Source organism: Sporichthya brevicatena, from assembly GCF_039525035.1.
GTDB lineage: Bacteria > Actinomycetota > Actinomycetes > Sporichthyales > Sporichthyaceae > Sporichthya > Sporichthya brevicatena.
Window position 1 is genome coordinate 1 of sequence record NZ_BAAAHE010000025.1, and the last position, 100,173, is coordinate 100,173.

The following is a 100,173-nucleotide window of genomic DNA, read 5'->3' on the forward strand; positions in this document are numbered from 1 at the left end:
CTGACCATGACCCCGAGCCTGGCCGAACTTCCCCTCAGATCACTTGATCAACACGCCCTAGGGCATCACCGCCACGTCCCGTTCGCGGAGCAGCAGGGTCACGCTGACCGCGAGCGTCCACAGCAGGAAGAGCACGTGCGGGACGACGAACAGGAACGGTCCGGTCAGCGCGACGACGCCGACGACGAGGGCCGCGATCCGCAGCCACTCCGGCACCAGGTGTGCGCCGCGGAGCGCGAAGAACAGCGGGATCAGGAAGCCGGCGAGCGCGTAGGGCAGCGGGAGGAAGACCGTCCCGAAGTACAGCCCGTCGATCATCCGCAGCAGATCGGCGTCGTCGGGTATCGGAGTGTCCCCGAGCTCGTACCCGAAGGGGATCAGCCCGGCCCCGAGGCCGGCGACGAGCATCAGCCCCCCGGCCGCGACGCCCGCCGCGTAGAACGCGTCGGTGCCGACCGCGCCGGAGAGCCGGCGCCGCAACGCCGCCACCAGCCAGAGGAACGCGACCCCGGCGAGCAGCATCGCGATCGAGGCCGTCATCCCCTGGCCGCGGTTGCCGCTGTCCTCCCAGTACGAGGTCCACGTCCGGTTCGAGGCGTCCCCGTCCGGGGTGTTCATCGTCATGAAGGAGATCAGGAACAGCGCGACGAAGAAGATCCCGGACAGCGGCCCCACCGCGTGCACCGCCGGCGCGGACCGGGGTGCCACCGGGACCGGAGGTGCCGCCGGCACCGGGGCGGCGGCGACCGGGGCGTCCGACGTGTCGTCGAGCACGTCGACGACGGCGTCCACCGCCGTGCCGGGAGCCGTGACGGGAGCGGGGACGGGAGCGGGGACGGGAGCGGGGACGGGAGCGGCGACGGGGTCCTCGAACTCGACGCCCGGCGGCGGGCCGGGGTCCCCGGGTGCGGGTGGGGTGGGAGCGGTCGGAGTGGCCATCGGGGCACCTCCCTGGGGCTCGTCGTGGAGCGAATCTGGCACTGCCGGACCCGGGAGGCAAGGCCGGTCGCCCACGGGACGTGGCATGCTGAGTGGGCCCGGGCGCACTGGCGCCCCGATCGGAACTCGAGGACGTTGACCGCATCACCCCGCGCAGTCGAACTGGCGATCGCCGCGGCCGAGGCCGCCTCCGACAAGCTCGCCGACGACATCCTCGCCTTCGACGTCAGTGATCAGCTGTTCATCACGGACATCTTCGTGCTCTGTTCCGGCTCGAACGACCGGCAGGTCAAGTCGATCGTCGACGAGATCGAGCACCGGCTCCGGGGGCTCGGTGAGCGCCCCGTCCGTCGTGAGGGGGAGCGGGAGGGCCGCTGGGTCCTGCTCGACTACGCCGAGATCGTGGTGCACGTCCAGCACACCGAGGACCGCATGTACTACGCCCTCGAGCGGCTCTGGAAGGACTGCCCGAGCATCGAGCTGCCCGAGGCCGTGCGGATGAGCCGGCTGCGCGCGGCCGGCGACTGACGGGGAACCAGGACGCACGTGAACCACGACGGGAGCGCGCGCCGGCGCATCGTCGTCTGGCGGCACGGCCAGACGACCTGGAACTTCGACGGCCGCTTCCAGGGCCAGTCCGACGTCGAGCTCGACGCAACCGGCATCGAGCAGGCCGCGCGAGCGGCGCAGATCCTCGCGGCGCTGGCCCCGACCGCGATCGTGTCCTCCGACCTCAGCCGGGCGCGGGCGACCGCGGAGGCGCTGGCGAAAGTGACGGAGCTTCCGGTCGCGCTCGACGAGCGGCTGCGTGAAACCTTCCTCGGGACCTGGCAGGGCCGGACCCGCGCCGAGGTCGAGGAGCTGTTCCCGGGCGAGGCCGCGGCCTGGCTCGCGGGGGGCCTCGAGCGCCGTGGTGGCGGTGAGCACATGACGGAGGTCGCCGACCGGGCCGTCGCCGCCGTCCTCGACGCCCTCGCCCCGCTCCCGCCCCGGGCCACGCTTGTCGCGGTGACGCACGGCGGCGCCGGGCGCGTCCTGATCGCGCAGATGATCGGCCTGCCGCCCGAGCAGTGGAAGGTCCTCGGCGGGCTCGCGAACTGCTGCTGGTCCGTGCTGTCCGAGCGTCCCGGGGGCGACACCGGCCCGCGTTGGGTCCTCACCGAGCACAACGCCGGAACCCTCCCGCAGCCGGTCCTGTCCGACGACCGCTGACGACTCGTCAGCTTGAGGGGACGTCAGGCGCCGGGCGTCCGGCGGCTGGAGTCGCGGATCTCGCCCACGAGTTCTTCGAGCACGTCCTCGAGCATGAGGACGCCGATGGTGCGTCCCGTCGCGTCGGTCGCGGCGGCGAGGTGACTCCCGGCAGCCTGCAGAACTCGCAACGCCTCGGAGAGCGGGGCGTCGGCGGGCACGCGGACCAGCGGACGGATCGCGTCGGCCGGCAGCGGCTCGTCCGGCCCGGCGTCGCGGAGGACGTCCTTGACGTGGACGTAGCCGACGAGGGACTCGTCGTTCCGGACGCCGAAGCGGGAGAACCCCGTGGCGGCGCAGCGGGCCTCGACGTCGCCGCACGTGGCGAACCGCGAGACCGTGCTGAATGCGTACTCGGGGATCACCAGGCGTTCGACCGAGCGGTCCTCGAACTCGAGGGCGCCGTGGAGCAGTTCGTACTCCTCGGCGTCGAGCAGGCCCTCGCGGTGCGACTCCTCGACGAGCTCGGCGACCTCGTCCCGCGTGTAGGTGGACCGCACCTCGTCGGCGGGCGGGATCCGCAGCAGGCGCAGCACGGCGTTGGCGATCGCGTTCAGCGAGACCACGAACGGCTTGAGCACCGCGACCACGGCCACCAGCGCGGGCCCGAGCACGAGCGCGGCGCGTTCGGGGCCGGCGATCGCGATGTTCTTCGGCACCATCTCGCCGAGCACGACGTGCAGGGCGACGACAGCGGTGAGCGCGACCGCGAACGCGATCGGATGCAGGGCGTCCTCGGGCAGGCCCGCGCGCTCGACCCACGGTTCGAGCAGGTGCGCCACGGCGGGCTCGCCGATGGCGCCGAGACCGAGCGAGCAGATCGTGATGCCGAGCTGCGCGCCCGCCATCATCTGCGAGACGTTGCCCATCGCCCCGAGCGTGATCTCGGCCGCGCGGGAGCCCGCGGCTGCGCGCGGTTCGATCTGGGTCCGGCGGGCGGAGATCAGCGCGAACTCCGCGCCGACGAAGAACGCGTTGAAGGCGAGCAGCAGGACGGCGACGCCGAGCGCGGTGGAGTCGCTCACGAGGCGTCCACCGTCAGCTCGACGCGGTCGACGCGGCGCCGGTCCATCGACACCACCGCGAGCCGGGCCGGCGCGGTCGCGGCCTCCCGGGCGTCGGCGGGCGTGGCTTCGGTCCGGACCTCGACGGCGACGGTGTCGCCGACCTCCGGCAGCCGGCCGAGCTCGTGCAGCACCAGGCCGGCGACCGTCTCGTAGACGTCGGACTCCGGCAGCGCGACGCCGGTGCGGTCGCGCACCTCGTCGACCCGGAGCAGGCCCGACAGCGACCACACGCCGGCGCGCACCGGGCGGACCGGCTGCTCGCCGGGGTCGTGCTCGTCCGCGATCTCGCCCACGAGCTCCTCGACGAGGTCCTCCAACGTCACGACGCCGGAGACCCCGCCGTACTCGTCGACGACGACCGCCATCTGCAGGCCGTGGTCGCGGAGCCGGGCGCTGAGCGAGTCGAGGTCGAGCGTGTCCGGGACGAGCACCGGCGGTGAGGCGATCGCGGCGACCGTCACCTCCGCGCGGCGCTCGGCCGGGACGGCGACCGCCTGCTTGACGTGCACGAGGCCGCGGACGTCGTCGGCGCCGTCACCGAGGACGGGGAAGCGGGAGAGCCCGGTCTCGCGGGCCAGTGCGATGACGGCGGCGGCCGGGTCGTCGGCGTGCACCGACCGCACCCGGACGCGCGGCGTGCGGATGTCGCCGGCGGTGCGGTCGCCGAAGGCGAGGGACCGTTCGAGCAGCGCCGCGGTCGGGGATCCGAGCACGCCCTCCAGGGCCGAGCGGTGCACCAGCGAGGCGAGCTCCTCGGCGGAGCGGGCCGAGCGCAGTTCCTCCTGCGGTTCGATGCCGAACCGGCGCAGGATCGCGTTGGCCGCGCCGTTGAGCACGCGGATCGGCCCGCGGTTCAAGCTCGTGAACCCGCGTTGGAAACCCTGGGTCGCGCGGGCCACGGCCAGCGGCCGGGCGATCGCGAGGTTCTTCGGCACGAGCTCGCCGAAGATCATCGTGACCGCCGTCGCCAGCGTCAGGCTGATCGTCAGGGCGACGGGGTGCACCCACCCGTCGGCGACCCCGGCGTCGCGGAGCGGGCCGTCCACCAACCGGGCGATCGCGGGCTCGGCGAGGAACCCGATCGCGAGGTTGGTCACGGTGATCCCGACCTGCGCGCCGGAGAGCTGCGTCGACAGCGTCTGCAGCGCGTGCTGGGCGCCGCGGGCGGCGCGGTCCCCGTCGGCGGCCGCGCGGTCGACCGCGGCCCGGTCGACGGTCACGAAGGAGAACTCCGCCGCGACGAACAGGCCGCACGCGGCGACGAGGGCGAGGGCGAGGAGCAGAAAGGCGGCCTCGGTCACCGAGGCCGCCCCGGTCTCGGAGCTGAGTCGGACATCAGGGCGGCAACGACGGACGGGTGGGGCGGGGTTCCCGGCGGCGGTGATCGGCGGCCGCGGACGGCTGCGCTGGGCTCCCTAGAATCGGGTCGCGTCCGCCGTACCCGAGGGCGCACCCTGGTTGCGGAGAGCAACCGCGCGCACACGAGACTGAGGACATGAGCGACTCCGAGCAGGCCCCCGAGACCGGCGCCGACGCCCCGAAGTTCCGCTACACCGCGGCGCTCGCCAACGAGCTGGAACGCCGCTGGCAGGACCGGTGGGAGGCGGAGGGCACGTTCGAGGCGCCCAACCCCGCCGGGCCCATGGCCGAGCCGGAGAAGGTCGCCGGCCGGGAGAAGCTCTTCGTGATGGACATGTTCCCGTACCCCTCGGGGTCGGGACTGCACGTCGGGCACCCGCTGGGCTACATCGCGACCGACGTCTACGGCCGCTACAAGCGCATGACGGGTTACAACGTCCTGCACTGCCTCGGGTACGACGCGTTCGGTCTGCCGGCCGAGCAGTACGCGGTGCAGACCGGTCAGCACCCGCGGGTCACGACCGAGGCGAACATCGCCAACATGCGCCGTCAGCTGCGCGCGCTGGGCCTGGGGCACGACGCCCGCCGCTCGATCTCCACGACGGACACCGACTACTACCGGTGGACGCAGTGGATCTTCCTGCAGATCTTCAACTCCTGGTACGACACCGAGGCCGACAAGGCCCGGCCGATCGCCGACCTGATCGCCCAGTACGCCGACGGGTCCCGGCCGACGCCGGACGGCCGCGCGTGGGACGAGCTGGCCGAGCGCGAGCGCCGCGACATCATCGACTCGCACCGCCTCGCCTACCTCTCGCACGCGCCGGTGAACTGGTGCCCCGGCCTGGGCACGGTGCTGGCGAACGAGGAGATCACCGCCGACGGTCGCAGCGAGCGCGGCAACTTCCCGGTCTTCAAGCGCAACCTGCGCCAGTGGATGATGCGCATCACCGCCTACGCCGACCGGCTGATCGCCGACCTCGACGGGCTGGACTGGTCCGACGCCATCAAGCTGATGCAGCGCAACTGGATCGGCCGCTCGCAGGGCGCCCGCGTCGACTTCGCGGTGACCACCGCGGCCGGCGCGGCGGACAAGATCACCGTCTTCACGACGCGTCCCGACACCCTGTTCGGCGCGACGTACATGGTGCTCGCGCCCGAGCACCCGATGGTCGACGACCTGCTGCCCGCGCAGTGGCCGGGCGACCTGCCCGAGTCCTGGACCGGCGGGCACCCGACGCCCGCGGCCGCGGTGGCGGCGTACCGGACCGCGGCGATGTCGAAGTCGGACGTCGAGCGGCAGGTCGACTCGAAGGAGAAGACCGGCGTCTTCACCGGTGTCCACGCGACGAACCCGGTGAACGGTGAGCAGATCCCGGTCTTCGTCGCCGACTACGTCCTGATGGGGTACGGCACCGGCGCGATCATGGCCGTCCCGGCCGAGGACGAGCGTGACTGGGCGTTCGCCGAGGCGTTCGGGCTGCCGATCCGCCGCACCGTCCAGCCGCCGGCGGACTGGACCGACGGGCCGTGGACCGGTGAAGGCGTCTCGATCAACTCGGAGAACGACGAGATCTCGCTGAACGGCCTGACGATGGCCGCGGCGAAGGAACGCATCACCGAGTGGCTGGTCGCCAAGGGTCTGGGTGAGGCGACGGTCCAGTACAAGCTGCGCGACTGGCTGTTCAGCCGCCAGCGGTACTGGGGCGAGCCGTTCCCCGTCGTCTACGACGAGCACGGTGTCGTGGCGCTGCCGGAGGAGCTGCTGCCGGTCGAGCTGCCGGAGGTGGAGGACTACTCGCCGCGGACGTTCGACCCGAATGACGCCGACTCAGATCCGGAGTCGCCGCTCGCCCGCGCGACCGAGTGGACGACCGTCACGCTGGACCTGGGCGACGGGCCCAAGGAGTACCGGCGGGAGACCAACACGATGCCGCAGTGGGCGGGCTCGTGCTGGTACGAGCTGCGCTACCTGGACCCGACGAACTCCGAGCGTCTGGTCGACCCGGAGAACGAGCGCTACTGGATGGGCCCGCGCAGCGAGAGCGACTGCGGCGGTGTCGACCTGTACGTCGGCGGTGTCGAGCACGCCGTGCTGCACCTGCTGTACGCGCGCTTCTGGCACAAGGTGCTCTACGACCTGGGCCACGTCTCCTCGTCCGAGCCGTTCCGTCGCCTGTTCAACCAGGGCTACATCCAGGCCTACGCCTACCGCGACGCGCGGGGTGTGCTGGTGCCGGCCGACGAGGTCGTCGAGGGTGCGGACGGCGTATGGACCTACAACGGCGAAGAGGTCACCCGCGAGTACGGGAAGATGGGCAAGTCCCTGCGCAACTCCGTCACGCCGGACGACATGTTCGACGCGTACGGCGCGGACACCCTCCGGCTGTACGAGATGGCGATGGGCCCGCTGGACGTCTCCCGGCCGTGGGACACCCGTGCGGTCGTCGGCTCGTTCCGGCTGCTGCAGCGGATCTGGCGCAACGTCGTCGACGAGAACACCGGCAAGCCGACGGTGCAGGACCGTCCGGTCGACGACGAGACCGCGCGCGTGCTCGCGCGGACCATCGACGGCGTCGGCCGCGACATGGACAACCTGCGCTTCAACACCGCCATCGCGAAGCTGACCGAGTGCAACAACCACCTGACCCGCGTCGTGAGCGCGGAGGGCGGGCTGCCGCGTGAGGTCGCCGAGGCGCTGGTGCTGATGATCGCGCCGCTGACGCCGCACATCGCCGAGGAGCTGTGGGCCAAGCTCGGCCACACCGGCTCGCTCGCGTACGAGCCGTTCCCGACCGCCGACCCGGCCCTGCTGGTCGAGGACACCGTCACCTGCGTCGTCCAGGTCAAGGGCAAGGTCCGCGACCGGCTCGAGGTCCCGGCCGACATCACCGAGGAGGCGCTGGTCGAACTCGCCCTCGCCTCCGAGGCGGTCCAGCGCGCCCTCGACGGCGCCGGCGTCCGCACCGTCGTCGCCCGGCCGCCGAAGCTGGTCAACGTCGTCCCCGCCTGACCGTCCCGCCCCGCCCCGCTCACGCCGGGCCGCTGTCAAAAAAGGGTGACACCCCTTACTGCGCAGTAAGGGGTGTCACCCTTTCTTTTCCACAGGCGGCGCACGGTCGACGTTGTCCACAGACCGGCGGCCGGCGCCCCCGCGGGGGCGCGAAGCCGTCTACCGTCCGGCCGTGGGTCTGCGGACGGGGTCGGGTCGCGTCGCCGAGGCCCGGGCACGCGCGGAGCTCCGGGTGCGGGAGCTCTTCGCGGTCGGCCCGGGGCCGGTCGACGCTGTGCCGGTCGACGCTGTGCCGGTCGACGCCGAGCTGGACGCCGTCGACGATCCGGACCTCCCCGGACCCGGCCGGGTTCGCCTCGGGCTCGACCGGCGCGCGGTGGGGGCGCTGCTGGTCATCGCGCTCGGGGGAGTGGTGATCGCCGGGGCCGTCGTCCTGCGGGCGCGCCCGCACGTCGAGGACGTCGGGCCCGCCGCCGTGGTCGCCCCGGGTTCGCCGGTCCCGGGCGTCTCGGCCGCCCCCGGCCTCGCCGCGCCCGGCATCGTCGTCGACGTCCAGGGCAAGGTGCGCCGCCCCGGGGTGGTGCAGCTGCCCGCGGGGTCGCGGGTCCTCGACGCCCTCGAGGCCGCGGGCGGTCCCCGTCCCGGCGTCGCGACGACCTCGCTCAACCTCGCCCGGCTCCTCACCGACGGCGAGCAGGTCGTCCTTGAGGCCGGGGACGCGGGCGCCACCGCCGGTGGCATCGGCTCCGACGGCCTGGTGAACCTCAACACCGCGACCCTCGCCGACCTCGACAGCCTCCCCGGCGTCGGCCCCGTCCTCGCCCAGCGGATCCTCGACTGGCGCTCCGAGCACGGCCGCTTCTCCTCGATCGAGGAGCTCCAGGAGGTCCCCGGCATCGGCCCGAGCACCTTCGCCGACCTGAAGAGCCGGGTCCGGGTCTGAAGGAACCGCGGCCGCGTCCATCCCCGGCCGTCGACAGCAGAGCTGCAGTGCCCTCGGCCCGCACTTCGGTAGATCTGACGCAGCGTCACCAGATTCACCCGATTGGCGTTGGGCCGTTCGCGTGACGGGCGGGGCGCAGCGGTGTGGCGGGGAGTCATGCTCGGGGGCAGCACCGGTAGTTGGCGTGCCGGTCGGGGGCGTTCGGGGGACGTTGTGGTCGGTCCATGGGGCCGGCGGGGGCGGGGAGTCGCTCTCGTCGTCGCGCCGGTACTGGTGGCGGGGTTGTCGGTCGCGGTCGCGCTGGGGGCGCGGCAGGCCGGTACACCGGCGGAGACGATGACGCCCGTCGCCGCGGAGACCGAGCGGACCCGTCCGCTGCTGCCGCACACCCGCCCGGACTGCGCGGTGCAGAAGTGCGTCGCGCTGACCTTCGACGACGGTCCGGGGCCGCAGACCCGCGCGCTGCTGCGGATGCTGCGGCGCGCGAACGCGGTCGCGACGTGGTTCCCGGTCGGCGAGGTCGCCGCCGCACATCCCGAACGGCTGCGAGCGATCGCGCGCGCGGGTCACGAGATCGGCAACCACTCCTGGTCGCACCCGGTCCTGCCGCGACAGGGCGACCTCACGGTGGCGGGGGAGATCACCCGCACCGCCGACGTGGTCGAGCGCGCCACCGGCGTTCGGCCGCGACTGGTGCGTCCGCCCTACGGCGCGCTCTCGCCCCGGGTGCGGGTCGCCCTCAAGCAGCTCGGTGCCCCGATCGTCCTCTGGGACGTCGATCCGCTCGACTGGAAGTACCGTGACGCCGATCTCGTTCACCGCAACGTTGTCGACTTCGTGCGGCCCGGATCGATCGTGCTGCTGCACGACATCCACGCGAGCACGGTCGCGGCGGTGCCGCTGATCCTCGCCACGCTCGCCGCGCAGGGCTACACCTTCGTCAGCGTCTCCGACCTGTTCGGCACCGCGCTGCGGGCGGGCCGGGTGCACACCGATCACGCGGCCGCCTGATTGCCGTCTTGACCTGCGCTTTTCTGAACCGTCTTCAGTTTCACAGCCCTGTCCGATTTACCCGGTATGACCGGATTCCGTACGATCCTCAGGTTCGGACGGAAGAGGACAGGCATGGTCGAGGCGCAGACGGCCCGGCGGCGGATCGCCGCGGTGGCGGGCATCGTCGCGCTCGGGATCTGCCTGTCGGCGACGGTCGTGGTCGTCGCGCGTACCGCCGGCTCGGACGAGGCGGCCGCCAAACCGGTCGCGTCCGCGTCGAACCTCGCCGCCGAGGATTCCGACGTCCTCAGCGAGGAACAGGCCCGCGCCCGCGACCGCGCGAAGCTCGCCGCGGAGCGCGCGCGGATCCTCGGGCTGCAACCCCCGGCGCCGGCGGACGAGGTGGCTCCGGCGCCGGCGATCCCGGTCACGGGGGACGTGGACTGCTCCGTCCTCAAGTGCGTCGCGCTGACCTTCGACGACGGCCCCGGCGCGCAGACGAGCCAGGTGCTCGCCGCCCTCGCGGAGTACAACGCGGTGGCGACGTGGTTCCCGCTCGGCGAGATGATCGCCGACAACCCGGACGCCCTGCGCGCGATCGCGGCCGCCGGGCACGAGATCGGCAACCACTCCTGGTCGCACCCGCAGCTGACCGCGCTGCGCGAACGGGACGTCAACCGGCAGATCACCCGCACCGCCGACCTCATCGCAGAGGTCACGGGCGTTCGTCCGACGCTGGTCCGCCCGCCGTACGGCTCGGTCTCGCGCCGGGTCAACGGGGAACTCGCGCGCCTGCAGGCGCCGATCATCCTGTGGGACGTCGACCCGCTCGACTGGCGCTACCAGAACACCGACCGCGTCCACCGCAGCGTCGTGCGCCAGACCAAGCCCGGCTCGATCGTGCTGATGCACGACATCCACCGCACGACGGTCGCGGCCGTCCCGCGGATTCTGCGCTCGCTGGCCCACCGCGGCTACACGTTCGTGACGGTGTCTCAGCTGTACGGCAACAGCCTGCAGCCCGGTCGCGCCTACACCGACCGCCGCGCGGACCTCGGTCGCTGAGTTTTCCCCAGGGCGCACACGTCCGGAGTTGTCCACAGTGACGGGGCTCGAGGTCAGCCGGCCGTCGTAGCGTCCGCCGGTGGACCGGATCGATCTGCGCCTGCTCCCGGCCGCCGCCGCGGCCTGGGTCGCGGCCTGGCTCGCGCCGACGCTGCACCGCACGACGGTCGGCATCGGTGTGCTCGGTGCGGGCGTCGCGGCGCTGCTGCTCGCGCGGTCGCGGACCGCGGGCGCCACGGTGCTCGCCGCCGCCCTCGGTGTCGGTGCGGCGGCCGGACTCGGGGCCGCCGCGCGAGGAACCGCGATCGCCGCCGGGCCGGTCGACGACCTCGCGCACGAGCGGGCGACGGTCCGCGTCGACCTGCGGGTGACGGGGGACCCGGCGGTCCGGGCGACGGCGTCGCGCTTCGGTCGCAGTGAGGTGATCACGGTGCCGGCGCTGGTCGAGCGAGTCCTCGCCCGGGGGACGACGACCGACGTCCACACCCGCGTTCTCGTTCTCGCGACCGATCGCGGCTGGACGAATCTGATCCCGGGTCAGGAGATGCGCGTGGCCGGGCGTCTCTCGCCGCCGCGCTCGCACAGCCCGCTGGCCGCAATCCTGCAGGTGCGGGGGCCGCCGCCGGTCGCGAGCGCTGCGCCGTGGCGGGACCGCGCCGCCGCCGACGTCCGGGCCGGCCTGCGGTCCGCCGTCGCCGGGCTCGGGGCCGCCGAACGCGGGTTGGTGCCGGGGCTCGTGCTCGGTGACACCTCGGGCATCGACCCGGAGCTCAGCGGCGACTTCCAGGTCGCGGGGCTCTCCCACGTCCTCGCCGTGTCGGGGTCGAACCTCGCGCTGCTGCTCGGGGCCGTGCTCGGGTTGGCGCGGCTGGCGGGGGTGCGACTGCGTGCGCTCCCGGTCGTCGGGCTCGCCACCGTCGTGGTCTTCGTGTTCGTCGCACGGCCGGAGCCGAGCCTGCTGCGGGCGTCGGTGATGGGCGTCGTCGGGGTCCTCGGGCTGGCGGTGGGTCGGCGCGGCCGGGCCGCGCCCGCGCTGTGCGCGGCGGTGATCGTGCTGCTGCTCGTCGACCCGTGGCTCGCGCGCTCGTACGGGTTCGCGCTCAGTGTCTCGGCGACGGCCGGGCTGATCTTCCTCGCCCCGCGCTGGCGCGACCGCCTGGCGCGCCGGATGCCGCGCTGGCTCGCGACGGCGATCGCCGTCCCCGCCGCGGCCCAGGCGGCCTGCGGTCCGGTGCTCGTGCTGCTGACCGACGAGGTGGCTCTGGTCGCGGTCCCGGCGAACCTGCTCGCCGTCCCGGCGGTGCCGCCGGCGATGCTGCTCGGCGTCCTCGCGGCGGTGACCTGGCCCGTCTGCCCGCCGCTGGCGCGGGTGTTCGGGCAGCTCGCGGGTCTGCCGGCGTGGTGGATCGTCACCGTTGCGCGGTGCGCCGCCGACGTGCCGGGCGCGACGGTGCCGTGGCTGGCGGGTGCGCGCGGGGCGCTGGTCCTGACGCTCCTGACACTCGCGGTCGTGACGGTGCGTCAGTTGCCGCCGGTGGCGGTGGGGTTGGTCGTGCTGGCGGTGGTGCTCGCGCTCCGGCCACCCGTCCCGGTGCCGTCGGTGCTCCCGAGTTCGTGGCCGCCTCGGGACTGGGTCGTGGTGGCGTGCGACGTCGGGCAGGGGGACGCCCTCGCGATCCGCGCCGGGCCGCGGTCGGCCGTCGTCGTCGACGCGGGGCCCGACCCGGCCGCGGTCGACCGCTGCCTGCGCCGGCTCGGCGTCCGCGAGATCCCGTACCTGCTCCTGACCCACTTCCACGCCGACCACGTCGAGGGTCTGCCGGGCGTGCTGCGCGGCCGTCGCGTGGCCGAGATCGGGGTCAGCCCATTGCCGGACCCCGCGGGGGAGGTGGAGCGGGTGCAGCGCTGGGCCGGCCGCATCCCGCTCACGAGCCCCGGACCGGGGGAGCAGCGCCGCGCCGGGGACGTGGCCTGGCGGGTCCTGTGGCCGCTGCGCCTGATCGACGAGGGCGCGCCCGCCAACAACGCGTCGGTGGTGCTGCTGGCCGAGGTCCGCGGCGTCCGGATCCTGCTGACCGGGGACATCGAGCCGGCCGCCCAGGCCGCCCTGCATCGCGCCGAACCGGGACTGCGCGCGGACGTCCTCAAGGTCCCGCACCACGGCTCGGCCCATCAGCACCCGCCGTTCCTCGCCACCCTCGGGGCCCGGATCGCGCTCGCCTCCGTCGGCGCCGACAACGACTACGGCCACCCCGCCCCCGCAGTCCTGCGCCTGCTCACCGCCGCCCGGACCGCGATCGGCCGCACCGACCGTCACGGCGACGTCGCCGTCGTCCTCCGCGCCGGCCGCCTGGCCGTCGTGCGGGACCGCCCCGGCTGATCCGGCCTGTCGGGCGGCCGTGGCAAGCTCACTCCCGTGAGCGGAGATGAGTAACGCGCCCGCCCCGCTGCCGGCGCTGACGCTGGTGGTGGGGCCGGAGGAGCTGCTCGCGGAGCGGGCGGTCGCGGCGGCGCGGCGGGCGGTGCGGGCCGTCGACCCGGACGCGGACGTCCACGACCTCGCCCCCGGGACGCTGCAGTCCGGGATGCTCGACGAGCTCACCAGCCCCTCGCTGTTCGCCGAGCGGCGGCTGCTGATCCTGCGCGCGGCCCAGGACCTGTCCCAGCCCGTCCTCGGCGAGGTCGAGGCGCTGGTGAAGAACGTGCCCGAGGACGTCTGCGTCCTGCTCGTGCACGCCGGCGGGGCGAAGGGCAAGGCCCTGGCCGACACGGCGAAGAAGGCCGGCGCGGTCGTCGTGGACTGCTCCGAGGTCAAGAAGGCCGGCGACAAGCTGACGTTCATCGCGGGGGAGTTCCGCGCGGCCGGGCGCCGGGTCGGGCAGGACACCGCCCGGGCGCTGCTCGACGCCGTCGGCGGCGACCTGCGGGAGCTCGCCGCCGCCTGCAGCCAGCTCTGCGCCGACACGACCGGCGCGATCGACGCCGACGAGGTCCGCCGCTACTACGCGGGCCGGGCCGACGTCACCAGCTTCCACGTCGCCGACCTCGCCCTGGAGGGCCGGACCCCCGAGGCGCTGGAGCGCCTGCGCTGGGCCCTGGCCTGCGGCGCGGAGCCGGTCATGGTCGTCGGTGCCCTCGCCAACAGCCTCCGCGGGCTCGCCAAGCTCGGGTCGGCTCCCCGCGGGCTCTCCCAGGGCGACCTGGCCCGCCAGCTCGGCATGCCGCCCTGGAAGGTCGACAGCCTCCGCCGCCAGCTGCGCGGCTGGACCCCGGACGGCATGGCCCGGGCCCTGACCGCCGTCGCCGCCGCCGACGCCGCCGTCAAGGGCGGGGCGGTCTCCACCGCCTACGCCCTCGAGCGGGCCCTGGTCGACATCGGCGCCGCCCGCCGCGACGGCTGAAGCTCCTTAACGTCAGCGGGATCGCGCGCAATAGCGCTCGATCCCGCTGACGTTGTGGCTGGTGGCGGCTAGCTGCCGGCCTTCGTGAGGGCGTGGGCCATGGCCGACTTCTTGTTGGCGGCCGCGTTGGCGTGGATGACGCCCTTGCTGGCGGCCTTGTCGAGCTGGCGGGCGGCCTGGCGCATGAGCTGGGTCGCGCCCTCGGTGTCGCCGGCCGCGGCGGCCTCACGGAACTTGCGGATGGACGTCTTCAGCGAGGACCGCACGGCCTTGTTGCGCAGCCGGGCCTTCTCGTTGGTCTTGTTGCGCTTGATCTGCGACTTGATGTTCGCCACGGAAGAGCTCGCCTCGGTCTGTCTCGGAGTCCATCGGAACGCGGGCGTGCGCGAATGCGCACGCCGAGCGCGACCGCCGAGGTTACCAGCGCTGTCCGGAAGCCACCAAACCGGCGCCGGCGCCACCCCCGGCGGTGCGGGGTGGACACGCCGTGCAGCGTACGGGTTGCGGTGAAAACTCTTCGAAACAGCGCGGGCATACGCTGAGCCAATGGCCGACTTGTTCCAGGACTACCCGCTCGGCTCGGCCTGGGACGAGATGTTCTCGGACGGCGGGAAGCCCCGTCCGGCGTGCGAGGCGGTCTACGACACCGTCCGCTCGCTCCCCAGTGACGAGCTGCGCGCCCGCGCCGACGCCCTCGCGCTGTCCTTCCTCGACCGCGGCGTCACGTTCGCGCTGGGCGGCGAGGAGCGGCCGTTCCCGCTCGACATCGTTCCCCGGATCATCACCGCCCAGGAGTGGGAGGTCCTCTCCGAGGGCGTCGCCCAGCGCGTCCGGGCGCTCGAGGCCTTCCTGGCCGACGTCTACGACTCGGGGCAGATCTTCGCCGACGGCGTCATGCCCCGGCGGCTGATCGCGACCTCGGCACACTTCCACCGGGCCGCGGCCGACGTGGTCCCGGCGAACGGGGTCCGGGTCCTGGTCTCGGGCATCGACGTCATCCGTGACGAGTCCGGCCAGTTCCGCGTCCTGGAGGACAACATCCGGACGCCGTCCGGTGTGAGCTACGTCATCGAGAACCGGCGCGCGATGACGCACGGCCTGCCGGAGGCGTTCTCCTCGCACCGGATCATGCCGGTCTCGGACTACCCGCAGCGCCTGCTCGCGGCCGCCCGCGCCGCGGCGCCCGACGGCAACCCGGACGCCGAGGTCGTCGTCCTCACCCCGGGCATCTACAACTCCGCGTACTTCGAGCACGCGCTGCTCGCCCGTCTCATGGGCGTCGAACTCGTCGAAGGTCGCGACCTGGTCTGCCGCGGCAACCGCGTCTACATGCGGACCACGTCGGGGGAGAAGCGCGTCGACGTCATCTACCGGCGCATCGACGACGACTTCCTCGACCCGCTGCACTTCAACCCCGACTCGGTGATCGGCTGCCCGGGCCTGCTCAACGCCGCTCGGGACGGCGGGGTGACGATCTGCAACGCGGTCGGCAACGGCATCGCGGACGACAAGCTCGTCTACAGCTACGTGCCGGACATGGTCCGGTACTACCTGAACGAGGACCCGATCCTCGCCAACGTCGAGACCTACCGCCTCGACGACCCCGAGACGCTGAAGTGGGTCCTCGCGCACCTGAGCGAGCTCGTGCTCAAGCCGGTCGACGCCTCCGGCGGCAAGGGCATCGTCATCGGGCCGCGGGCCGACCAGGACGTGCTCGGCGAACTCGCGGTCCGCGTCGCGGCCGACCCGCGAGGCTGGATCGCCCAGCAGGTCGTCTCGCTCTCCACCGTGCCCACGCTGATCGAGGATCAGCTGAGGCCGCGTCACGTCGACCTCCGCCCGTTCGCGCTGAACGACGGCAAGGAGATCTACGTCCTGCCCGGCGGCCTGACCCGTGTCGCGCTCCCGGAGGGGCAGCTGGTCGTGAACTCGTCCCAGGGCGGCGGGTCGAAGGACACCTGGGTTCTCGCGGGGCCGAACGACCCGGACGTCCCGAAGGCGCCGACCGTCGCCGAGGAGCCGGTGCAGGCCAGTCAGCGTGCACCGCGCGGCACCGCGTCCGACCCCGGCCCGCGCACGCTCGGTTCCGTGCCCGCCCTGCACCGGCAGGCGGCGCAACAGCAGCAGGGGAGCTCGCGATGCTGAGCCGGATCGCGGAGTCCACGTTCTGGATCGGTCGCTACCTGGAGCGGGCCGACTCGACCGCACGCATCCTCGACGTGCACGTCCAGATGCTCGTCGAGGACCCGTGGATCGACGAGGCGCGGGTCTGCACCTCGCTGATGGAGGTCATGGGCGTCGACGGGGGAGCGGAGGCGAAGTCGGCCGCGCAGGTCCTCGCCCAGCTCGCCTACGACCAGAACAACCCGAGCTCGATCGCCGGCTCGCTGTCGGCCGCGCGCGAGAACGCCCGTGGCGCGCGCGAGACCATCTCGGCCGAGATCTTCGAGGCGCTGAACTCGACCTGGATCGACCTGCCCGAGCAGCGTCGCCGCGCCGACCGCTTCGGTCCACACGGCTTCTTCAGCTGGGTGCGGGAGTCGACGGCGATCATGTCCGGCCTCGTCGACACCACGATGAGCCGTGACGAGAGCTGGACGTTCCTGACGCTCGGTCGCTGCCTCGAACGCGCGGACATGACGGCCCGTCTGCTGATGCTCCGGACGCTCCCCGGCGGCCGCGCGCCGACGTGGGGGACGCTGCTGCGCAGTTGCGGTGCGTACGAGAGCTACCTGCGCACGTACCGCGGACCGGTGCGCGAGGACCGGGCCGCGGAGTTCCTGATGATCGATCGGCTCTCGCCGCGGTCGGTGTTCTCCGCCCTGTCCGGCGCCGAGCGCTGCCTGACGATGCTCGACCCCGACGCGGGTCGCAGCGGCGTCGCCGACGAGGCGCGCCGGCTGCTCGGCCGCGCCCGCGCCGACCTTGAGTTCCGCAGCCCCGGCGACCTGCTGGCCGACTTCTCCTCCGACCTCGAGGGGTTGCAGGCCACCTGCTCGATGGTCAACGACGCCATCGCGGCGCGGTACTTCCCGCGCATCGCGCAGATGACCTGGTCGACCGAGAGCGGCGACACCGTCACCGGCCTCGCGCCGGCGGACGACTCGTCGGTGGGAGTGGCGTCGTGACCTGGCGGTTGAAGATCGAGCACCGCACGCGGATCGACTACGAGGGCGAGGTGCTCGCCTCCTACAACGAGGTCCGCATGACTCCGCTCAACGACGCCGCGCAGTCGACGCTGGACGCGCGCATCCAGGTCAGCCCGTCCGCGACCGGCTCGCGGTACTGGGACTACTGGGGTGCCTACGTCACCGCGTTCGACGTCCACGTCCCGCACCGGACGCTGGCGCTGACGGCGACGAGTGTCGTCGAGACCGCGGACACCCCGCCCGGCGGCGGGGCTGTCGGCTGGGAGACCCTGCGCGACGACCGCGTGCGCGACACCCACGTCGAGTACCTCAGCCCGACCGCGCACACCGAGGTCGGTCCGGACCTGATCGAGCAGGTCCGCGAGATTGTCGGTGACGCCGCCCCCGCGGAGGCGGCGCGCGCCTGCGCCGAGTGGCTGCGCGGGGAGGTCCGGTACGTGCCGGGCTCGACCGGCGTCCACACCGTCGCCAAGGAGGCGTGGGACGCCCGCGCCGGGGTCTGCCAGGACCTGGCGCATCTGACGGTGGGTCTGTTGCGCGGGCTGGGTGTCCCGGCCCGCTACGTCTCCGGCTACCTGCACCCCGCTCCCGAGGCCGGCATCGGTGAGACCGTCACCGGCCAGAGCCACGCCTGGGTCGAGTGGTGGGACGGCGCGTGGACGCCCTACGACCCGACGAACGGCAAGCCCGTCGGCGTCGAGCACGTCGTCGTCGCCCGCGGCCGGGACTACTGGGACGTCCCGCCGCACAAGGGTGTCTACGCCGGGCCGGGCGGTACCTCGCTCAGCGTCGAGGTCGACGTCACGCGCGTGGCCTGACCGGTCGGCCCAGCGTCCGACGAGGACGCTCGCTCTCGGTGGCGCGGCGGGCGTCGGCGTAGCGGGCCTGGAGCGCGTCGATGTTCGCGCGGAGCTCGGCGGCCTCCTGCCGGGCGATCTCGGCCTCGGCGGCGCTGCGCTGCGCGGCGAGCTCGGCCGAGGCCTGGGCGAGCCGGGCGACCTTGGCGTCGGCCTTGGCGAAGCGACGCGCGGAGCGCTCCGCCTCCTCCTCCGGGGTCCGGAAGGCGACCTTGCCGAACGTGCTGACGGACGTGATCTTGCGGAGAACTCCCATTGCGGCGGATTCAGCCCCTCACGGGTCGGGCGGGCGGGCTTGCGGGCGTCCGTCCTCGTACCCCGTCGGGTCATCCATGAAAACAACTCATATCTGGCGCACAGGTTGGCCGGGGATCCCCCCGGAATCCCCGGCCAACCCCGGCCGACCGAGGCACGTCAGCTCGCGATCTGCTCCGCGGTGAGGCGGCGCTCCAGTGCGGCGTAGCGGACCGACAGCGCGTCGAGTTCGGCGCGGAGGCGGTGAACCTCGCTCTGGGCGAGGGCGGTCTCGGCCTGGCTGCGGCGCAGGGCGAGCGCGGTGGACTCCTCGGTCAGGGCAGCGACCCTGGCCTCGGCCTTGGCAAGCTTCCGGAGCATGCGCACGGCGGACTCAGCTCCTTCGATGAGTGGGCGGTCGTACCACTCCAGGGAACATCGCTCGCCCGCCCCGCGCCGGTCCCTCAATGCCTGTCCAGCAACCCTTCAGGCCGCTCCCAGGATCGCCGGCCCCGCCACTGCCCCGGGCAGGAACAGGGTCGAGTCGCCGAACTCGTGCCAGAGGTAGTCCCGGCCGAGGGCGGCGCGGTACGCGGTGGCGACGAGGTCCGGGCCGACGACCGCCTCCAGCAGGAGCAGGTGGCTCGCTTCCGGGGCGTGGAGGCCGGAAATCAGCCCGCCCACCACCCGCGCCGGACGGTCCGGGCCGAGGACGAGGTCGGTCCAGCCCGCGGCCGGCTCGACGAGCCCGTCGGCGTCGGACGCCGACTCGAGGGCCCGGACGACCGTCGTCCCCACCGCGACGACCCGGCGACCGGCGCAGCGCGCGCTGTTCACCAGCCGCGCGGTGTCGGGCGGGACCGCGAACCGCTCGGGCAGCGGTGGTTCGCCCGCCTCCTGGCTGGACACGCCCGCGTGGAGCACGACCGGGGCGACGGTGACGCCGCGCGCCATCAGCCGGACCAGCAGCTCCGGGGTGAAGGGCCGCCCCGCGCTCGCCATCTCGGCACTGCCGGGCCGGTCGGCGTAGACGGTCTGGTGCTCGTCGAGCCGGAACCGCGCGGAGTGGTGCGCGTACCGGATCGGCCGGCCGTGCCGGGCGAGGTGGTCGAGCAGGGCGACCGGCGTCTCCGGGACCGCCCGCCACAATCGGCTCGACGCGGCCGGTTCCGGATAGGGCGCGACCAGGCGCAGGCGCAGCCGACCCTTGACCTCGACCCGTTCCCCGGCGGCGCCGTCCCACTGCGGACCGGCGCGGTCGGGGCGGCGGAGCTCGACGACCCAGCTTCCGTCGGGCAGTTCGGCCGAGACGTGCACGACGGTCGGCCGGCGGTCTTCGCGCCGACCCTCCAGCGCGGCGGGCACCGTCGCCGAGGTGTTCACGACGAGCAGGTCGCCGGGGGAGAGGTGCGCCGGGAGGTCGGAGAACCGGCGGTGCGCGACCGTCTCCGGCGTCGCGACCAGCAGACGGACCCCGTCGCGGGTCAGGCCGCGACGCTCCGGCGGCATCGCCGCCTCCCGCTCCGGGCCGAGCTCGAATGCGATCGCGGGCGCGGGCAGCGTCCGGAATCTCATCGGGTCGCCCCGACCGGGCGCAGGGCCTCCGCGGTGTAGCGCCCGCTGGGCAGGTCGTCCTCGACGAGGCGGAGCAGCGCCGGGACGACGGACTCGGGCGCCGGCCGCCCGGCCGGGTCCTCGCCCGCGGCGGCCGCGAGCTCGGTGCCCATGTCGCCGGGGTCGAAGACGTACGTCCGCACCGCGGGGTGCTCGACGGCGAGGACGGCGCTGAGCAGGTCGAGGGCCGCCTTCGACGCCCCGTACCCGCCCCACCCGGGGTAGGCCTCGACGGCGGCGTCGGAGGAGACGTTGACAATCCGGCCGCGTCCTCGTTCGAGGGCGGGGAGCAGCAGCTGCACCAGCCGCAGTGGCGCGACGGTGTTGACCGCGAAGACCTGCTCCAGGTCCGCGAGCGGGTACGTGGCCAGCGGGGGCAGCGGCACGGCGCCGAGGACGCTCGCGTTGTTCACCAGCAGGTCGACGCGCGGCCCCGCGGCCTCGACCAGCGCGGCGCGGTGGAACGGGTCGGCCACGTCACCGGCGATCGCCGTCACCCGCGTCGGGTCGGGGAGCCCGGCGACCGCGGCGGCGAGGACGTCGGGGTCCCGGCCGTCGACGACCACGTGCCAGCCGCGGGAGACGAGCTCTCGGGTCAGGGCCAGGCCCAACCCGCGCGAGCCGCCGGTGACCACGGCCCGGGGTGTCTGCAGTGCGCTCATCGTGTGCTCCTTCTGCCTCATCGGGGTACGGTGAGCAGACTGCAAGTTGAAGTGAACTTGAAGTCAAGGAGCGCGATGAAACCCGCGGAGGAACTGCTCACGATCGGGGAGGTCGCCGAGCGTGCGGGCTTCGCGACGTCGGCGATCCGCTTCTACGACAAGGAAGGTCTCGTCGTTGCGGTGCGCACGTCGGGCAACCAGCGCCGCTACCCCCGCAGCGCGTTGCGGCGCCTGGCGTTCATCCGCGCCGCGCAGAACGTCGGCGTCCCGCTCGCGGAGATCCGCGAGGCCCTCGCCGAACTGCCGGACACCCGGACCCCGACGAAGGCCGACTGGGCCCGCCTGTCCCGGCACTGGCGCGCCCGCCTCGACGCGCAGATCGAGGGCCTGACCGCGCTGCGCGACAACCTCGACTCCTGCATCGGCTGCGGGTGCCTGTCGCTCCAGCGGTGCGCGCTTTACAACCCCGGCGACGTCGCCGGCACCCGCGGCCCCGGCGCCCAGCGGCTCCCGAAGGTGATCCGCGAGCCCCACCACTCCTGAGCTCAACACCCTGGTCACGCCCCGGCGCCCCCGCCGCCGGACCCCCGGCCTGTGGAAAAGAAAGGGTGACACCCCTTACTGCGGAGTAAGGGGTGTCACCCCTGGCCGACATCTATGTCGCCCCGCCAGAAGGGGTGTCACCCCTCGTGGGACGAGGGGGTCAGGGGAGGCGCCAGTCCACGGGTGGGGCGCCGAGGTCGGCGAGGAGGGTGTTGGCCCGGCTGAACGGGCGGGAGCCGAAGAACCCGCGGTCGGCGGACATCGGGCTCGGGTGGGCCGACGCGATCGTCGGGGTGTCGCCGAGCATCGGGCGCAGGGTCTGGGCGTCGCGGCCCCAGAGGATCGCAACCAGGGGGCGGTCCCGGGCGACGAGGGCGCGGATCGCCTGCTCGGTCACCTGCTCCCACCCCTGGCCGCGGTGGGACGCGGGGGCGCCGGGCGCGACGGTGAGGACCCGGTTCAGCAGCAGGACGCCCTGATCGCTCCAGGGGCTCAGGTCGCCGTTGCTCGGCGGCGGGAGGCCGAGGTCGGAGCAGTACTCGCGGTAGATGTTCATCAGCGAGCGGGGAAGCGGGCGCGTCTCGGGGGAGACGGAGAACGAGAGCCCGACCGCGTGGCCCGGGGTCGGATAGGGGTCCTGCCCGACGATCAGCACGCGGACCTCGTCGAACGGCCGGGTGAACGCCCGCAGCACGTTCGTCCCGGCCGGCAGGTACTGCCGCCCGGCGGCGATCTCGGCGCGGAGGAACTCGCCCATTCCGGCAATGACGTCGGTCACCGGTTCCAGGGCCCGGGCCCACCCGGGCTCGACGATCTCGCTCAGTGGGCGGCCGGTGCGTGCGGTGGGTGCCGTGGGTGCCGTCACCCGCCCGAGGTTAGTGGGATGATTGGCGGAGTCGACCGCGCGCTCGCCGACGAGTCGCGCCCGCCCCTCGCAGAACTGGAACGGACTTCAGCGTGCCCCCGACCTCCCCCCGGCCGGACCGGACCGACCCGGCGCTGATCCGCAACTTCTGCATCATCGCTCACATCGACCACGGCAAGTCGACCCTCGCGGACCGGATGCTGCAGCTCACCGGCGTCGTCGACGACCGGACCATGCGCGCCCAGTACCTCGACCGCATGGACATCGAGCGCGAGCGCGGCATCACCATCAAGAGCCAGGCGGTCCGCCTCCCCTGGACGGGGCTGGACGGCCAGGTCTACGTCCTGAACCTGATCGACACCCCGGGCCACGTCGACTTCACCTACGAGGTCTCGCGCAGCCTCGCGGCGTGCGAGGGTGCGGTGCTGCTCGTCGACGCCGCGCAGGGCATCGAGGCCCAGACGCTGGCGAACCTGTACCTGGCGCTGGAGAACGACCTTCAGATCATCCCGGTCCTGAACAAGATCGACCTGCCGGCGGCGCAGCCGGAGAAGTACGCCGCCGAGCTCGCGCACATCATCGGCTGCGAGCCCGACGACGTCCTCAAGGTCAGCGGCAAGACCGGCGAGGGCGTGACGGACCTGCTGCACGAGATCGTGGCCCAGGTCCCGCCGCCCGTCGGTGACCCGGACGCCCCGGCGCGGGCGCTGATCTTCGACTCGGTCTACGACACCTACCGCGGCGTCGTGACTTACGTCCGCGTCATCGACGGTCACCTGAGCAAGCGCGAGAAGATCCTCATGCTCTCGACGAAGGCGACCCACGAGCTGCTCGAGATCGGCGTCATCTCCCCGGAACCGATCCCGGCCGCCGGCCTCGGCGTGGGCGAGGTGGGTTACCTCATCACCGGGGTGAAGGACGTCCGGCAGTCCAAGGTCGGCGACACCGTCACCGACGCGCTCAAGCCGACGACGCAGGCCCTCGGTGGGTACCGCGACCCGAAGCCGATGGTCTTCTCCGGGCTGTACCCGATCGACGGCTCGGACTTCCCGGAGCTGCGCGAGGCGCTCGACAAGCTGCGGCTCAACGACGCCTCGCTGGTCTACGAGCCCGAGTCCTCCGCCGCGCTGGGCTTCGGCTTCCGCTGCGGCTTCCTCGGCCTGCTGCACCTCGAGATCATCCGGGAGCGCCTCGAGCGCGAGGCCGGCCTGGACCTGATCTCCACCGCCCCCAACGTCGTGTACCGGGTGGTGAAGGAGGACGGCAAGGAGTTCGTCGTCACCAACCCGAGCGAGTTCCCCGACGGCAAGATCCGGGAGATCTACGAGCCGATCGTCCGCGCGACGGTGCTCGCCCCCAGCGAGTTCGTCGGCGCGATCATGGAGCTCTGCCAGCAGCGCCGGGGGACGCTCGGCGGGATGGACTACCTCTCCGAGGACCGCGTCGAGCTGCGCTACACGCTCCCGCTCGCCGAGATCGTCTTCGACTTCTTCGACGCGCTGAAGTCCCGCACCCGCGGCTACGCGAGCCTGGACTACGAGATCAACGGCGAGCAGACGGCCGACCTGGTGAAGGTCGACATCCTGCTCCAGGGCGAGCCCGTCGACGCCTTCTCCGCGATCGTGCACCGGGACAAGGCACCGGACTACGCGACGCGGATGACCAAGAAGCTGAGGGAACTGATCCCGCGTCAGCAGTTCGAGGTCCCCATCCAGGCCTCGATCGGCTCCCGCATCATCGCGCGCGAGAACATCCGCGCGATCCGCAAGGACGTCCTCGCGAAGTGCTACGGCGGTGACATCACCCGTAAGCGCAAGCTGCTCGAGAAGCAGAAGGAGGGCAAGAAGCGGATGAAGATGGTGGGCCGGGTCGAGGTCCCCCAGGAAGCCTTCATCGCGGCGCTCTCCACCGACGAGGCCGGCGACAAGCGGGGCGAGAAGAAGTAGCCCGAAAAAACTCGGGCGACGACACGCCGCCTTCGCGGAAATAATCCCCCGCCGGGGGAGTTCCTACCGGAACTTGGGCTGCCCGAGTACGGAGCCGTACTGTTCGGCTCCTAGGGTGGCCCCCTGCCGTACGAAACATCCAGGGGAGCACGCATGGCGGTTGTCGCCTCCACGCCGGCCGACGCCGGGGCGCCACAGTCACCGGAGGCGGGGGAGTCCGCCGCCGGCGACTCGCAGCGGGCGGCCGCGGCCGCCCGTCGCCGCTGGCTCGGCCTGCTGGTCATCACCGGCTGCCAGCTGCTGATCGTCCTCGACGGCACGGTCGTCAACGTCGCGCTGCCCGCGATGAGCGACGACCTCAAGCTGTCCGAGGCCGACCGGCAGTGGATCATCACGTCCTACGCCCTGGCCTTCGGTGGCCTGCTCATGCTGGGCGGCCGGATCGCCGACTACCTCGGGCTCCGGCGGACGTTCCTGATCGGCATCATCGGCTTCGGCGTCGCCTCGGCGCTCGCCGGCTTCGCCCCCAACTTCGAGCTCATGCTCACCGCCCGCGCGCTGCAGGGTGTGTTCGGCGCGCTGATGGCCCCGGCCGGCCTCGCGCTGCTCGCGAACACCTTCACCGACCCCATGGAACGCATCAAGGCGTTCTCGCTGTTCGGCACCGTGGCCGGTGCCGGGTCGGCGGCGGGCCTGGTCGTGGGCGGTGTCCTCACCGAGGCGGTCAGCTGGCGCGCGACCATGCTGATCAACGTCCCGGTCGTGCTCATCCTGATCTGGGGCACGCTCGCGTTCCTCGACGAGTTCAAGGCCGAGTTCGCCGGTCGTCTCGACTGGATCGGCGCTGTGCTCGCCACCGCCGGTCTGGTCAGCCTCGTGTACGGCTTCTCCGAGGCCGAGCGCTCCGGCTGGACCGAGCCGTTCACCCTCTGGCTGTTCGGCATCGGCGGCTCGCTGCTGATCGTCTTCATCGTCAGTCAGCGGATGATCGCCAACCCGCTGCTGCCGCTGCGGGTGCTCGCCGACCGCAACCGGGCGGGCGCGAACCTCGCCGTGATGCTGACGGTCATCGGCCTGTTCGGCGTGTTCTTCTTCATGAGCTTCTACTTCCAGGAGGTCCTGGGGTACTCGGCCCTGAAGACCGGTCTGGCCTTCCTCCCGGTGACGCTGTGCATCGTCGCGTCCTCGGAGTTCCTGACCCGCTACTCGCACCGCTACCCGCCGCGTGCCCTGATGGCCGGCGGTCTGATCGGCACGGCGATCGCGCTGGGGCTGTTCACCCGGCTCGACGCCGAGAGCAGCTACCTGCTCGACCTGATCCCCGGCATGGTGATCATGGGTCTGTCGATCACCTGCGTGTTCGTCCCGGCCTTCAACGTCGGGACCTGGGGCGTGCAGCCGCAGGACGCGGGCGTCGCCAGCGCGCTGATCAACACCGCCCAGCAGGTCGGTGGCGCGCTCGGTCTCGCGCTGCTGTCGTCGGTCGCCGCGAGCCGCAAGGCCGACTTCCTCGCCGGCAAGGAGGAGACCGCGGCGAACCTGCTCGACGGCGACGTCGAGGGCTACGCCCGGGCGACCCTGTGGGCGATGATCATCATGCTGCTCGCCGCAGCCCTTACCGTGGTACTCGTGAACGCGAAGAAGGCAAGCCACGGACACGGCGAGCCCGCCCCCGAGGGCGAGGCCGTCAACGGTTTCGAGCCCACGCCCGAGGAGCACCCGCAGGCCGAGCTGGCGCACGTCGACGCCACCGGTCGCACCGGTGACGCCTTCGCGGTCGCCGAGGCCGAGGAGGCGATCGGGGTGCACCCGGTCAACGGCGTGCCGATGCCGGTCGCGTTGGGCACCGGCCGCATCGCGACCCGCGTCGTCGACGCGATCGGCCGTCCGCTGATGGGCGTGGCCGTCAGCCTGCTGGACGCGACGGGTCGTCAGATCGCCGTCGCCGACACCGACGTGATCGGTCGCTGCGAGCTCAACGACCTGCCCGGTGGCGAGGCGCTGCTGGTGGCGATCCACCCGTCGTACGCGCCGTTCGCGCAGCCGGTCGTCGTGCCGGCGAGCGGGACCGCGCAGGCGGACGTCCAACTCAACACCGACCCGATCCGCGCGACGCTGATCACCGGCGAGGCGCTGACCCCGCAGGGCTGGCTGATCGCCGACGCCCGGGTCAGCCTGATCGACGTCAACGGCGTCGAGTGCGCCGTCACCCGCACCGACTCGCAGGGGCGCTACGCCTTCACGGGGGTGCCGGAGGGCGACTACACCCTGCTCGCCACGGGCTACGGACCCTCGACGGCCACCGTCCGGGTGGGTGGACGGCCGGGCGGCGCCCCGGTCGAGGTCGACCCGATCACGCTCGCGCACCCCGAGGACGCCACCGTCTCGGACCCGCTCAGCACCTCCTGAGTCCCGCCGGCCCGCTGCTGAGTCGAGCTCAGCAGCGGGCCGGGCGCAGGGAAGCCTTTGCTGCCCGCTGGACTCTTCGGTACGGAGCCGTTCACCAGGGCGCTTACAGTGGTCCGGTGACCTCGACGATCGCCGCGACCACGACCCAGGTCGACGCCGAAGACGTGACCCCGCGCGAGCGGGAGATCCTCGCGGTCTGCGCGGAGCTGCTCACCGAGATCGGCTACGAACGCCTGACGATCGACGCCGTCGCCGCCCGCGCCCGCGCCAGCAAGGCGACGATCTACCGCCGCTGGCCCGGGAAGCCGGCGCTGGTGACGGCGGCCGTGCGGCACCTGAACGAGGAGCCGTTCTCGGTCACCTACACCGGCGACCTGCGCACGGACCTGCTCACCCTGCTGCACGACCTGCGGGACGGACTCACCGAGCGGGGTGCGCTCCTCGCCGGCATGGTGTCCGCGATGCAGCAGGACCCCGAACTGGCCGGGCTCATGCGCGCCGACATCAAGCAGTGCCAGTCGGTCACCGCGTCCCTGCTCAACCGGTACGCCGAGGACGGGGCGATCCGGAACCCGGACGCCGAACTGATCCGCCAGCTCGCGACCGCCACCGTGCTCACCCGTTTGCTCTTCACCGGCGAGACCGTCGACGACGACGTGCTGGCCCGGCTGGTCGACAACGTCCTCATCCCGCTGCTGACCCTCACGCTGCCTCCGGGCGCCTGACCCCCGCGCCGCGGACCACACCATGGCGTCGCGCTCGCACGAGGAGCGCCCCACGGGCGACTGGGGGCTCCCACCGGTTCCCCCGCGCCGTGTGCCGGTCGGGGTCGACGCCGAACCCGTGCCCGGCACGGTGTCGGCCACCGAGTTCTCCCCGGAGGTCGAGGCCGCCCGCCTGGAGCAGAAGGCGCACCGGCGGCGCTGGCTGGGCCTGCTCGTCCTGGCGTCCTCGCAGCTGCTGATCGTCGTCGACGGCACGATCGTCAACGTCGCGCTGCCGGCGCTCTCGACCGATCTCGAGCTCGCGTCGGCCGACCGGCAGTGGGTCATCACCGCCTACTCGCTGGCGTTCGGCGGCCTGTTGCTGCTCTGCGGCCGGATCGCCGGCTATCTCGGCCTGCGCCGGACGCTGGTGATCGGGCTGGGCGGCTTCGCGGTCGCGTCCGCCCTCGGCGGGGCCGCGCAGAACCTGGAGACGCTGCTGGTCGCACGCGCGGCGCAGGGCGTGTTCGGTGCGCTGCTCGCCCCGGCCGCCCTCGCACTGGTGTCCACCACCTTCGTCGACGTCCGGGAGCGGGCGAAGGCCTTCGCCGTGTTCGGCGTCGTCGCCGGCGGCGGGTCGGCGGTCGGCCTGATCGCGGGCGGCATCCTCACCGAGTACGCCGACTGGCGCTGGACGATGTACGTCAACGTCCCCCTGGCCGCGGTGTCGATCCTCGGCGCGTTCCTGTTCCTCGACGAGTTCAGCGGCGAGCACCCGGGCCGGCTCGATCTGATCGGCACCGTGCTCGCCACCGGCGGTCTGGTCACCGTCGTCTACAGCTTCTCCGAGGCCGAGCGGAACGGCTGGACCGAGACCCGCACGCTCTGGCTGCTGTTCATCGGCCTGAGCCTGCTGATCCTGTTCGTCCTGAGTCAGCAGCTCGTCGCGAACCCGCTGCTGCCGCTGCGGGTCCTCGGCGACCGGACGCGCGGCGGGTCGAACCTCGCGATCACCCTGGCCGCGCTGAGCATGATCGGCGCCTTCTTCTTCCTGACCTTCTACCTGCAGGGCGTGCTGGAGTTCTCCCCGGTGCGGACCGGCGTCGCGTTCCTCCCGGTCACCGGTGGTGTCATCGTCGCCTCGGCGGTGATCAGCAGCCTGATGCCGAAGGTCGCGCCTCGTCTGCTGATGGGCCTCGGTCTCGTCGGCGCGGCCGTGGCCTTGATCTGGATGTCGCGGATCAGCGCCGACTCCAGCTACTTCTCCGACCTGCTCGCGCCCCTGATGCTCATGGGCGTCGCGATGGGCGCGGTGTTCGTGCCCGCGTTCAACGCCGCGACGCACGGCGTCCCGCCGCGGGACGCCGGGGTCGCCGGCGCCGTCGTCAACGCGACCCAGCAGATCGGTGCGTCCCTCGGCGTCGCGCTGCTCTCGACGGTCGCCGCGAACCGCACCGCCGACTACCTGCAGAACCGCTCGATCGACCCGCAGACCCTGATCGACGCCCAGGTCGAGGGCTACGCCCGCGCGAGCCTGGTCGCCGGACTGATCCTCGCGGCGGCCGCGCTCGCGGTCGTGCTGCTGGTCAACGTGCACCGACTCGTCGCCCAGCCGGGCCTGGGCGAGGTTCCGATTCCGGGCCCCGTCGCCGAACCCGCGCTCGCGGTCCCGGCCCCCACGGAGTCCTCCGTTCGCCACGATTTCCCCGCTCAGCCGTCCGGCCGGGCTAGCATCCCCGCCGTGTTCCTGGAGGCCAGCGACGTGACCGACCCTTCCTACGGCGCCAACGGCAACGGCAACGGCAACGGCGCCCACGTGCCGGCACCCGCCTACGCGCCCCCGGCATCGACCCAGAGCCCCGTCCCCGCACCGCAGCCGATCCCGCAGCCGATCGCGCAGCCCGCGCCGGCACCGATCCCGCAACCCGCGCCGGCACCGGCGTACGCCGCGGCGCCGGGGCCGGCCCTGCGGGTCCGGGTCCGGCGGGCCGGCGCGAGCGGCGCGCCGGGTGACGGCGTGGCCGGTGCCGGGGTGACCCTGCTCGACCCCGGCGGCCGGCAGGTCGCCCGGGGTGAGACCGACGCGTCCGGCGTCGCGGACTTCGCGTCGCTCGCCGGCGGCGAGGCGCTGCTCGTGGTCCGCCACGAGGGTTACCTGCCGCAGGCCCGCACCGTGCTGCTGCCCGGCCCGGGTGCGCCGACCGTCGAGGTCGACATCGAGGTCGCCGGGGCGTCCCGGCTCTCCGGCGTCGTCACCAACGCGGCCGGCCGTGGGGTCGAGGGCGCGCTGGTGACGCTGACCAGCCTCGACGGCGCGGTCGCGGCCAGCACCCGCACCGACGCGACCGGTGCCTACGAACTCGTCGATCTCACGATCACCGACGGGACGCTCGCGGTGTTCGCCTCCGCCTCCCGGCCGGTGGCCGTGCCGGTGACGATCCCGCCGGGCGGTCGCGTCCAGCGGGACGTCGAGGTCCGGGGCAGCGGCGTGATCTCCGGGATCGCCCAGACCCCCGAGGGCTGGCTGATCGCGGACGCGCGGGTGAGCCTGCTCTCCCACGGCGTCGAGGTCGCGGTCACGCGCACCGACGCCGACGGGGCCTACCGGTTCACCGATCTGGAGGCCGGCGCCTACACCGTGCGCGCCGTCGGTTACCCGCCTGCGGAGGCCGAGGTCGTCGCCGGCGCCGGGGAGACGCCGGTGAGTCCGATCACACTCGCGCACGAGGACTGAGCGCGGGCGCCCGTCCGCAGCGCCGCCCCGGCACCGAATCCACCCATCGACCACAATGGCCGCATGAGCGCATCGGTGGTGTCCGTCAACGTCGGTCGTGTGGTGGACACCCCCGGGAGCCTGCTGGGCCGCACGAGCATCGACCGGCGCCCGGTGACCGGCCGGATCCGGGCGACGGAACTCGGCCTCATCGGCGACGAGGTCGCGGACACCAAGCACCACGGCGGGCGCGACCAGGCGGTCTACGCCTACGAGCGCGAGGACCTCGACCGCTGGGCCGCCGAGCTCGGGCGCGAGCTGCACGACGGCAACTTCGGCGAGAACCTGACGACGGGGGGAATCGACCTCGCGGCGGCGGTGATCGGCGAGCGCTGGCGGATCGGCGACGCGGAGTTCGAGGTCTCCTCCCCGCGGACGCCGTGCGGCACGTTCCGCAACCACCTGGGCAACCTGCGCGGCTGGGTGAAACGGTTTACCGCCGACGGTCGCCCGGGCGCCTACCTGCGCGTCCTCGTCGAGGGCGAGATCGGCGCCGGTGACGAGATCACCGTGCTGCACCGCCCGGAGCACGGCGTCACGATCGCCGAGGTGTTCCGGGCGATCACCACGGAGAAGCAGCACCTGCCGGGGCTGCTCGAGGTGCCCGAGCTGCCCGCCAAGGTGCACCGCTGGGCCCGCGAGGCGCGCGCGTCCTGAGACGCGTCGGAAAGCCGTGCAAGTGATGGTGCGTCACTGATGGCCGGCCCGCCCCCGATGGGTGAGCCGGTCCCCGCCGACGGGGCCTTGCCACCGGCGGCCCTGACCGGGGTGGGCGAGCGGCCCTTCGGGCTGTACCTGCACGTCCCGTTCTGCGCGAGCCGCTGCGGTTACTGCGACTTCAACACCTACACCGCCACCGAACTCGGCCCGGGCGCCTCGCGGGACGAGTACCCCGACCAGGCCGCGGCGGAGATCCGCCTCGCCGCCCGGCTGCTCGCCGCGTCCGGGGCCGCGCCCCCGACGGTCTCGACCGTCTTCGTCGGCGGTGGCACGCCCACGCTGCTGACGCCACGTCAGCTCGGTGGGCTGCTGCAGGTCGTGCGCGACGAGTTCGGCCTCGCCCCGGACGCTGAGGTCACCGTCGAGTCCAATCCCGACAGCGTCGACGCGAAGGCGCTGGAGGGCCTGGTCGCCGCCGGGTTCACACGGATCTCCTTCGGCATGCAGAGCTCCTCCGGTCGCGTGCTGCAGATCCTCGACCGCACGCACACGCCGGGCCGGGCGGCCGAGTGCGCCCGCTGGGCCCGCGAGGCCGGGTTCTCCGGCGTGAACCTCGACCTGATCTACGGCACGCCCGGGGAGAGCGACGCCGACTGGGAGAACTCGATCGAAGCCGCCCTCGCGGCCGCGCCCGACCACGTCAGCGCCTACGCGCTGATCGTCGAGGACGGCACCCGCCTCGCGGCGCGCGTCCGCCGCGGTGAGCTGCCCGCGCCGGACGACGACGTGCTCGCCGCGCGCTACGAGATCGCCGATGCGGCCTTCGCCGCCGCGGGCCTGTCCTGGTACGAGGTCTCGAACTGGGCCACGTCGCCGGCCGCGCGGTGCCGTCACAACGTCCTGTACTGGACCGGCGCCGACTGGTGGGGGATCGGGCCGGGCGCGCACAGCCACGTCGGTGGGGTGCGCTGGTGGAACGTCCGCCACCCGCGGGAGTACGCCGCGCGCATCGCCGCCGGGCAGAGCCCGGGGGCGGGGCGGGAGGTGCTGTCCGCGGACGAGCGCCACCTGGAGCACGTCCTGCTCGGGATCCGCCTCGTCGACGGTCTCGCGCTGACCGACCTGGACGACTCCGGTCGCCGGGCTGCCGCGCGGGCCGCCGCCGACGGGCTGCTCGAGGCGACCGCGCTCGCCGCGGGTCGCGCGGTGCTGACGTTGCGTGGCCGGCTCCTCGCCGACGCGGTGGTTCGTCAGCTGACCGCCTGACGGAACCGGCCCGCCGGGCTATGGTCCCCAGGGTGCCTGTCGCTGTTCCCGACCGCGAACCGGGCGCCGCGCTCATCGCTGCGGCGGCCCGGCGGCTGGACGCGCGCCGCGGCGAGTTCATCCGGGCGATGGTCGACCGGTTCACGGTGGACATCGCGCCGCTGCAGCACGACGATGAGATGCGCGCGATGCTCGCCGCGAGCACCGATGCGAACGTCGCCGTCGCGCTGCACCTGCTCGAACAGGGGATAGACCCGCACGTCGTCGAACCTGCGCCCGCGGCCGCGCAGTACGCCCGGCGCCTGGCGCAGCAGGGAATCCCGCTCTCGGCGTTGTTGCGCGCCTACCGGCTCGGGCACGCGGACTTCGTCGAGGCGATGCTGCACGAGATCAGCACCGACCCCGACGGCAACCCGAAGACCGTCGCCGCCGCGAGCGCGACGGTGGTGCGCGAGTCCGCGGCGTTCGTCGACTCCGTCTCCGAGTTGGTCGTGCTCGCCTACGAGACCGAGCGCGAGGCGTGGGCACGCAACGACTCGACGCTGCGCGCCTCACGGATCCGCATCCTGCTCGAGGGGGAGGACGTCGAGATCCGCGCGGCCGAGCGCGCCCTGGGCCACCCGCTCGCGCAGGTGCACGTCGCCGTCGCCCTCTGGTTCGACGAGGGCGGCCCGCTGCGCGGTGACGAACTGATCCGCCTGGAGCGCTCCTGCGCCTCGGCCGCGACGTTGGTCGGCGCGCAGTACCTGTTCAGCGCGCGCGACGAGGGCAGCGCCACCGTCTGGTTCTCGCGCCCGGGCGACGGCCCGGACGTCGAGAAGCTCGCCGACGCCCTTGCCGGCTCCGACGGACCCGTGCCGCGGATCGCGCTCGGGCGGCCCGGCGCCGACCTCGCCGGGTTCCGGGTCACGCACCGGCAGGCGGAGCAGGCCAAGCGTGTCGCCGTCGTCGCGGGTGCGACCGGGACGCCGGTCACCGACTTCGCCGACGTCGGTGCGGTCGCGCTGCTGTGCCAGGACCTCCCCGCGGCCCGCGCGTTCGTCGCCGACACCCTCGGGCCGCTGGCGGCGGACGACGACAACGCCGAACGACTGCGCGAGACCCTCCGCGTCTTTCTCGCGACCAACGGCAGTTACACCGCCGCCGCCGAACTGCTGAACCTGCACAAGAACTCGGTCCAGTACCGGATCACCAAGGCCGAGCAGCTCTGCGGCCGGCCGCTGCGGGCCGAGCGCTTCGACGTCGAGTTCGCCCTGCGGGCCTGCCACCTCCTCGGCGCGGCCGTGCTGCGATCCGACTGACGGGCCCTCACACCCGCCCTCACACCCGCCCTCACACCCGGAGGAAGGGCGCGGCGACCGGGTAGCGGTAGGCCTCGCCGTAGCGGGCCGCCATCGCGGCGCGGACCGTGAGCAGGAACCAGCCGACGGTCAGCAGCACGATCAGCACGACGGTGGCGCCGGCGGCCCAGTCCGGTCCGCCGTCGTCGCCGACCCGGGACAGTGAGGCCGTCCCGATCAGCCCGGCGAGCCCGACCAGGCCGACCGTGACGTTGAAGTTCACCGCCGCGACGGCGTGCGCGCGCACGAACGTCGACCCCCGGGTCAGCACGCGCAGCGCGATCAGCGGCCCGACGAACCCGAGGCCGATCGCCATCCCCGGGATCGAGGCCACGTGGACGATCGCCGCCCGGCGCCGCTCGGACTGCGTGGGCACGGTTCAGTCCTCGGCGGCGCCCTCGGCGGCGTCGCCCGTGGTGACGAAGTCGATGAGCTCCTCGACCCGGCCGAGCAGCGCCGGCTCCAAATCCGTCCAGGTGCGGACGGAGGCGAGGATCCGCTTCCAGGCGACGTGGGTCTCGCAGTTCCAGCCGAGGGCGTCGATCACGCCCTCCTTCCACGGGCGGCCGCGGGGGACGTCCGGCCAGGCGTCGATCCGCACCACCTGCGGGCGGACCGCCTGCCAGATGTCGATGTAGGGATGCCCGACGACCAGCACGTGCGGGTTCCGGACGGCGGCCGCGATCCGGCTCTCCTTGCTGCCCTCGACGAGGTGGTCGACGAGCACGCCGAGGCGGCGCCCGGGGGCCGGGCGGAACTCGGCGACGATCGCGGGGAGGTCGTCCACGCCCTCCAGGTACTCGACGACGACGCCCTCGTGCCGCAGGTCGTCGCCCCAGACCTTCTCGACGAGCTCGGCGTCGTGGCGGCCCTCGACGTAGATCCGGCTGGCCCGGGCCACCCGCGCGCGGGCGCGGGGGACCGCCACCGAGCCGGACGCGGTCCGGGCGGGGACCTTCGCCGCGGCGGGGGCGCTCGGGGGCGTCAGCGTCACCGGCTTGCCGTCGATCAGGAAGCCGGGCCCGAGCGGGAACGTGCGGTGCTTGTCGTGCCGGTCCGCGAGCGTGACCACCCAGCCGCCGGGCATCTTGTCGCAGCGCACCACCGCGCCGCAGAAACCGGTGTCGACCTCCTCGACGACGAGGTCCCGGTCGGCCGGAACGGCGGGGACGGCCCGGGGCCGCCGCCAGTTCCGGGCAAGGACGTCGGCGCCGTAGTGGTCGCCGGGCATGTTCGAGCGCATCCGTCAGACGTTAACGGCGATCGGCGGAGCGAGCCGGGCGGCGCGCGGCGCAGCTAAACTGTCACTCACCACGTGAGAGTGCCAATGGTCGAGCTCGATTCGGGGAGGTACGGCGTGCTGGACGAACGCAAGCTCGCCGTGCTCCGCGCGATCGTGCAGGACTACGTCTCGACCGAGGAGCCGGTGGGCTCGAAGACGCTGGTCGACCGGCACAACCTGGGCGTCTCCCCGGCCACGATCCGCAACGACATGGCGGTGCTGGAGGAGGAGGGCTACATCGCCCAGCCGCACACCAGCGCCGGGCGGGTGCCCACCGACAAGGGCTACCGCCTGTTCGTCGACCGGCTCGCCGGGGTCCGGCCCCTGACCTCGCCCGAGCGGCGGGCGATCCAGCAGTTCCTGGACTCGGCGGTCAACCTCGACGACGTCGTCGACCGCACCGTGCGGCTGCTCGCGCAGCTCACGCGGCAGGTCGCGGTCGTGCAGTACCCGTCGCTCTCGACGGCGTCGGTCCGGCACCTGGAGGTGCTCTCCACGGGCCCGGGCCGCGTGATGCTGGTGCTGATCACCGACACCGGGCGGGTCGAGCAGCGCGTCGTCGACGTCCCCGTCGTGACCAGCGAGGACCTGCTGCCGGACCTGCGGGCCCGGCTGAACGCCGTGATGGACGGCCAGCGGCTGTCCAAGGCCGCGGACGCGGTGACCCTGCTGGGGGAGAACTGGCCGGCGCCGCCGGGGAGCGTCGACGCCACCGTCGTCGCGACGGTCATCGCGGCGCTGCACGAGATGATCGACGACAGTCACGACCAGCGGGTCGTGATGGCCGGTGCGGCGAACCTCACGCGCGCCGGGCAGGACTTCACCGACTCGCTCGGCGTCGTCCTCGAGGCCCTGGAGGAACAGGTCGTGCTGATGCGCCTGCTGCACCAGGCGAACTCCCCGGACGTCAGCGTGCGGATCGGGCACGAGAACAGCATGGAGAGCCTGGCCGGTACCTCGGTCGTGGCCTCCGGGTACGGTCACCGCGAGGTCGTCGCCCGGCTGGGCGTGATCGGGCCGACCCGGATGGACTACCCGGGCACGATGGGTGCGGTGCGCGCTGTGGCGCGCTACGTCGGCCACATCCTCTCCGACGAGAAGTAGGACGGGCGGACAAACCAGGTGGCGGACTACTACGGCGTCCTCGGCGTGTCCCGGGACGCCTCGCCGGACGAGATCAAGAAGGCGTACCGGAAGCTCGCGCGCGAGCTGCACCCGGACGTCAACCCCGCGCCCGACGCCGCGGAGCGTTTCAAGGAGGTCACGGCCGCCTACGAGGTGCTCTCCGACCCGCAGAAGCGCCAGATGTTCGACCTCGGGGCGGACCCGCTGCAGCCCGGCGGGGGTGGCGGTAACCCGTTCGGGGGCGCCGGCTTCGGCTTCGGCGACATCATGGACGCCTTCTTCGGCGGCGGGCAGACCCGCGGCCCGCGCAGCCGGGTGCAGCGCGGCCAGGACGCCCTGCTGCGGCTGGAGATTCCGCTCGCCGACGCCGCCTTCGGCACCACCCGCGAGCTCACGCTCGACACTGCGGTCGTCTGCAACCGGTGCGGCGGCGACGGCTGCGCGCCCGGTTCGGAGCCGGTGACGTGCGACATCTGCCACGGCCGCGGCGAGATCTCCAGCGTCCAGCGCTCGTTCCTGGGCCAGGTCATGACCTCCCGGCCGTGCAACCAGTGCCGCGGCTACGGGACCGTGATCCCGTCGCCCTGCCCCGAGTGCGCGGGCGAGGGGCGGGTCCGCAGCCGGCGGACGCTGAAGGTGAAGATTCCCGCGGGCGTCGACACCGGGACGCGGATCCAGCTCTCCGGCGAGGGCGAGGTCGGCCCCGGCGGTGGGCCGCCCGGCGACCTGTACGTCGAGATCATCGAGGCGCCGCACCCGCACTTCACGCGGCAGGGCGACGACCTGCACGTCCAGGTCCGGCTGCCGATGACGGCGGCGGCGCTCGGGGCGTCACTCCCGATCGAGACCCTCGACGGGCCGTTCCAGCTCAACGTGAAGCCCGGCACGCAGTCCGGGCACCTCGAGCGCGTGCCGGCCCGCGGCGTCCCGCACCTGCGCGGGTCCGGGCGCGGTGACTTGATCGTGCACGTCGAGGTCGTGACGCCGACCAAGCTCGACGCCGAGCAGGAGAAGCTGCTGCGCGAACTGGCCCGGCTCCGCGGCGAGGAGCACCCGACCGGCGACCTGTCGACGGGGCAGCCCAACGTGTTCTCGAAGATCCGCGACATCTTCGGCGGTCGTTGATCCGGTGACGGCGCCGCTGTTCTTCGTCGACCCGGGGCAGCTCGGCGCCGGTGAGGTCGTGCTCGGCGGGGCCGAGGGCCGGCACGCGGCGAAGGTCCGACGGCTGCGGGTCGGCGAGGAGGTCGACCTCGCCGACGGGACCGGTGCGCTGGCGCACTGCGTCGTCGCGGCGGTGACGGGGGAGTCCCTCACCCTGCAGGTGCGCGAGCTGACCGAGGCGCCGCCCGCGGAGCCGTCGTTCACGGTCGTGCAGGCGCTGCCCAAGGGCGACCGGGGTGAGCTCGCCGTCGAGGTGCTGACCGAGGTCGGGGTCGACGAGATCGTGCCGTGGTCCGCGGCGCGGTGCGTGACGCAGTGGACCGGGGCGCGCGGCGAACGCTCCGCGCAGCGGTGGGCGGCGCACGCCCGCGAGGCGGCGAAACAGGCCCGGCGCCCGCGCATCCCCACGGTGGCTCCGCTGGCGAGCACGGCCGAGGTGACGCGCCGGCTCTCGGACGCTGCGCTCGCACTGGTGCTGCATGAGGGTGCGTCAGATCCGCTCGCGACCGTGATGCTGCCGTCGGCGGGAGAAATCGTGCTCGTCGTCGGCCCCGAGGGCGGGATCGACGACCGCGAACTCACCGCGTTCGCCGCGGCGGGGGCTCACGCCTCCCGGCTCGGACCGGAGGTCCTGCGGACCTCCACGGCCGGTGTCGCGGCCCTGTCGGCCCTGTTGGCCCGGACCACCCGCTGGGCCTGACGCACCGTCGGCTGACGACCGTCACTGTTCGTCACGAGGTTCTTGGGGACGCGCTCGGCGATCCGTCCGGATCCCGCCCGATTCGTCCCGACCGTCGGGGTGTTCGAGCGCAAAGTGGGACCCAAATCGCCTGCGCGTCAAGGGTGAGGTCGTCACGATGTGTCGTGCGGGACCGATCGGGGGGATCGGGCCCACAGCATCCGGGGGGATCGATGAGCGCTCGACGTGTGACGTCGTACCGCCTGCTCCTGGTGCGCTCCGCGCTCGGACGTCTGGCCCGCGCACTCGGCTACTACGCGGTCGCGACCCGAGCTCAGATCCGCGCGTGGCGCACCTCGTACCAGGTCCAGATGTTCGGTTACCGGATCCGTACGGCGCTCGCCGCCTCCGGCCGGTTCGTGGGCCGGATCCCGCGTCAGATCCTCGCGGGTCTCGCGCTGGTCGCCTGGTTCTTCAAGGAGCTGCCGGCGTACATCGGCCGTGTGATCGCCGACCGGCGTGAGGACCGCGCGGAGCTCCGCGCCGAGCGCCGCATCGCCGTCGCCCGCGTCCGCGCGGAGCGGGCCGAGCGTCGCGCCGCCCGGGCCGAGCGTCGCGCCCGTCGTCGGGCCGAGGCCGCCGAGATCAAGGCCGCCCGCGGCGCGCGCCCGAACGCCCTGCCGGTCCCGGCCTGGTTCTCCCGGACCGAGGGCGCCGAGGGCGCTGCCCGTCCGGCCCGCCGCATCCCCGTCCCGCGGCGCGCGATCCTCGCCGCCGCGCTGACGATGGCCGCCGCCGTTCCCGCGTACTCCGTCGTGTCCGGGTCGCTGAGCTCCGACGAGCAACCCCGTCGGCCCGAGGCCGCGGCCGCGCCCGCCGTTCCCTCGACGCCGGCGCCCGTCGCGGAGCCGGTGGTCACCGCCGCTCCGAGCGCGACCGGCGCCCCGGCGCTCCCGGGCACCGGCGTCGGTCCCGCGGCCCCCGGTGTCGGTCCCGCGGCCCCCGGTCCGGTCCCGACTGGCGACACCGGCGAGTTCGCCCGGACCCTGACGGTCCTCCCGACCCCCGCCCCGGCGATCCCGGCCCCGCGCCTGCGCGTCGCCTCGGCCCCGGACGGCTCGGTCCCGCTCGACGCCGCCGCCGTCGTCGGCTCACTCACCCGCCCGCTGACCCCGGCCCAGGCCGCCGAGGCCCAGCGGCAGGCGAAGTGGGAGCGCAAGATGACCCGCGCCCCCCACGCCGCGAAGTCCGCCGGCAAGTAGCACCCCGCAACGTCCCGAAGGCCCCGCCCGGTGGAGATGACATCTCCACCCCGCGGGGCCTTCCTCGTTGGAGATGACATCTCCACTGGGTTGGGTCGTTTGGGTTGGAGATGACATCTCCACTTTGAGGAGGGCTGCGGTCAGGCGGAGCGGAGCCCGAGCGCCATGGCCGCGCGCAGGCGCGACAGGAACCCCTCGGGGTTGTTCATCAGCTCGTGCCAGGTCGTGCGGACGACGATCCAGCCGGCGTCGCGGAGGCGCTTCTCACGTGCCTCCTGCTGCTCGATCGCCCGGTGGACGTCCCCGCACCAGGGATCGAGGTACTTCACCGCTCCGTCGACCTCGATCACGACGCGAAAGGCGCGGAGCAGCAGATCGACGCGGCCGATGTGGCCGAGCGCGTCGTAGAGATCCACCTGCGGCTCGGTCTCGATGCCGTCGTCGGAGCACACGACGCGGGCCAGGGACTCGGCCGGCGACTCGGCGCGCCCGTCGGCGAACGCGATCGCCTGGCGGGCCGTCAGGGTCTTCGGCCACTGGCGACAGGAGTCGAGCACGGCCTGCAGCTCCGCACGGGACGCGCCGAAGTGCATCGCGGCGTCCGCGACGAAGATCGCCTCGATGCGGGTGCTGTCGCGCATCAGGTCGACGGCGGTCCGCGCCAGGTTGCATACCGGGATGACTCCCTGCGCCGCCACGTGCTCCGGAGGCAGTGCGGCAGGGCGGACCTCGACCCCTGCGCGATACGTCCGTCGGTCTCGGTTCGCACTGACGAGGTGGATGTGGTGCGGGCGGCGGTCCCAGGGCCGCAGCTCTTCCGCCTCGGCGAAGACGCTGTTGTCCGTCCGCGGATTGTCGGGCAGCGGCAGTTTGTGCAGGAACCCCGCGCTCGTCCCGCCGGCGGCGAGGAGCGGCGGACCGGCCCGCCCTGGACGCCACCGCCGTGCGACGAGCGCGCCGGCGATCTCGATGCGATGGCGCTCTCGCTCGTCGCTCGCCTGCCAGTACTCGCCCGGCGTGAAGACGTCCCGGCGGAGTTCGTGGAGGACGCCGACGCGGACCGCTTCTCGACGGTCGTCGCGATTCATTCCAGCCTCGCTGCACTGTGCAGCAGTGACGACACCGCCCTGCTCGAGGGCTACGGGAGCGAGAACTTGCGGCAGCACTGGAGTCATGCCGCGCATCATGGCCCGACTTCCCTGGAGGACCCCCGAGTTATCCACAGGCCGCCTCCATCGCCGCGTGGGAGCCCGGAATGGAGATGTCATCTCCAGCGGAATCGAGCCCCGCGAGTGGAGATGTCATCTTCAACGCGATGGGCCTGCTCGAGTGGAGATGTCATCTGCAACGCGATGGGCCTGCTCGAGTGGAGATGTCATCTCCAACGAACGTGACCTGATCGAGTGGAGATGTCATCTCCAGGGAGGGGGTCAGCCGATCTTGCTGCCGGGCGGGGGAGCGGTGGGGGTGCCGGTGGGGGTGCCGGTGGGGGCCCCGGGGGTCGGGGTCGGGGTCGGGGTCGCCGGGGTGGAGGGGGTCGGCGAGGGGATCGGGGTCGGCTGGACCGCGCCGGGCGGGGTGGTGATCGTGATCCAGATCGAGTCCGAGGCGAGCTTGGTCTCGCCGTCCTCGGCGGAGAGGGTGTACGCGTCGATCCGGTAGTTGCCCGGGTCGAGAGCGAAGGTGACCTGCCAGTCGCCGAGTTCGGGCGCGCCCTGGGTGGCCTGGACGTTGGCGCGCTTGAGCACCCGCCCGTTCTGGGAGACGTCGACGGTGACCATCGCCTCGAAGACGCGCGCCAGGCCGGCGACCGTCAGCGGGCTGTTGTAGCTGCGGCCCGACAGCGGCGCGGTGATCGCGACGTAGTTGCTCTGACCGTCGTCGACGGGGATGCCGGAGTCGTCCTGGTTGCGCTCCTGCTCCTCGGTGACCGGCTTGAGCATCATCGTGTTCTCGGGCGACTCGATGACGCCCTCGGTGGGCTCGGGGTCGTCGCCGCCGGTGGCGCCGATCTCCGGGCCCGGGTCCTCGGGGACGTAGCGCTCGACGTCGGACTGCGAGTTCGAGATGACCGGCCCGTCGAAGGGCTGGACCGCGACCGGGTCCGGCGGCCGCTCGACGACGTTGACGTCGCGGCCGTTGTCGCCGGTGACCTGCAGGCCGATGGCGGTGCCGGCGACCAGAGCGAGCACGAGCGTGCCGCCGGCCAGGGCGGGACGGGAGGCGGCGGAGGTGAACCAGCCGAGGACGCCGCGGCGGGCCTCGGTGCGGGCGCGGATCTTGGCCAGGCCGTCCCCGACCGGGTGGACGCGGTCGGCCTCCGCGCGCAGGGCGCGGGCCAGGATCGCCTCGAGGTCCTCGGGCGGCTCGGGCCGGCCGAACCGGCTGCCGTAGTCGCTCATGACGTCTGCTCCGCTTCCAGCATCGCTCGCAACGCTGCCATGCCCCGGTGGGTGTGGCTCTTCACGGCTCCCTTGGACACCTTCATCGCCGCGGCGATGTCGGCCTCGGACAGATCTCCGTAGTAGCGCAGGACGAGCGCCTCGCGCTGCCGCTCGGGCAGCTTGCGCAGGGCGGCCATCACGCGGTCGCTCTCCAGCCGGGAGAGCGCGCCGTGCTCGGCGCTCGGCATGTCGGGGCCGGGCGTGGGGGCGTACTTGTCGGCGACGACCCGCCGACGCAGGACCGACCGGGACCGGTTGACCACCGTCTGACGCAGGTACGCCAGCGCCTTGTCCTGGTCCTGGATCCGACGCCACGCGCCGTGCATGGCGACGAAGGCGTCCTGGACGACCTCCTCGGCCTGCATCGAGTCGCGCAGGAGCAGGGCGGACAGCCGGACAAGGGAGCGGTAGTGCTCGGAGTACAGCGCGGTGACGGCCTCGTCGGCGTCCCACCGGGCGCCGGCGGCCCCCAGCTCCGCGACCATGACTGTCATACCCCCAAGACGCCGGACTGGCTGGATAGGTTTACCTGGTGACCAGCTCAGCGCCCGAACCGGATTGTCTGTTCTGCAAGATCGTCGCCGGAGAGATCCCGGCAACAATAGTCGCGGAGACCGCCGACACCGTCGCTTTCCGTGACATCAACCCCCAGGCGCCGACGCACGTGCTGGTGATCCCCCGGGAGCACCACCGTGACGTGGCCGTCATGGCCGAGCAGAACCCCGCCCTCGCGGGCCGGCTGCTCGCCGACGTGGCCGCCGTGGCGCAGCAGGAAGGGCTGCCCGGCTTCCGCCTGGTGTTCAACACCGGCGCCGCCGCGCAGCAGACGGTCTTCCACGTCCACGCCCACGTCATCGGCGGCCGTGAGCTGACCTGGCCGCCGGGCTGACGCCGGGTCAAGGGGTGGCAGGTGTGCCCAGAGCACACCTGGCGGCGGCAACGGCGGACGGCTGACCGTCGCTCGCCGGCGGTGACGCACGTCACGCTGCGGGCATGACTGCCCCCACCCGTTCCGCGTTCGACACCTGCGACCTCGACTCCGTCGACCTGTCGGTGCCCGAGGCCTTCGTCGACGGCCCGCCGCACGAGTTGTTCGCGCGACTGCGCGCGCAGGCCCCCGTGCACCGCAACCACAGCCGGAATCCCTACGTCGGGGACTTCTGGTCGATCACGCGGGCCGCCGACATCGAGATGGTCAGCAAGCACGCCACCTTGTTCTCCGCGCACGAGCGCGGCATCTGGATGCGGTCCGACGCCGCCGGCGGGCTGGACCTGATGCGCAACATGGTCATCTTCAAGGACCCGCCCGACCACACGCGCTACCGGAAGCTGGTCCAGGTCGCGTTCACCCCGCGGACGATCGCGCACCTGGAGGACTACGTCCGCGCGCGGGTCACCACGATCCTCGACCGGGCCGCCGAGACCGGCTCGATGGACCTGGTGAAGGACCTGTCGCTGCCGGTGCCGCTCGCCGTCATCACCGACCTGCTCGGGGCACCCGCCTCCGACGTCGGCAAACTCGCGGACTGGACCGCCCGGCTGGACACCGGCGTCGATGCGCCCGAGCTGGGCATCTGCATGGAAGCCATGATGGAGATGGCCGGCTACCTCGAAGAACTGATTCTGGGTCAGATCAAGGGGGACTCGCTCGTCGGGCTGCTCGCGCGCGCGGAGGTCGACGGCGACCGCCTCACCGAGGACGAGCTGCTGATGTTCTTCGCGATCCTCGTCTTCGCCGGCAACGACACGACGCGGAACGCCACGTCCTCCGGGGTGCTCGCCCTGACCGAGCATCCCGACCAGCTCCAGGCGCTCGCCGCGGACCCGTCGCGCATCCCGAACGCGGTGGAGGAGATCCTGCGTTGGAGCACGCCGCTGAACTACTTCGCGCGCACCGCGCTGGAGGACACCGAGATCCGCGGGGTCCCGATCGCGGCGGGCGACCTGCTCCTGCTCTGGTACGCCTCGGGCAGCCGCGACGAGGAGATCCTGCCCGGCGCGGACCGGTTCGACGTCCTGCGGCCGGTGGAGTACCACCAGGCCTTCGGCGGCGGCGGACGGCACTTCTGCCTCGGCGCCGGTCTCGCCCGCCTGGAGCTGAAGGTCATCTTCGAGGAATTCACCCGCCGCGTCCGGGACCCCCGCCTGTCGGGCCCCGTCGTGCGGCACTGCACGACCTGGGTGAACGGCTACGACTCGATCCCGCTGACCTTCACCCCGGCGTAGCCGGGTCCGGCGCCAGGACCGCCGGGCCGTAGTGCTCGGCGACGGCGAGGGCGAGGGCGAGCCCGGACCGGTCCTCGTCGAGGGGCCGGCCCCGCAGCCGGGCCGCCAGCTCGAGTCGCTGCTGGATCGTGTTGCGGTGGTAGTTCAGCTCGCGCGCGACGGCGCGGATGTTCGTCCCGCCGTCGAGGTAGTTCCGCAGCGTCGCGCGCAGCCGCTCCTCGCGCTCCCCGGGCAGCGCGAGGTCGCCGAGCTGGGCCGCGACGAACCGGCGCAGGGCCTCGACGTCGTCGGTGAGGACGGCGAGGGTGGCGACGTCCGCGAAGCGCGTGACGCCGACGGGCACCGCCGCCGCGGACGCGATCGTCTGCGCCCGCAGGGCCTCGGCGTGGCTCGCGCGGAAGCCGGCGGGCCCGGGCGCCGGGGTGCCGGTGGCGATCCGGAACCCGTCCCGGGGTGCGGGCAGCTCGCCGTCCAGCCACCCGGCCCCGGCCGGGGCGCTGATCCAGCCCCAGGTCGTCGTCGAGTCGACGGGGACGAGCAGCGGCGCGCAGCCGGCCGCGGCGTCCGCCCACTCGCGGGCGGCGGCCTCCAGCCCGCCGACGTCCCGGCCGGAGAACCGCGCCCGGGACCAGCAGACGAACGCCACGTGGGTGCGTTCCAGCGGGTGCCCCAGGCGCCGGGACAGCTCGTGCTCGGACCCGCTCGCCCGGCCCTCCAGCACCGCGAGCACGTCGTCCCGCTGGCGCCACGAGGCACCCCGCAGCCGCGCCTCGCGCTCGACGGCGTGGGTGTGGACGGTGACCTCCATCCCGGCGGTCACGTACTCCAGGAGGACCTCGGCGCACAGCGCGACGACCGCGGCCCGAGCCTCGGGATCCGCGATCTCGGTCTCGATCCGCTGCTGCCACAGCTGCCAGAGCCGCTGGTGCCCGCGCTGGTACGAGCGGAGGATCGCCCCGACGGAGACGTCCCAGTGCGCGCAGTCGCGGGCGAACGGGGCGGTGATGGCGGCGAGTTCGACCGGCTGGGGGCTCCCGGCGGCGGCCAGGGCGGCGGTGATCGCCGCGACGTGCTCGTCGACCATCTGCTGGGTCTGGCGGGCGATGACGGGCACCGCGGTCAGCTCCGGGACGCCGGGGAGGACCTCGCGGTGGAGGGTCGCGGCCGTGTCTCGGTCGCCCGGGGCGTGGCGGCGTGCCACCTCCGAGAGCAGTTGCGCGACCTTCGGACGGTCCACGGTCGCAGCCTAGGGCCGCGGCGGGCGCGTAGCATGGCGCCGATGGCCGAGAGCGCAACCGCCGAGCACACGATCGTCGTACCCCCCAGTGTTCCGATGGTGGGTCTGCTCGGGTCCGGAGACGAGTACCTGCGAGTGATCGAGCGCTCGTTCCCTGCGGTCGACTTCCTCGCCCGCGGGAACGAGATCCGCGTACAGGGTCCGCAGCCCGAGGTCGCCCTGGCCGAGCGTCTGTTCGACGAGCTCGTCGTGGTGCTGCGCACCGGCGCTCCGCTGTCCGCGGACTCGGTCCGCCGGTCGGTCGAGATGCTCCGCGCGGACACGCTCACCCGTCCGGCGGACGTGCTGACGGCCGACATCCTGTCGAACCGCGGCCGCGCGATCCGTCCCAAGACGCTCAATCAGAAGCGCTACGTCGACGCGATCGACCGGCACACGATCACGTTCGGGATCGGCCCGGCCGGTACCGGCAAGACGTACCTGGCCGTCGCCAAGGCGGTCCAGGCGCTGCAGACCAAGCAGGTCGACCGGATCATCCTGACCCGCCCGGCGGTCGAGGCGGGGGAGCGGCTCGGGTTCCTGCCCGGCACGCTCTACGAGAAGATCGACCCGTACCTGCGCCCGCTCTACGACGCGCTCCGGGACATGATGGACCCGGAGGCCGTCCCGCGCCTGCTGACCGACGGGGTCATCGAGGTCGCGCCGCTCGCCTTCATGCGCGGCCGCTCCCTGAACTCGGCCTTCATCATCCTCGACGAGGCGCAGAACACCTCGCCCGAGCAGATGAAGATGTTCCTCACCCGCCTCGGGTTCGACTCGAAGATCGTCGTCACCGGCGACATCACGCAGGTCGACCTGCCCGGGGGCACCCAGAGCGGTCTGCGCCAGGTGCAGGAGATCCTCTCCAGCGTCGACGACGTCGCGTTCTGCTTCCTGCAGAGCACCGACGTGGTGCGGCACCGACTGGTCTCCGACATCGTCGACGCCTACGGGCGCTGGGACGCGACCCAGACGTCGGGGCAGAGCGCCGGCCGTAACCGCGGACGCCGGTGACGGGCCATCAGATGAACGTCGACATCTGCAACGAGTCGGGCGTCGAGGTCGACACCGACGCCCTGCTCGACCTGGTCCGGCACGTCCTGGACGAGATGCGCATCCACCCGCAGGCCGAGCTCTCCGTGCTGCTGGTCGACACCGCGACGATGGAGAAGCTCCACGTCCAGTGGATGGACGAGCCCGGGCCCACCGACGTCCTCGCCTTCCCGATGGACGAGCTGCGCCCCGGCCGCCGCGACAACCCGGAGGCCGACCCCGGTCTGCTCGGGGACGTCGTGCTCTGTCCCGAGGTCGCGGCGAACCAGGCCCGGATCGCCGGCCACTCCACCGAGGACGAGCTCCAGCTGCTCTGCACCCACGGCATACTCCACCTCCTCGGGTACGACCACGCCGACCCGGTGGAGGAGAAGGAGATGTTCGACGAGCAGCGCCGTCTGCTCGCCGCGTGGCACTCCCGGCGCCGGCAGGGCTAGGCGGCGACCTCCCCCATGGGCTCCGACCTCACGCTGATCCTCCTCGCCGTCACCCTGGTGGCGGTGGCCGGTGCGTTCGCGGCGATGGAGGCGGCGATCTCGCGGCTGTCCCGCTCGAAGGTGGAGGAGCTCGCCCGCAGCGGTCGCCGGCTCGGCGTCAAGCTGCGGGAGATCGCCGACGACACCCCGCGCTACCTGAACATCGCCCTGCTCCTGCGCCTGATCTGCGAACTGATGGCGACCGCCATGGTCGCGGTCGTCGCGCTGGGCGAGATCGACAACAAGTGGGGCGCGGTCGGCCTGACCGGCGGCGTGATGGTCGTCGTGTCCTACGTCGTCGTCGGCGTCTCGCCGCGGACCGTGGGGCGGCAGAACGCCGGTGCGGTCGGTCTGATCGCCGCCGCGATCCTGCCGCCGCTCGCCGCGGCGCTGGGTCCGCTGCCGAAGGGCCTGATCCTGCTCGGCAACGCGGTGACGCCCGGCAAGGGATTCCGTGAGGGCCCGTTCGCCTCCGAGGCCGAGCTGCGTGACCTCGTCGACCTCGCCGCCGAGGAGTCGATGGTCATCGAGGACGACGAGCGCCGCATGGTGCACTCGGTCTTCGAACTCGGCGACACGATCGTGCGCGAGGTCATGGTGCCGCGCACCGAGATGGTCTTCATCGAGCAGACGAAGTCCCTGCGCCAGGCGCTCTCGCTCGCCCTGCGCAGCGGGTTCTCCCGCATTCCCGTCGTCGGCGAGGGCGAGGACGACATCGTGGGCGTCGTCTACCTCAAGGACGTGGTGCGCCGCGTCCACTGGGACCGCGAGGCCGAGTCGCTGCCGGTCTCCAACGTGATGCGGAAGGCGATCTTCGTGCCCGACTCGAAGGCCGTCGACGCGCTGCTCAAGGAGATGCAGCTGACGCAGTCTCACATCGCGATCCTGGTCGACGAGTACGGCGGTACCGCCGGCCTGGTGACGATGGAGGACCTGGTCGAGGAGATCGTCGGCGAGATCGCCGACGAGTACGACCGCGAGCGTCCGCCGGTCGAGCGGCTGGACGACGGCTCGGTGCGCGTGATCGCCCGGCTCCCGGTCGAGGAGCTCGGCGAGGTCTTCGAGCGGGAGATCGAGGACGACGAGGTCGAGACCGTCGGCGGCCTGCTCGCCAAGCACCTCGGGCGCGTCCCGATCCCCGGCGCCGAGGTCGTCGTCGAGGGCCTGCGCCTCCACGCGGAGAGCGTCGGCGGTCGCCGGAACCGCATCACGACGGTGCTGGTGACCGTCGAGCCCGAACCCGACCCCGAGGGGTCCGACGAGGGTGCCGACGTCGCCGAGCACGAGCACGCCTGAGCCCGGCGCAGCCGGCTGTCCTAGGGTTCTCGCGTGGCCGACGACCTGCACCCCGAAGACGCCAAGCTCGTGACGCTCGCGCGCTCCACCCGCGCCCGCAACGGTGCCGCCGAGGGCGCGGCGGTCCGCGACGACACCGGGCGGACCTACGCCGCCTCCACCGTCGACCTGCCGTCGCTGCAGCTCACCGCGCTCCAGGCCGCGGTCGTGATGGCGGTCGCCAGCGGCGCCCGGGGGCTCGAGGCCGGGGCCGTCGTCTCCGCGGCCGAGTCCGTGGCCGACGCCGACCGCGCCGCGCTCAGCGACCTCGGCGGGACCCCGCCGCTGCACCTCGCCGGGCTCGACGGAGTCGTCCGCGTCACCGGCTGAGACACCTACGGCGGGGGTTCGGTCGACCCGCAGCGGTCGCACGGGGTGACGGGCTCGCCGTCGCCGTCGACCTCGCGGAGCGCTCCGCACTCCGGGCAGACGCGGTTCAGCCAGCAGACCGGGTCGCCGCCCGTGTCACCCGTGGCTGTGTCACCCATGGCTCCATCATGCGCCCCCAGCCTGGGAGAATCGTCGGATGACCGATCACCGCTCCGGCTTCGCGTGCTTCGTGGGGCGGCCGAACACCGGCAAGTCGACCCTGACCAACGCCCTGGTCGGGGCGAAGGTGGCCATCACCTCCGACCGGCCGCAGACGACGCGGCACACGATCCGCGGCATCGTCAGCCGGCCGGACGCCCAGCTCGTCCTCGTCGACACCCCCGGTTTCCACCGGCCGCGCACGCTGTTGGGGGAGCGGCTCAACGACCTCGTCCGGGGGACGCTCGCGGAGGTCGACGTGGTCGGCCTCTGCGTCCCGGCGGACGAGAAGATCGGCCCGGGTGACCGCTACATCGCCGGCGAGCTCGCGAAGGCGAAGAAGAAGCACACGTCGGTGTTCGCGATCGTCACCAAGACCGACGCCGCCGACAAGCAGCGGGTGGCCGAGCAGCTGCTCGCGGTCTCCGCGCTCGGCGAGCAGGTCGGCATCGACTTCGCCGAGATCGTGCCCGTCTCGGCGGTGCGGGGGGAGCAGGTCGAGCTGCTCGCCGACCTGTTGATGAAGACCCTCCCGCCCGGCCCGGCGCTCTACCCGGACGGCGAGCTGACCGACTCGCCGGAGGAGCGGATGGTCGCCGAGCTCATCCGCGAGGCCGCGCTCGAAGGCGTCCGCGACGAACTGCCGCACTCGCTGGCGGTCGTCGTCGAGGAGATGGTGCCCCGCGAGGGCCGGCCCGAGGACTCGCCGCTGCTCGACGTCCGCGCCGACGTCTACGTCGAGCGCGACAGCCAGAAGGGCATCGTCATCGGCAAGGGCGGGGCCCGGCTCCGCGAGGTCGGCTCGACCGCGCGCCGGCAGATCGAGGCCCTCCTCGGGACCCCGATCTATCTGGACCTGCACGTCCGCGTCGCCAAGGACTGGCAGCGCGACCCCAAGCAGCTGCGCAAGCTGGGTTTCTGACGCCGCGTTTCTGACGCTGGGGTTCCGACCCGTCAGAGCCGGACCTGCCACTCGCCCCAGTGGTCCCAGAGGCGGAAGCCCATCGCCTCGTTGACGGCGATCATCGGGGAGTTCGAGACCGCGTTCCAGGTCAGCAGCGTCCGCACCGTCGGCCGGTGCCGCAGCAGGTGCGCGAGGTTCGCGACCTTGACCCACGTCCCGAGGCGGTGGCCCCGGTGGTCGGGGTCGACGATCGTGTTCCACTGCCAGCCGTGCTCCGACGTCTCCGGCGTCAGTGCGAGGTGCGTGAACGCCGCGACCGTCCCCTCCGCATCGACCGCGACGGTCGTGTGGACCTCCAGGCCCTGCTTCGCCGCCGCCGCCTCACGACCCCGGAGCCGCTCGACGTCGTAGACCTCCGGCTCCCACTCCAGATTCTCCAGCGGGGCGTCGGTGGACATCCGGCCGTTGAGGTAGGCGAGCCCCTCGGCGAACTGCTCCGGGACGGCGCCGACGAACGAGTGCACCGTGTAGCCGGTGCCGTGGGCGCGGGCGGTGCTCTCGAGGCCGGCGGCCCGCGCCCGGACGGTGTCGTCGACGACGAGGCGGCGCCGCGCGTCGCGCGTCCCGAGCTCGGCGTCGAGGGATCGCGCGAACTCCTCGCCGGCGGAGCCCAGACGGGCCTCGAAGATGAGCAGCTTGCGCTCGGACGCCAGTGCCCGGTCGGCCACGTGGTTCCACAGCAGGCGGCCGACGCCGCGGCGGCGGAACTCCGGATGGACCGTCAGTTCCACGAGCCCGGTGGAGGTGTTGTCCAGTTCCGGAGTAGTCAACTGGACCAGTCCCACGACGCGCCCGCCGTCGACCGCGACCCAGTGGGTCGTGGGCTCGTCCGGGGTCGGGTGCAGGATGCGCCGGCCCTCGTAGCCCGGGGCGAACGGCGGGTCGTCGGGGAGGTCGTGGGCGTGGGCAGCCGCCAGGACGGCGACGACCTCGTCGATCCGCGCCGGGTCCAGCTGCTCGATGTCCATGGCGCAAGGGGACCGCGTCGGGCGGTCCCGGCGCCAGCGATTTTCGGGCGGCGTGGGCGGGTCGCTCAGCGCAGCAGTGCGCGCATCACGCGGGTGGCACGGTCGGGGTCGGCCGGCTCGCCAGTGAGGGTGGGGGCGTGGGCGTACGCCTCCAACAGGCGGACGACGGCGAAGGCGAGCTCGCCGTCGTCCAGGTCGATGGTCAGATGACCGGCGGCGCGGTCCGCGGCGAGGATCTCCGTCACCTTGGCGATCAGGCGGGCCTGGAACGGGCTCGCGTTCGTGGTGCAGAGGCGGACGAACGTCTCGGGTTCCTCGCGCTGCAGGCGCAGGACCCCGGTGTTGGTGGCCATTGCGCGGAGGTAGCGGCCGAGCAGCTCGGGGGCCCGCGGGCTGATGCCCTCGGCGTCGATGTCGGCCAGCAGCCGGTCGATCGTGCGGTCGGTCAGGTGGCACATGACCTCGGAGAGCAGCTCGTCCCGCGTCCCCACCCAGCGATGCATGGTCACGCGGCTGACCCCGACCTCCCCGGCGAGGGCGGAGATGTCGATCCGCTTGCCGGCCATGAACCAGCGGCAGGCGAGGTCGAACGCCGTGCCGATGCTCGCGCGCGGGACGTCACCCTCGCGCGCCAGGCGCTCGCCGAGCGGGGAGGACGCGACGGAGGTCGACGAGGTGGGTGGAACCACGACTGCCCCCTTGCGGACCGGATGACGGCAATGTTACACATTGCCGTAGATGTAACACGATGAAACAGATCCCCTTGATTGTAGCGAGGTTGCCCCATGTCCCGGAGCCCCCGACCCCGCCGGATCGCCCGACTCGCCGCGGTCCTGGCCGCGGCCGCGACGCTGTCCGCCGTGCCCGGCCCGGCGGCCGCCGCGGCGGAGGGCCGGTTCGCTCCGGTGAACCGGCCGGGCCCGGCGCTCTCGGTCCCGACGGCCGAGCTCGACGCCTCGCTCGCGTGCACCGGGAACGTCGAGAAGGGCCGGCAGACGGTCCTGTTCGTCCCGGGGACCACGGTGAACCCGCGCGAGGACTACTCCTGGAACTGGTTCCGGGCCCTCGACCGGCTGAACCGCCCGTACTGCGCGGTGACGTTGCCGTTCAACACGACCGGGGACACCCAGATCGCGTCGGAGTACGTCGTCCACGCGATCCGCAAGATCTCCGCGATCACCAAGCGCAAGGTCCAGGTGATGGGCCACAGCCAGGGCGGCACCGAACCGCGCTTCGCGCTGCGGTTCTGGCCGGACCTGCGCAGCAAGGTCGACGACTACATCGCGTTCGCGGCGACGAACCACGGCAGTGCGCTGATCCGCGGGCTGTGCCTGCCGACCTGCTCGCCGTCGCTGTGGCAGCAGATCGACAACTCGAACTACATCCAGGCGATGAACTCGTACCAGGAGACCTTCGAGGGCATCTCGTACACCGCGATCTACACCTGGTTCGACCAGTTCGTGCAGCCGAACCTCGACGACACCGGCACGACCTCGCTCTCCGGCCCGGGGGACATCACCAACGTCGCGCTGCAGGACGTGTGCCCCGCGAACACCGGCGAGCACATCGCGATCGGCACCTACGACCCGGTGGCCTACGCACTGGCGATGGACGCGCTGAACCACCCCGGCCCGGCCGACCCGTCGCGCATCCCGTCCTCGGTCTGTTCCGAGGTCTTCATGCCGGGCGTCGACCCGCGCACGTTCCCGACCAACCTCGTCGACGCCTACAACCAGATCTTCGCCGGGCTGACCACCGATCCGCGGGTCGACAGAGAGCCTGAGCTGAAGCCGTACACGCTGGCCGGGAGGTCCTGATGCTGGGCTCGATCTACACCGACGACCACGAAATGTTCCGGGAGTCCGTGCGGGAGTTCGTCCGCCGGCAGATCGAGCCGCACGAGGAGAAGTTTCGCGAGAACCGGCTGATCGACCGGGACGTCTGGCTGGCGGCAGGCCGCCAGGGCCTGCTCGGGCTCGGCGTGCCGGAGAGTTACGGCGGCGCGGACGCCGGCGACTACCGCTTCAACGCGGTCCTCGGGGCGGAGCTCGCGGCGGCCGGCATGGCCGTGGCGTCCTCCTTCGGGATCCACTTCGACGTCGTTGCGCCGTATCTGGTCGAGCTGGGGACCGAGGAGCAGCGGGAGCGCTGGCTGCCGAAGTTCGCCACCGGCGAGTTCATCACCGCGATCGGGATGACCGAGCCCGGCGGCGGGTCCGACCTCGCGGCGCTGAAGACCGGCGCGGTCCGCGACGGGGACGACTGGATCGTCAACGGTTCGAAGACCTTCATCACCAACGGGATCCAGGCGGATCTGGTCGTGGTCGCCGCGCAGACCGACCCGGCCAAGAAGGCGCGGGGGATCACGCTGTTCGTTCTCGAGGAGGGCATGCCCGGGTTCACCCGGGGTCGCAAGCTCGACAAGGTCGGGCAGCCTGAGGCCGACACCGCCGAGCTGTTCTTCGACGACGTCCGCGTCCCCGACGCCAATCGACTCGGCGAGGTCGGGCATGGCTTCGTCGCGATGATGGAGCGCCTGCCGCAGGAGCGCATCGGCTCGGCCGTGTCGAACATCGCGCACGCCGCGGCGGTGCTGGCCGAGACCGTCCAGTACGCCAAGGACCGCAAGGCATTCGGGCAGCAGATCGGCGCATTCCAGTCCAACAAATTCGTGCTCGCGGAGCTCACCACGAAGGTCGAGCTGACGCAGTGTTACGTCGACCAGGGCGTGCTCGCGCACAGCAAGGGCGAACTGACCGCCGTGGACGCCGCCAAGATCAAGTGGTGGTCCGCGCAGGTGCAGAACGAGGTCCTCGACGCCTGCGTCCAACTCCACGGCGGGTACGGCTACATGCGCGAGTACCGGGTCGCCCGGGCCTGGATGGACGCCCGCGTCACGAAGATCTGGGCCGGCTCGAACGAGATCATGAAGGAGATCATCGGCCGGGACCTCGGCCTCTGAGAGCCCCGTGACGGGCCCCTCGGACGGACCAACGCAAACCGGGCAGGGTGCCGGCGATGTTGTACGCTGCCCTCATGCGTCTGCGCCCGGCCCCTGGCCTCCTCCTTAGCAGCCGCGGCGAGGCCCCGTAAGGGCCGGCTCCCTCGTCGCGGGTTTTGTTGCGCCTGCCGGTCGCGCCCGATCCGACCTGACGACATGAGGAGCCTTCGATGTTTCACCCCCAGCAGCCGAGCGGCATGCCGGTCCACCGCTACCCGGCGTACGTCCCCGTCGGCCTGTCCGACCGCACGTGGCCGGACAAGGTCATCACCACCGCGCCGCGCTGGTGCGCGGTCGACCTGCGCGACGGCAACCAGGCCCTGATCGACCCGATGAGCCCGCAGCGCAAGCGGCGCATGTTCGAGCTGCTCTGCTCGATGGGCTACAAGGAGATCGAGGTCGGCTTCCCGGCCGCGAGCCAGACCGACTTCGACTTCGTCCGGCAGATCATCGAGGAAGACCTCATCCCGGACGACGTCACGATCCAGGTCCTGACGCAGGCGCGCGAGGAGCTGATCACCCGCACGTTCGATTCCATCAAGGGCTCGAAGCAGGCGATCGTCCACCTCTACAACTCGACCTCGACCCTGCAGCGGCGCGTCGTGTTCGGCCTCGACCGTGACGGCATCAAGGACATCGCGGTGCAGGGCGCGCGGATCTGCCAGAAGCTCACCGAGACCGTGCCGGGCACCGACGTGTACTTCCAGTACTCGCCCGAGTCCTACACCGGCACCGAGCTCGACTTCGCCGTCGAGGTCTGCAACGCCGTCAACGACGTGTGGAAGCCGACCCCCGACCACAAGGTCGTCGTGAACCTGCCCGCGACCGTCGAGATGGCGACGCCCAACATCTACGCCGACTCGATCGAGTGGATGCACCGCAACCTCGCCTACCGCGACGCGGTCGTGCTGTCGCTGCACCCGCACAACGACCGCGGCACCGCGGTGGCGGCCGCCGAACTCGGCTACATGGCCGGCGCGGACCGCATCGAGGGCTGCCTGTTCGGCAACGGCGAGCGCACCGGCAACGTCTGCCTGGTGACGCTGGGTCTGAACCTGTTCAGCCAGGGCGTCGACCCGATGATCGACTTCTCCGACATCGACGAGATCCGCCGCACGGTCGAGTACTGCAACCAGCTGCCGGTCCACGAGCGCCACCCCTACGGCGGCGACCTGGTCTACACCGCGTTCTCCGGCTCCCACCAGGACGCCATCAACAAGGGCTTCGCGTGGCTGGAGCGGGACGCAGCCGCGGCCGGCATCCCCGTCGAGCAGCAGACGTGGGCCGTGCCGTACCTGCCGATCGACCCGAAGGACGTCGGCCGCACGTACGAGGCCGTGATCCGGGTGAACAGCCAGTCCGGCAAGGGCGGCGTCGCCTACATCATGAAGACCGAGTACAACCTCGACCTGCCGCGCCGGCTGCAGATCGACTTCTCCGCGGTGATCCAGCGTCACACCGACAGCGAGGGCGGCGAGGTGACCCCCGAGGAGATGTGGGGCATGTTCGACGCCGAGTACCTCAAGCCGTCCGAGATGGGCGCGAAGACCGGCGTCCAGCTGGACTCGCACCACACGTCCTCGGCGGCGGGGGAGCAGGACGAGCTCTCGGTGAACGTCATCGTCGACGGCCAGTCCAAGACGCTGACCGGTCGGGGCAACGGCCCGATCGCCGCGTTCTGCGACGCGCTGTCCTCGATCGGCGTCGACGTCCGCGTCCTCGACTACCACGAGCACGCGATGAGCGCCGGTGGTGACGCCCGTGCGGCGGCGTACCTCGAGTGCGCGGTCGGCGGCCAGGTGAAGTGGGGTGTCGGCATCGACGCGAACATCGTCACCGCGTCGCTGAAGGCCGTCTGCTCCGCCATCAACCGCTGATCCGCGCGTGACGTCCGACGAGGTGGCGGCAACTGCGACCGCATCGTCGGACGCCAGGGACCTGCCGGCGGTCGTCGACACGCTGAGTTCGGCGTTCGACGAGGTCCCGATCTTCCGCTGGTTCTTCCCGGACGACGAGCGCCGGGCAGCGATCCTGCCCGCGTTCTTCGCCGCGGTGTGCGAGGCCCATCTGTCCTGGGGTGAGATCCACCGGTCGGCAGACGGACTCGCCGCCGCGGTCTGGGTCCCGCCGGGTGCTCAGATGCCCGCCGAGGTGTCAGCGACCCTCGGCGAGCGGCTCGGCGGGATCCTCGGGGAGGAGGCGGCGACGAAGATGGCCGACCTCCGCCCGCTGATCCGCGCGCATCATCCCGAGGGGCCGCACTGGTTCCTCAACTTCCTCGCCGTCCGGCCGGCGGCGCAGGGTCGCGGGCACGGAACCGCGCTCCTCGCGCCGATGCTCGCCCGCTGCGACGCCGAGGGCCTGCCGGCCTACCTCGATGCCACCAGCGAGAACAACCGGCGGCTGTACGAACGGCACGGCTTCACGGTCGTCGCCGAGGTGGCGCTGCGGGACTCACCCCCGCTGTGGTGCATGCTGCGCGAACCCCGGGAGGCGCGATGACTGAGATCGAGCCCGACACGAAGGACTGGACCTGGGTCCTGAACTCCCCGTGCGCGGAGTGCGGGTACGACGCCGCGACGGTGGTCCCGGACCAGGTGGCCGCGACGCTGCGCACGAACGTGACGGACTGGACGGCGGTGCTCGCGCGCCCGACCGGCCTGCGGGAGCGCCCCGCGCCGACGGTGTGGTCGCCGCTGGAGTACGCCTGCCACGTCCGGGACGTCTACCGGCTGTTCGCGCAGCGCCTCGATCTCATGCTCACCCAGGACGATCCGATGTACGCGAACTGGGACCAGGACGCGACGGCCGTCGCCGACCGGTACGGCGAGCAGGACCCGGCCACGGTCACGACCGAGCTGGCCGCGGCCGGGACCGCGCTCGCGGACCGCTTCGCCGCCCTCACCCCGGAGCAGTGGAGCCGGACCGGGCGCCGCAGTGACGGCGCGGTGTTCACCGTCGACTCGTTCGCGCGCTATCTCCTGCACGACGTCCTCCACCATCTCGGGGACGTCAGACCGCAGAATGGCTGAGTGAGTACCTACCGGGACACGGGGGTCGTCCTGCGCACCCAGAAGCTGGGGGAGGCCGACCGCATCGTCACGATCCTCACGCGCCGCCACGGGCGGATCCGCGCGGTGGCGAAGGGCGTCCGGCGGACCTCGTCGCGGATCGGGGCGCGCCTCGAGCCGTTCGCGCACGTCGACGTCCAGTGCTACTCCGGGCGGACGCTGGACATCGCGCAGCAGATCGAGACCCTCGACGCCTTCGGCGGGAAGCTCTCGCGCGACTACGCCCGCTGGACCGCGGGCCAGGCGATGCTCGAAGCCGCCGAGCGGTTCACCGAGAACGAGGGCGACCCGGCGCTGCAGCAGTACCAGTTGCTGGTCGGTGGTCTGCGCGCGCTGGCCGAGAGCGACCGCGACCCGGTGATGGTGCTCGACGCGTTCCTCGTCCGGTCGCTGGCGATCGCCGGGTACGCGCCGAGCTTCTCCGACTGCGCCGGTTGCGGGGCCCCCGGCCCGCACCGCTTCTTCACGATCCCGGGCGGGGGCGCGACCTGCGCGGACTGCCGCCCGCCGGCCTGCGCGGCCCCCGGCGCCGAGACGCTCGTCCTGCTCGGGGCGCTGCTCTCCGGCGACTGGGAGACCGCCGAGTCCGTCTCCCCGCGGGCCCGGCGCGAGGCCAGCGGCCTGGTCGCCGCGTACCTGCAGTGGCACCTGGAGCGCGGCCTGCGCTCGCTGCGGCACGTCGAGCGCGACCTGCCGGCCGCTCCGGAATCGACGGCCACGACCGCATGAGCCGTCGCCAGTACGCGGCCCCGCCGCCGCATCCGTCCGGCGCGCGTCCGCCCGAGCTGCCCAAGGAACTGATTCCCCGTCACGTCGCCATCGTGATGGACGGCAACGGCCGCTGGGCCAAGCAGCGGGGCTTGGCCCGGACCAAGGGCCACGAGGCCGGCGAGGCCGCGCTGCTCGACGTCATCTGCGGAGCGATCGAGATCGGGGTCGAGTGCGTCTCGGCGTACGCGTTCTCGACCGAGAACTGGAAGCGCACCCCCGACGAGGTGCGCTTTCTGATGGGCTTCAACCGCGACGTCATCCACCGCCGCCGCGACGAGCTCGACGCGATGGGCGTCCGCGTCCGCTGGGCCGGCCGCCGGCCGAAGCTGTGGCGGTCGGTCATCTCCGAGCTGGAGGACGCCGAGCAGCGCACGGCCCGCAACGACAAGATCACCCTGCAGTTCTGCGTCAACTACGGCGGCCGCGCGGAGATCGCCGACGCCGCCCGCGGCCTGGCCGCCGACGTCGCCGCCGGCCGGGTGAAGCCGGACAAGATCACCGAGGCCACCTTCGCCCGGTACCTCGACGAGCCCGATCTCCCCGACGTCGACCTGTTCGTCCGCAGCTCGGGGGAGCAGCGCACCTCGAACTTCCTGCTCTGGCAGAGCGCCTACGCCGAGCTGGTCTTCCTCGACACCCTCTGGCCCGACTTCGACCGCCGCCACCTCTGGCACGCGATCGAGCTCTACGCCTCCCGGGACCGCCGCTACGGCGGCGCCGCCCCCAATCCCGTCCCGCCGTCCTCCGCCTGACCCCAGCAGCAGTGGTGGAGATGACATCGCCCGTGCATGCAGAATTGCAGAATAGTGAAATTCTGCAGTTATGCTGAACCCATGATTTCCCCGGGCTCGATGCCGCTCTACCAGGCGAAGGCGGAGTTCTTCCGCATGCTCGGGCACCCGGTGCGGATCCGGGTGCTGGAGCTCCTGGCGGCCGGGCCGACGTCGGTGCGGGACCTGCTCGCCGAGATCGAGATCGGCCCCGCGGGGCTGTCGCAGCAGCTCGCGGTGCTGCGACGATCAGGCATCGTCTCCGCCCGCCGCGAGGGCACCACGGTCATCTACGCGCTGGCCGGGTCCGAGGTCGTGGACCTGCTGGCCTCGGCACAGCGCATCCTCACCGAGGTGCTCGTCGGGCAGACGGAGGCCCTGCGAGACCCCGCTGCTCCCGAGAACCCGCGCGGCTGAGGGAGGACGAACGTTCGATGGGCGCACTGCGCAAGATCCTCCGGCTGGGCCGGGTCGCCGAGCCGATGCCGGCGGTCGGGGCCGGGGCGACGCCGATCGCGGGCGCGGTCCAGCTGCGGCACGTCGACGCCGGATCCTGCAACGGGTGCGAGGTCGAGATCGGCGCCGTCTTCGGCCCGGTCTACGACGCCGAACGGTTCGGGCTGCGGCTGGTCGCCTCGCCCCGGCACGCCGACGCGCTGCTGGTGACCGGGCCGGTCACCCGGAACATGGCCGACGCACTGCGCCGGACGCACGAGGCGACGCCGGAGCCGCGCCGGGTCGTCGCGCTGGGGGACTGCGCCCTCAACTGCGGCGCGTTCGCGGGCGCCTACGGCGTCCAGGGGCCGGTCAGTGACGTCGTGCCGGTGGACGTCGAGGTGCCGGGTTGCCCGCCGGAACCGGCGGACATCGTGGCGGCCCTGCGAGGTCTGACCGGTCGATGAACCCCATCGCGTTCGGCCTGCTGCTCGCGGGCGGTGCGGCACTGGCGGGCGCGCTCGCCGGTGTCGTCGCGCCCGCGAAGGTGCGTGCTGCCGCCGTCGGCGTGCTGACGGCGCTGACCGGTGTGGGCGGCGTCGTCGCCGGCGTCGCCGCGCTCGACGGGGAGCGGTGGAGCGACGAGCTGACCGGGGTGATCCCGCTCGCGCCGGCGCCGGTCGCGGTCGACGCGCTGTCCGGGGTGTTCCTGCTCCTCATCGGCGCGGTCGCGGTCGCGGCCGGTCTCTACAGCATCGGCTACGGCGACCCGTCCCACTCCGACGACCGCGGCGTCGTGCTGCCGCTGTTCGTCGCCGCGATGCTGGCGGTGCCCGTCGCGGCGAGCGTCACCACGCTGCTGCTGGCGTGGGAGCTGATGGCGCTGACCTCGCTGATCCTGGTTCTGACGGACCATCGGCGACGCCCGGAAGTGGCCGAGGCAGGCATCTGGTACGCGGTCATGACCCAGGCAGGCTTCCTCGCGGTCCTGGCCGGTCTGGCGGTCTTCGCCTCATCCGTCGGGGGCGAGGCCTTCACCGACCTGCGCGCGGGTGCGGGCGACCTGGGTGACGGCACCCGCGGGCTGATCTTCGTGCTGGTGCTCATCGGCTTCGGGTCGAAGGCCGGCATGGTGCCTCTGCACGTCTGGCTGCCCCGCGCGCACCCCGAGGCCCCGAGCCACGTGTCGGCGCTGATGTCGGCGGCGATGGTGAAGCTCGGGCTGTACGGGCTGCTGCGGGTCTGGTTCGACCTGCTCGGCGGCGGCCCGCGCTGGTGGGGTGTGGTCGTGCTGGTCGTCGGCGCGGTCTCCGCCCTGTACGGCGCGTTGCAGGCCAGCGTCGCCACCGACCTGAAAGCACTGCTGGCCCACTCGACGAGCGAGCACCTCGGGCTGATGCTGCTCGGCGTGGGCGCGGCGGGGATGCTCGCGGCCGAGGGGAAGGGCGCGCTGGCCGGCCTGCTCGTGGCCGCCGCGGTGCTCCACGCCCTGAACCACGCCGGCTTCAAGACGTTGTTGTTCCTCGGTGCCGGCTCGGTGCTGCGCGCGACCGGACTGCGAAACCTGGACGCGATGGGTGGCCTGATCGGGCGCATGCCGGTGACTGCCGCCCTCGTCGCCGTCGGTGTCGTCTGCGCCGCCGCCCTGCCCCCGGGCAACGGTTTCGTGTCGGAGTGGTTGCTCATCCAGGGCCTCGTGCACGCGATCGGGCCCGAGGGGGAGGGCTCGGTCGCCGTCGCGGTCTCGATGCCGTTGGCCGTCGGCGTCGTCGCCCTCACCGCCGGCCTCGGCGCGATCGCGTTCGTGAAGGCCTTCGGCGTCGGCTTCCTCGCCCGGCCCCGGAGCGAGGCTGCGGCCGCGGCGACGGAGAGTCCCGCGGCCATGCGGTTGGGCATGGGCCTCGCGGCGGCGGTGTGCGTCGCTCTGGCGCTGGGCCCGATGCTGCTGACCCACGCGCTCGCGCGGGTGGTCGAGGCCCTGCCCGCGCTGGGTGCCGATGACCCGGTCCGCCGCGACGGCGTCGGACTCGAACTCGCCGCGGTGCCCGGGTCGATGTCGCCGTTCGTGCTCGCGGTGGCCCTGACCTCGATCACCGTCGGTCTCGTGTTCTCCCTCGCCCGGCGGCGGACACGCAACCGCCGAGCGGTCCCGATCTGGGGCTGCGGCGGCGTGCACCTCGACCCGCGGATGGAGTACACCGCGACCTCGTTCGCCGAACCGCTGACGCGCGTCTTCGACGACGTCCTCGGCCCGCAGTCGGACCTGGCGATGACTCCCTACGCGGAGTCGCGCTACCTGATCGAGAGCGCGCAGTACCGGCGCGAGGTGCCGGACCGGTTGGAGGCGCGGCTGTACCCGCCGCTGATCGCCGCGACGTCCTGGTGGGGGGAGCGGGCGCGGGCCGTCGCGAACGGCAGCGTGCACCGCTACCTCGCCTACGGCTTCCTCGGCGTGGTCGCGGTGATCGTCGTGATCGGGGTGCTCGGATGACCGGGCCTGCCGTCGGTCCCGGCTCGATCGCCGTGATGGCGTTCCAGTTGGTCGTCCTCGTCCTGCTCGCGCCCTTCGTCGTCGGTGTCATGCGCGAGGTCCGGGCCCGGCTGGAGGGCCGTGGTGGTGGGCGGATCGGCCAGCCGTGGCGGGACCTGCGCAAGCAGTTGAACAAGGAGGCGCTGCGCCCCGAGAGCTCGAGCTGGGTCTACCTCGGCGCCCCTCGAGTCCTGCTCGCGACGAGCCTGCTGCTGGCCGCGGGCGCCCCCTTCGTCTCGACCGCGGTGCCTCTCGACGGGGCGATGGACCTGTTCGCGCTGGTGTCGTTGCTGCTGCTCGGCAGCGTCGCCCTAGCGCTGGCGGGCCTCGACACGGGAACCGCGTTCGGGGGCATGGGTTCCAGCCGCTCCATGACGATCGCGGCCCTGGCGGAGCCGACCATCCTGCTCGCCGGCTTCGCGCTCGCGGTGCGGGTGGGTTCGTCGAACCTCGGCGCGCTGATCGAGGAGACCCAGGACAACCCCGGCAGCGTGATCTCCCCGGCGATCCTGCTCGCGGCCGTCGCGCTAGCCCTGGTGATCGTCGCCGAGACCGGCCGGTTGCCGGTCGACAATCCCTCCACCCACTTGGAACTGACGATGGTTCACGAAGCCATGGTCCTGGAGTACGGCGGCCCCGACCTGGCGAAGGTGGAGCTGGCCTCGTCGCTGCGGTTGACGGTCCTGCTCGGCCTCTGGGGGAATCTGTTCCTGCCGTGGGGGGTCGCGACCTCGACCGATCTCCTGGCGGTGTGCGGCGCGACCGCCGTTTTCCTCGTCAAGCTCCTGGGCCTGGCGGTGGTCCTCGCGACCGTCGAGGTGTTCATCGCCAAGTGGCGGCTGTTCCGTGTTCCGGAACTGCTGGCCGGGTCCTTCCTCCTCGCCCTCCTGGGCGTCTCGACCTCCTTCTTCCTGGCGTGACGGGGGCCTGACGTGAGCGGTGTGAACGACGGGTACCTGCAGTCGTTGAACCTCGTCTGCGGCGGGCTGCTGCTGACCGCGGTCCTGGTCCTGTGGCGGCGGGACGTGCGGGCGATCGTCCGCCTCGTGTGCCTGCAGGGCGTGCTGCTCGCCGGTCTGGCCGCGGTCCTGGCGGTGCACCACGACAGCGACGAACTCGTGATCGGCACCGTCGCGCTCCTGCTGCTCAAGGGCGTGCTGCTGCCGTTCCTGCTCGCGCGCGCCGCGAGGTCGGCCGAGGGGGCGCGGGAGGCCGAGCCGCTCATCAACGTCCCGGCCTCGTTGCTCGCCGCCGCCTTGCTCACCCTGCTCGCCTACGCGGCGTCGCAGCCCCTGACCGAGGTCGCCCCCGGCCCCGAGGCCGACGCCATCCCCGTCGGGATCGCGATGGTGCTGATCGGGTTCCTCACGCTGACCACGCGCCGCAACGCCGTGCCCCAGGTGGCCGGCTTCCTGGTGCTGGACAACGGGATCGGGGTGACCGCGCTGCTGGCGACCGAGGGCGTGCCGCTGGTGGTGGAACTCGGTGCAGCCCTGGACCTGCTGCTGATCGTGCTGATCCTGCAGATCCTCACCGCCCGCCTGCGCGTGGTCTACGGCGCGACCGATCTCGACGAGCTGCGGGAGTTGCGCGACTGATGACCGAACCCACCACCGGAGCCGGGACGACGGCGCTGCTCTGCGCGCCGTTGCTGGTCCCGTTCGCCGTGGCCGCCCTCGGCGTGGTGTTCGGCTGGCGGCGCCCCGTCGCCTGGGGCCACGTCGCGGCGGCGCTCAGCATCCTCGCCGTCGGTGTCGCGGCGGGTGTCCGCACCGCGGACGGCGAGGCGCTGGCGGTCGGCGACCAGCTGCGGGTCGACGCCCTGTCCGCCGTGATGCTCGTCGTCATCGGTGCGGTGGCGACCGTGGCCACCTGGTCCGGCTCGACCTTCCAGAACGACGAACTCGCCCTGGGCCGGGCCACGCCGCGTTCGGCGCAGCGCTTCGCGTTCCTGCTGCCGATCTTCCTTGCCGCGATGGCGTCGGCCGTGATGGCGGCGAACCTCGGTCTGATGTGGGCCGCGATCGAGGCGACCACGGTCGCCACGGCATTCCTCGTCGGGCAGAACCGGAACCGGGCCGGCCTGGAGGCCACCTGGAAGTACGTCGTGATCTGCTCGGTCGGGATCGCGCTGGCCTACCTCGGCACCGTGCTCGTGTACTTCGCCTCCCGGCACTCCGGTGCCGGCGAGGGCTCGCTCAACTGGGCGACGCTGGCGGCGGACGCGGAGAACCTCGACCCCGCGGTCATGCGGATCGCGTTCGCGTTGATCGTGATCGGATTCGGCACCAAGGCGGGCCTGATCCCGCTGCACAGTTGGTTGCCCGACGCCCACGGCCAGGCGCCCGCGCCGGTGTCGGCGCTGATGTCCGGTGTCCTGCTGCCGGTGGCGATCTACGCGCTGGTGCGGCACCGCGTGCTCGTCGGCGCGGTCGACCCCGAGTTCGCCCGCAACCTGTTGCTCGTCGTCGGGCTCGGCTCGGCCGCGCTGGCGGCCTCACTTCTGCTCGTCCAGCGTGACTACAAACGGATGCTCGCCTACTCGAGCATGGAACACATGGGTCTGGTGGCCGTCGGCGTCGCCGTCGGTACCCCGCTCGCCCTGGCGGCGGTCCTGCTGCACCTGCTCGGTCACGGCCTCGGCAAGGCCGTCCTGTTCTGCGGGGCCGGGCAGTTGCTGCAGGTCAACGGGAGCGCGAAGATCGCCGACCTCCGTGCCCTGCTGGTCCGGACCCCGGCCCTCGGCCTGGTCACCGCGCTCGGCCTCGCTGCCCTCCTCGGACTGCCGCCGTTCAGCCTGTTCGCCAGCGAGATCGCGCTGGCCCGGGCGGTGGCGCTCTCGGGCCACGAATGGGTGCTCGCCCCGATCGGGCTGGTGCTGCTCGTCGCGTTCGCGGCCATCGGGATCCGGGCCTCGGCCATGCTGCTCGGACCGGACGATCCCGCGCCGGCGCCGGCCGGGACCGTGCGGCTGCGGGCCGGCAGCCGCGTCGCGGCCGCGCCGCTGGTCGTCGGGCTCATCGCCCTGGCCGCGATCGGTGTGGTGACGTGGCCGCTGGACGACCTGCTCACCACGGCCGCCGCGATCGGAGCGGGATCGTGACCGATCACCTCGAGTACCTGCCGCCGCCCGAGCGCCGCCGGGAGGTGGTGACGGCGTCCGAGCTGACCGGCGTCGTCAGCGAGCTGCTCTCCGCCGGCTTCCGCCTCGCCCTGGTGGCGGCCCACGAGGAGCCGGACGCGTTCCGCGTGGTCCACCTCTTCACCGCCGGCGCCCCGGACCGCCGGGTCGAGGTGACGCTGTTCACCGACCGGAGTTCGCCGAGCGTGCCCACCCTGGCCGGCGTGTCCTTCCAAGCCGGTCGGTTCGAGCGGGAGATGCGCGACCTCTACGGCATCGTCCCCGTGGGCCACCCGTTGGGGCGGCGCATGATCCGGCACGACCACTGGCCCCAGGGCTGGTACCCGATGCGCTCGGACGCCGGGTCACCGCCGGAGTTCCCGCCGGCCGACGACGAGTTCCCCTTCCTGCGGATCGAAGGGCCGGGGGTCTACGAGATCCCGGTGGGGCCGGTCCACGCCGGTCTGATCGAGCCGGGACACTTCCGCTTCAGCGTCGTGGGGGAGACCATCCTCCGGCTCAAGGCGCGGTTGTGGTTCGTGCACAAGGGCATCGAGAAGCTCGCCGAGGGGCGGCGTCCCCTCGACGCGTTGCCGTTGGCCGAGCGCGTCTCCGGCGACACGGCGGTCGGCCACGCGCTCGCGTTCTGTCTCGCGGTCGAGGACGCCTACGGGATCCGCGTGCCGGCCGAGGTGGCCGCCGTTCGGGCCGCGCTGCTGGAGCTGGAGCGGATTCACAACCACGTCGCCGACATCGGCGCCCTGTGCAACGACGTCGGCTACGGGCTCGCCCAGTCGCACGCGCAGCGGGTGCGTGAGCAGTTCCTCCGGCTGAACAAGGAGGTCACCGGGCACCGGCTGCTCCGCTCCGGAGTGGAGCCGGGCGGTGCCCGCCTGTTGGGCGTCCCGGACCTCGATCGGATCGTCTCGCTCAGCGCCGACATCGCCGAGACGGCACAGATCGCGCTGAACAACTCGATCGTGCGGGACCGGTTCACCGGGACCGCGGTGCTGTCCGCGGAGCAGGCCCGCGAACTCGGAGCACTCGGCTACGTCGCCCGCGCCAGCGGCGTCGACATCGACGCGCGGCGCGACCACCCGTTCCACCCGGCCACGGTCGACCTGCCCTCGGCCGTTCGGCCCGACGGCGACGTGCTCGCCCGATTCGGGGTCCGCACCACCGAGATCGCCACCAGCACCGACCTGCTGCGGGAACTGGTCCCGACCTTGCACACCGACCCGGAGGGCAGTGCGCTGCCGACCGGGATCGGTATCCCGCTCTCGGGCATCGGGCTCGTCGAGGGCTGGCGGGGCACGATCGCGCACCGGGTGGAGATCGACGGGGACGGTCGGCTCACGCGCTGGAAGGTCGTCGACCCCTCGTTCCTGACCTGGCCCGCGTTGCCGATGGCGCTCGCGGACACGATCGTTCCCGACTTCCCGCTGGTCAACAAGAGCTTCAACCTCTCCTACGCGGGCAACGACCTCTGACGCAGCTGGGTGCGAGCTGAGCGTTCGCCGGCCCGCCGGTAAAGGCGTTGAATCCGGCCGCGGAGGTCGGATAGAATGTCAACCATGTTGGTCGACATTCAGCTGCACAAGCCGATCGCGTATCGGCTGTCGCTGATCGGGATGCACACGCACGCGGTGTCCGACGTGCTGTGTCACTGGCGCTGAGCCCGTCCCTCCCGACCACTCCGCCGCCCTCGCCGCGGCCCCTCGAACGGATCGATCCCATGCGTGCCCTGCCCCGCCCCCGTCTCCCCTTCCGCGCCGCCCGCAGCGCCCGTCGTGGTCGCGGACCGCTGCTCGCGGTCGTCGACTACCGCGTCGGACCGTTCGTCCGGTGGTGCGCGACGGTGTCGTCGCCGACGGGGGAGTTCTCCGAGCGGGTCGTGCTCGCGGTCGACGCCGAGGGCATCTACCTCGCGGCCCTGGCCGCGCTCGACGACCTGCGCCGGGAGACCGGACGCCTGGTCGAGGCCGAGCACGTCCTGCACGAGGACCCGATTCCGGCCTGACCGTCGGTCGCGCAGAAATTCTGATGAGAAGTCAGGTTCGTTGCCTGGGCGGTCAGTCGAGCCCGATGACCTTGCGGCCGGAGTAGAGGATCAGCTGGTCCTGGAGGGTGGCGTCCGCGGGCGCGGGGATCTCCGGGCCGAAGGCGCCGGGGGCGCGGATCGCGTCGCCGAAGCTCTTCAGCAGCTCGAAGGCGGCCTCGACCCCGGCCTCGTCGAGCTTGTCGTCGAGGCCGGCCGCCTGGCACAGGTCCCAGGTGTGGATCAGGGTGTCGGTGCAGAGCATGCCGCCGACGAGGGTGGCGAACTCCGACTCGGTCCCGTAGAAGCGCACCGGGAACAGCGCCTTCTCGTCCTCCGCGAGCGCTGCGGCGACGTCCGCCGTCGCGGCGCGCCAGGCCTCGATCACGTCCTCGGAGTCGGTGACCTCCTCCAGCGGGGTGTCCTGCAGCGCGGCCAGCACCCGCCGGTGGTTGTCGACGACGTGGGCGAGCAGGTCGCGGCTGTTCCAGTCGCGGCACGGCGTCATCGAGTTCCAGTCGAGCGTCCGCACGCGACCGACGCGCAGGTCGAGGTCGGCAGCGATGCGGCCGTACCGGCCGCGGATCTCGTCGAGATCGGGGAAGGTCGGGTTCGGGGACGTCATGACGCACATTAATAGCCCACCGCCCGGGGCGGCGCGCGGCTCAGGTCGCCGAGCAGTCGGCGCAGCGGCCGAAGATCTCGACGGTGTGGCTGAGGTCGGTGAACCCGTGCTCGGCGGCGACCTTGTCCGCCCAACGCTCGACGGCGGGGCCCTCGACCTCGACGGCGCGGCCGCAGACCCGGCAGACCAGATGGTGATGGTGGCCGTCGCTGCAGCGGCGGTAGATCGACTCGCCGTCGTCGGTGCGGAGCACGTCCACCTCGCCGGACTCGGCGAGGGCCTGCAGCGTCCGGTACACCGTCGTCAGGCCGACGTTCTCCCCGCGCTGCTTGAGCAGGTCGTGCAGTTCCTGCGCGCTGCGGAAGTCGGTGACGGCGTCGAGTGCCGCTGCGACGGCGGCCCGCTGGCGCGTGGCGCGCTGCGGCCGGACTCCGGCGTCACTCATCGTTGGTCCACTTCCGGCATTCGAGGCATCAGAGATTGAGCACTCCCACGACGATCACCGCCGTGAGGGCCGCGACGCGGACGGCGCGACCGGCGTTGGGGAGCGTCGGCCAGAACGCGGCGAGCAACCACCCCAGCAGTCCGACGACCACAACCAGCAGCAGCAGGCCGAGAATTCCGCCGAGGATCAGGCCGCCGAGGAGCGCGACCGCGACGAAGGCGGGGAGCACGAGCTTCGGCATCCGGCTCAGGCAGAGCAACCCGGGCGCGGTCGCGGTCGCGACGCGGTTGGCGACCTTGTCCGGCGGGACGTTCGCGCGCACCCGCGGGTGCGGGTTGCGGGGACGTGGTTTCGCGGCCATTGCCACATCCTGCCAAGGTGGAGCAATGCTGCTCGTCGCCCGGGTGCCCGGGGTGTCCGATCCCGTCGCGTTCCAGGCCGAGGCCGAGGGCGCGCTCGCCGCGCTGGCGACCCGCCCCGGGTGGGTGTCGGGCCGGGTCGGACGGGCCCTGGACGACCCGACGACGTGGGTCGTGGTGTGCGAGTGGACCGACGTCGGCAGCGGCCGGCGCGGGCTGACGACCGGCGCGGTCCGCACGCAGATCATGCCGCTGATGGCGCGCCTCCCGGCCGAGCCGGGCACGTTCGAGATCGTCTCCTCCGCCTGACTCGGCCGCGGCCGGGACGCCGGAGAGGGCTTCGCCCGCAGGCCGGTCGGCGAGTAGGCTGACCCGCTCCGGCCCCATCCCGATTGTGGCCCGCTGAACGTCCCGTACGGAGTGCTCGCGTTGCCTGCTGACCGGATCGACGCGATCGTCAGCCTCAGCCGTCGCCGGGGCTTCGTGTTCCCGTCGAGCGAGATCTACGGCGGCATGCGTTCGTGCTGGGACTACGGGCCGCTCGGGGTCGAGCTGAAGGAGAACATCAAGCGGCAGTGGTGGAAGGCGTGCGTCCAGAGCCGCGACGACGTCGTCGGGCTGGACTCCTCGATCATCCTCGCCACCGACGTCTGGAAGGCCTCCGGTCACCTCGAGTCGTTCGTCGACCCGCTCACCGAGTGCCAGGCCTGCCACAAGCGCTACCGCGTCGACCAGCTCACCGAGGACCCCGCCGAACTCGCGAACCTGGAGTGCCCCGGCTGCGGTCGTCCCGGCTCGCTCACCGAGCCCCGGCCGTTCAACGGCCTGCTCCGCACGCACCTCGGCCCGGTCGAGGACGCGGATGCGGTGCACTACCTGCGGCCGGAGACGGCGCAGGGGATCTTCGTCAACTTCGCCAACGTGCTCACGACGTCGCGGCGCCGGCCGCCGTTCGGCATCGGCCAGGTCGGCAAGAGCTTCCGCAACGAGATCACGCCGGGCAACTTCATCTTCCGCACGCGGGAGTTCGAGCAGATGGAGCTCGAGTTCTTCGTCGAGCCCGGCACCGACGAGAGCTGGCACGAGTACTGGCTCGCCGAGCGCTGGGCCTGGTACCTCGACCTCGGCATCCCCGAGATCGACCTGCGCCGGTACGAGCACCCCGCGGACAAGCTCGCGCACTACTCGCGCCGCACCGTCGACATCGAGTACCGCTTCGGCTTCAGCGCCGGGGCGGGCACGGAGTGGGCGGAGCTCGAAGGCGTAGCCAATCGCAGCGACTTCGACCTCACCACTCACAGCAAGAACTCCGGCAACGACCTGAGCTACTTCGACCAGACGACCGGTGAGCGCTGGACGCCCTACGTCATCGAGCCCGCCGCCGGTCTGACGCGCTGCGTGCTGGCGTTCCTGCTCGCGGCGTACTCCGAGGACACCGCCCCGAACGCCAAGGGCAACCCGGAGAAGCGGACGGTGCTGCGGCTCGACCCGCGCCTCGCGCCGGTCAAGGCGGCGGTGCTGCCGCTCTCGCGCAACGCTGAGCTCTCGCCGCGGGCCCGCGAGGTGGCGGCCGGACTGCGCCGGCACTGGAACGTCGAGTTCGACGACGCCGGCGCGATCGGCCGTCGCTACCGGCGCCAGGACGAGATCGGCACCCCGTACTGCGTGACGCTCGACTTCGAGACGCTCGACGACGGCGCGGCCACGGTGCGCGACCGCGACTCGATGCGGCAGGAGCGGATCTCCCTCGACCGGCTGACGGGGTATCTCGCCGAGCGGTTGGTGGGGTGCTGACCCCGCTCCGCCTGGGCACGCACGAGATCTGGCCGCCGGTCGTGCTGGCCCCGATGGCGGGAATCACCAACCGGGCCTTCCGCCGCCTGTGCCGTGAGCACGGCGCCGGGCTGTACGTGAACGAGATGGTCACCGCGCGCGGTCTCGTCGAGGGTGACCGGACGACGCGGGCGATGGTCTCCTTCGACCCCGACGAGTTCCCGCGCAGCCTGCAGCTCTACGGCACCGACGCGGACTCGATCGCGGGCGCGGTCCGCCTCGTGGTCGCCGAGAACCTCGCCGACCACGTCGACCTCAACTTCGGCTGCCCGGTGCCCAAGGTGACGCGCAAGGGCGGCGGGTCGGCGCTGCCGTGGAAGCGGGCGCTGTTCGCGCGGATCGTCACCGGCGCGGTCGAGGCGGCCGGCGGCGCGGTGCCGGTGACGGTGAAGATGCGCGTCGGCATCGACGACGAGCACCCCACGTTCCTCGACGCTGGCCGCATCGCCGCCGACGCCGGGGTCGCCTGGGTCGCCCTGCACGCCCGGACCGCGGCGCAGCACTACTCGGGTCAGGCGGACTGGTCGAAGATCGCGGAGCTGAAGCGCCACCTGGCCGGCACCGGCGTCCCGGTCCTCGGCAACGGGGACATCTGGGAGGCCGGGGACGCGCTGCGCATGGTCGCCGAGACCGGGTGCGACGGCGTGGTCGTCGGCCGCGGCTGCCTCGGCCGGCCCTGGCTGTTCGGCAATCTCGCCGCGGCGTTCGACGGCCGGCCCGACCCCGGGCACCCCGGCCTCGGCCAGGTCGCGGCGACGCTGCGGCGGCACGCCGAGCTGATGACCGAGGACCTCGGCGAGTTCAAGGCCTGCCAGGAGATCCGCAAGCACATCGCCTGGTACCTCAAGGGCTTCGCGGTCGGCTCCGGGCTGCGACAGGCGCTCGGGCTGGTCGGCTCGCTGGCGGAGCTGGACCGACTGCTCGACGAGCTCGACACCGACCAGGAGTTCCCGGCCGCGAGCCTCGGCGTCCCGCGTGGACGGGCCGGCTCGCCGCGCCGCGTCGCCCTGCCCGACGGGTGGCTCGACGACGCCGGTGACGCGGTCGTCGACGACGCCGACGCGGGGCTCGCGGCGCTCTCCGGAGGGTGACGGAACGTCATGATCGCGACGCGATCGACGTGTCCACCCGCGGCTTGATCGAAATCAGTGACCCAACCGTGACCTCGGAGATGAGAGGAACAACGCAGGGGGTCGGGTAGGACATTGTGGGTAGACGAGGAAGAATCAGGTCCTACGCACAGCCGCACAGCCGCGCAGGGTCGCGTGGCCTGGCCCATCCCGGTGGAAGCCGAGAGAGCGAGATTCCATGGCGCCCGAGCACGGTGCATCGTCCGACGCCCCCGTTGTCGTCATCGGCGCGGGTCCGGCCGGCCTGACCGCCGCCTACGAGCTGGTCAAGCGCGGACGCGCCGTGACGGTCCTCGAGGCGACGGACCAGATCGGCGGCATCTCCCGCACCGAGGTCCGCGACGACTGGCGTTTCGACATCGGCGGGCACCGGTTCTTCACCAAGGTGCCCGAGGTCGAGGCGCTCTGGCACGAGATCCTCCCCGACGAGGACTTCCTGCAGCGCCCGCGCATGAGCCGGATCTCCTACCGCGGCAAGCTCTACGACTACCCGCTCAAGGCCGGCAACGCCCTGAAGAACCTGGGCATCATCGAGGCCGTCCGCTGCGTGCTGTCCTACGTGTGGGTGCGCATCCGCCCGCCGAAGGACCAGACGAACTTCGAGGGCTGGGTCGCCGCTCGCTTCGGCTGGCGCCTCTACAACATCTTCTTCAAGACCTACACCGAGAAGCTCTGGGGCATCCCCGGCACCGAGATCCAGGCCGACTGGGCCGCCCAGCGCATCAAGAACCTCTCGCTGTTCTCCGCGATCAAGAACGCGATCTTCCAGCCCAAGGGCCAGACCGAGATCACGACGCTGATCGACACGTTCCAGTACCCCAAGTACGGCCCCGGGATGATGTGGGAGCGCTGCCGCGACCTCGTCGTCTCCGGTGGCGGCGAGGTGATCATGAACGCGCCGGTCGTCGCGCTGCACCGCGAGGGCAAGCGTGTGACCGCCGTCACCGTTCTGCAGAACGGTGAGGAGAAGTTGATCCGGTGCAGCGACGTCATCTCCTCGATGCCACTGCAGCACCTGGTCCAGGGCATGAACCCGAAGGCCCCGCAGGAGGTTCGCGAGGCGGCCGAGGGCCTGGGCTACCGCGACTTCATCACCGTCGCGATCGTCGTGCCCGTCGAGGACGGCTTCCCCGACAACTGGATCTACATCCACACCCCGGGCGTCAAGGTCGGCCGCATCCAGAACTACGGCTCCTGGTCGCCGTACCTGGTCAAGGACGGCCTGACCTGCCTCGGCCTCGAGTACTTCGTCAACGAGGGCGACGGCACCTGGACCTCGACCGATGAGGACCTCATCGCCCTGGCCAAGTCCGAGCTCGCGCAGCTCGGCCTGGTCAAGACCGAGCGCATGCAGGCCGGCTTCGTCGTCCGCGTCCCCAAGGCGTACCCGATCTACGACGAGGGCTACGACCTCAAGGTCGACACCATCCGGCACTGGCTGGCGGACGAGGTCGTGAACGTCCAGGCCACCGGCCGTAACGGCATGCACCGCTACAACAACCAGGACCACTCGATGGTCACGGCCATGTACGCGGTCGACAACATCTGCGGCATCGAGCGCGACCTCTGGACGGTCAACGTCGAGGAGGAATACCACGAGGAGAAGCGCAACGACTCCTCCGGCACCGCGCCCGCCGCCGGCACCGGCCGGGCCGCCCCGGTCCTGCCGCGGCGCGACAAGTCCGCCTGACCGATCCGCCCGAACCGACCTGGACCGCCCGTGGTCTCCTCCCTCCCCGCCTCCGCCCGCACCGCCGCACCCGCGGCGGGGCGTGGGCGGCTGGAGCGGCTGGAGCCGTTCGCGCTGCCGGCGCTCGCGGTCGCGGTCGCGCTCGGGGTGGCGTTGCGGCTGTGGTCGACGGGGCCCCTGTGGCTCGACGAGGCCCAGACCGTTCAGTTCGCCCGCGTCCCGCTCGCGGACCTGCACGAGGCGCTGAAGACCGACGGCGCACCGCCGCTGTACTACGCCCTGCTGCACGGCTGGCTCGACCTGCTGGCGACGTTCGGGGTGGGGGACAGCGCGTGGGCGGCGCGTTCGCTGTCGATGGTGTTCTCGCTGGCGACGCTCCCGCTGGCCTACCTGGCCGGCCGGCGGCTCGGCGGGTCGCGCCGGCACGGGGAGATCGCACTCCTGCTCTTCGCGGTCAACCCCTGGTCGGTGCGGTACGCCGGCGAGGCGCGGATGTACTCGCTGGTCGTCCTGCTCGTGCTGTGCGCGCTGCTCGCGATGGAGCGGCTGCGCCGGAACCCCGGCCCGTGGCCCGCGGTCGCGCTCGGTGCGGTCACCGCGGCGCTGCTCTACACGCACTACTGGGCGATGTTCCTGCTCGTCACGGTCGGCGCGGTGCTGCTGGTCCGTGCCGTCCGCAGCCAGGAGGACCGGCGCAGCTCGCGGCTGGCGCTGACCGGCATGGCCGCCGGAGGTGTGGCCTTCCTGCCGTGGTTCCCGACCGTGCTCTACCAGTCCGACCGCACCGGCGCCCCGTGGGCGTCCCGGCCGGACCTGGGCTCGATCGCGATCCTGCCCGCCGAGTGGTGGGGCGGCTTCGGTCCGGTCGGGAGCACGCTCGCCCTGCTCGTCGTGCCGCTCTCCCTGCTTGCGGTGTTCGCGCGGCGGCGCCCCGGGACCTCGACGATCACGTTCGTCCGGCCGCTGGGGGTGACGGCCCGGCTCGCCGTCGTCGCCGGCGGGACGCTGCTGGTCGCGCTGGGGATCTGCCTGGCGACCGGGGGAGCGGTGGTCGGCCGGTACACGGCCGTCGTCGTCCCGCTGGTCCTGCTGCTGCTCGTCTTCGGGGTGCTGACCCTGCCGCCGGTCGCCGGCGTGAGCGTGCTCGCCACGTTCGCCACCCTGGGCCTGCTCGGCAGCCTGACGATGGCGACCACCCCGCACACCCAGGCCGGCCGGATCGCCGCCCTGCTGAACGAGAACAGCAAGCCCGGTGACCTCGTCGTCTACTGCCCGGACCAGCTGGCCCCGGCCGTGGAGTCCGAGCTGACCGCAACCGGCCTGGAGAAGCTGACGCTCCCGGCGCAGGCGAACCCGGCCGTCGTCGACTGGACCGACTACGAGGAACAGATCGCCAAGCTCAGCCCGCGGGTCCTCGCGGACGGGATCGCGGACTACGTCCAGGCCGGCTCGAACGTGACCGTCTGGTACGTCTCCGGGGTGGGCTACCGGACCCACAGTCGCGTCTGCATCAGCCTGCGTGACCGTCTCGTCGCCGAACTGGGGATCCCGGCACTGGTGCACGACCGCACGGGTCGCGGCTACGAGAAGGCCAGCCTGGAGCGATTCCGGCGCTGAGGCCCGGGCGCGACCTCGGTAGGCTGCCCAGTTGACGCTGGGACTATCGAGGGAGCTTGCGCGTGCCGAAGTTCGTCTACGACTTCACCGAGGGCAACCGCGACCAGAAGGACCTCCTGGGTGGCAAGGGGGCCAACCTCGCGGAGATGACCAATCTCGGTCTCCCCGTACCGCCCGGCTTCACGATCACGACCGAGGCGTGCCAGGCCTATCTGGCCAGCGGCTCCGCCCCGGCCGAGCTCTCGGAGCAGGTGACCGAGAAGCTGGCGTGGCTCGAGGGCCAGTTCGGCAAGCAGCTCGGCCAGGCCGACGACCCGCTGCTGGTCTCGGTGCGCTCGGGCGCCAAGTTCTCCATGCCCGGGATGATGGAGACCGTCCTCAACATCGGCCTGAACGACTCCTCCGTCGCGGGCCTGGCCAAGCAGTCCTCCAACGACCGCTTCGCGTGGGACTCCTACCGCCGCCTGCTGCAGATGTTCGGCAAGACCGTGCTGCACATCGACGGCGAGCACTTCGAGGACGCGATCGACGCCGCCAAGAAGGCCAAGGGCACCACCGCCGACCTCGACCTCGACGCCGAGGACCTGCGCGGGCTGGTCGACACCTTCAAGGCGATCATCCTGCGCGAGACCGGCAAGGAGTTCCCGCAGGACCCGCGGGCCCAGCTCGACGCGGCCGTCGAGGCCGTCTTCAACTCCTGGAACGCGCCCCGCGCGATCCTCTACCGCCGCCAGGAGCGCATCCCGGCCGACCTCGGCACCGCGGTCAACGTCCAGTCGATGGTGTTCGGCAACCTCGGCATGGACTCCGGCACCGGCGTCTGCTTCACCCGTGACCCGGGCAGCGGCGCGCAGGGCCTCTACGGCGACTACCTGTCCAACGCCCAGGGCGAGGACGTCGTCGCCGGCATCCGCAACACCCTGCCCCTGCAGGACCTGGAGAAGCTCGACAAGCCGTCCTTCGACCGGCTGCTCGAGATCATGACCCAGCTCGAGAACCACTACCGCGACCTGTGCGACATCGAGTTCACGATCGAGCGCGGCAAGCTCTGGATGCTGCAGACCCGCGTCGGCAAGCGCACCGCGGGGGCGGCGTTCCGCATCGCGACCCAGCTCGTCGACCAGGGCCTGATCGACCTCGACGAGGCGCTGCAGCGCGTCACCGGCGACCAGCTGACCCAGCTGATGTTCCCGAAGTTCGACACCTCGGGCAAGCCGCAGCAGATCACCAAGGGCATGAACGCCTCGCCCGGTGCAGCGGTCGGCAAGGTCGTGTTCTCCTCCGACGACGCGGTCGCGTGGGCCGAGCGCGGCGAGGCCGTCATCCTCGTCCGGCGCGAGACCAACCCCGACGACCTGTCCGGCATGATCGCCGCGGCCGGCATCCTCACCTCCCGCGGCGGCAAGACCTCGCACGCCGCGGTCGTGGCCCGCGGCATGGGCAAGACGTGCGTGTGCGGCGCCGAGGAGCTCGACGTCGACACCCGGGCCAAGACCATCCAGGCCCCCGGCGGGATCACGATCCGTGAGGGTGACGTCGTCTCGATCGACGGCTCGTCCGGCGCGGTCTACCTCGGCGAGGTGCCGGTCCAGCCGTCGCCGGTCGTGCAGTACTTCGAGGGTCAGCTGGCCGCCGAGGACGGCGACGACCTGGTGAAGGCGGTGCACCGTCTGATCACGCACGCCGACGCGACGCGCACGCTGAAGGTACGGACGAACGCCGACACCCCCGAGGACTCGGCCCGCGCCCGCCGCATGGGTGCCGAGGGCATCGGCCTGTGCCGCACCGAGCACATGTTCCTCGGTGACCGCGCGCAGCACGTCGAGAAGCTGATCCTCGCCAACAGCGACGCGGAGCGGAAGGCCGCGCTCGACGCTCTCGAGCCGCTGCAGAAGCAGGACTTCCTCGAGATCTTCGAGGCGATGGACGGCCTGCCCGTGACGGTCCGTCTGATCGACCCGCCGCTGCACGAATTCCTGCCGAACCTCACCGATCTCGCCGTCAAGGTCGCGGTCGCCGAGGCCAAGGGCGAGGACCCCGGCCACGACCGCGAGCTGCTCGCGGCGGTCAACCGGCTGCACGAGGCGAACCCGATGCTGGGTCTGCGCGGTGTGCGCCTCGGCGTGGTCATCCCGGGGCTGTTCGGCATGCAGGTCCGCGCGATCGCCGAGGCCGCGGCCGAGCGCAAGAAGGCCGGCGGCGACCCGCTCCCGGAGATCATGATCCCGCTCGTCGGGGCCGTGCAGGAGCTCGAGCTCATGCGTGAGGAGTCCGAGAACATCCTCACCTCGGTCGCCGCCGAGACCGGCGTGGACCTCTCGTTCATCCCGATCGGGACGATGATCGAGCTGCCGCGCGCTGCGGTGACGGCCGGTCAGATCGCCGAGGCGGCGGACTTCTTCTCCTTCGGCACCAACGACCTCACCCAGACCACGTGGGGCTTCTCCCGCGACGACGTCGAGGCCGCGTTCTTCACCCAGTACCTGGAGAAGGGCATCTTCGGCGTCTCGCCGTTCGAGTCGCTCGACCGTGAGGGTGTCGGCCGCCTCGTCTCGATCGCCTCCACCGAGGGCCGGGGCACCAAGCCGGACCTCAAGCTCGGCGTCTGCGGCGAGCACGGCGGCGACCCGGAGTCGATCCACTTCTTCCACGGCGTCGGCCTGAACTACGTCTCCTGCTCCCCGTTCCGCGTCCCCGTCGCCCGCCTCGAGGCCGGCCGCGCCGCGGGCTCGGGTGGCTCCGACACGCGCTGACCCTTCCCGTTGCGTCCGGCCGACTGGGGCCTATAGCCCACAGTTGGCCGGACGCACGGTGTCGTCGGGGCGGCCTAGGGTGGGCGTCTGATGGACAGTGAGGGGTACCCCGCCGGGTACGGCGACGCGGACGCCGAGCGCTGGGTCGCCGAGCCGCCCAAGTCGACCGAGCGGACGGCGTTCGCGCGGGACCGGGCGCGCGTGCTGCACTCGGCCGCGTTGCGGCGCCTGGCGGCCAAGACCCAGGTGGTCGCCCCGGGGACCGACGACTTCGCGCGGAACCGGCTCACGCACTCGCTCGAGGTCGGGCAGATCGGCCGGGAACTCGGCGCCTGGCTCGGGGCCGACGCGGATCTGGTGGAGACCGCCTGCCTCGCCCACGACCTCGGCCATCCGCCGTTCGGGCACAACGGGGAGGACGCGCTCGACACCGCGGCGTTCGCGTGCGGCGGGTTCGAGGGCAACGCCCAGACGTTGCGCGTCCTCACCCGTCTGGAGGGCAAGACGTTCCGCGACGACGGCCGCAGCGTCGGGCTCAACCTGACGCGGGCCGCGCTCGACGCCACCGTGAAGTACCCGTGGCCGCGCCGGGAGGGCCTGCGCAAGTTCGGCCACTACCCGGACGACGCCGACGCCTACGCCTGGCTCCGGGCGGGCGCGCGCTCCGGGCGGCGGTGCCTGGAGGCGCAGGTCATGGACTTCGCCGACGACGTGGCGTACTCCGTCCACGACGTCGAGGACGGCATCCAGGCCGGGATGATCGACCTCGGGGCGCTGGGCTCGGCGGGGGAGCGCGCCGACCTGGCGGCGCTGGCCGCGCGGAACTACCTCTCCGATCTCGACCCGGCCGAGCTCGACGACGCCGCCGCGACCCTCACGCAGCTGCCGTGGTGGCCGCAGCACCCGGACCGGACCCGGCGGGGGCTCGCGGCGCTGAAGAACATGACCAGCCAGCTGATCAGCCGGTTCTGCCTCGCGGCCCAGGCCGCGACCCGGCAGCACCACGGGCCGGGTCCCCTGACCCGCTACGCCGCCGACCTCTGCGTGCCCCGCGAGACCCAGGTCGAGATCGCGCTGCTCAAGACCGTCGCCGCCCGGTACGTCATGCACACCGAGGCCCGCGAGACGCTCCAGGCCCGCGAGCGTGCGGTCATCGCCGAGCTCGTCGACGCCCTGGAGACCGGCGCGCCGGAAACCCTCGACCCGGCGTTCGCGGTCGACTTCACCGCCGCGGCGGACGACGCCGCCCGGCGTCGGGTGGTGCTCGACCAGATCGCATCGCTGTCCGACACGTCCGCCCTTGCCCTGCACGCGCGGCTCTGCCGCTGATCGCCTGGGTTGAGTTAGTCTCAGCGCATTCACAGTGCAAACGGTGGGTAACGGCATTGCCACGGGGTGTTCATGCCGCGTAGACCCGTCGGGTCGGTAATCGTCAGGGGAGGGACCTCATGCGGGGGCTTCGGTCGACGCTGCGCGCAGGCGCACACACAGGGAACAGGACCATCACCAGAACCGGGATGGTGATCGCGGGCGCGGCCGTCGCCCTCGCCGGGCTCCCGGGCCTCGCGGCGCCCGCGGCCGCGGCCGGCAACGGGATGATCGCGTACACCGGCGGCGACGTGGGCGACGGACCGGAGGTCCCGTCGGCGTACGCCGTCTCGCCCGCCGGAGGGACGCCGAAGACGATCAGCGCGGGCTCCGTGAGCGACGCCGGCGTGACGGTCGCGGTCTACCCGGTGTACTCGCCGGACGGGAAGAAGGTGGCGTTCTCCCGCGGGTCCGTCGGCGAGGCGCCGTCGGTCCGCGTGTTCGTCGCTAACGCCGACGGGTCGAACCCCGTCGCGGTGACGCAGACCGCGGGTGGCGAGGGGCCGGCGCGGTTGGACGTCGTCGCCGGGTTCTCGCCCGACGGCACCAAGCTCGCGTTCACCCGCCAGGTGGCGGGCGGGGAGGGAGGGTCCCCATCGATCCAGACGTGGATCGTCGACGTCGCGACCAAGGCCGAGAAGCGGATGGCCCCGGAGGCCGACCGGGCCGCCTTCGGGCTCGTCGAGGGCTTGTCGGCGAACGGCCACGGGATCTTCTCCCCGGACGGCAAGCAGGTCGTGCTCAACAGCATGTCCGAGGAGTCCGTGTACCGGGCTAACGTGAGCACCGGCGCGGCGCAGCGCGTGACCGACCCGGCCGCGGGCACCGCGGTGGCGCCGCAGTTCTCCCCGGACGGCAAGCGGATCGCCTTCGGCGCCCGGTACGAGGTGGCCGAAGGTTGGGAGTGCGGCGTGTTCACGGTCGGGGCCACCGCGACGAATGCGGCCCGTGCGGCGTGGACCCCGGTCACGACCTTCGCGTGCGACGGCTCGGAGGACACACCCCTGCCCACGTACTCCCCGAACGGCAAGTGGATCGCCTTCGGCACCGCGAGCGAGATGCCGGACCCGGAGGATGCGCAGCTGCGACTGGTGCCCGCGGCGGGTGGCACGGTCACTGCGTTGACCGCGGTCGCGGAGGGCGCGGCCATGTTCCCGGTGTGGTCCCCCGACAGCACCAAGGTCGCCTTCGCTCACCTGGTCGCGGACCCGGAGACGGAGTCGACGTCCAGTGCACTCCGCGTGGTCAGCGTTTCCGACCCGACCCACGCCGCGGGGCCGCCCCTGGCGAGCGGGTCGCTCGTCGTTCCCTCCTCGTGGCAGCGGCTGCCGGACGCGGTGAAGCCGCCCGCGTCGGGTCTGCACGTGTGCAACGCGAAGGCTCCGGTTCCGGCGGGCTACAAGCTGATCACCGGGACCAAGGGCAAGGACCGTTTGGTCGGGACGAAGGGGAAGGACCTGATCCGCGGTCTGGGCGGGGATGACGTGATCGTCGGCAAGGGTGGCGGGGACATCCTGTGCGGCAACGGTGGAAATGACGTGATCCGCGCGGGTTCGGGGAATGACCGGATCTACGGCGGGAACGGCAACGACGACCTGCGTGGGTCGAAGGGTGCGGACTTCATCTCCGGCGGCAAGGGCGACGACGTGATCCGCGGTGGCGCGGGTGCGGATGTTCTGACGGGTAATCAGGGCAACGATCGTCTGCTCGGGCAGAAGGGTGCCGACGAGATCCACGGCGGCAAGGGGACGGACACCGGCATCGGTGGGCCGGGCAAGGACACGTTCTTCGGCGTGGAGAAGAAGACGCAGTAGAAGGTCGGCCGGTCGGCCGACCGGGGAGTCGCGGACGGCGGCGGGCCCGCCCGGGGTTAGCCTCGGGCGGTGCTCGCCGCCGTCGTCTGTCCGCACCCGCCGCTGCTGATCCCCGAGGTCGCCTCCGGTGCGTCCCCCGAGCTCGACGACCTGCGTGCGGCGTGCGACGCCGCGCTGAAGGTCGGCCTCGCCGCCGGCCCGGAGCGGGTCGTCCTCGTCGGCGCGGGGCCGACCACCGCCGCGTGGGAGCCGGACGCTGCCGGGGCCCTCGCCGGCTTCGGACTGCCGGGGCCGCCGGCCGAGCTCCCGCTCTCCCTCACCGTCGGCCGCTGGTTGCTGGACCGCGCCGGGTGGGACGGGCCGCGCGCCCTGCACTCGATCGCCGCCGACGCCGACCTCGCCGCCTGCGCGGCGCTGGGGGAGTCGCTGACGCCCGGCCCTCCCGCGTTGCTGCTCGTGCTCGGCGACGCGAGCGCCCGGCGATCCGCGGCCGCGCCGGGGCACCTGGACGACCGCGCTGCGGGCTTCGACGCAGCGGTCGCCGCCGCCCTCGCCGCGGCCGACGTCGACGCGCTGCTCGGCCTCGACGTCGCCCTGGCGCACCAGTTGATGGCGGCCGGCCGGCCCGCCTGGCAGGTCCTCGCCGGGGCCGCCCGGGGGAGCTCCTGGCAGGCGACCCTCCACGCGGACGTCGCCCCCTACGGCGTGGGCTACCTCGTGGCCTCCTGGCTGCGGGTCTGAGGGGTCGCTCGCCTCCGGGGGTTGCCCGTGGGGGTGACACCCTTTTCGGCGCCAGAAAGGGTGTCACCCCTCCTGGGACGGGAGTGACTCAGCTGCATCGGCGCATCGGCGCATCGGCGCATCAGCGCATGAGCGCGGCGAACGCTTCCAGTTCCCGCGGGGCGTCGCGGTTCGCGATGTGGAAGCTGACCTCGGTGACGCCCGCCGACTCGAGGTCGTCGAGCCGCTTGCGCAGCTCGTCCGCGGTGCCGGTGAACGTCGCCGCGGCGACGAACTCGGCGGGGATGAGCTCGCGGTCGATCGCGTTCAACGTGTGGGCGTGACCCTCATGGATCGTCAGGTGCCGGGCGGACGCCGGGATCGCCTCCACGCGCTCGCGCCAGGCCCGGCCGTTGGGTAAGCCCTCCAGCGCCTCGAGCCAGCCGAAGTCGTACATCCCGTGGTACGCCAGGGCGGCGGCCGGTCCGGCGACGTCGACGACACGCGGGGACGTCGGCGACTCGCCCTCGGCCAGCACGGTGCCGAGCGCGACCCGCAGCGACCAGTCGAAGCCCGCGGGCGGATCCATCAGCGAGGAACTGACGCCGTCGCCGACGCGACGCGCGGCCTCCAGGCCCCGGGGGCCCTCCGCCGCCACGACGATCGGCACCTCCAGTGGGCGAGCGACCGTGACGCCGTCCTCGTGGAGCATGCGCAGCCGGCGGCCCTCGTGCTCGACCTCCTCGCCCCGGAGCAGGGCCCGCAGCGTCTCCACGTAGCTCTCCACCTCGGCCCAGCGCACCGGCGGCCGGCCGAGCAGCCGGGCCGCGGAGAACCCGGATCCGACGCCGACGGCCACCCGGCCGGGCGCCAGGCGGGCCAGGGTGGCGACGGCCGCCGCCGCGGTCATGACGTGCCGCGTGTGCGGGACGAGCACGCCCGGGGCGAGGCCGATCCGGGACGTCCGCTGCGCGGCCAGCGCGAGCGTCATCCAGACGTCGGTGAACACGGCGGGCGAGTCGTAGCACCAGGCGCGGTGGAAGCCGAGTTGTTCGGCGAACGCGATGTGGTCGGGCGTGTCCGCCGCGGGCGCGAAGCTGCAGGAGAAGAGCATTATTGCGACTCCCTGTCTCGAATATCGGCAGCCTAGCCCGTGGCCGATCGCGAAAAAAGAGGCGCGGGAGGCGTCGGAGTTCTCCCGCGAGCGACGACGATGAGGATGTGAGCGCGCAATCGGCGAGAGCGGACGCGGAGGAGGACCTCCTTGCGCTCTACGACGTCGCGCTCCCGCAGGTGTACGGCTACCTGCTGCGTCGGTGCGGGACGCGGGCCGTCGCGGAGGACCTGACGGCCGAGACGTTCCTGGCCGCCGTCGACGCGACGCGGCGACCCGATCCGCCGGCGATCGACGTCGCCTGGCTGATCGGGACCGCCCGGCACAAACTCGTCGACCACTGGCGGCGCCTGGCGCGCGAGGAACGGAATCTGCGGGCCGTCGAGGCACCCGCCGAGGCGGAGGACCCGTGGGACGCCACCCTCGACGCCCTCACGGCGCAGGCCGCCCTGGAGCGGCTCGGACCGCACCACCGCGTGGCCCTGACGTTGCGTTACCTGGATGACCTGACGGTCCCTCAGGTTGCTGCCGCGCTCGGTCGCACACGCCACGCCACCGAGGCCCTGATCGTCCGGGCCCGGGCGGCATTCCGCTCCGCGTACGACGAGACCGCCGTCGAGGAGAACACGACCGGGAAGGAGGTCGACCGTGGCTGACCCGTTGGACGTCCTGCGAGGCCCGGACGGCCCCGTGGGCCCGGACCCGACGTTCGCGGCCCGGCTGCGAGCGCGCCTGGAGCGCGCCCTCGCGGCCCCGGAAGGAGTCGATGTGAGCAGCACCGCCCTGGAGATCGAGCCGACGGCCACCCTGCCGCCGCTGACCACCGCCCTGACCCCGTACCTGACCGTCGCGGACGGCCGGGGCGCGATCGGCTGGTACGCCGAGGTGTTCGGTGCCCTCGTGGCCGAACCGCCCTACGAGATGCCGGACGGGCGGATCGGGCATGCGGAGCTCCGGGTCGGTGGGGCGCGGCTCTACCTGGCCGACGAGTTCCCCGATCTGGATCTGGGTGCGCCCACCGGCGTCACGTCGGTGACGCTGCACCTCGCGGTCACCGACGTCGACGCGACCGTCGCCGCGGCGCGCGCAGCAGGAGCCACGGTCGAGCGGGAGCCGGCGGACTACCCCTACGGCCGCAACGGCGTGGTCCGCGACCCGTTCGGGCACCGCTGGCTGCTGGACCAGGCCGCGGCACCCGCCGGGTTCGCCGAGGGCGAGGGCGACGTCGGCTACCTGTCGCTGTGGGTCCGCGACCTCGACCGGGCGGAGGCGTTCTACGCCCACGTCCTCGGCTGGACGTTCGCCGAGCGGAACCCGCACGCCCGGGCGGTGTCGGGCTCGATGTCGCGGGCGATCGTGGCCCTGGACGCCCCCAACGCCGAGTTCTGGCCCGACCCGCGGCCAGGGGCGTTCGCGTCCCGCGCCGTCGCGGACATCGACGCCGCTGTCGCGCGGGTGCGTGCCGCCGGTGGGCGTGCGAGCGACCCCCAGGACACCCCGTACGGGCGCAGCGCGGACTGCGTGGACGATCAGGGCCTGCCGTTCTCGCTGCACGAGCGGGGGCCGGGGGAGCCGCGGCCGGCGGCGAACGGGGAGCGCCACGGGGACGTCGCGTACGTGACGGTCCTGACTCCGGACTCGGCCCGCTTCCGGGCGTTCTCGGAGTCGGTGTTCGGGTGGACGTTCAGCCCCGGCCGGGTCGCGGACGGCTGGGGCGTCGACGGACCCGCCCCGATGACCGGGGTGGCCGGCGGCTCGGAGCACCCGGAACTGGTGCCGATGTACCGCGTGGACGACATCGCGGCCGCGGTCGAGCGCGTCCGTGAGGCCGGCGGCACCGCCACCGATCCGGAGCACCAGCCGTACGGCCAGTGGTCACAGTGCACCGACGATCAGGGGCTGCCCTTCCACCTCGGGCAACTCTGACCCAGGGATCTGACGCCAGGGATCCGACGCCGGAGGGTCAGGCGGAACTGCCGTCGTTCTCGACGAGGCCCTGCAGCTTCTCGACCCCGGTGTCGATCTTGTCGGAGTACTTGCCGCCGGTCTTGCCGTCGACCAGGTCGCCGAGCTTCTCGGCGGCGGCGTCGATCTTGTCGTCGTGCTCGGTGGCGAGGTCCTTCGCCTTGTTCACGAGATCGCCGAACTTACCCATGACCGCCTCCCGGGCGTCGCTGGAACGCAACGCCCGGAAGGTTATCGGGATTCGGGTCAGCCGATCGGCGGACCGGGCGGCTGCTCCGGCGTCGCCTCCGGTGTCTGGGGCGCCTGCGGCGCGGGAGCGCTCTCGTCCCCGGCCTTGCCCTCGGCGCGGTCCAGGCCCTGCTTGGCCTTCTCCAGGCCCTGGTCGATCTTGTCGCCGTGCTTGCCGCCGGTGCGCTGGTTGATCATGTCGCCGGCCTTGTCGAGGCCGTCCTCGATGCGGTCGCGGTTCTCGCTCACCATGTCCTTGGCCTTGTTCTTGAGCTCGTCGAGCTTGCCCATGTGGTGCCTCCCGGGCTCGTGTGCGGTCACCTACGTCCTTCCCCGGGGTGGGCGCGGGAACCTTCCCACCGGCGCGCCTGGGAGACTGACGGCATGTCCGAGCCGCTGGTCGTCGCCGTCGTGGGCCCGACCGCGACCGGGAAATCGGCCCTCGGCATCGAGCTGGCCGAACGCCTCGGCGGCGAGGTGGTCAACACCGACTCGATGCAGCTCTACCGCGGCATGGACATCGGGACGGCCAAGCTGACGCCCGCCGAGCGCGAAGGTGTCCCGCACCACCTGCTGGACCTCTGGGAGGTCACCGAACCGGCCGCGGTTGCGGTCTACCAGCGCCTCGCGCGGAAGGTGGTCGCCGACCTGCTCGCGGCCGGGAAGTCGGCCGTCCTCGTCGGCGGGTCCGGCCTGTACGTCCGCGCGGTGCTGGACGACCTGGACTTCCCGGGCACCGAACCCGAGGTGCGCGGCCGGCTGGAGGCCGAGCTGGAGGAGGTCGGCGCGCCCGCCCTGCACGCCCGGCTGGCGACGCTCGACCCGGTCGCCGCCGAGCGGATCCTGCCCGGCAACGGCCGCCGGATCGTGCGGGCGCTGGAGGTGATCGAGCTGACCGGTCAGCCGTTCACCGCGAAGCTGCCCGACCCGCGGTACGTGCGCCCGGCCGTGCAGATCGGGCTGGGCGCGGACCGGGAGACCCTCGACCGGCGCCTCGACGACCGCGTGGACGCCATGTGGGCGGCCGGCCTGGTCGACGAGGTCCGCGGTCTGATGCCGCGCGGCCTGCGTGAGGGCCGGACGGCGTCCAAGGCGCTCGGCTACGCGCAGGTGCTGCAGTTCCTCGACGGTGCCTGCGACGAGGACGCCGCGCGAGCGGAGACGAAGCGCGCCACCCGCAAGTTCGCCCGCCGGCAGATGGCGTGGTTCGGCCGCGACGCCCGGGTGCGCTGGCTCCCCGCGGACCACCCGCAGCTGATCGACGCCGCCCTCGCGGCCCTCGAGCGGCCGCTGCCGGCAGGCACGGACCGGGCCGGGTCCGTACTCTGAGAACCATGGAGCGAATCGCGTTCGTCAAGGGCCACGGCACGGAGAACGACTTCGTGCTGATCCCGGACCTCGACGGCGCCCTGGACCTCGACGCGGCCACGGTCGCCGCGCTGTGCCACCGGCGGGCCGGCATCGGCGGAGACGGCATCCTGCGCGTCGTCCGCACCGATGCCGAGCCCGACGCGGCGCCCTACCGCGGCGCGGCCGAGTGGTTCATGGACTACCGCAACGCGGACGGCTCCGTCGCCCAGATGTGCGGCAACGGCATCCGGGTGTTCGCCCGGTACCTGGTCGACGCGGGGCACCAGGCTCCCGGCCAGTTCCTCGTCGCGACCCGCGGCGGGGTCCGCACCGTGACCTGCGGCGCCACCGGCGACGTCACCGTCGACATGGGCCCGTACGCCCTGCCCGACCTGGGCGCGATCAACGTGACCGTCGGTTCGCGCACCTGGCCCGCGCTCGCGGTGCGGATGCCGAACCCGCACGCCGTCGTCTTCGTCGAGGACCTCGCCGAGGCGGGCGACCTCCTGACGCCTCCTCAGGTCACGCCCGGCGCCTTCCCGGACGGGGTCAACGTCGAGTTCGTCCTCGTCCGCGGCCCGCGTCACGTCGCGATGCGCGTCCACGAGCGCGGGGTCGGGGAGACGCAGGCCTGCGGGACCGGTGCGTGCGCCGTGATGGTCGCGTCGGCCCGTCGCGCGGGTGCGGGCGCCCCGACGACCTACCGGGTCGAGCAGCCCGGCGGCCCGCTGCTGATCACGCTCACCGCCGACGGCAACGTCGAGATGACCGGTCCGGCCGTCCTGGTCGCCGAGGGAACGTGGCTGCTCGGGGCGGAATTTGGCTCGAGTGACGGGGTAGATCCGTGTCACGCTGAGGTCGTTTCCACCGGCGCGACGACAGGGACGGTATGACGAGCACCTCACGACAGCCGCACTTCGAGGCCTTCGAGGACTTCGACGAGGTCTCCGGCGCTCTCGACGAGAGCGTTCTCGACGACGCGGACCGTGACGGTGACCAGTTCGACCTCGCCGACCGTCACGCCCTGCGCCGGGTCCCGGGCCTGTCGACCGAGCTCGAGGACATCACCGAGGTCGAGTACCGGCAGCTGCGACTCGAACGGGTCGTGCTGATCGGGGTCTGGACCTCCGGCACCGCCGCGGAGGCGGACACCTCGCTGCTCGAACTGCGCCGCCTGGCCGAGACCGCGGGCGCCGTCGTCCTCGACGGGTTCACCCAGCGGCGTGACCGGCCGGACCCCGCCACCTACGTCGGTTCCGGCAAGGCGCGCGAGCTTCGGGACGTCATCGTCGCCGAGGGTGCGGACACCCTCATCTGCGACGGTGAACTGACGCCGAGTCAGCTGACGCAGCTGGAGAACGTCGTCAAGGTCAAGGTCATCGACCGGACGGCGCTGATCCTCGACATCTTCGCCCAGCACGCGAAGTCGCGGGAGGGCAAGGCGCAGGTCGAGCTCGCGCAGATGCAGTACATGCTGCCGCGCCTGCGCGGGTGGGGTCAGTCGATGTCCCGGCAGGCCGGTGGCCGGGCGGGTGCCGGCGGTGTCGGCATCGGTGGTCGCGGTCCCGGTGAGACCAAGATCGAGACCGACCGTCGCCGCATCCGCGCGAAGATGGCCAAGCTCCGTCGCGAGATCGCCGAGATGGGCACCTCTCGGCAGACCCAGCGCACGGAGCGCCGGCGCAACGCCGTCGCCTCGGTCGCGATCGTCGGCTACACGAACGCCGGCAAGTCCTCGCTGCTCAACCGGATCACCGGTGCGGGTGTCCTGGTCGAGAACGCGCTGTTCGCGACCCTGGACCCGACCGTGCGCCGCGCAACGACGCCCGACGGGCGGGACTTCACGCTCACCGACACCGTCGGGTTCGTCCGGCACCTGCCGCACCAGCTCGTCGAGGCGTTCCGCTCCACGCTGGAGGAGATCTCCGGCGCGGACCTGATCCTGCACGTCGTCGACGGCTCGGACCCCGAGCCCGAGGCGCAGCTGTCCGCGGTTCGCGCGGTGCTGGCCGAGATCGACGCGCGGAACATCCCCGAGATCGTCGTGGTCAACAAGGCCGACGCGGCCGACGAGTACGTCCTGGAGCGCCTCGTGCGCCGGGAGCCGACGGCGGTCGTCGTCTCCGCCCGTACCGGTCGGGGGATCGACAACCTGCTCGCGGCCGTCGCCGCCGACCTGCCGCGTCCCGAGGTCGAGGTCGAGGTCCTCGTGCCCTACGACCGCGGCAACCTGGTCTCCCGGGTCCACCAGCACGGCGACGTCCTCGTCGAGGAGCACACCGAGACCGGCACGCGGATCCGGGCCCGCGTCGGGGAGGCCCTGGCGGCCGAGCTGGCCCCGTTCGCCGCGGCCGGCTGAGCGCTCGGCCCGCCGGCCGTCCGCGGGAGTCCGCCCCCGACATGACGAGGGACGGGGTGCTCTCCCCGTCCCTCTTCAACGTATAAAGCGCTGGGGGGCTTGCCGCAAGAGGTGGGGTGTGCCGGATCATCGCCCGCCGTAGGGCTGCATCTGTCGTCGACGGCCCGACAGCGAGGGGGATGGATCGCATGCGCGTGTTCGACCTGCCCGAGCGCCTGGTGGCCAAGGACGACCCGGCGCTGATCGCGGCCGACGAGGAGCACTTCGCGGCGATCGCGGAGAGCCTGGAGCGGACGGTCGCCGAGCTCGCCGAGCGGCTCGCGGCCGAGCGGGCCGCGCCGGTGAGCGCGGGACAGGCGGCCCTGGACCGGGACCTGGAGGTGCACCGGCTCGCTGCCCGGTTGCGGACGCTGCGCCGCTACGGACTGGACCTGTGCCTCGGGCACCTGCAGCCCGCCGACGGCTCGGAACGGGTCTACGTCGGGCGGCTCGGCCTCACCGACGCCGACGGGCGGCGCCTGCTCGTCGACTGGCGCTCGCCGGCCGCCGAGCCGTTCTTCGGTGCGACCCACGCCAACCCGATGGGGCTGGCGAGCCGGCGCCGCTACCGGTGGACCCGTGGGCGCATCACCGACTACTGGGACGAGGTGTTCACGCCCGACGGGCTGGAGGGCCACGCCGCGCTCGACGACCAGTCGGCGTTCCTCGCGAGCCTGGGTGCGCACCGGTCCGAACGGATGCGCGACGTGCTGGGCACCCTGCAGGCCGATCAGGACGCGATCATCCGGGCCGGGTCGCGCGGGGCGCTCGTGGTCGACGGCGGGCCCGGGACCGGCAAGACCGTCGTCGCGCTGCACCGGGCCGCCTACCTCGTCCACTCCGACCCGCGGCTGCAGCAGCAACGACGCGGTGGCGTGCTCTTCGTCGGGCCGAGTGTGCAGTACCTGTCGTACGTCTCCGACGTCCTGCCCAGCCTGGGCGAGGAGGGGGTTCTGGTTGCGACCCTGGGCGACCTCGTACCTGAGGGAGCGTCAGCGCAGCCGGAGACCGACCCCGAGCTCGCGCGCCTGAAAGCCGCCGCGGCGTGGCCGAAGGCGGTCGACGCGGCGGTCGCGCTGTACGAGGAGCCGCCGGCGGCCCCGCTGACCGTCACGACGCCGTGGGCCGAGGTGCGACTGACGCCGGAGGACTGGGTGGAGGCATTCGCCGCGGCCGACCCGGGGACGCCGCACAACGACGCCCGCACGCCGATCTGGGACGAGCTGGTCACGATCGTCGTCGACAAGCACCGTGAGGTGCTCGGGGAGGAGGAGTTCGCCGAGGGCCAACTGCGGCGGTTCCTCGGGCAGCACCGGGAGCTCGTGGCCGCGTTCAACCGCGCGTGGCCGCTGCTGGAGGCGACGGACATCGTCGCGGACCTGTGGGCGGTGCCGGCCTATCTGCGGCGCTGCGCGCCGTGGCTCTCGGTCGAACAGGTGCGCCGCCTGCAGCGGCCGGAGGGTTCACCGTGGACCGTGGCGGACCTCCCGCTGCTCGACGCCGCCCGGCAGCGGCTCGGTGACCCGGAGGCCGCGCGCCGGCGCCGGGCCAACGCGGCGGAGCTCGCGCTCGAGCGCGAGCAGCGGTCCGCCGTCATCGACCGCATGATCGAGGCGGACGACGACCACGAGAGCACGATGTGGATGTTCCGCGACGTCGGCGGCCAGGACATGCGCGAGGTGCTCGTCGAGGACTCGGTCCTCACCCTCGACGTGGACGCCTACGCCGGGCCGTTCGCGCACGTCGTCGTCGACGAGGCGCAGGAGCTCACCGACGCGCAGTGGCAGATGCTGCTCGCCCGCTGCCCCTCGCGCAGCTTCACGATCGTGGGGGACCGGGCGCAGGCCCGCCACGGCTTCCCGGAGACCTGGGAGGAGCGGCTGCACCGCGTCGGGCTCGACAGCGTCCGCGTCGCGACGCTGACCGTGAACTACCGGACGCCGACCGAGGTCATGGCCAAGGCGGAGCCGGTCATCCGCGCCGTGCTGCCCGACGCCAACGTCCCGACCTCGATCCGCAGCAGCGGCATCCCCGTCACCGTCGGCGCGACCGCCGACCTGGCCACGATCCTCGACGACTGGCTCGCCGCGAACGCCGAGGGAGTCGCCGCGGTCATCGGGGCGCGCGACTTCGCGGGACGGCCCCGGGTTGCGGCCCTGACCCCGGAGTCGGCCAAGGGGCTGGAGTTCGACCTGGTCGTCCTGGTCGACCCCGACGAGTTCGGGACCGGCATCTCCGGCGCGGTCGACCGCTACGTCGCGATGACCCGCGCCACCCGGCAGCTGGTGCTGCTGGCGAGCTGACGAACCGTCAGCTGCAGGTCTTCGCCGCGAGGACCCGCCCGGCGGCCTCGCGAACCCGGGCCTCGGAGAGGCGGCCCGCGCGGACGTCGCGTTCGAGCGAGTCGAGCAGCTTCGGGACGCGGGCGGGTGCGGCGAAGAACAGGGCGAGGTCGGCGCCGGCGCCGATCGCCCGGCGCAGCGACTGCCCGATGCCGAACGGGACTGCCTTCATCTCCGACAGCTCGTCGGTCACGACCAGGCCGTCGAAGCCGATCTCCGTGCGCAGTGCCCGGTACACCGCCGGGTCCAGCGAGGAGGGCAGGCCCTTGGTCGACAGGCCCGGGACGGTGAGGTGGCCCATCATCACGGCGGTGCCGGTCGCGCCCAGCGTCCGGTAGGGCTTCCAGTCCGACGCCCGCAGGGACGCCACCGGCGGGGTGACCGCGGCGCCGCGGTGGGAGTCGCCCGTCGCGCGACCGTGGCCGGGGAAGTGCTTGAGAGTGGGCAGGACGCCGGCCTCGCGCATCCCGGCGGCGAACGCACCCGCGAAGCGGGAGACGTCGTCGGGACGGGCCGCGTAGGCGCGGTCGCCGATCGCCGGGTTGTTGCCGGCGAGGTCGACGACCGGCGCCAGATTCATCGTGATTCCGTACCGGTGCAGCTTCTCGCCGCGCTTGCGGGCGAGGGCGCGCACCTGGTCGGGCCGGAGCTGGGCCTGCTTGCGCGCGCTGCGCATCGAGCCGGCGGCCGCGATCCGCTGGACGCGCCCGCCCTCGTCGTCGGCCGAGACGAGCGGCGGCACGGCGGACTTGGCCAGCCGCTTCAGCCGGCCGTCGGTCAGCTCACGCATGCCGTCGCCGTGCAGGAACAGCCCACCGATCCCGAGCTTCGCGAGCTGGGTGAGCTCGGCCCGGGTGGGTGCGGCGACGCCGACCATCAGCGTCTGGGCGAGAGCCGCGCGCAGCGGCATCGTGGCCGCGTCGGCGCAGGTCGGCGCGGGTGCGGTCGGGGTCGAGAGGGACGAGAGCCGGGCCACGCGCCCGTCGGACTGCGACAGGGCGATCACGCCCGTCCCGGCCGCGAGTGCGCCGACGCCGAGCACCGCGACCAACGCGCGGCCGCGCCACCCCGTCACCACCGGCTTGCGCCGACGGCGGTGCTCGCCCCTCATGCGCTCCCCTCGGCCGGACGGGCGTCCGGGGAGGACCCTACGGGGGCTTCCTGTGCCTCGGGGCCCGGACGACGAAAATGCGCGGCCCGCCACACCGGGTGCGGCGGGTCGTCCACAGGCAGGTCTAACCACCGGGCGACCTGATCTAACCTCGGGCGGTGCCCACACCGTCCGTCCGCGAGCTGCTGCAGGCAGCGGTGGGTGACATCGGCGGGGTGGAACGGCCGGGTCAGCTGCAGATGGCCGACGCGGTCGCGGAGGCGCTGCGGACCGAGGAGCACCTGCTCGTGCAGGCCGGGACCGGGACGGGCAAGTCGCTCGCCTACCTGGTGCCCGCCCTGCTGCACCGCCGGCCGGTGGTGATCTCCACCGCGACGCTGGCCCTGCAGGCCCAGCTGGTCCGCCGTGACCTGCCGCGTCTGGTCGAGGCGGCCGAGCCGCTGCTCGGCCGGCGGCCGGAGTTCGCGATCCTCAAGGGCCGCAACAACTACGTCTGCAAGCACCGCGTCGGAGGCGGCGTCCCCGAGGACGACGGCGAGACCTTGTTCGAGGTCGCGGCGCCGTCGAGTGCGCTCGGTCAGGACGTCCTGCGGGCTCGGGAGTGGGCCGCGACGACCGAGACCGGCGACCGGGACGACCTCGTGCCCGGCGTGGGAGACCGCGCCTGGGCCCAGGTCTCGGTGACCTCCCGGGAGTGCCTGGGCGCGACGCGTTGTCCCGAGGGCCCGGAGTGCTTCGCCGAACGCGCCCGCGAGAAGGCGGCCGAGGCCGACGTCGTCGTGACCAACCACGCGCTGCTCGCGATCGACGCGCTGGAGTCGATGCCGGTCCTGCCCGACCACGGCGCGGTCGTCGTCGACGAGGCGCACGAGCTCGTCGACCGGGTCTCGGCCACCGCGACGGCCGAACTCACGGTCAACGCGGTCGAACGTGTGGGCCGGGCGGCCGCGAAGGTGGCCGACGAACGGCAGGTCGACATCCTGCTCGGCGTCGCGGAGGGTCTCGGCGCGACGCTCGCCAACATCGACGAGGGCCCGCTCAACCCGATGCCGCCGTTGCTCGCCGCCGAACTCGGCGCGCTGCGCGACGCCGCCCGCAACGCGCTGGTGTCGATCTCGACCTCACGTGACGACAGCTCCGACGTCCTGCTCGCGAAGAAGATCGCGCGCGGCGGGCTGGAGGAGATCGCCGACGTCGCGACCAAGCTCGCCGCGCCCACCGAGTACGACGTCGCCTGGCTGGCGGTCGAGGACCGGCGCGGCCGGGTGCTCCGCGTCGCGCCGCTGTCGGTGGCGGGACTGCTCCGGTCCGCGCTGTTCGACTCCCGGACCGTCGTTCTCACCTCGGCCACCCTCGCCGTCGGCGGCGGCTTCGACGTCACCGCCCGCAGCGTCGGCCTGCCGACGGGGGAGAAGTCGGGGGAGAAGCCGGAGACCGCGGCCGAGGGCGAGGACAAGCCGCTGCGTTGGAAGGGCCTCGACGTCGGGTCCCCGTTCGACTACGGCAAGCAGGGGATCCTCTACGTCGCTCGGCACCTGCCGACGCCGGGCCGCGACGGACTCGGGCCCGCCGTGCTCGACGAGCTGGCCGCGCTGATCGAGGCCGCCGGCGGCCGGACGCTCGGGCTGTTCTCCTCCCGTCGGGCGGCGGAGTGGGCGGCCGCCGAGCTGCGCGAGCGCCTCGCCTTTCCCGTGCTGTGCCAGGGGGACGACACGCTCACCGACCTGGTCCGCCGCTTCGCCGACGACCCCGAGACCTGTCTGTTCGGGACGCTCTCGCTGTGGCAGGGCGTCGACGTGCCGGGGGAGTCCTGCCAGCTCGTCGTGATGGACCGCATCCCGTTCCCGCGGCCGGACGAGCCGCTCTCGGCCGCGCGGGCGCGCGCCGTCGACGCCGCCGGGGGCAACGGCTTCATGTCGGTGTCGGCCGCGCACGCCGGGGTCAGGCTCGCGCAGGGGGCGGGCCGGCTCATCCGGCGGGCCGAGGACCGGGGCGTCGTCGCGATCCTGGACCCGCGGCTGGCCAACGCCCGGTACGGCAACTTCCTGCGGGCGTCGTTGCCGCCGTTCTGGTACACCACCGACCGTGAGGTCGCGCTCGGTGCGCTCCGGCGCCTGTCCGGCGGGGGGAATCCCCCGCCGGACAAGCAACCTGAGGTGGCGTCAGGTACTGCCCGTTGATCTGATCCGGAGGGAAGATCAGACGCGGCGCAGCACGCTCACCACGCGACCGAGGATCGTGGCCTCGTCGCCGGGGATGGGCTCGTACGCGGGGTTGTGCGGCATCAGCCAGACGTGGCCGTCGCGGCGCTTGAAGGTCTTCACCGTCGCCTCGCCGTCGATCATCGCGGCGACGATGTCACCGGGTTCGGCCACCGGCTGCTGGCGGACGACGACCCAGTCCCCGTCGCAGATCGCGGCGTCGACCATCGAGTCCCCGGAGACCTTGAGCAGGAACAGCGTGCCGTCGCCGACGAGCTCGCGGGGGAGCGGGAACACCGACTCCACCGCCTGTTCGGCGAGGATCGGGCCACCGGCGGCGATGCGGCCGACGACTGGGACGTACGCGGCCGCGGGGCGGGCCGAGCGCATCGTCTCCTCGTCGTCGAGCTCGGGGTTCGGGGCCGGTGCGACCCCCTCGGGGAGCCGCACCTCCACCGCGCGCGGGCGGTTCGGGTCGCGGCGCAGGTAGCCCTTCTTCTCCAGTGTCGTCAGCTGGTGCGAGACCGACGACGTGGACGTCAGGCCCACCGCCTCGCCGATCTCGCGCATCGACGGCGGGTAGCCGCGGCGCTCGACGGAGTCGCGGATCACCTCGAGCACCTTGCGCTGGCGCGCCGTCAGACCGTCCGCGTCCGGTGGGCCGTCGGGAAAGGCGTGCACCTCACCCGCGGGCTCCGCCGCCGGCTCCCCTTTGCGTGATCGCGCCACCTGGTCCTCCTCGACGTTGCCGTGTCCGGCGGTAGCCGGCGGTAGCCGGCCGTAGCCGGCACTGTCCGGGCCGTTTCCGTGTCCCGAAACGTAGCGCGCACCGGCGACACGATCAAACATATGTTCGAGCGAGTCGTAGGAATTGTCGGAGGGTCCGTGTAGAACTTCGGTCAGACGTTCGATCGAACCTGTGTTCGAGCGTACGGGGACGGCTGGAGGAGGATTCTCATGAACGGCACGCTGAACCACACGGCCCACGCGACCCGGCACGCGACCGCCCGCGCGCACCTGCACCTGGTGCCGACGCCGACCGCGGCGGAGCTCGAGGACCTCGTCGCCCGCCCGGCGTCGGCGGCGTCGGCGGCGCCGCTGCGCCTCACCCGGCGCGGCCGCCTTGTCGTGGTGGTGCTGTTCCTCGGTGCACTCCTCGCCGGCGGGGTGCTCTTCGGCTCCACCTCCACCCGGGCGAGCGGCGAGGCCGGCCCGGCGCGGACCTACGAGTACCTGGTCGTCCAGCCCGGCGACACGCTCTGGGGCATCGCCAAGCAGGTGGCGCCGAACGACGATCCGCGGGCCACGATCGAGGCCATCCGCCGCCTCAACGCACTGTCCGACGGTGGCGTTCAGGCCGGCCAGCGGATCGCTCTGCCCTAACGGCGGGTGACCGCTCCGTGACCGTTCGTCCCCAGTTCCCGTGACGGCTGGGACGGGCGACGACGGATTCCCGGAACACGCCGGACACGCCCGATTCCGCCCGAGTTTCGGCGACCTCACCGGCTCTGACCTGCGGCGCTGCCCGCCCCCCGAAACGGGTTTTGTCGCCGTCTTGCCACGTGCGGTCTCGAGGACCTACGGTTCCCACATCTAGTAGTTACATCGCTGTAGTTACCCACATGTTGTCCCCATGTTGTGCTCAAGGGGTCAACACCTTCTCAACAGCCACATCCACAGGACCCCGGGGCAATCGCGGGGATCCGTCGAAGATTCGTTTCGGGAGCCGTCTGTGAACTGTCCGTTCTGCCGCGTCGCGGACACCCGCGTCGTCGACTCCCGGACGGCCGAGGACGGCACGGCGATCCGGCGGCGGCGGCAGTGCGGCCAGTGCGAGCGGCGCTTCACCACCGTCGAGGTCGCGAGCCTGAACGTGGTCAAGCGCAGCGGCGCGGTCGAGCCGTTCAGCCGGGACAAGGTCCTGGCCGGCGTCCGGAAGGCCTGCCAGGGCCGGCCGGTCGACCAAAACTCCCTCGCGTTGCTCGCCCACAAGGTCGAGGAGGCGGTGCGGAGCCTCGGCAGCCCCGAGGTGCCGGCGCACGAGGTCGGTCTCGCGATCCTCGGGCCCCTCCGGGCCCTCGACGAGGTCGCGTACCTGCGGTTCGCCTCCGTGTACCGGAACTTCGACTCGATGGCGGACTTCGAGGCCGAGATCGCGGCGCTGCGCGCCGAGCGCGCCCTCACCTACTGAGCACCACGCACCAGCGGCAACACCGGGAACAGCAGCAGGACCCAGTCAGCAGGACCCAGTCAGCAGAACCCAGCAGCAGCAGCAGTACCGAGCATCACCGGCCCGTTCGGGCCTGAACGACAAACCACGGGGAATGGCATGTACCGGCCTCGCCGGACGTTCCAACAGACGACGAGAAGTCGAGAGGAAGCGACGTGACCGAGATGGTGAACGGCGAGACGCAGGCCACGCAGGCCGGAGGGACAGCGCCGGGTTCGGTGCCCGGCCAGGCGTCGGGTCAGGCGGGCGCGTCGCGTCGCGGCCTGACGATCGAGCGCATCTTCACCACCCCGGGCACCCACCCCTACGACGACGTGACCTGGGAGCGTCGCGACGTCGTCATGACCAACTGGCGTGACGGCTCGGTCATCTTCGAGCAGAAGGGCGTGGAGTTCCCGTCGTTCTGGTCGGTGAACGCGGCGAACATCGTCACCACCAAGTACTTCCGTGGGGCCGTCGGCACCGAGCAGCGCGAGTGGAGCCTGCGTCAGCTCATCGACCGCGTCGTGCACACCTACCGTGACGCCGGCGTCCGGCACGGCTACTTCGCCACCCCGGCGGACGCGGAGATCTTCGAGCACGAGCTCACGCACGCGCTGCTGCACCAGGTGTTCTCGTTCAACTCCCCGGTCTGGTTCAACGTCGGCACCAACGCGCCGCAGCAGGTCAGCGCCTGCTTCATCCTCGCGGTCGACGACACGATGGACTCGATCCTGAACTGGTACCGGGAGGAGGGCCTGATCTTCAAGGGCGGCTCCGGCGCCGGCCTCAATCTCTCCCGCATCCGGTCGTCGAAGGAGCTGCTGTCCTCCGGCGGCACCGCCTCCGGTCCGGTCTCGTTCATGCGCGGTGCGGACGCCTCCGCCGGGACGATCAAGTCCGGCGGCGCGACGCGGCGTGCGGCGAAGATGGTCATCCTCGACGTCGACCACCCCGACATCGCCGAGTTCATCGCGACGAAGGCGCGCGAGGAGGAGAAGATCCGCGTTCTCCGCGACGCGGGCTTCGACATGGACCTCGGCGGCTCGGACATCAGCAGCGTCCAGTACCAGAACGCCAACAACTCGGTGCGCGTCACGGACGAGTTCATGCGCGCGGTCGAGAGCGGTGGCCAGTTCGGCCTGCGCTCGCGGACGACCGGCGAGGTCATCGAGAACATCGACGCCCGTGAGCTGTTCACCTCGATGGCGAAGGCCGCGTGGGAGTGCGCCGACCCGGGCATCCAGTACGACGGCACGATCAACGACTGGCACACCTGCCCGGAGAGCGGCCGCATCACCGCGTCCAACCCGTGCAGCGAGTACATGCACCTGGACAACTCCTCGTGCAACCTCGCGTCGCTGAACCTGCTCAAGTTCCTCCGTGACGACGGCACCTTCGACGCCGCGCAGTTCGCGAAGGTCGTCGAGCTCGTCATCACCGCGATGGACATCTCGATCTGCTTCGCGGACTTCCCGACCGAGCCGATCGGTGACACCACCCGCAAGTTCCGTCAGCTCGGCATCGGCTACGCCAACCTCGGCGCGCTGCTGATGGCGACCGGCCACGGCTACGACTCCGAGGGCGGCCGCGTCCTCGCGGCGTCGATCACCTCGCTGATGACCGGCACCGCGTACAAGCGGTCGGCCGAGCTGGCCGGCGTCGTCGGGCCGTACGAGGGCTTCGCGCAGAACGCGTCCGCGCACACCCGCGTCATGCGCAAGCACGCGGCGGCCAACGACGCGATCCGCTCGATGGACGAGATGGACCGCTCGATCCTCGCGCTCGCGACGAAGACGTGGGACGAGTGCCTGCGCGTCGGCGCGGAGAACGGCTGGCGGAACTCCCAGGCGTCGGTCCTCGCGCCGACCGGGACCATCGGCCTGATGATGGACTGCGACACGACCGGCATCGAGCCGGACCTGGCGCTGGTCAAGTTCAAGAAGCTGGTCGGCGGCGGCTCGATGCAGATCGTCAACCAGACCGTGCCGCGTGCGCTGGCCAAGCTCGGCTACCACGAGGAGCAGATCGAGGCGATCGTCGAGCACATCGCCGAGCACGGCCACGTCATCGACGCCCCCGGCCTGCGGCCGGAGCACTACGAGGTGTTCGACTGCGCGATGGGCGCCCGCGCCATCAAGGCGATGGGCCACGTCCACATGATGGCTGCGGTGCAGCCGTTCATCTCGGGCGCGATCTCGAAGACGGTCAACCTGCCGGAGTCGGCGACGATCTCCGAGATCGAGGAGGTCTACCTCCAGGGCTGGAAGCTCGGCCTCAAGGCGCTCGCGGTCTACCGCGACAACTGCAAGGTCGGCCAGCCGCTGTCGGCGTCGAAGTCCGGCTCGGACGAGGCGACGGCGACGGCGAGCGCGCCGGCGACGCAGATCGAGTACCGCCCGATCCGCAAGCGCCTGCCGAAGGTCCGCGACTCGAAGACGGTCTCGTTCGCCGTCGGTGGCGCCGAGGGTTACATGACCTCCGCCGCCTTCCCCGACGGTGGCGTGGGCGAGATCTTCCTCAAGATGAGCAAGCAGGGTTCGACCCTCGCGGGCATGATGGACGCCTTCTCGATCGCGGTGTCGATCGGTCTGCAGTACGGCGTCCCGCTGGAGACGTACGTCCAGAAGTTCACCAACATGCGCTTCGACCCGGCTGGCATGACCGACGACCCGGACGTCCGCATGGCGGCCTCGATCATGGACTACATCTTCCGTCGCCTCGCCCTGGACCACATGGCTCCGGAGGAGCGCGCGGCGCTGGGCATCTACTCCGCCGAGGAGCGGGCGCGCCAGCTGGAGACCGGGTCCTACTTCGCCGACGACGAGGACGACGACGTCGACGTCGAGGCCATGGCGCAGTCGGCCCCGATCGAGACCGTGGACATCTCCACCGGTGGCGCCTCCGCCACCTGGGAGGCTCCGGGCTCGACGACCGAGCTGATCGAGGCCCAGCAGGGCCGCACCGCGGACGCCCCGCTGTGCCTCACCTGCGGGACGAAGATGCGGGCCGCCGGCTCCTGCTACGTCTGCGAGGGCTGCGGCTCCACGAGCGGCTGCTCGTAACGAGATTCTGCGGCGAGCCGGAACCCCCTCCGGGGAGTCGCAGAAAACATCAGCCGACGGACGGTGGCACGATCGGCGGCTGAGCGTAAGAGGAGGGGCGGTCCCAACGGGCGGGACCGCCCCTCCGGCGTCAACCTCCTGCCCTGACGCGTCTTCTCCGGCGCGGCGCGCCCATTCCCGGGCCCGGATGCGCGCGCCACGCCGGAGAAGACGGGCTCAGGCGGCGTCGAACTCCGGGGAAGGGACCGGCCGCAGGGCGCCGACCACCCGGGCGCCGGCGCAGTCCTCGGTCGGCGCCGAAGCCGCCGGGGTGGCCGCGGCCCGGGTCTGCCGGACGAGGGCGATCAGGGCGAACGCGGTCAGCACCATCACCGCGGAGCCGTAGTAGTACGAGGTCGCCATGATGTCCCCGGTCTCGACGACCAGCACGCCGGCGACGATCGCCGGAGCCCCGAAGGCGACGTAGGAGATGACGAACAGCACCGAGATGACGCCGGCGCGCTCGTGCGGCTCGGCAACCATCGCCACCGAGCGCAGTGCGCCCTGGAACGCAGCGCCGAAGCCGACACCCGCGACGATCGCCGCGAAGAAGAAGCCGGTGCTGGAGACGTCGCCCGCGAGCATCGTCAGTCCGACGCCGGCGAACAGCGCGGCGGTGCCGATGACCATCGAGGTCTGCGGGTGGGTGTTCGCCAGCGCGAGCACCGCGACCGCGCCGCTGCAGGCGAGGACGAACAGCGCCCCGCCGCCGTAGACGTGGTTGACCGACCCGGTGATCCGGTGGACCAGCGCCGGGCCGAGCGAGCCGTAGAGCCCGGCCATCGACCAGCACGCCACCATCGCGGGTGCCGCGGCGATCAGCGGCCGTCGGGCCGCGGGCGGCAGCGCGAACTGCGGCTTGAGTGAGGCGAGCGCGCCCGGCTTCGGTGTCACGGTCTCGCGCATCAGGGCGACGCCGACGGCCTGCAGGACGAAGACGCCGAGCAGGACGAGGTAGATCAGGTGCTCCGGCGCCGGCAGCCACTGCACGAACATCCCGGAGACGACGGCTCCCGCGCCGGTCCCGACCATCGGTGCGACGGCGCTCGCGGTCGCGCCGCGGAGCTTGCTCAGGTCGAGCAGGCCGGCCCCGATCGCGCCGATGGCGGCGCCGGTCGAGATGCCCTGGATGAACCGGGCGGCCATCAGCGTCTCGACGTTCTCCGCGACGGCGAACAGCACCAGCGCCACCAGTTGCGCGGCCAGTGCCCCGAACAGCAGCGGCCGGCGGCCGATGTGGTCGGACAGGGAGCCGACCGTGAGCAGGGCCCCGAGCACCGAGGCGGCGTAGACGGAGAACACGATCGTCGTCGTGATCGCGGAGAAGCCCCACTCCTCCTGGTACACCGAGTACAGCGGGGTCGGGGCGCTCGCGGCGGCGAGGAAGGCCAGGGCCATCGAGCAGAGCAGGACGAAGGCCGCCCCGTCCGAGAGTCGGAAACGGGTCGACGCCGGTGCGGCGGACGCGGGCGGAGCGGTCGCGGCCATCGAGATGGTCCTTCGCCTGGACTCACCAGACAGGTCTGTCTGGCCCGTTGATGGTAGACAGACCTGTCTGTTAGAGTCAACCGGTATGAGCACCGTCACGCCGGACCGGGGCGCCCCGGAGCGTGCACCGTCCGCCCGCGAGCGGCTCCTGCGCGCCGCGGACGAGCTGTTCTACGCCGAGGGCGTCAACACGGTCGGGATCGACCGCGTCATCGAGCACGCCGGGGTGGCCAAGGCCAGCCTCTACAGCGCGTTCGGGAGCAAGGACGGCCTTATCCGCGCCTACCTGGACCGCCGCCGCGAGGCCCGCGCGCGGCGCATCGAGCGGCACCGCAGCCGGCACACCGACCCACGGGCGCGCCTGCTCGCGGTCTTCGACGCGTTCGACGAACTCGCCCACAGCCCGCAGTGGCGGGGCTGTCCGTTCCTCGCCGCCACCGGTGAGGCGCGCACCGACGCGACCGTCAACGAGGTTCTGGGTCAGGCTCGCCGCGAGACCCGGCAGTGCTTCCTGGAGGACGCCACCGCGCTCGGCGTCGCCGATCCGGAGTCGCTCGCGGACCAGCTCGTGCTGATCTTCGACGGCGGCATCGTCGGCGCGCAGAACCCACTCGACCCTAGTGCGGCCGTCCGGGCCCGCGCCCTGGCCGAGCTGGTCATCGACTCCGCGCCCCGCTAGGACTCTCCTGAATAATCCGCGCGGCGGTCGCGCGGTGGCTTGAGCCCGCTCGAGATGA

Annotated in this window: 92 protein-coding genes; 65 read left to right on the forward strand and 27 right to left on the reverse strand. The window is 72.5% G+C overall.

The window, feature by feature from the left end:
* Window positions 1-57: 57 nt before the first annotated feature.
* Entirely contained in the window at window positions 58-939 is an 882-nt protein-coding gene (locus tag ABD401_RS15145) for a hypothetical protein (RefSeq protein WP_344606165.1), read from the reverse strand.
* Between the two features lie 135 nt (window positions 940-1,074).
* On the opposite strand from ABD401_RS15145, the gene rsfS reads away from it, so the two are divergent.
* Together rsfS and ABD401_RS15155 are read left to right on the forward strand one after the other, a co-directional pair.
* Window positions 1,075-1,467 carry a ribosome silencing factor gene (gene rsfS / locus ABD401_RS15150; protein ID WP_344606167.1) on the forward strand — a complete coding sequence of 131 codons (393 nt, stop codon included), beginning with the start codon at window positions 1,075-1,077 and terminating at the stop codon, window positions 1,465-1,467.
* A gap of 18 nt (window positions 1,468-1,485) precedes the next feature.
* On the forward strand, window positions 1,486-2,151 hold the full coding sequence (locus ABD401_RS15155; RefSeq protein ID WP_344606169.1) for a histidine phosphatase family protein: 666 nt from the start codon (window positions 1,486-1,488) through the stop codon (window positions 2,149-2,151).
* Between the two features lie 23 nt (window positions 2,152-2,174).
* On the opposite strand, the gene ABD401_RS15160 is transcribed toward ABD401_RS15155, so the two are convergent.
* Both ABD401_RS15160 and ABD401_RS15165 read right to left on the reverse strand, forming a co-directional pair.
* Window positions 2,175-3,215, reverse strand: a complete 1,041-nt coding sequence (locus tag ABD401_RS15160) for a hemolysin family protein (RefSeq protein ID WP_344606171.1) — start codon at window positions 3,213-3,215, stop codon at window positions 2,175-2,177.
* On the reverse strand, window positions 3,212-4,558 hold the full coding sequence (locus ABD401_RS15165) for a hemolysin family protein (protein WP_344606173.1): 1,347 nt from the start codon (window positions 4,556-4,558) through the stop codon (window positions 3,212-3,214). The genes ABD401_RS15160 and ABD401_RS15165 overlap by 4 nt, the downstream gene beginning before the upstream one ends.
* A 194-nt stretch (window positions 4,559-4,752) precedes the next feature.
* On the opposite strand from ABD401_RS15165, the gene leuS reads away from it, so the two are divergent.
* The 6 genes from leuS to holA all read left to right on the forward strand — a co-directional run bounded on the left by leuS (window position 4,753) and on the right by holA (window position 14,031).
* Window positions 4,753-7,629 (forward strand): leucine--tRNA ligase, encoded by a 2,877-nt coding sequence (gene leuS / locus ABD401_RS15170; protein WP_344606175.1) that lies wholly within the window; start codon window positions 4,753-4,755, stop codon window positions 7,627-7,629.
* A 172-nt stretch (window positions 7,630-7,801) separates the two neighbouring features.
* Window positions 7,802-8,572 carry a ComEA family DNA-binding protein gene (locus ABD401_RS15175; RefSeq protein ID WP_344606177.1) on the forward strand — a complete coding sequence of 257 codons (771 nt, stop codon included), beginning with the start codon at window positions 7,802-7,804 and terminating at the stop codon, window positions 8,570-8,572.
* A 273-nt stretch (window positions 8,573-8,845) separates the two neighbouring features.
* Window positions 8,846-9,583 carry a polysaccharide deacetylase family protein gene (locus ABD401_RS15180; RefSeq protein ID WP_344606342.1) on the forward strand — a complete coding sequence of 246 codons (738 nt, stop codon included), beginning with the start codon at window positions 8,846-8,848 and terminating at the stop codon, window positions 9,581-9,583.
* 114 nt (window positions 9,584-9,697) lie between these two features.
* Window positions 9,698-10,630, forward strand: coding sequence for a polysaccharide deacetylase family protein (locus ABD401_RS15185; RefSeq protein WP_344606179.1), 933 nt, complete (start codon window positions 9,698-9,700; stop codon window positions 10,628-10,630).
* A gap of 79 nt (window positions 10,631-10,709) precedes the next feature.
* Window positions 10,710-13,010 (forward strand): ComEC/Rec2 family competence protein, encoded by a 2,301-nt coding sequence (locus ABD401_RS15190; RefSeq protein WP_344606181.1) that lies wholly within the window; start codon window positions 10,710-10,712, stop codon window positions 13,008-13,010.
* Window positions 13,011-13,056: 46 nt separating this feature from the next.
* Window positions 13,057-14,031 carry a DNA polymerase III subunit delta gene (gene holA / locus ABD401_RS15195; RefSeq protein WP_344606183.1) on the forward strand — a complete coding sequence of 325 codons (975 nt, stop codon included), beginning with the start codon at window positions 13,057-13,059 and terminating at the stop codon, window positions 14,029-14,031.
* Between the two features lie 68 nt (window positions 14,032-14,099).
* On the opposite strand, the gene rpsT is transcribed toward holA, so the two are convergent.
* Window positions 14,100-14,366: a 30S ribosomal protein S20 gene (gene rpsT, locus ABD401_RS15200; RefSeq protein ID WP_344606185.1), complete on the reverse strand. Its 267-nt coding sequence runs from the start codon at window positions 14,364-14,366 to the stop codon at window positions 14,100-14,102.
* Window positions 14,367-14,577: 211 nt separating this feature from the next.
* Here rpsT and ABD401_RS15205 point away from each other — a divergent pair, with 211 nt between their 5' ends.
* The 3 genes from ABD401_RS15205 to ABD401_RS15215 are packed head-to-tail and all read left to right on the forward strand — an operon-like array spanning window position 14,578 to window position 17,998.
* Window positions 14,578-16,176, forward strand: a complete 1,599-nt coding sequence (locus ABD401_RS15205; RefSeq protein ID WP_344606187.1) for a circularly permuted type 2 ATP-grasp protein — start codon at window positions 14,578-14,580, stop codon at window positions 16,174-16,176.
* The gene (locus ABD401_RS15210; protein WP_344606189.1) at window positions 16,170-17,159 is read left to right on the forward strand and encodes an alpha-E domain-containing protein; all 990 of its coding nucleotides are present in this window, start codon (window positions 16,170-16,172) and stop codon (window positions 17,157-17,159) included. The genes ABD401_RS15205 and ABD401_RS15210 overlap by 7 nt, the downstream gene beginning before the upstream one ends.
* Complete coding sequence (locus tag ABD401_RS15215; protein WP_344606191.1) at window positions 17,156-17,998, forward strand: transglutaminase family protein; 843 nt, start codon at window positions 17,156-17,158, stop codon at window positions 17,996-17,998. Before ABD401_RS15210 ends, ABD401_RS15215 begins: the two co-directional genes overlap by 4 nt.
* Here ABD401_RS15215 and ABD401_RS15220 read toward each other — a convergent pair.
* The 4 genes from ABD401_RS15220 to ABD401_RS15235 all read right to left on the reverse strand — a co-directional run bounded on the left by ABD401_RS15220 (window position 17,982) and on the right by ABD401_RS15235 (window position 20,547).
* Window positions 17,982-18,293, reverse strand: coding sequence for a hypothetical protein (locus ABD401_RS15220; RefSeq protein ID WP_344606193.1), 312 nt, complete (start codon window positions 18,291-18,293; stop codon window positions 17,982-17,984). The genes ABD401_RS15215 and ABD401_RS15220 overlap by 17 nt on opposite strands.
* A gap of 158 nt (window positions 18,294-18,451) precedes the next feature.
* A complete protein-coding gene (locus tag ABD401_RS15225) occupies window positions 18,452-18,658 on the reverse strand; it encodes a hypothetical protein (RefSeq protein ID WP_344606195.1) in 207 nt (68 codons plus the stop codon).
* 99 nt (window positions 18,659-18,757) lie between these two features.
* Window positions 18,758-19,846 (reverse strand): S-adenosylmethionine:tRNA ribosyltransferase-isomerase, encoded by a 1,089-nt coding sequence (locus ABD401_RS15230; RefSeq protein WP_344606197.1) that lies wholly within the window; start codon window positions 19,844-19,846, stop codon window positions 18,758-18,760.
* Window positions 19,843-20,547 carry an SDR family NAD(P)-dependent oxidoreductase gene (locus ABD401_RS15235; RefSeq protein WP_344606199.1) on the reverse strand — a complete coding sequence of 235 codons (705 nt, stop codon included), beginning with the start codon at window positions 20,545-20,547 and terminating at the stop codon, window positions 19,843-19,845. The genes ABD401_RS15230 and ABD401_RS15235 overlap by 4 nt, the downstream gene beginning before the upstream one ends.
* 75 nt (window positions 20,548-20,622) lie before the next feature.
* Between ABD401_RS15235 and soxR the strand changes: the two genes are divergently transcribed.
* Window positions 20,623-21,090 carry a redox-sensitive transcriptional activator SoxR gene (soxR, locus tag ABD401_RS15240; RefSeq protein ID WP_344606201.1) on the forward strand — a complete coding sequence of 156 codons (468 nt, stop codon included), beginning with the start codon at window positions 20,623-20,625 and terminating at the stop codon, window positions 21,088-21,090.
* Window positions 21,091-21,250: 160 nt separating this feature from the next.
* On the opposite strand, the gene ABD401_RS15245 is transcribed toward soxR, so the two are convergent.
* Window positions 21,251-21,955, reverse strand: coding sequence for a uracil-DNA glycosylase (locus tag ABD401_RS15245; RefSeq protein WP_344606203.1), 705 nt, complete (start codon window positions 21,953-21,955; stop codon window positions 21,251-21,253).
* 92 nt (window positions 21,956-22,047) lie between these two features.
* On the opposite strand from ABD401_RS15245, the gene lepA reads away from it, so the two are divergent.
* From lepA to ABD401_RS15280, 7 genes are all read left to right on the forward strand, one after another.
* The gene (gene lepA, locus ABD401_RS15250; RefSeq protein WP_344606205.1) at window positions 22,048-23,901 is read left to right on the forward strand and encodes a translation elongation factor 4; all 1,854 of its coding nucleotides are present in this window, start codon (window positions 22,048-22,050) and stop codon (window positions 23,899-23,901) included.
* A gap of 153 nt (window positions 23,902-24,054) precedes the next feature.
* Window positions 24,055-26,310 carry an MFS transporter gene (locus ABD401_RS15255; protein WP_344606207.1) on the forward strand — a complete coding sequence of 752 codons (2,256 nt, stop codon included), beginning with the start codon at window positions 24,055-24,057 and terminating at the stop codon, window positions 26,308-26,310.
* Between the two features lie 116 nt (window positions 26,311-26,426).
* Entirely contained in the window at window positions 26,427-27,035 is a 609-nt protein-coding gene (locus ABD401_RS15260; protein ID WP_344606209.1) for a TetR/AcrR family transcriptional regulator, read from the forward strand.
* A gap of 22 nt (window positions 27,036-27,057) precedes the next feature.
* Window positions 27,058-29,748 (forward strand): MFS transporter, encoded by a 2,691-nt coding sequence (locus ABD401_RS15265; protein WP_344606211.1) that lies wholly within the window; start codon window positions 27,058-27,060, stop codon window positions 29,746-29,748.
* Between the two features lie 63 nt (window positions 29,749-29,811).
* Window positions 29,812-30,444: an MOSC domain-containing protein gene (locus ABD401_RS15270; RefSeq protein ID WP_344606213.1), complete on the forward strand. Its 633-nt coding sequence runs from the start codon at window positions 29,812-29,814 to the stop codon at window positions 30,442-30,444.
* A 39-nt stretch (window positions 30,445-30,483) separates the two neighbouring features.
* Window positions 30,484-31,713: a radical SAM family heme chaperone HemW gene (gene hemW / locus ABD401_RS15275; RefSeq protein ID WP_344606215.1), complete on the forward strand. Its 1,230-nt coding sequence runs from the start codon at window positions 30,484-30,486 to the stop codon at window positions 31,711-31,713.
* Between the two features lie 32 nt (window positions 31,714-31,745).
* The gene (locus tag ABD401_RS15280; protein WP_344606217.1) at window positions 31,746-33,014 is read left to right on the forward strand and encodes a PucR family transcriptional regulator; all 1,269 of its coding nucleotides are present in this window, start codon (window positions 31,746-31,748) and stop codon (window positions 33,012-33,014) included.
* 31 nt (window positions 33,015-33,045) lie between these two features.
* Here ABD401_RS15280 and ABD401_RS15285 read toward each other — a convergent pair whose 3' ends face one another.
* Both ABD401_RS15285 and ABD401_RS15290 read right to left on the reverse strand, forming a co-directional pair.
* Window positions 33,046-33,429, reverse strand: coding sequence for a DUF4870 domain-containing protein (locus ABD401_RS15285; protein ID WP_344606219.1), 384 nt, complete (start codon window positions 33,427-33,429; stop codon window positions 33,046-33,048).
* 3 nt (window positions 33,430-33,432) lie between these two features.
* Entirely contained in the window at window positions 33,433-34,284 is an 852-nt protein-coding gene (locus tag ABD401_RS15290; protein WP_425566167.1) for a DUF3097 domain-containing protein, read from the reverse strand.
* A gap of 126 nt (window positions 34,285-34,410) precedes the next feature.
* Here ABD401_RS15290 and hrcA point away from each other — a divergent pair, with 126 nt between their 5' ends.
* The 4 genes from hrcA (at window position 34,411) to ABD401_RS15310 (ending at window position 38,565) form a co-directional block, all read left to right on the forward strand.
* Window positions 34,411-35,439, forward strand: coding sequence for a heat-inducible transcriptional repressor HrcA (gene hrcA, locus ABD401_RS15295; protein ID WP_344606223.1), 1,029 nt, complete (start codon window positions 34,411-34,413; stop codon window positions 35,437-35,439).
* 18 nt (window positions 35,440-35,457) lie between these two features.
* A complete protein-coding gene (gene dnaJ, locus ABD401_RS15300; RefSeq protein WP_344606225.1) occupies window positions 35,458-36,585 on the forward strand; it encodes a molecular chaperone DnaJ in 1,128 nt (375 codons plus the stop codon).
* Between the two features lie 4 nt (window positions 36,586-36,589).
* On the forward strand, window positions 36,590-37,324 hold the full coding sequence (locus tag ABD401_RS15305; protein WP_344606227.1) for a 16S rRNA (uracil(1498)-N(3))-methyltransferase: 735 nt from the start codon (window positions 36,590-36,592) through the stop codon (window positions 37,322-37,324).
* A 212-nt stretch (window positions 37,325-37,536) separates the two neighbouring features.
* Window positions 37,537-38,565, forward strand: a complete 1,029-nt coding sequence (locus tag ABD401_RS15310) for a hypothetical protein (RefSeq protein ID WP_344606229.1) — start codon at window positions 37,537-37,539, stop codon at window positions 38,563-38,565.
* A 140-nt stretch (window positions 38,566-38,705) separates the two neighbouring features.
* Here ABD401_RS15310 and ABD401_RS15315 read toward each other — a convergent pair whose 3' ends face one another.
* The 3 genes from ABD401_RS15315 to ABD401_RS15325 all read right to left on the reverse strand — a co-directional run bounded on the left by ABD401_RS15315 (window position 38,706) and on the right by ABD401_RS15325 (window position 41,494).
* Entirely contained in the window at window positions 38,706-39,653 is a 948-nt protein-coding gene (locus ABD401_RS15315) for an endonuclease domain-containing protein (protein ID WP_344606231.1), read from the reverse strand.
* A gap of 342 nt (window positions 39,654-39,995) precedes the next feature.
* Window positions 39,996-40,967, reverse strand: coding sequence for a Gmad2 immunoglobulin-like domain-containing protein (locus ABD401_RS15320; protein ID WP_344606233.1), 972 nt, complete (start codon window positions 40,965-40,967; stop codon window positions 39,996-39,998).
* The gene (locus ABD401_RS15325) at window positions 40,964-41,494 is read right to left on the reverse strand and encodes a SigE family RNA polymerase sigma factor (protein ID WP_425566162.1); all 531 of its coding nucleotides are present in this window, start codon (window positions 41,492-41,494) and stop codon (window positions 40,964-40,966) included. Before ABD401_RS15325 ends, ABD401_RS15320 begins: the two co-directional genes overlap by 4 nt.
* 47 nt (window positions 41,495-41,541) lie before the next feature.
* Here ABD401_RS15325 and ABD401_RS15330 point away from each other — a divergent pair, with 47 nt between their 5' ends.
* Both ABD401_RS15330 and ABD401_RS15335 read left to right on the forward strand, forming a co-directional pair.
* Window positions 41,542-41,898 (forward strand): histidine triad nucleotide-binding protein, encoded by a 357-nt coding sequence (locus tag ABD401_RS15330; RefSeq protein WP_344606237.1) that lies wholly within the window; start codon window positions 41,542-41,544, stop codon window positions 41,896-41,898.
* 104 nt (window positions 41,899-42,002) lie between these two features.
* Window positions 42,003-43,235 (forward strand): cytochrome P450, encoded by a 1,233-nt coding sequence (locus tag ABD401_RS15335; RefSeq protein WP_344606239.1) that lies wholly within the window; start codon window positions 42,003-42,005, stop codon window positions 43,233-43,235.
* Here ABD401_RS15335 and ABD401_RS15340 read toward each other — a convergent pair.
* The gene (locus ABD401_RS15340) at window positions 43,222-44,472 is read right to left on the reverse strand and encodes a PucR family transcriptional regulator (protein ID WP_344606242.1); all 1,251 of its coding nucleotides are present in this window, start codon (window positions 44,470-44,472) and stop codon (window positions 43,222-43,224) included. The genes ABD401_RS15335 and ABD401_RS15340 overlap by 14 nt on opposite strands.
* Before the next feature lie 33 nt (window positions 44,473-44,505).
* On the opposite strand from ABD401_RS15340, the gene ABD401_RS15345 reads away from it, so the two are divergent.
* From ABD401_RS15345 to ABD401_RS15360, 4 genes are read left to right on the forward strand one after another with little or no spacing between them, the layout of a single operon-like run.
* Complete coding sequence (locus ABD401_RS15345) at window positions 44,506-45,525, forward strand: PhoH family protein (protein ID WP_344606244.1); 1,020 nt, start codon at window positions 44,506-44,508, stop codon at window positions 45,523-45,525.
* Between the two features lie 11 nt (window positions 45,526-45,536).
* Window positions 45,537-46,001 (forward strand): rRNA maturation RNase YbeY, encoded by a 465-nt coding sequence (ybeY, locus tag ABD401_RS15350; RefSeq protein WP_344606344.1) that lies wholly within the window; start codon window positions 45,537-45,539, stop codon window positions 45,999-46,001.
* A 15-nt stretch (window positions 46,002-46,016) separates the two neighbouring features.
* Window positions 46,017-47,336, forward strand: a complete 1,320-nt coding sequence (locus ABD401_RS15355) for a hemolysin family protein (protein WP_344606246.1) — start codon at window positions 46,017-46,019, stop codon at window positions 47,334-47,336.
* A gap of 33 nt (window positions 47,337-47,369) precedes the next feature.
* A complete protein-coding gene (locus tag ABD401_RS15360) occupies window positions 47,370-47,705 on the forward strand; it encodes a cytidine deaminase (RefSeq protein WP_344606248.1) in 336 nt (111 codons plus the stop codon).
* Between the two features lie 5 nt (window positions 47,706-47,710).
* Here ABD401_RS15360 and ABD401_RS15365 read toward each other — a convergent pair whose 3' ends face one another.
* Entirely contained in the window at window positions 47,711-47,863 is a 153-nt protein-coding gene (locus tag ABD401_RS15365; RefSeq protein WP_344606250.1) for a hypothetical protein, read from the reverse strand.
* 38 nt (window positions 47,864-47,901) lie between these two features.
* Between ABD401_RS15365 and era the strand changes: the two genes are divergently transcribed.
* Window positions 47,902-48,825, forward strand: coding sequence for a GTPase Era (gene era / locus ABD401_RS15370; protein ID WP_344606252.1), 924 nt, complete (start codon window positions 47,902-47,904; stop codon window positions 48,823-48,825).
* 32 nt (window positions 48,826-48,857) lie between these two features.
* On the opposite strand, the gene ABD401_RS15375 is transcribed toward era, so the two are convergent.
* Together ABD401_RS15375 and ABD401_RS15380 are read right to left on the reverse strand one after the other, a co-directional pair.
* A complete protein-coding gene (locus tag ABD401_RS15375) occupies window positions 48,858-49,835 on the reverse strand; it encodes a GNAT family N-acetyltransferase (RefSeq protein WP_344606253.1) in 978 nt (325 codons plus the stop codon).
* Window positions 49,836-49,900: 65 nt separating this feature from the next.
* Window positions 49,901-50,524: a QsdR family transcriptional regulator gene (locus tag ABD401_RS15380; RefSeq protein WP_344606255.1), complete on the reverse strand. Its 624-nt coding sequence runs from the start codon at window positions 50,522-50,524 to the stop codon at window positions 49,901-49,903.
* A gap of 96 nt (window positions 50,525-50,620) precedes the next feature.
* Between ABD401_RS15380 and ABD401_RS15385 the strand changes: the two genes are divergently transcribed.
* The 15 genes from ABD401_RS15385 to ABD401_RS15455 all read left to right on the forward strand — a co-directional run bounded on the left by ABD401_RS15385 (window position 50,621) and on the right by ABD401_RS15455 (window position 65,554).
* Window positions 50,621-51,652 (forward strand): esterase/lipase family protein, encoded by a 1,032-nt coding sequence (locus ABD401_RS15385; RefSeq protein ID WP_344606257.1) that lies wholly within the window; start codon window positions 50,621-50,623, stop codon window positions 51,650-51,652.
* Complete coding sequence (locus tag ABD401_RS15390; protein ID WP_344606259.1) at window positions 51,652-52,797, forward strand: acyl-CoA dehydrogenase family protein; 1,146 nt, start codon at window positions 51,652-51,654, stop codon at window positions 52,795-52,797. Before ABD401_RS15385 ends, ABD401_RS15390 begins: the two co-directional genes overlap by 1 nt.
* Window positions 52,798-53,006: 209 nt before the next feature.
* On the forward strand, window positions 53,007-54,713 hold the full coding sequence (gene leuA / locus ABD401_RS15395; RefSeq protein WP_344606261.1) for a 2-isopropylmalate synthase: 1,707 nt from the start codon (window positions 53,007-53,009) through the stop codon (window positions 54,711-54,713).
* Window positions 54,714-54,720: 7 nt separating this feature from the next.
* Window positions 54,721-55,338 carry a GNAT family N-acetyltransferase gene (locus ABD401_RS15400; protein ID WP_344606263.1) on the forward strand — a complete coding sequence of 206 codons (618 nt, stop codon included), beginning with the start codon at window positions 54,721-54,723 and terminating at the stop codon, window positions 55,336-55,338.
* Window positions 55,335-55,868 carry a DinB family protein gene (locus ABD401_RS15405; RefSeq protein ID WP_344606265.1) on the forward strand — a complete coding sequence of 178 codons (534 nt, stop codon included), beginning with the start codon at window positions 55,335-55,337 and terminating at the stop codon, window positions 55,866-55,868. Before ABD401_RS15400 ends, ABD401_RS15405 begins: the two co-directional genes overlap by 4 nt.
* Window positions 55,869-56,636 (forward strand): DNA repair protein RecO, encoded by a 768-nt coding sequence (gene recO / locus ABD401_RS15410; protein ID WP_344606267.1) that lies wholly within the window; start codon window positions 55,869-55,871, stop codon window positions 56,634-56,636.
* Window positions 56,633-57,430, forward strand: coding sequence for an isoprenyl transferase (locus ABD401_RS15415; RefSeq protein ID WP_344606269.1), 798 nt, complete (start codon window positions 56,633-56,635; stop codon window positions 57,428-57,430). The genes recO and ABD401_RS15415 overlap by 4 nt, the downstream gene beginning before the upstream one ends.
* A gap of 81 nt (window positions 57,431-57,511) precedes the next feature.
* Window positions 57,512-57,865: an ArsR/SmtB family transcription factor gene (locus ABD401_RS15420; protein ID WP_344606271.1), complete on the forward strand. Its 354-nt coding sequence runs from the start codon at window positions 57,512-57,514 to the stop codon at window positions 57,863-57,865.
* A gap of 17 nt (window positions 57,866-57,882) precedes the next feature.
* Window positions 57,883-58,350, forward strand: a complete 468-nt coding sequence (locus tag ABD401_RS15425) for an NADH-quinone oxidoreductase subunit B family protein (RefSeq protein WP_344606273.1) — start codon at window positions 57,883-57,885, stop codon at window positions 58,348-58,350.
* Window positions 58,347-60,374, forward strand: coding sequence for a proton-conducting transporter transmembrane domain-containing protein (locus ABD401_RS15430; RefSeq protein ID WP_344606275.1), 2,028 nt, complete (start codon window positions 58,347-58,349; stop codon window positions 60,372-60,374). The genes ABD401_RS15425 and ABD401_RS15430 overlap by 4 nt, the downstream gene beginning before the upstream one ends.
* Window positions 60,371-61,333 (forward strand): respiratory chain complex I subunit 1 family protein, encoded by a 963-nt coding sequence (locus ABD401_RS15435; RefSeq protein ID WP_344606277.1) that lies wholly within the window; start codon window positions 60,371-60,373, stop codon window positions 61,331-61,333. The genes ABD401_RS15430 and ABD401_RS15435 overlap by 4 nt, the downstream gene beginning before the upstream one ends.
* A 12-nt stretch (window positions 61,334-61,345) precedes the next feature.
* Complete coding sequence (locus tag ABD401_RS15440; RefSeq protein ID WP_344606279.1) at window positions 61,346-62,011, forward strand: hypothetical protein; 666 nt, start codon at window positions 61,346-61,348, stop codon at window positions 62,009-62,011.
* Window positions 62,011-63,516, forward strand: coding sequence for a proton-conducting transporter transmembrane domain-containing protein (locus tag ABD401_RS15445; protein ID WP_344606281.1), 1,506 nt, complete (start codon window positions 62,011-62,013; stop codon window positions 63,514-63,516). Before ABD401_RS15440 ends, ABD401_RS15445 begins: the two co-directional genes overlap by 1 nt.
* On the forward strand, window positions 63,513-65,024 hold the full coding sequence (locus tag ABD401_RS15450) for a hydrogenase large subunit (RefSeq protein WP_425566163.1): 1,512 nt from the start codon (window positions 63,513-63,515) through the stop codon (window positions 65,022-65,024). Before ABD401_RS15445 ends, ABD401_RS15450 begins: the two co-directional genes overlap by 4 nt.
* Window positions 65,025-65,269: 245 nt before the next feature.
* A complete protein-coding gene (locus ABD401_RS15455; protein WP_344606283.1) occupies window positions 65,270-65,554 on the forward strand; it encodes a hypothetical protein in 285 nt (94 codons plus the stop codon).
* Window positions 65,555-65,606: 52 nt separating this feature from the next.
* On the opposite strand, the gene ABD401_RS15460 is transcribed toward ABD401_RS15455, so the two are convergent.
* The 3 genes from ABD401_RS15460 to ABD401_RS15470 are packed head-to-tail and all read right to left on the reverse strand — an operon-like array spanning window position 65,607 to window position 67,003.
* Window positions 65,607-66,197, reverse strand: coding sequence for a TIGR03086 family metal-binding protein (locus tag ABD401_RS15460; RefSeq protein ID WP_344606285.1), 591 nt, complete (start codon window positions 66,195-66,197; stop codon window positions 65,607-65,609).
* Between the two features lie 40 nt (window positions 66,198-66,237).
* Window positions 66,238-66,642 carry a Fur family transcriptional regulator gene (locus ABD401_RS15465; RefSeq protein ID WP_344606287.1) on the reverse strand — a complete coding sequence of 135 codons (405 nt, stop codon included), beginning with the start codon at window positions 66,640-66,642 and terminating at the stop codon, window positions 66,238-66,240.
* 28 nt (window positions 66,643-66,670) lie between these two features.
* On the reverse strand, window positions 66,671-67,003 hold the full coding sequence (locus tag ABD401_RS15470; protein WP_344606289.1) for a DUF6703 family protein: 333 nt from the start codon (window positions 67,001-67,003) through the stop codon (window positions 66,671-66,673).
* A gap of 25 nt (window positions 67,004-67,028) precedes the next feature.
* Here ABD401_RS15470 and ABD401_RS15475 point away from each other — a divergent pair, with 25 nt between their 5' ends.
* From ABD401_RS15475 to ABD401_RS15515, 9 genes are all read left to right on the forward strand, one after another.
* On the forward strand, window positions 67,029-67,310 hold the full coding sequence (locus ABD401_RS15475) for an antibiotic biosynthesis monooxygenase (protein WP_344606291.1): 282 nt from the start codon (window positions 67,029-67,031) through the stop codon (window positions 67,308-67,310).
* A gap of 120 nt (window positions 67,311-67,430) precedes the next feature.
* Window positions 67,431-68,795, forward strand: coding sequence for a glycine--tRNA ligase (locus tag ABD401_RS15480; RefSeq protein WP_344606293.1), 1,365 nt, complete (start codon window positions 67,431-67,433; stop codon window positions 68,793-68,795).
* A complete protein-coding gene (gene dusB, locus ABD401_RS15485; RefSeq protein ID WP_344606295.1) occupies window positions 68,789-69,925 on the forward strand; it encodes a tRNA dihydrouridine synthase DusB in 1,137 nt (378 codons plus the stop codon). Before ABD401_RS15480 ends, dusB begins: the two co-directional genes overlap by 7 nt.
* A gap of 217 nt (window positions 69,926-70,142) precedes the next feature.
* Window positions 70,143-71,654: an NAD(P)/FAD-dependent oxidoreductase gene (locus ABD401_RS15490; RefSeq protein ID WP_344606297.1), complete on the forward strand. Its 1,512-nt coding sequence runs from the start codon at window positions 70,143-70,145 to the stop codon at window positions 71,652-71,654.
* Between the two features lie 30 nt (window positions 71,655-71,684).
* Complete coding sequence (locus tag ABD401_RS15495) at window positions 71,685-73,271, forward strand: glycosyltransferase family 39 protein (RefSeq protein ID WP_344606299.1); 1,587 nt, start codon at window positions 71,685-71,687, stop codon at window positions 73,269-73,271.
* 62 nt (window positions 73,272-73,333) lie between these two features.
* On the forward strand, window positions 73,334-76,024 hold the full coding sequence (ppdK, locus tag ABD401_RS15500; protein WP_344606301.1) for a pyruvate, phosphate dikinase: 2,691 nt from the start codon (window positions 73,334-73,336) through the stop codon (window positions 76,022-76,024).
* Between the two features lie 90 nt (window positions 76,025-76,114).
* Window positions 76,115-77,353 carry a deoxyguanosinetriphosphate triphosphohydrolase gene (locus ABD401_RS15505; RefSeq protein WP_344606304.1) on the forward strand — a complete coding sequence of 413 codons (1,239 nt, stop codon included), beginning with the start codon at window positions 76,115-76,117 and terminating at the stop codon, window positions 77,351-77,353.
* A gap of 188 nt (window positions 77,354-77,541) precedes the next feature.
* Window positions 77,542-79,206 (forward strand): hypothetical protein, encoded by a 1,665-nt coding sequence (locus tag ABD401_RS15510; RefSeq protein ID WP_344606306.1) that lies wholly within the window; start codon window positions 77,542-77,544, stop codon window positions 79,204-79,206.
* Window positions 79,207-79,275: 69 nt separating this feature from the next.
* Window positions 79,276-79,947 carry a class III extradiol ring-cleavage dioxygenase family protein gene (locus ABD401_RS15515; RefSeq protein ID WP_344606308.1) on the forward strand — a complete coding sequence of 224 codons (672 nt, stop codon included), beginning with the start codon at window positions 79,276-79,278 and terminating at the stop codon, window positions 79,945-79,947.
* 121 nt (window positions 79,948-80,068) lie between these two features.
* Here ABD401_RS15515 and ABD401_RS15520 read toward each other — a convergent pair whose 3' ends face one another.
* A complete protein-coding gene (locus ABD401_RS15520; RefSeq protein WP_344606310.1) occupies window positions 80,069-81,040 on the reverse strand; it encodes an LLM class flavin-dependent oxidoreductase in 972 nt (323 codons plus the stop codon).
* Window positions 81,041-81,147: 107 nt separating this feature from the next.
* Between ABD401_RS15520 and ABD401_RS15525 the strand changes: the two genes are divergently transcribed.
* Complete coding sequence (locus ABD401_RS15525) at window positions 81,148-81,696, forward strand: RNA polymerase sigma factor (protein ID WP_344606312.1); 549 nt, start codon at window positions 81,148-81,150, stop codon at window positions 81,694-81,696.
* Window positions 81,689-82,966, forward strand: a complete 1,278-nt coding sequence (locus ABD401_RS15530) for a VOC family protein (protein ID WP_344606314.1) — start codon at window positions 81,689-81,691, stop codon at window positions 82,964-82,966. The genes ABD401_RS15525 and ABD401_RS15530 overlap by 8 nt, the downstream gene beginning before the upstream one ends.
* 37 nt (window positions 82,967-83,003) lie before the next feature.
* Here ABD401_RS15530 and ABD401_RS15535 read toward each other — a convergent pair whose 3' ends face one another.
* Both ABD401_RS15535 and ABD401_RS15540 read right to left on the reverse strand, forming a co-directional pair.
* Complete coding sequence (locus tag ABD401_RS15535) at window positions 83,004-83,195, reverse strand: antitoxin (RefSeq protein WP_344606316.1); 192 nt, start codon at window positions 83,193-83,195, stop codon at window positions 83,004-83,006.
* Between the two features lie 56 nt (window positions 83,196-83,251).
* Window positions 83,252-83,554 (reverse strand): antitoxin, encoded by a 303-nt coding sequence (locus ABD401_RS15540; RefSeq protein WP_344606318.1) that lies wholly within the window; start codon window positions 83,552-83,554, stop codon window positions 83,252-83,254.
* 63 nt (window positions 83,555-83,617) lie between these two features.
* Here ABD401_RS15540 and miaA point away from each other — a divergent pair, with 63 nt between their 5' ends.
* The 4 genes from miaA (at window position 83,618) to helR (ending at window position 89,284) form a co-directional block, all read left to right on the forward strand.
* Window positions 83,618-84,562 carry a tRNA (adenosine(37)-N6)-dimethylallyltransferase MiaA gene (miaA, locus tag ABD401_RS15545; protein ID WP_344606320.1) on the forward strand — a complete coding sequence of 315 codons (945 nt, stop codon included), beginning with the start codon at window positions 83,618-83,620 and terminating at the stop codon, window positions 84,560-84,562.
* Window positions 84,563-84,567: 5 nt separating this feature from the next.
* Window positions 84,568-85,476, forward strand: coding sequence for a diaminopimelate epimerase (dapF, locus tag ABD401_RS15550; RefSeq protein WP_344606322.1), 909 nt, complete (start codon window positions 84,568-84,570; stop codon window positions 85,474-85,476).
* Window positions 85,473-86,942, forward strand: coding sequence for a GTPase HflX (gene hflX / locus ABD401_RS15555; protein WP_344606324.1), 1,470 nt, complete (start codon window positions 85,473-85,475; stop codon window positions 86,940-86,942). The genes dapF and hflX overlap by 4 nt, the downstream gene beginning before the upstream one ends.
* 188 nt (window positions 86,943-87,130) lie before the next feature.
* On the forward strand, window positions 87,131-89,284 hold the full coding sequence (helR, locus tag ABD401_RS15560; protein ID WP_425566166.1) for an RNA polymerase recycling motor ATPase HelR: 2,154 nt from the start codon (window positions 87,131-87,133) through the stop codon (window positions 89,282-89,284).
* 7 nt (window positions 89,285-89,291) lie between these two features.
* Here helR and ABD401_RS15565 read toward each other — a convergent pair whose 3' ends face one another.
* Window positions 89,292-90,434 (reverse strand): glycoside hydrolase family 3 N-terminal domain-containing protein, encoded by a 1,143-nt coding sequence (locus ABD401_RS15565; RefSeq protein WP_344606328.1) that lies wholly within the window; start codon window positions 90,432-90,434, stop codon window positions 89,292-89,294.
* 158 nt (window positions 90,435-90,592) lie between these two features.
* Here ABD401_RS15565 and ABD401_RS15570 point away from each other — a divergent pair, with 158 nt between their 5' ends.
* The gene (locus ABD401_RS15570; RefSeq protein ID WP_344606330.1) at window positions 90,593-92,614 is read left to right on the forward strand and encodes an ATP-dependent DNA helicase; all 2,022 of its coding nucleotides are present in this window, start codon (window positions 90,593-90,595) and stop codon (window positions 92,612-92,614) included.
* Window positions 92,615-92,632: 18 nt separating this feature from the next.
* Here the strand turns inward: ABD401_RS15570 and lexA are convergent, their stop codons facing one another.
* Window positions 92,633-93,484, reverse strand: coding sequence for a transcriptional repressor LexA (gene lexA, locus ABD401_RS15575; RefSeq protein WP_344606332.1), 852 nt, complete (start codon window positions 93,482-93,484; stop codon window positions 92,633-92,635).
* 108 nt (window positions 93,485-93,592) lie between these two features.
* Here lexA and ABD401_RS15580 point away from each other — a divergent pair, with 108 nt between their 5' ends.
* From ABD401_RS15580 to ABD401_RS15590, 3 genes are all read left to right on the forward strand, one after another.
* Entirely contained in the window at window positions 93,593-94,018 is a 426-nt protein-coding gene (locus tag ABD401_RS15580; RefSeq protein WP_344606334.1) for a LysM peptidoglycan-binding domain-containing protein, read from the forward strand.
* Window positions 94,019-94,367: 349 nt separating this feature from the next.
* Window positions 94,368-94,826 carry a transcriptional regulator NrdR gene (gene nrdR, locus ABD401_RS15585; RefSeq protein ID WP_344606336.1) on the forward strand — a complete coding sequence of 153 codons (459 nt, stop codon included), beginning with the start codon at window positions 94,368-94,370 and terminating at the stop codon, window positions 94,824-94,826.
* 203 nt (window positions 94,827-95,029) lie between these two features.
* Window positions 95,030-97,909 carry a vitamin B12-dependent ribonucleotide reductase gene (locus ABD401_RS15590; protein WP_344606348.1) on the forward strand — a complete coding sequence of 960 codons (2,880 nt, stop codon included), beginning with the start codon at window positions 95,030-95,032 and terminating at the stop codon, window positions 97,907-97,909.
* Window positions 97,910-98,125: 216 nt separating this feature from the next.
* Here the strand turns inward: ABD401_RS15590 and ABD401_RS15595 are convergent, their stop codons facing one another.
* Window positions 98,126-99,436: an MFS transporter gene (locus ABD401_RS15595; protein ID WP_344606338.1), complete on the reverse strand. Its 1,311-nt coding sequence runs from the start codon at window positions 99,434-99,436 to the stop codon at window positions 98,126-98,128.
* A gap of 85 nt (window positions 99,437-99,521) precedes the next feature.
* On the opposite strand from ABD401_RS15595, the gene ABD401_RS15600 reads away from it, so the two are divergent.
* Window positions 99,522-100,115 (forward strand): TetR/AcrR family transcriptional regulator, encoded by a 594-nt coding sequence (locus ABD401_RS15600; protein WP_344606340.1) that lies wholly within the window; start codon window positions 99,522-99,524, stop codon window positions 100,113-100,115.
* Window positions 100,116-100,173 lie beyond the last annotated feature (58 nt).

Bases quoted from the DNA above. Each gene is read 5' to 3' on its own strand.
- ABD401_RS15435 (WP_344606277.1), top strand. From the start codon at position 60,371: ATGACCGGGCCTGCCGTCGGTCCCGGCTCGATCGCCGTGATGGCGTTC.
- ABD401_RS15290 (WP_425566167.1), bottom strand. From the start codon at position 34,284: ATGCCCGGCGACCACTACGGCGCCGACGTCCTTGCCCGGAACTGGCGG.
- ABD401_RS15510 (WP_344606306.1), top strand. From the start codon at position 77,542: ATGGTGATCGCGGGCGCGGCCGTCGCCCTCGCCGGGCTCCCGGGCCTC.
- ABD401_RS15335 (WP_344606239.1), top strand. From the start codon at position 42,003: ATGACTGCCCCCACCCGTTCCGCGTTCGACACCTGCGACCTCGACTCC.
- ABD401_RS15320 (WP_344606233.1), bottom strand. From the start codon at position 40,967: ATGAGCGACTACGGCAGCCGGTTCGGCCGGCCCGAGCCGCCCGAGGAC.
- ABD401_RS15430 (WP_344606275.1), top strand. From the start codon at position 58,347: ATGAACCCCATCGCGTTCGGCCTGCTGCTCGCGGGCGGTGCGGCACTG.
- ybeY (WP_344606344.1), top strand. From the start codon at position 45,537: ATGAACGTCGACATCTGCAACGAGTCGGGCGTCGAGGTCGACACCGAC.
- holA (WP_344606183.1), top strand. From the start codon at position 13,057: ATGAGTAACGCGCCCGCCCCGCTGCCGGCGCTGACGCTGGTGGTGGGG.
- ABD401_RS15465 (WP_344606287.1), bottom strand. From the start codon at position 66,642: ATGAGTGACGCCGGAGTCCGGCCGCAGCGCGCCACGCGCCAGCGGGCC.
- ABD401_RS15230 (WP_344606197.1), bottom strand. From the start codon at position 19,846: ATGAGATTCCGGACGCTGCCCGCGCCCGCGATCGCATTCGAGCTCGGC.
- ABD401_RS15145 (WP_344606165.1), bottom strand. From the start codon at position 939: ATGGCCACTCCGACCGCTCCCACCCCACCCGCACCCGGGGACCCCGGC.
- hemW (WP_344606215.1), top strand. From the start codon at position 30,484: ATGGCCGGCCCGCCCCCGATGGGTGAGCCGGTCCCCGCCGACGGGGCC.
- ABD401_RS15600 (WP_344606340.1), top strand. From the start codon at position 99,522: ATGAGCACCGTCACGCCGGACCGGGGCGCCCCGGAGCGTGCACCGTCC.
- ABD401_RS15475 (WP_344606291.1), top strand. From the start codon at position 67,029: ATGCTGCTCGTCGCCCGGGTGCCCGGGGTGTCCGATCCCGTCGCGTTC.
- ABD401_RS15595 (WP_344606338.1), bottom strand. From the start codon at position 99,436: ATGGCCGCGACCGCTCCGCCCGCGTCCGCCGCACCGGCGTCGACCCGT.
- ABD401_RS15355 (WP_344606246.1), top strand. From the start codon at position 46,017: ATGGGCTCCGACCTCACGCTGATCCTCCTCGCCGTCACCCTGGTGGCG.
- ABD401_RS15310 (WP_344606229.1), top strand. From the start codon at position 37,537: ATGAGCGCTCGACGTGTGACGTCGTACCGCCTGCTCCTGGTGCGCTCC.
- soxR (WP_344606201.1), top strand. From the start codon at position 20,623: ATGAAACCCGCGGAGGAACTGCTCACGATCGGGGAGGTCGCCGAGCGT.
- dapF (WP_344606322.1), top strand. From the start codon at position 84,568: ATGGAGCGAATCGCGTTCGTCAAGGGCCACGGCACGGAGAACGACTTC.
- ABD401_RS15505 (WP_344606304.1), top strand. From the start codon at position 76,115: ATGGACAGTGAGGGGTACCCCGCCGGGTACGGCGACGCGGACGCCGAG.
- ABD401_RS15390 (WP_344606259.1), top strand. From the start codon at position 51,652: ATGCTGGGCTCGATCTACACCGACGACCACGAAATGTTCCGGGAGTCC.
- helR (WP_425566166.1), top strand. From the start codon at position 87,131: ATGCGCGTGTTCGACCTGCCCGAGCGCCTGGTGGCCAAGGACGACCCG.
- ABD401_RS15210 (WP_344606189.1), top strand. From the start codon at position 16,170: ATGCTGAGCCGGATCGCGGAGTCCACGTTCTGGATCGGTCGCTACCTG.
- ABD401_RS15345 (WP_344606244.1), top strand. From the start codon at position 44,506: ATGGCGCCGATGGCCGAGAGCGCAACCGCCGAGCACACGATCGTCGTA.
- ABD401_RS15520 (WP_344606310.1), bottom strand. From the start codon at position 81,040: ATGCTCTTCTCCTGCAGCTTCGCGCCCGCGGCGGACACGCCCGACCAC.
- ABD401_RS15535 (WP_344606316.1), bottom strand. From the start codon at position 83,195: ATGGGTAAGTTCGGCGATCTCGTGAACAAGGCGAAGGACCTCGCCACC.
- ABD401_RS15470 (WP_344606289.1), bottom strand. From the start codon at position 67,003: ATGGCCGCGAAACCACGTCCCCGCAACCCGCACCCGCGGGTGCGCGCG.
- ABD401_RS15255 (WP_344606207.1), top strand. From the start codon at position 24,055: ATGGCGGTTGTCGCCTCCACGCCGGCCGACGCCGGGGCGCCACAGTCA.
- ABD401_RS15405 (WP_344606265.1), top strand. From the start codon at position 55,335: ATGACTGAGATCGAGCCCGACACGAAGGACTGGACCTGGGTCCTGAAC.
- ABD401_RS15445 (WP_344606281.1), top strand. From the start codon at position 62,011: ATGACCGAACCCACCACCGGAGCCGGGACGACGGCGCTGCTCTGCGCG.
- hflX (WP_344606324.1), top strand. From the start codon at position 85,473: ATGACGAGCACCTCACGACAGCCGCACTTCGAGGCCTTCGAGGACTTC.
- ABD401_RS15270 (WP_344606213.1), top strand. From the start codon at position 29,812: ATGAGCGCATCGGTGGTGTCCGTCAACGTCGGTCGTGTGGTGGACACC.
- era (WP_344606252.1), top strand. From the start codon at position 47,902: ATGACCGATCACCGCTCCGGCTTCGCGTGCTTCGTGGGGCGGCCGAAC.
- leuS (WP_344606175.1), top strand. From the start codon at position 4,753: ATGAGCGACTCCGAGCAGGCCCCCGAGACCGGCGCCGACGCCCCGAAG.
- ABD401_RS15185 (WP_344606179.1), top strand. From the start codon at position 9,698: ATGGTCGAGGCGCAGACGGCCCGGCGGCGGATCGCCGCGGTGGCGGGC.
- ABD401_RS15415 (WP_344606269.1), top strand. From the start codon at position 56,633: ATGAGCCGTCGCCAGTACGCGGCCCCGCCGCCGCATCCGTCCGGCGCG.
- miaA (WP_344606320.1), top strand. From the start codon at position 83,618: ATGTCCGAGCCGCTGGTCGTCGCCGTCGTGGGCCCGACCGCGACCGGG.
- leuA (WP_344606261.1), top strand. From the start codon at position 53,007: ATGTTTCACCCCCAGCAGCCGAGCGGCATGCCGGTCCACCGCTACCCG.
- ABD401_RS15235 (WP_344606199.1), bottom strand. From the start codon at position 20,547: ATGAGCGCACTGCAGACACCCCGGGCCGTGGTCACCGGCGGCTCGCGC.
- ABD401_RS15590 (WP_344606348.1), top strand. From the start codon at position 95,030: ATGGTGAACGGCGAGACGCAGGCCACGCAGGCCGGAGGGACAGCGCCG.
- ABD401_RS15265 (WP_344606211.1), top strand. From the start codon at position 27,058: ATGGCGTCGCGCTCGCACGAGGAGCGCCCCACGGGCGACTGGGGGCTC.
- ABD401_RS15315 (WP_344606231.1), bottom strand. From the start codon at position 39,653: ATGAATCGCGACGACCGTCGAGAAGCGGTCCGCGTCGGCGTCCTCCAC.
- ABD401_RS15205 (WP_344606187.1), top strand. From the start codon at position 14,578: ATGGCCGACTTGTTCCAGGACTACCCGCTCGGCTCGGCCTGGGACGAG.
- lexA (WP_344606332.1), bottom strand. From the start codon at position 93,484: ATGTTTGATCGTGTCGCCGGTGCGCGCTACGTTTCGGGACACGGAAAC.
- ABD401_RS15385 (WP_344606257.1), top strand. From the start codon at position 50,621: ATGTCCCGGAGCCCCCGACCCCGCCGGATCGCCCGACTCGCCGCGGTC.
- ABD401_RS15325 (WP_425566162.1), bottom strand. From the start codon at position 41,494: ATGGTCGCGGAGCTGGGGGCCGCCGGCGCCCGGTGGGACGCCGACGAG.
- ABD401_RS15220 (WP_344606193.1), bottom strand. From the start codon at position 18,293: ATGGGAGTTCTCCGCAAGATCACGTCCGTCAGCACGTTCGGCAAGGTC.
- ABD401_RS15455 (WP_344606283.1), top strand. From the start codon at position 65,270: ATGCGTGCCCTGCCCCGCCCCCGTCTCCCCTTCCGCGCCGCCCGCAGC.
- ABD401_RS15490 (WP_344606297.1), top strand. From the start codon at position 70,143: ATGGCGCCCGAGCACGGTGCATCGTCCGACGCCCCCGTTGTCGTCATC.
- ABD401_RS15580 (WP_344606334.1), top strand. From the start codon at position 93,593: ATGAACGGCACGCTGAACCACACGGCCCACGCGACCCGGCACGCGACC.
- ABD401_RS15420 (WP_344606271.1), top strand. From the start codon at position 57,512: ATGATTTCCCCGGGCTCGATGCCGCTCTACCAGGCGAAGGCGGAGTTC.
- ABD401_RS15375 (WP_344606253.1), bottom strand. From the start codon at position 49,835: ATGGACATCGAGCAGCTGGACCCGGCGCGGATCGACGAGGTCGTCGCC.
- ABD401_RS15425 (WP_344606273.1), top strand. From the start codon at position 57,883: ATGGGCGCACTGCGCAAGATCCTCCGGCTGGGCCGGGTCGCCGAGCCG.
- ABD401_RS15460 (WP_344606285.1), bottom strand. From the start codon at position 66,197: ATGACGTCCCCGAACCCGACCTTCCCCGATCTCGACGAGATCCGCGGC.
- ABD401_RS15565 (WP_344606328.1), bottom strand. From the start codon at position 90,434: ATGAGGGGCGAGCACCGCCGTCGGCGCAAGCCGGTGGTGACGGGGTGG.
- ABD401_RS15365 (WP_344606250.1), bottom strand. From the start codon at position 47,863: ATGGGTGACACAGCCACGGGTGACACGGGCGGCGACCCGGTCTGCTGG.